The organism is Bifidobacterium sp. ESL0745 (assembly GCF_029433335.1).
Lineage (GTDB): Bacteria > Actinomycetota > Actinomycetes > Actinomycetales > Bifidobacteriaceae > Bifidobacterium.
Window position 1 is genome coordinate 634384 of record NZ_JAQTHX010000001.1, and the last position, 115343, is coordinate 749726.

Genomic DNA, 115343 nt, shown 5'->3' on the forward strand with positions numbered 1-115343 from the left:
CGAGAGTACACGTTCACGGCGAATCAGCAGGGTCACGTCCACACCCGCGGCGTTCCACATCGACGCGAATTCCACCGCAACCGCACCCGCGCCGATGACGATGGCTGATTTCGGAAATTGCGGGAGGTCGAGGGCCTGGGTGGAATCGATCAGGGAGCCTTCGAAAGGATAGCCGGGTAACGGTCGGGGGCGCGAACCTGTGGCCACTACGATGTTTTGGGCAGTGATTTCGGTGGTTGATTCGCCGACTCTTTCGTTGCCGGTCTGGCAATGGGATTGCGCGGTTGCAGGTTTTGGGCCAACGTCGTCTTTCCCAATCCTTGATTTGTGATTATCCGTTTTGGCGAGTTCTATGCGGATATGGTGCGGTGCGACAATCGAGGCTTCCCCGTGGATGACCGTTACCTTTCTGGCGGAAAGCAGAGATGCAAGACCATCGGTCATCGAACGGACGGATTGGTCTTTGAAGGCCTTCAGTCTTGCGAAGTCGATGCGCTCGGTTCTTGCATCGATGCCCATGCGCGCGGCATCGCTGACATTGTGGATCGTACGGGTGGCGGTGATCAGTGCTTTTGACGGGATGCACCCGCGGTTGAGGCAGGTTCCCCCGATTACGTCCTCGCGATTGACCAAGGCGACCGAAAGTCCAAGTTGGGCGGCACGTAACGCTGTGGCATACCCGCCGGGGCCACCGCCGATGACGACGATGTCGAAATGTGTATTCTGCATGGTTACTCCAAGATTTGGTTAACCACAATAATAAACGATGCCATCAGCCAGAGGAGAGCGTCGAATGATTGCCCGGCCCAGGCTTAAGAATAAGGGCTTTAAGATGTGGAAAACCGTTTTCTTATTTCAGAACTCGCCTATGGCACGGATACTTGTGGTCGTTAGTGGGAATGCCACAACTATGAAAATGCCCTCGCACACGTTCCATGAATGTATGCGAAGGCATCATCTGCTCAAAGCTGTCAGCCGTGCTACTTCGGCCAGTTGCCGCGTTTCTTCGAAGTCGGCTTGGGAACACGCCAACGACGTAGCTGCAGGGCGCGGCTCCAGGCATAGGAGCACATACGCGAGCCTTTGGCCACCGATTTCTCGCCGAATTTTTCGATGAGCTTTTTCTTGAGCTTGTGCCACATGATGAAGATGTCGATGATCGCGACGATCAGGTAGATGTAGGTAAGGGCAAGTATTGGGGTATACAAATTCGGCCACTTGATGGCGATGAACATGGAAATGATCATGATGCCGAAGATGACCGGGATGAAATATTCGGCGAGGTTGAATCGTGCATCCACGTAATCACGCACATAGATATGCGCGGGGTCGCGTTCAAGACGCGGCATATGCGCCACGTCGCCGGTGCGCATGGCGTCATACTGCTCGTCTTCCTTTTTCTTGATGCGTTCCTTGGCGGCCTTGCGGTCGGCTTTGCGATTCTTGGGAACGATAGGATGAAGGTTGCGTTCCTCAGCGACTTTGCGCTTGGGTGTAGGATGGCCCTTGCTTTCTTGTTCCTGCGGTGCTTCCGCTTTGGAATCGGCGGTTTTCTGCGCCGTTTCCTTATCTTTGTCCTTGTTAAAGGGATTCCATGTCATTCTTTGAGAATAAGGGAAAGCCTCGACGCTGCCAACACCCTCTATCGGAATGGAACTGAAGCGTTTTCAGCGGATTTTCGGCGTTTTCTTGGGTCTGTGTGATTATCAGAGGTGAATGATCAGGTTTGACAAGGAGCATGACATGGCTGAATTGAGCAAAGAGGAAATACGTTCGCGGGTCGACGCCGATTTTGAGCGGATCGTCGATTTGCTGAGCAAGAAGGTCGCGCTGAAATCGGTTTCCGCCGAAGGCATCACAGCGGAGCACATGCGGCGTTCTGCGCAATTCGTGGCCGACGAGCTGAAGGAACGTGGTGTGGATGCGAAAGTGGTGCAATCCAAGAATCCTGATGGTACTGACGGCGCTTTCGAGGTCGTCGGTTCGAAGATTGTCGACCCGAATGCACCGACCGTGCTGTTGTACGCGCATCATGACGTCCAGCCGGTGCCGGATGCCTCGGCGTGGGACACCGATCCGTTCGTGGCCACCGAGGTCGACGGCCGTCTTTACGGCCGCGGTGCCACGGACGATGGCGGCGGCATTGCAATTCATTCCGGTGCGTTGCATGCGCTTGGCGACAATCTCAAAGTCAATATCAAGGTATTCATCGAAGGCGAGGAGGAGATGGGCTCGCCGAGCTTCATCCCCTTCATCGAGGCCCACCAGGACGAATTCGATTCCGATGTCATCATCGTGGCCGATTCCGGCAACTGGAGCGCCGAAATCCCGAGCCTCACCACCAGCCTTCGCGGCAATACCGATCTGGACGTCACGGTGAAGGCGCTGGAGCATCCGGTGCACTCCGGACAGTTCGGCGGTCCGATTCTCGACACCAACACGCTGTCGAGCATGCTGATTGCCTCGATGTATGCCGAAGACGGCTCGCTTGCCATACCTGGCCTTGAAGGGGGAGATCCGGTCGGCGGACTTCAGCGCGATCTGGACGAGGCCACGCTTCGCGCCGATTCCTCGGTCGTGGATTCCTATCGTTTCGCAGGCTCCGGCTCTTTGGCCTCACGCCTGTGGACCAAACCGAGCATCTCCGTCATCGGCTTCGACGCCCATCCGGTGGACGGTTCGTTCAACGTCATCGCCAACGAGACCCGCTTCCGCCTTTCCATCCGTACCGCGCCGAACCAGCGCCCCGAAGACGCGGCGAAGGCCGTCACCGATTTCCTGACTTCCCATGCCCCGTTCGGCGCTGAAGTCTCGGTTTCCATGGTTGACGCAGGAATGGGTTGGAGCATGGATCCGAACGCAGAAGCCACGAAGGACGCGATGGAATCGATGCGCGAGGCGTTCGGGGTCGATCCGATCAACAAGGGCGAAGGTGGGTCGATCCCGTTCATCCCCGAATTGCAGCGCATTTTCCCCAAGGCGCAGGTCCTGGTCACCGGTCCCGAAGACCCGAAGGGCAACGCCCACAGCCCCAACGAGTCGATCGACCTGACGAGTCTCAAGAACAACGTAATCACCGAGGCTCTGATCCTCAACAAACTCGCAAAGTAACCGGTAACTCTTTCGTCCCAAGACGTTAGTCGTGGCGGCGCGGGATATACAATGTTCGGGACGCTCCTTGGCCGCTCGGCCGTGTCTTACGCCCGACCATCGCATATCCCGTGCCGCCACTAATGCTAAAGGCAACTTACTGTTGCAATCTCTAAATGATAAAAGAATCAGGGTCGGTGTCATTAAAAAGCGAATATCTGCCATATGCCACAGATTTTGATGCATATGCGAAACAATTGCAAGGTAGTTTTATGAAACTTCTTATACAAGATAATTATTCGCTTGTGAGCCACCTCCCGCAAGTATCTGTCAGTCAAATTCCTCTGTGCATTAGTGCGGGGCTGGGGCATGTGATGCTGAGGCGTAAAGCTTGGCCTATGCAAAATCAAAGATTTTGCCTTCGCGCTCGATACATCGCGCTCACTTCGCCTACAGGAAGCCCACTGGGCTTCCTGCTTAACGGCTCAGCCGGTAAGGGTGCCGAAGCGTTACATGCCCCCAGCCCCGCACGACTCACGTCTGGTTGTTTGACAGGGGATTGCTCTAGGATGGCGAATTGACACGGGGGCTGTCTGCCGGCGCAAGCTGGCAGATGGCTGAGATGAGGATTTTCCTCGACCGAATGAACGTGAGTCCGGACAATGCCGGCGCACGGACGTCTCTCTTTCCCGTGCCTTGCAATGCACGCCGATAGGCGGTGTGCACAACGGAAAGGCACAAATCATGTCATCAACATCATCTCCGACACAACCAGTTGTTCAGGACCTCAAGTGGCGTGTCGTCGATATCGTCGTCGCGGCGGCGATTGGCGTCGCCAGCTCCCTGATTTACTGGCTTGCTGCCGTACTCACCGCAGCCCCATGGCCGCTGATCGACGCCATTCTTCCAGGCCTGGCCGGAATCCTCAACGGCTTCTGGCTGTTCGCCGGCCCGCTTGCCTCCATTATCGTGCGTAAGCCGGGTGCGGCCGTCTTCGCGGAAATCGTGGCCGCCATCCTTGAAGCGCTGTTCGGCAACCAGTGGGGTGGCGTCGAGACCGTACTTATTGCTCTGATTCAGGGTCTGCTCGCCGAACTGGTGTTCGCGGCATTCCGCTACCGCAAATGGAATGTCTGGGTGACCATGCTCGCCGGAGCCTTTTCCGGCGTGGGTTGCTGGGCCTATAGCTTCGTCAAAAAACTGGTGGCGATGAAGTCCACCGCGGCATACGGCCCTGTTTATTTCACGACTACCGTCATCTCCGGAATCGTCATCGCAGGTTGGCTGATGTGGCTGCTCTATCTGGCTATCGCCAAAACCGGTGCACTTGACAAATTCGCTTCCGGGCATACCAGCAAGGCGTAGGCTATAGAGAGTTTTGCAAAATACCGTTCATGACGATATAGGAAGTCGAATGCAGGCCATAACACCCACAGACACCGAGGAACTCACGGCGCAAGTCGGGCAGGCCGACGACAATCTGCCGCAATCCGTGCGTTTCGAATATTGGGGATACCGTCATGCCTCGCGCAGCGAGTTTACGGTCACCGATCTTAACCTTGATATCAAGGCCGGTGAACGTGTATTGCTTCTGGGTGCTTCTGGAATCGGCAAGTCGACGTTGCTTGAGGCTACGGCGGGGCTGATCGGTGGTGGGTTTGCCGGTTCCGACTCTCAAGCGGGCCAGGATAATACGGCCTATGAAGACGAGGACGGGGGTGTGAGCGTCGGTCGGATTCTGATTGGCGGCATCCCCGTCACCCAGGCGCGCGGCAAGGTCGGACTTGTATTGCAGGATCCGGACGCCCAGGCTGTTTTCGAACGGTTGGGTGACAATGTGGCGTTCGGCCCGGAAAACATGGCGATGTCGCCGGAGTTGATATGGCCGTGCGTTCGTAAGGCTTTGGACGAGGTCGGCCTCGGCGGTCTGCAGTTGCATCGCATGGTGACGCACTTGAGCGGTGGACAGTTGCAGCGGCTGGCGTTGGCCGGTGCGCTCGCAATGAATCCCGGCGTGTTGTTGCTTGACGAGCCCACGGCGAACCTTGACCCGGAAGGCGTTTCCCAGATTGTGGGCGCGGTCAAAAGGGTAGTTGACAGGAACCATTCGACGATGGTGTTGGTGGAGCACCGGGTCGACGAATGGATTGATTTGATCGACCGCGTCGTGCTGCTTGGCAAAAACGGTGATACTTCCGCCGCCAGGGTGGAGGCCGATGGGACGCCCGATAAGGTTTTCGGGGATAAGACCATTGACTTCGATGAGCTCGGCATTTGGATTCCCAGACGGTACCGGCACCGTGAATTGCCAAGTCGTGCGCCTGCTCAGGACAAAACAATGCAGGATTTGGGCGAGGTCAGGAAGGAGGCCGTTCTTTCCACCCGTCATCTGTCCATCGGCCGGGCAGGCAAGGCCATCGCCGAGGACATCAATCTTGATTTCAGCAGCGGTGAGGTGGTTGCGCTGGTCGGACGCAACGGGGCAGGGAAATCCACACTTTCTCTGACGTTGGCAGGATTGCTTGAACCGGTTTCCGGTGAGGTCGTCGCTCGCGGCCCTTTGGCAAAAGGCGTTAAAGGGACTGCTCCAATTACTTGGAAATCCTCTCAGTTGGCCAGCCGTATATCCTACGTTTTCCAAAATCCCGAACATCAGTTCGCCCGTGGTACGGTGCTCGAAGAAGTGATGCTCGGGCCGATCCGGTCCGGTACACCGGAAGAAGAGGCCAAGTCCGCCGCAATCTCGTTGCTCCGGCGTTTTAGCCTTGAACGATATGCCGAGGCCAATCCCTACACGCTTTCCGGCGGGGAGAAGCGCCGGTTGACCGTCGCCTCGGCCTTGGCATCGGCTCCGCATGTGCTCATCCTCGATGAACCCACATTCGGGCAGGACCGCACCACTTGGCGCGAAATGGTCGACCTTATCGCCAAATTGCGTGACGAGGGTATCTGCATCATCGTAGTGACCCACGATCGTGATCTGGTGCGGGCATTGGATGCCCGAGTCATCGAGTTTCGTGCCGATGCCGGTTCCGAGGACGCTGGCCGCGAAAATCGCGAGTTGATTGGAAACAATGGCTCCGGTGACTCGAAGCGCCACAGCAGTCGACCTGTCGGTGAAGTAGCGAAAACGCGACAAGCCGAACGGCAAAGCGAACGACAGATCGTTGAGGTCAGCGCCATCAATGATCGTCAGGAAGCGGAGCATTTGTCGAGCGCATCACCGTTTTTGGCGACACTCAATCCCTCGTTCCGTTTTATCGGTGGACTTCTGGTGGCCCTGCCGATGTTGCTGAGCCTCGATTGGGTGTCCGCCGGTGTCGCGTTGGCTGTGGAATTTCTGTTGCTGGCGTTGTTGGGCATATCGCCTTGGCGCGTGGTCAAGTCCACATGGCCGGTGTTCATCGGAGCTCCCGGGTCGGCCTTGGCCGTGGTGCTCTACGGCAAGGAGGGCGGCACCCTTTGGTGGCACTGGGGCTTGATGACCATTACCGATCGCTCTTTGATACTTGCACTGGCGACGGCCTTGCGCGTGCTGGCCATCGGTGTCCCTGCCATCATCGCGGTCATCGGCATCGATGCCACCGATCTGGCCGATTCCTTCAGCCAGATTCTTCATCTTCCCGACCGCTTTGTCTATGGTGGCCTTGCCGGAATGCGCCTCTTTTCGGTGTTGCGCGATGATTGGGCTGCACTCACCGCCTCGCGTCGTTCCCGCGGTCTTGGCGACGAAAACAAGTTTAAGGCCTTCTTCCCGCAGACTTTCGCGCTGCTGGTCCTGTCCATCCGTCGCTCCACGATGCTCGCCACGGCGATGGAAGCCCGCGGTTTTGGATCGGATCTACCGAGAACGCATGCAAGAGTCAGCCGCGTGCACACCCGTGATTGGGCGTTTTTGGCGGTATGCCTGCTGATTCCCGTCCTTTCCCTGGTGGTTTCCGCCCTATGCGGCACCTTTGCCTTCTTCGGTGGGTGAGCGGTGTTGCGGTAAAACCGTGCACTATTTTAGAATCGTCATGATAGTTTTCTGTATGACGCTTATAGTTTCCTTGGCAAATATCTGTCCGGAAAATGGTAACGATATCGCGTAAAGTATGAGCCATGCCTTTTAATCAGCACATCATCGACAATCCAAAATCCGAACGCGTGCGGCGTGTGGCCGAATTGGAGAAGACCAGAGGCCGCAAAAAGTCCGGCAAGTTCCTTATCGAGGGGCCGCAATCCGTTCGTGAAATGGTTCGCTGGATGCCGGAAGTTGTCGAGGACTGCTATGTCCAGATGGACGAACGACAGTCTGGGCTGCTTTCGTCAGTGGTCGATGACATTGCGCGTGAAGCCGACGGGCAAGGGCTCTATATTCATCAGGTTACCGATGATGTGATGCACCGCATGAGTGCGGTCGCACAAGGCATTGTTGCGGTTGGCAATCTTGAAACCATGCAAAAGCGGATGGTTCAGGACTTTGAACGCGGGCTGGTTGATGAGGCACAAAAAAAGAAAGTCGTCCACAATGTCGCCACTCGAGGTACTGAAGTAAAAGGTGATGTTGGAACGGACGATAACGTACGTGAAGCTTCTCAATCAGAGGGCAATGAATTATATTCCATTACGTCCGGTGATACCGTGGCCGCATTCTGGCAGATACGTGACCCTGGGAATGCTGGAACAGTGATTCGTTCGGCCGATGCCGCCGGGTGCCGGGCCGTGATTTTTGTGGATGATTGCGTTGACCGGTTCAACCCGAAAGTCATCCGCTCCACGGCTGGATCGCTGTTCCATTTGCCGGTGGTCACGATGAGCACCGAGGAGTTCTTTGCATGGGCGCAAGCACAGGATCGCGAAGTGATGGCGGCGGATGTCTATGGAACCGAAAAAATAAAACCGGAATCGTTGATTGACGTGGTGACCGAGTTCGGTGAGTCGCAAAGCGGCGATGCCGATTATCGGAATGATCAAAGTCATGAATTATCGTCTGATGTTAAAAATGCTCGAAATATTCAGATCGGAGGCAATGCTGTCAATCAAGCTGGTCAACATTTTTATGCGATCCTATTTGGCAACGAGGCGCGCGGGTTGTCTGATGATGTGTTGGAACGTGTGCAGCGCATCGTCTCCATACCGCTGTATGGCAAGGCCGAATCGCTGAATCTTGCCACCAGCACCGCAGTGATGCTGTTCGCGCTGGCGATGGCATGTGACGCTGCGCAACGCAAGTAAACGGGTTTGTATATGGCGCGATAATCCACGCAAACGGACCTAGAGCTATGTCGAGTCATATTGAAACAATGAAAAGGCTGTAAATGCTTGGGAATCATGACTTTTGCACATGTTTTCTACGACATTTCAAGGTTTGGAAAATCGAAGGAAAGGGTACTCGTGGCACAGAGTGCGTCATTCGATGCCGGAGCAGTGACCGATGAGGTCGCCGAGGGCATCTCGAAAATCAAGAGTGCCTCCACCATGGAGGAGCTTAAAGCCATAAAGACGGAGTACGCCGGCGCTGAGTCAGCGATGACCCAGGCCAGCCGTGCCATCGGTGGGCTGCCAAAGGACGAGAAGAAGGGTGCCGGCCAGCTTATGGGCAAGCTGCGTGCCGATTTCGGACGTGCCTACGGGCTCAAGGAGGCACAGGTCAAGGCCCAGGAAGAGACCCGTCAGCTTGCCTCCGAAACGGTCGATATGACGCTGCCGATCGATCGTAAGCCGCTGGGCGCCCGCCACCCACTGCCCAAGCTGATGGAAGATGTCGAAGACCTCTTCATCTCCATGGGCTGGCAGATTTCCGCAGGCCCCGAAGTGGAAACCGAGTGGTACGACTTCGACGCGCTGAACTTCGGCCCCGACCACCCTGCCCGCCAGATGCAGGACACCTTCTATGTCAAGGGTAACCAGGCCAAGGATGCCGCCGGATTCGTGGGCTCCAACATGGTGCTGCGTACGCAGACCTCCTCCGATCAGGTCCGCGCGCTGTTGACCCGTGGTGTGCCGCTGTATATTGCGTCTCCTGGTCGCGTGTTCCGTACCGACGAACTCGATGCGACCCATACCCCTGTCTTCCACCAGTGCGAAGCGTTGGCCGTTGATAAAGGCCTGACGATGGGTGATCTCAAGGGCGTGCTCGACAAGCTGGCCGTCTCGATGTTCGGGCCGGAGGCCAAGAGCAGACTCCGTCCGAGCTACTTCCCGTTCACCGAGCCCAGCGCCGAGCTGGATCTCTGGTTCCCCGACAAGAAGGGCGGCCCTGGCTGGATCGAATGGGGCGGCTGCGGCATGGTCAATCCGAACGTGCTACGTTCGGCCGGCCTCGACCCGGACGTCTATACCGGCTTCGCGTTTGGCGTGGGCATGGAGCGCACACTGCTGCTGCGCCACGATATCAACGACATGCACGACCTCGTCGAAGGCGACGTGCGTTTCAGCAAACAGTTTGTGATGGGGGAGTGAACCAACAATGCCAATGGTAGATATTGACTGGCTCAAGGAACACGTCGAGGTTCCGGCCGGTCTGACATACGAACAGCTTGCCAAGGATCTGGTTCACGTCGGCCTTGAGGAAGAGGAGATTCATTCCTCGCAGGTCACCGGGCCGATCGTGGTTGGCTATGTGGTCGACTGCACGCCGGAACCACAGAAGAACGGCAAGACCATCAACTGGTGCCACGTCGACGTCGGCGACAAATACAATGACACCGACGAGACCGGCAACAAGGTGCCACGCGGCATCGTCTGTGGCGCGCCGAACATGGCGGCCGGCGAAAAAGTCGTCGTCACCCTTCCGGGCGCGGTATTGCCCGGCGATTTCAAGATCGAACCGCGCAAGACCTACGGCCATATTTCCAACGGCATGTGCGCCTCCGAGCGCGAGCTAGGGCTGGGCAGCGACCACAGCGGCATCATTCTGCTGAACCATTATGGATTCAGCAAGGAAGAGGCCGATGCGCTGAAGCCCGGCGACGATGCGATGCATCTGCTGCATCTCGATCAGCCGGTGCTGGAGATCAACATCACCCCTGACCGCGGTTATACGCTTTCCTATCGCGGCGTGGCACGTGAGTATCATCATTCCACTGGTGCTCCGTACACCGATCCGGTCGATGCACTGAACGCCGAGACCCCGAAGGTCGCCGAAAACGGCAAGGGCGATATTCAAGTCGAGATCGAGGACAACAACCCGATCCATGGCGTGCCCGGATGCGACCGCTACTATGCCCGTATCGTGCGCAACTTCGACCCGTCGGCCGAGACGCCGAGTTGGATGCGCCGTCGCCTGATCCGCGCCGGCATGCGTTCGATCTCGCTGGCTGTGGACGTCACCAACTATGTGATGATGGACTTGGGCCAGCCGATGCACGCCTACGACCTTGATAAGATCTGCGGGCCGATCGTCGTGCGTCGTGCCAACAAAGGTGAGACCCTGACGACCCTCGACGGCAAGAAGCACGATCTGAGCGTCGAGGACCTGCTCATCACCGATTCGCCTGACGGCACGCGTGGTTCCCGTATCCTCGGCTTGGCCGGCGTCATGGGTGGTCTTTACGGCGAAGTCACGGTCGATACCAAAAATATTCTCTTGGAATCCGCTCACTTCGACCAGGTGACCATCGCCCGTTCCGCACGTCGTCACAAGACCCCGTCCGAGGCTTCCAAGCGCTATGAGCGTGGCGTGGATTACGATTTGCAGCCCGCCGCCGCGCAGATGGCCGCCGACCTGATGGCCGAGTACGGCCATGGTGAGCCTTCCGACACTCCGGTTGACGTCAATAACACCCATCCGCGCGAGGCTATCGATTTCAAGCTCACCGAGACCAAGCGCCTCACCGGTCTTGATACGACCGACAAGCGTATCCGTGAGATTCTGGAAGACATCGGCTGCAAGGTCAGCGACGGTAAGGCTGAGGGTCACATTTCCGTGGTTCCTCCGACCTGGCGTCCTGACCTCACCATGCCCTGCGATCTCGTTGAAGAGATCGCGCGTCTCGTCGGGTACGACGAGATTCCGGTCACCATGCCTCTGGCCCCCGTTGAAGGTGAAGTCGGGCTGACCCCCGACCAGCAGCGTCAGCGTGACGTGGCCAACGAACTGGCCGAATACGGTTTGGTGGAGACGCTGAGCTACCCGTTCGTCGGCGATGCCGATTTCAAGGCGTTCGGTTACGACTCCGACGAGATCAAGCCGGTAAGTGTCGAAGTCGCCAACCCGTTGGCCGGCGACCGTCCGTACCTGCGTCGTGAAGTCCTGCCTACGCTCGCACAGACCGTACAGCGCAATCTTCGTCGTGGTCTCGAGAACATCTCGTTGTATGAGATTGGTCACGTCTATCTTTGGGATCCGAACGCTCCGGCCATCCCGGCTCTGCCTGGTGGTCAGCGTCCGAGTGATGAAGCCCTCAAGGCGCTTGATGCGGGACTACCTGAGCAACCGCTGCATGTCGCCGCGATCCTGACCGGGAAGGCCGTCGAAACCGGTTGGCTCGGCGAAAGCCGCAATGTCGACTACAGCGATGCCATCGAAGCGATGAACCGTGTAGTCGATCGCCTTGGCGCCAATGTCACCATCGTACAGCCAGAACCGCAGGATGTTCCGATGCAATGGCATCCGGGACGTGCCGCCAAGGTTATGGCCGGCGGCACGTTTGTCGGTATGGTTGGTGAGCTGCATCCGCACGTCAACACGGCGCTTGGCTTCCCAGAGCATTCAGCGGCGTTCGAGCTGAACCTAACCGCCCTCTTCGCCACGCTGAGCGGCAAGCCAGTGCAGGCTAAGCCGATCTCGACCTTCCCGCCGGTCAAGCAGGATCTCGCTTTCACGATCCCCGATACAGTCACTGCGGCACAATTGCAGCAGCTCATTGAGGACGCTGCCAGCGATAACCTGGAGTCCATCGAGCTCTTCGACGTGTTCTCCGGCGACCAGCTGGGCGAGCATCAGAAGTCCCTTGCTTACTCTGTCACGTTCCGCTCTCCGGATAAGACACTCACCAGCGACGACACGGAGGCCATCAGAAAGGCTATTGTCGATAAAGCGGAAACGATTGGTGCACAATTGCGCGCCTGACGAGTATGTCTTAGGGCATCTTGGAAATTGAACGATGCGGAGTCTGCATACCGAAAGGTTCGCAGACTCCGCAAATTATCTACATGATTTTGGAGTGGCATGATGAATGAATCTGAAAACCCGTTCGACCAGAACGGTACGGAAGGCCAGAATCCGTCGCCCAATGCTGCTCCATCCGCAGGGCAAGACTCTCGGCAAACGCCGACAGAACCCTCGCAGGCCCCTCAAGAATCATCCGCTCCAGACAACACTTCGTCGTCCAATGGCGCCTCGCCTTCGCAGCTTCAGTATGGTCAGGTCAAGGTTCCGGAATACGGGGCCATGGCCAGTCAGTTCTCTCCTCAGTACAACCCGTATGTCTATGGCAAGCCTGATGACAGGCCTGCAAACCAGAACGCTCAGAATCAGACGAACCAACCGGTGAACTCGCCCAATGGCATGCCCAACCAACAGATGGGTGGTCCATTTGGCAACAATATGGGTGACGGTTATCAGAGAAATCCGAACAATCAAGGCAACATGCCTTATGGTGGATACAATCAAACGCCGGGAGGCTATGGCGGCAATCCGAATAATTCTTATGGTCAGCCTTACAACAACGGTCAGATGATGCCCGGAGAGCCGGGCTATCAGCCCGATATGCGCGACGGCATCGACATGAATGATCCCAACCAGAACCCACTTAAAGGTCATTGGGATCCGTTTGCCATCGTCTCCGTCATTCTCCTGTTCCTGCCGATTACGTTCCTACCTGTTATCACCGGAGCGGTTTCGATGTGGCGCACCAAAAAGTACCACATGAAAGGCTTTTGGGTGGCTGCTATCTGCACAGTGCTTGGTGTCGTTGCCACGGTGTTCGAACTTTGGCTGGTTTCCAAGGGCATCAATGTCAGCGATTTTACGCAGCAGCTGCAGAACCAATATGCGCCCGGTTCTGGTGGGGGAAACGGTTCGGTGAACGCATAACGGTGTATTTGCAAACTTGAATATTGAAGTTTGCAACTGCAAAATGTAAATAGGTATTCAATCAGCAGCCTTCCACTCACAACGATGAATGGAAGGCTGTTTTGCTTGTAAAAGACGATCAGCGTGATTTCGCCGACATCTATTGGTTAGTGTCTTTGCACAACGACCTTGCGAGCGCAGAAAATATGTCCACTATTTGGATGCATAAGTATGCATATTAATGAATATATGTAATGTTAGCATCATCTTCAAGAAAGGTGATGCCCATGAGCACATACACGGTGGCGGTGGCGGGTGCCAGCGGATACGCCGGAGGCGAGATGCTGCGGATACTGGCAGCGCATCCCGCATTCGAAGTCACGACGGTCACAGGGGATTCGTCGGCGGGTGACAGGCTCGGCAAGCACATGCCCCATATTCCGGCGCTGAAAGACATGGTCATCGAACCGACAAGCCCTGAAGTTCTCAACGGCCACGACGTCATCGTTCTCGCGTTGCCGCATGGGGTGTCGGGGGCGTTGGCGCAAAAGCTCAATGCCAAACACGCCATCGTCGACTTGGGTGCTGACCATCGTCTGGAATCAGGCGAGGCGTGGTCGCAATACTATGGCGGGAACTTCTTTGAACCTTGGGTCTACGGCATGCCGGAATTGATCGTCGGCAAGGACGATGAAGGTCATTACCGCCATCAGCGTCAACAATTGCCGGATGCGCCGTTCATCGCCGGACCGGGCTGCAATGTCACGGCGGTGACATTGGCTTTCCAGCCCGCATTGGCCGAGGGATTGGTGCAGACCGATGACATCGTCGCCGATCTTGCGGTGGGCTATTCCGGGGCCGGCAAAAACCTCAAACGCACCAATCTGCTGGCCGCAGAGGCACTTGGTTCCGCGACGCCGTATTCGGTGGGGGGTACACATCGGCATATTCCCGAGATCGTGCAGAATCTCACTCATGCGGCTTCCACGAATCTCAATGATGCCAATACGGCGAGCGATGATTCGGCTTCTGCCGATGGCGGTACCTCCGGTATCAACGTCGCGTTCACCCCGATACTCGTGCCGATGGCACGTGGAATTCTCGCTGTCGTCTCGGCCAGGCTCAGCGACAAAGGCGAGGCGATGAGCGACGAGCAAATTCGCCAGATTTGGAACAACGCCTATCAGGGCGAGGAATTCATCGAATTGCTCGATCCGGGCGAAATGCCGGCGACGGCGAATGTGTTGGGAAGCAACGAGGCGCAGGTGCAGATTGCCGTCGACCGAAACGCAAAGCGGCTCTACGGCTTTGCCGCCATTGACAACCTCAATCGCGGAACGGCCGGGCAGGCGGTGCAATCGCTGAACATCGCGCTCGGTCTTCCCGAAGACCAAGGACTGACAACGATAGGAGTGGCGCCATGAGCGTGACATTTGCAAAGGGCTTTTCGGCTGCCGGCGTCAATGCCGATATTTCGTCGAACAAGGCAAAAAGTGATTTGGCGTTGGTCGTCAACAATGGACCGCTTGATGCCGCTGCCGGCGTGTTCACCTCGAACCGTTTCTGCGCCGCTCCGGTGCAATGGTCACGCAAGGCCGTTTCCGATGGACATATCAAGGCCGTCGTCCTCAATTCGGGCGGTGCCAACGCCTGCACCGGGGAAGCAGGGCTGAAACAGAGCGAGGCCACCGCACTCAAGGTTGCTGAAGTCATTGGCGGTGAACAAAATGTCGCAGTAGGTGACATCGCCGTATGCTCGACCGGATTGATCGGAGAATTGCTGCCTTTGGATAAGGTGTTGGCCGGGGTCAGCAAGGCATACGAAATCTTAAGCGATGGTATTGAGGCCGGTGTCGACGCGGCGACGGCCATCATGACCACCGATACGAAGCCGAAAACCGTCAAATTGGAAGGCAGCGGCTACCGGGTGGGTGGTATGGTCAAAGGCTCGGGAATGATCGCACCCCAGCTGGCGACGATGCTGTGTGTCATCACCACTGATGCCGCCGTCGACGCAGCGCAATTGCAGACGGTGTTGGCCGGTGCCGCCGACAAATCGTTCAACCGCATCGACGTGGATGGCTGCATGTCCACCAACGATACGGTGTTGCTGCTCGCTTCGGGCGCTTCCGGGGTCGCTCCCGATCCCGACGAATTCGCGGATCTGATCCATCAGGCCTGCGCCAGCCTTGCCAGGCAGATCGTCGGCGACGGCGAAGGTTCCAGCCACGATATCAAGGTGACGGTAAGCGGGGCGCAAAGTGAGGATGCCGCGCTGGCCTGTGCCCGTGCGGTCGCCGGTTCGAACCTCCTGAAATGCGCCATTTATGGCAACGACCCCAACTGGGGGCGTATCGTCAGTTCCCTCGGGACGGTGCCTGTTGGTGTTGCCGCTTACGATTCGCAGGCGGTCACCGTCGACATCAACGGCGTACGCGTCTGCGAGCATGGCGGTGCCGGCGTGGACAGGTCTCAGGTCAAAATGGACGCACGTCAAGTCGATATCGATATCGACCTCAACAACGGGGCCGAAAACGCAACGGTTTGGACCGACGATCTGACCCACGAATACGTGCACATCAACGCTGATTATGAATCCTGAAACACTTGTTTCACGGACTTGGTCACCGCCTTTCTCATATATTAATAATGAGTTATTTAGACTTGATGACAATTCAAACAATTCGAATAATTCGAACAAGGAACGCAAATGGCGACAAACGCAGCAGAACAATCTGAGCAGCCGGTTCATTCGGTCGGCAACGGTACGAAAGCGGACGAGGATACGTTCGATGTGCACAATGACCTGAAAGATGGACAGAAGGCAGAGGTGCTGATCGAGGCTCTGCCGTGGCTCGAGGAATTCGCCGGCCAACGTATCGTCGTCAAATACGGTGGCAACGCGATGATCGACGAGCATCTGAAGCGCTGCTTCGCCCAGGACGTGGTCTTTCTGCATCAGGTCGGTATGCATCCCATTGTCGTGCACGGGGGCGGGCCGCAGATCTCAAGCATGCTGGGCGACCTCGGCATCCATTCCGAATTCAAGGCAGGCCTGCGCGTTACGACGCCGGAGATCATGAAGGTGGTGCGCATGATCCTCACCGGTTCCGTCTCGCGTGAGCTGATCGGGCTCATTAACGCGCACGGCCCGCACGCCGTGGGTCTCTCCGGCGAAGACGGGTCGCTGTTCGGGGCCAAACGGTATCGTCCGGTGATCGACGGGGTTGAAACCGATATCGGGTTGGTGGGCGAAGTCACCGAAGTCAATCCCTCGGCGGTGGAAAGCCTCATTGCGCAGGACAGGATTCCCGTGGTTTCCTCGATTGCCCCCAATGCCGACGATCCGACGGAGGTCTTCAACGTCAATGCCGATTCCGCTGCGGCGGCGCTCGCCGTTGCGTTGCACGCGCGCAAGCTGGTGATTCTGACCGACGTGGACGGACTTTATGCCGATTGGCCCGATCGTAACTCGTTGATCAGTTCCATTGGCGTCGATCGGTTGCGCAAGGTGCTGCCGAGCCTGCAAAGCGGCATGGTCCCCAAGATGCGTGCCTGTGTGCGGGCGCTGGACGGCGGCGTGCCGCAGGCGCATATCATCGACGGACGCCAGCCTCATTCCATCCTGAACGAGGTGTTCACCAGCACGGGCATCGGCACCATGGTCGTACCAGGCGACGGCATGAGGCTTAGACGGAGCTGATAAAAATCGTTACGAAATGATAGTTGAAGAAACCAACAAGAACACAAGAAAGCGGAAGTCTTATGAACGAGCAAGAACAGACAACGGCGATCGGTCCCAAAAGCCAGGAATGGATAGCCCGATATGAACAGGTGCACACCCATGCTTTCGGCACCCCGCTGCGGGTGATGGATCACGGCAAGGGCATGCATGTCTGGGATGTGGACGGCAACGAATACCTGGACTTCCTTGCGGGAATCGCCGTCAATTCGTTGGGCTATGCACATCCCAAATGGGTCAAGGCGGTAAGCGAACAGGCGGGGAAAGTCGCGCATATCAGCAATTATTTCGCCTCTGTTCCGCAAATTAGACTGGCCGAAAAGCTGCTGGAGATTTCCGGGGCGCCTGAGGGCTCGCGCGTCTATTTCGGCAATTCCGGAGCCGAAGGCAATGAGGCCGCGATGAAAATGGCCAGACTTTATGGCAAGACGCTTCCAGGTGGAGACCCTGAGCAAGGCGGCGCCCCCGCACGAATCATCGCGCTGACCCAAGGATTCCATGGCCGCACCATGGGTGCCTTGAGCGCCACTTGGAAGCTTTCCATCCGTGAGCCCTACAATCCGTTGCTTCCGGCGGTTCAATTCGTCGAAGCCGGTGATCTTGATGCCATGCAGGCGGCATTCGACCAAACCCGCAAGGGCGGTGTCGGTCCTGTGGCGGGCGTGATGCTCGAACTCATCCAGGGCGAGGCCGGTGTGCGTCCGCTCGATGCCGAATATGTCAAGGGCGTTCGCCGGATTTGCGACAACAACGATGCGTTGATGATCATCGACGAGGTGCAGACCGGCATCGGGCGCACCGGCAAATGGTTCGCCTTCCAGCGCGAGGATCTTTCCGGCGGCATCACCCCTGATATCATCACGTTCGCTAAAGGCGTTGCCGGCGGGTTCCCAATGGGTGGCATGATCGCGTTCGGCAAGCCGTTGGCATCCCTCTTTTCGCCAGGACTTCACGGATCCACGTTCGCTGGTGGCCCATTGGCTACAACGGCCGGATTGACGACGTTGCAGACCATCGAAGAGGAAGGGCTGGTGGCCAATGCCGAATCGCGTGGCCGACAGCTGCGTGAGGCCATCACGGCCTGCGGCAATCCGCTGTTCGTTTCCGTGCGAGGACGCGGATTGCTCAATGCCATCCAACTTGCCCATCCCTGCTCGCATGCCGCGATGAACTGGGCATTGGATCACGGGCTCATCGTCAATGCGGTCGCGCCTGATGCGCTTCGGCTTGCCCCGCCGCTGATTGTCGGCGCTGCAGACGTCGATCAGGCGGTTTCGATTCTCGCCGGAATCCCCGCCGATTTGTCTGACGACTGAAATTGGTTCCGACAAAGAGTATTCTATCTTGATAATTGTATAGCATATATACCAACATGTGGATAGAATTCGAATAATTTTTTGTTTATGCGGTATATTTTATAAGGTCAAATCAGTAAAAGGAGACGGTTATGGCAGGTGCGCTACGGCATATGCTGCGCGACGACGACGTAAGCCACGAGGAACAGAAGGAAATTCTCGAACTGGGTATGAAATTCTGGAAAAATCGCTACTACCATCGTCCTTTTGAAGGACCGCAGGGTGTTGCGGTCATTTTCGACAAACCCAGCACCCGTACCCGCTCCAGCTTCTCAGTGGGTGTCGCTGAACTTGGTGGTTACCCATTGGTCATCGACAAGTCCGGTTCTCAACTAGGCCGTGGCGAACCTGTCGAGGACACCGCCCGTGTCCTGACCCGCATGACCAGCGCCATCGTCTGGCGCACCTTCGGTCAGGATCGTGTGGAAACGATGGCAAAATTTGCCACGGTACCCGTAGTCAACGCCTTGACCGACCAGTTCCATCCCTGCCAGATCCTCGCCGATTTCCTCACCATCGCGCAGCACCGCGGGGGAGTCGACGCTCTTGCCGGCCAGAAAATCGCCTATCTGGGCGATGCGGCCAACAACATGTCCAACTCTTATCTGTTGGGCGGTGCGACGGCGGGCATGGACGTGTGTGTCAGTGGCCCCGAAGGGTTCCTTCCCGACAAGCAGATCGTCGCCGATGCCGAACGGATCGCTGCGCACAACGGTGGCTCGATTTTGGTGACCACCGACCCGCGTGAGGCCGTGGCCGATGCCGACTGCATCTTCACCGACACTTGGGTATCGATGGGTGAGGAAAGCGAATACGGTGTGCGGTCCAAGCCGTTTTGGGACTATCAGGTCAACGACGAGTTGATGAGACTCGCCAAACCCGACGCGCTCTTCCAGCATTGCCTGCCGGCCTATCGCGGCAAAGAGGTCACCGCGTCGGTGATCGACGGGCCGCAATCGGTGGTGTGGGATGAGGCCGAAAATCGGCTGCACGCCCAGAAGGCCTTACTGACTTGGCTGATCGGTATGCAACGAGACGACAAGGATCTGCTTCGATGAACGATTCACAGGATAGCGATATTACAGGCACTGCCGATATGACAAACACAGTTGGTAATCGACATGATTCCGCCGATTCGGCCGGGATAATGAAAGAAGGGCAGGAGACGGAAACCAAACTCCAACATCCGACCAACAGAACCGCCCGTCTGAGCGTCATTGAGGAGCTGCTGACGAATTCGGTCGTTTCCTCACAAGGCCAGCTTCTCGACCTGCTTGCCGAACGCGGCATCGAGGTCACCCAGGCGACGTTGAGCCGCGATCTCGACGAGATGAAAGCCGTGAAGACCAGACTCAAAAGCGGGGAAATGGCCTATACGCTGGGAGTGGAGCCGGAATTCGACGATGTCACTGCCGAGAAAATAGACCAGCAGCTTTCGCGTGGCCTTTCCGGTCTGATCACTTCTGCAGCGGCGGCGCGCAATCTGGTCATCGTGCACACCCCCTCTGGTGCGGCGCAATACATGGCCAGCGTCATTGACAAGCAACCCATTGACGGGATCCTGGGAACCGTCGCCGGCGACGACACGGTGCTGTTGGTGTGCAGCGACGATGACGCGGCCATCGGGCGTATGCAATGGCTGCTCGACATCGTCTCGCGCGGACAGGGTACCTCCAGAAAATAACGGTAGAAAGTAGTGTTTTCAAGTTGCCGGTCTCGAAATTCGGACACTTTGGTGATCTGATTGAATATGTATACAGAAGAGTGTATATATTAGTGTATAAATTCTTGAAGAAAGGGTTGTCATGAGCGATAAGAACCGCATCGTACTGGCGTATTCCGGGGGTCTCGATACCTCTGTGGCCATTCCGTATCTGAAGGAGCGCACCGGCAAGGATGTCGTCGCTGTTTCCCTTGATGTCGGCCAGGGGGGCGAAAGCCTTGAGACCATCCGCCAGCGCGCGTTGGCTTGCGGCGCCGTCGAGGCGTATGTCGTCGACGCCCGCGAGGAGTTCGCCAAGGAATACTGCATGCTGGCACTGAAGGCCAATGCCAAGTACGAAGGCGTCTATCCGCTGGTTTCCGCCATTTCACGTCCGTTGATTTCCAAGCACCTCGTCCGGGCCGCCCATCAGTTCGGCGCGGACACCATCTCGCATGGCTGCACCGGCAAGGGCAATGATCAGGTCCGTTTCGAGGTCTCCATCGCCTCCATCGACCCGAACTTGAAGGCCATCAGCCCGATTCGTGACCTTTCGCTGACCCGTGACGTCGAGATCCAGTTCGCCAAGGACCATAAGCTGCCGATCACGCAGACCGAGAAGAGCCCGTATTCCATCGACCAGAACGTTTGGGGTCGTGCCATCGAGACCGGCTTCCTCGAGGATCCGTGGAACGGGCCGACCAAGGACTGCTATACCTACACCGACGATCCGGCCTTCCCGCCGGTCGAGGATGAGGTTGTCATCGAATTCAAGCAGGGCGTTCCCGTCAAGATTGACGGCAAGGAAGTCACCCCGCTGCAGGCCATCGAAGAGATGAACCGTCGCGCCGGAGCCCAGGGCATCGGCCGCATCGACCTGATCGAAGACCGTCTCGTCGGTATCAAGTCCCGCGAACTCTACGAAGCACCGGGTGCCGTGGCGCTGATCGCCGCGCACGAGGAACTCGAGAACTGCTGCCTCGAACGCGAGCAGCACCGCATCAAGCGCGACATCGACAAGCGCTGGGCCGAGCTGGTCTACGACGCGCAATGGTTCTCGCCCGCGGTCCGCTCGCTGAACGCCTTCATCGAAGACACGCAGCGCTACGTTTCCGGCGAGATCCGCATGGTCATGCACGGAGGCCGTGCCGTGGTCACCGGCCGTCGCAGCGATTCCTCGCTCTACGACTACAAGCTCGCCACCTACGATTCGGGCGACACCTACGACCAGAATGCCTCCAACGGCTTCATCTCGATCTACGGCCTGCCCGACAAGGTCGCCGCTGCCCGCGACGTCAAGTTCGGCAACGGCATCGAGGTCCCGGACAACTCCGTCGAATAGTTAGTTTTACTATATCGAAAACACTGTTTAACAATCCTCATTTTTCAGGTTATTAACTGTGGGGGAGGGATTGGGATATACAATGTCCGACACGCTCCAGGCCGCTCTGGCCAAGTCTTTACGGTCGGACATCGCATATCCCAATCCCTCCTTTGACTCATGTTGAGTAAATCTGAATTATGGGCATTGGTTTTTACAGTCGTGATTGAGGTCCGGGGATATGCGTTGTTACGGCGTAAGACACGGCCGGCGAAATCAGAGATTTTGCCTTCGCGCTCAAGTATCGCGTTCACTGCGCCTACAGTAAGTCCACAGGACTTACTGCTTAACGGCACAGCCAGGAGCGTCCGGAACAACGTATATCCCCGGACCTCCGCACAGTTAGCTTTACTCAAAGACTAGTTTGTTGCAGAATGAAGGGAATGAGGATGACGGAGCAGGATAATAAAGGGAATGAGCATTTGGCGCTGTGGGGCGGGCGGTTCAAGTCCGGGCCTTCGCCGGAGTTGGCGAGGCTTTCCAAGTCCACGCAGTTCGATTGGCGGCTTGCAGACGATGATATCGCCGGGTCCCGGGCTCATGCACGGGCGCTCGGCAAGGCGGGTTTGCTGACCGACGATGAACTTAAGCGTATGGAAGAGGCGCTGAACAAACTGCAGCAGATGGTGGATTCGGGCCAGTTCACGCCTGTCGAAGACGACGAGGACGAGGCCACGGCGCTGGAACGCGGATTGTTGGAAATCGCGGGAGACGAGCTCGGTGGCAAGCTGCGTGCCGGACGTTCCCGCAACGACCAGATCGCCTGCCTCATCCGCATGTGGCTGCGTCGCCATGCGCGCACGGTCGCCGGTTTGGTGCTCGGCGTGGTCGATGCGCTGATCGGGCAGGCGCAGAAGGCCGGGGAAGCGGTGATGCCGGGGCGTACGCACATGCAACATGCCCAGCCGGTGCTGCTCGCCCACCAGCTGATGGCCCATGTCTGGCCGCTGCTGCGCGATGTCGACAGATTATCGGATTGGGACAAGCGCATGGATGAAAGCCCATACGGTTCTGGCGCGCTGGCCGGCAATACGCTTGGTCTTGACCCTGAGGCCGTGGCGCATGAGCTCGGTTTCTCGCGCGTGACCGCCAATTCGATCGATGGCACAGCTAGCCGTGATTTGGTGGCCGAATTCTCGTTCATTGCCGCGATGATCGGCGTTGATCTGAGCAGGCTCTCCGAGGAAATCATCATCTGGAACACCCAGGAGTTCGCCTTCGTCCGTCTCGACGACGCCTATTCCACCGGCTCCTCGATTATGCCGCAGAAGAAGAACCCGGATATTGCCGAGTTGACGCGTGGCAAGTCCGGCCGTCTTATCGGCGACCTGACCGGCTTGATGGCCACCCTTAAGGGGCTGCCGACCGCCTATGCACGCGATTTGCAGGAAGACAAGGAAGCCGTCTTCGATCAGATCGACACGCTGGAAACCCTGCTGCCCGCGTTCGCCGGCATGGTCCGCACCATGGTCTTCGACCTCGACCGGCTCAAGGCCCAGGCTCCGACCGGTTTCGCGCTGGCCACCGACATCGCCGAATGGCTGGTCAAGCAAGGCGTCCCGTTCCGCCATGCCCACGAGCTTTCGGGAGCCTGTGTGAAAATGGCGGAAGGCCGTGGCGTCGAATTGTGGGATTTGAGCGATGACGATTTCGTCACAGTATTCAAAGATTTCCTTCCGGCGGATGTGGCCCCGCAAGTGCGTAAGGTGCTTTCCGTGGAAGGCTCTGTCGATCAGCGTGACGGCAAAGGCGGCACTGCGCCTGTACGTGTGCGTGAACAGATCGCTGAAGCCAGGCGTGCTGCCGATAAAGCGCGCCAATTCGCCGATTCCAGCAGTGATGGGCCAGCTTTTGTGGCTGAAAATAAGTAAAATCCGTACCATTTGTCGCACGTCATATCGTTTTTCGAGTGTTATAGTTTGATGGCGATAATCGACACGGCGTAGGGATGCCATGCCGGATGCAATCGCGGACAGCAGGTCAAACCAGGGCTGTTGTCTGCGATTTTGTATCTCCGTTGCAAGGCAATATGGAATTCCGGCCGGGTCGCAAGACCTGGTTCGCGAAGATTCAGGCTGCCCTGCATTATCGGAAATTATTAACATATATCAAAAATCGTCATTCAAATACAAGCGGGAAAGCTTGTCCCTCTCGCCTGTTTATTGGTTTTCACGAAAGACAAATCTATTCATGGTTGCTGCATTTGGTGTGCTTCTTCTGGCTACGTTGTTCCAGGGAAGCTTTGGAATCTGCTTTAAGAAATACAAGCCGTTTTCCTGGGAAGCGTTCTGGGCGCTGTTCTCGGTCATCGGCGTACTGCTCATGCCCAATATCTGGGCCTTCATCTGGATTGGCAAGGACTATTTCCATTATCTGAGCCAGACCCCATGGCAGATGCTCATCGGTGGTGTCGCCGCCGGGTTCTTCTGGGGTGTGAGCGCCATCTGGTACAGCCTCGCCATCGATGATATCGGCGTATCGCTGGTCACCGGTATCAATATGGCCCTTTCGAATCTTCTCGGTTCCCTTGTTCCGATGGTTGTCTTGCACGCGTATCCGAAAACGGCGACCTTCATTGCGATCCTTGCAGGCCAGGCGGTTCTGATTGCCGGCGTGGTGGTGCTTTCCAAGGCGGGATTCATGAAAAGCTCCCGAATGAAGCAGGCCGAGTTGCAAAAGGCCGAAGGAGCCCGATCTGGCAAGAACTCGAAGTTCATGGTCGGTTTCATCATGGCATTGGCCTCCGGCGCCGGTTCCGCCGCCGTCAATATCGGCGCGACCCTATCGAAGACCCCGATCGATCTGGCCGTGTCCGGGGGAGTCAAGCCGATGTATGCCACGCTTTTGGGATGGGTTGTTGTGTTCTTTGGCGGGTTCCTTTCGAACTTCGGTTACGCGCTGTACAAACTCATTCGCAACAAGACCTACAAGGACTATGTCAAGCCGGGTTGCGGCATCGCCTACGGCAAGGTTCTGCTCACCTCTTTCGTCTGGTTCGCGGCCATGGGCCTCTACGGTTTCGCGGTCTCCATGCTGGGTCGTCTCGGTCCGGTCATCGGCTGGGTCATGTTCAACGGACTGGCGCTGATCGTCGCCAACATCTGGGGATTTGTGGACGGCGAGTGGAAGGGGCACCGCAAGCCGCGAAATGTTGCGCTCGTGGGCAATCTGATCATCGTCATCGCACTGGTCCTGCTTGGGGCGACGAACGCGATGTGATTCGTGGAGACACCGTCGAAGCCGGTTTCGATTTACGGTTTTTCATGGGGCGTCGGTGTCGATGAGATCTTCCCGCCGCTTTCGTTCAGGCGTCTTATGTGTCAATACCCTTGGGGTATGTTGAGTTTGCATAAGGAGACACGAAGCATGACATTGGGCATCAAGACCCCGGTCGCGACCATTGAGGCGATCTGGGCCAAACACACGATTCATCTGGCCGAGCCCCCTGCAGGAGAACCTTCGGGAATCAAGAAGTTCGAAGGATCGGGAGCCGAAGCGGCTTCGGCGTTGACACTATGTGCTGTCGGCGATTCCATGGTTGCCGGATGCGGCACACAGGACCAGCAGGAAGGCTTGATTCCCGACATCGCCGAGGGATTTGCCAAGGAATTTCGTCGCGATGTCGCTTGGCAAGCACTTGGCAAGCTCGGTGCCACCATGCGCCGCGTGCGTTATCGCCTGCTTCCCGAAGTGCTCAAATTAGACAAGAAATTTGATATCCTGATAATTTGCGCCGGGTCCAACGATATCATGGCCAACCGCACACTCGAAGAATGGCGTGACGACCTTGCCGCCGTACTTGAAGAGGCCAAGCCCCTGAGCAATCATATCGTCGTGCTGAGCCCAGGCCAGATGCAGCATGAACCTTCGTTGGGGCGTGCCTTGCGTCGTGCGCTCGAACGCGAGATGGACGGGCAGGCGGCGGTGAGCAAAGAGGTCTGCTCCGAACATCACGCGACCTACGTGGACATGATCCACGAAAACGTGCATGCCGACGCGCCCGACTTCTTCTCGCCCGATCATTTCCATCCCAGTGCGCAGGGCTATCAGTACATGGTCGATGGCGTGATTGCCAAGCTTGGAGTCTCATTCACCCAACAGTTTGTTGCTTAGGTGACCGTTCGGTTTTCTTGATGTTGGCATCACTTTGGGATTTCTCCATTTCGGCTGGTGACTTTACTTTTACAAACGTCAGCGGGGTTTGCAATTCGGTCGGGTCCGCATCAGACAAATTCCACAATCGAAGCGACATTGCGGTGTCGCTATCTTCTGTGAAAATAGATTGGTTATGGAGTCGTTCGGCTCCGGTTGTTCAGCTACAAAAGAATAGGGGAATACGGTTATGGCTCACGTCACCAATTTCAAGGAAGCGGGATTCGACTCCCTCTTCGATGAATTGAACTGGCGCGGGTTGATTTCCCAGTCCACGGACCGGGATCAGCTCGCCAAGGCATTGAACGGCGGGCCGATCACCTATTATTGCGGTTTCGACCCCACCGCGGCTTCGCTGCACATCGGCAATCTCGTGCAGCTGATCAACATGCGGCACTTGCAGGAAGCGGGTCACCATCCCATTGCGTTGGTGGGCGGTGCCACCGGACTGATCGGTGATCCGCGCCAGAGCGGCGAGCGTACCTTGAATCCCAAGGATGTTGTCGAAGGCTGGGCACGCAGGCTTAAAAAGCAGATCGGCACGATTCTTGTCACCAATGGCGATAACCCGGTGCGTTTTGTTTCCAACTACGACTGGACCGCGCAGATGTCCGTCATCGACTTCCTGCGCGACGTCGGCAAGAATTTCCGTATGGGCACCATGCTCGCCAAAGACACGGTGGCCAGAAGGCTTAAATCCGACGAAGGCATCTCTTTCACCGAATTCAGCTATCAGGTGCTACAGGGCAATGATTTCTTGCATCTGTATGATGAATACAACTGCACCTTGGAGCTCGGTGGCTCCGACCAGTGGGGCAACCTCACCAGTGGCCTCGACCTTATCCGCAAGGTACGCGGCGAGAGCGTGAACGTGTTCACCAGCCCGATCATCACCGACAGCCAGGGCAAGAAATTCGGCAAGTCCGAAGGCAACGCCGTCTGGCTCGATCCGACGATGCTCAGCCCCTACAAGTTCTATCAATTCTGGTTCAACCAGCCCGACGGCGAGATGCTGAAGCTTCTAAAGGCCTTTACCTTCCTGCCCAAGGACGAGATCGAGCGGCTCGCCCATGAGGCCGAGGTCAACCCCGGTGCTCGCGAGGCGCAGAAGGCGTTGGCATGGGAAGTCACCAGTTTTGTGCACGGCGAAAAGGTCACGCAGGAGGCGCTTGATGCGGCTTCCGCACTGTTCGGCCGCGGCGGCGATTTGAAAACCATCAGTTCCGACATGCTTGAATCCTCCATCGAAGGGCTCAAGATCGAAAACGAGGAGGGCGAGAAGGTCTTCGCCAAGGCAGTCATCGGCGAACGCATCGCCCAGGCGGCCGTTACCGCAGGGCTTTTCAAATCGATTTCCGAGGCGCGCAAGACCATCAAATCCGGTGGCGTCTATGTCAACAACGTGCGCGTCGAGGATCAGAATCAGGAACTGACCGGCGATGATTTCCTTACCGATCATTTTGCATTGATTCGTCGCGGCAAAAAAGCGATTGGCGCCGTGGAACTTGGCTGACAGCAAGCTTTCGTCCATCTGATTAGAATTTATTTCAAAAAGTTAATATTTGGGATCGTTGCGTTCGCTACAGAAACGTGAGGTCCAGAATCAAGCAAAAGGTATAGGCATATGGCAGAAGAACAGCGCGGTAACCGCGACGGCAATTCATACGGTCACGGTTCGTCCCGTTCAGGTGGCGGCTATCGGGGTCACGGCGGCTTCCACGGCAACAATCGAGGCGGAGGGTTCCACAAGGGCGGCCACGGCGGTTACCGTGGCCATGATGACGACCGGCGCGGAGGTTACCGCGGTAATGGTGGACAACGCGACTTTCACCGTGACGATCGTCGTGATGGCGAACGCAGCGGCGGCTATCGCGGGCACAACGACGGCGAGCGTCGCGACTTCCGCCGTGATGACGATCGTCGCGGAGGCTATCGCGGGGGGAATGACCGTAGGGACTTCCATCGCAATGATGACCATCGTGGCGGCTACCGAGGCAATGGCGGTTACCGTGGGCATGACGACGACCGGCGCGGCGGCTATCGCGGCAACGACGGACACCGTGACGGCGAACGCGGCGGATACCGCGGCGGCAATGACCGTAGGGACAACTACCGCGACGGTGAACGCAGGGACTTCCATCGTGACGACCGTCGTGACTTCCACAAGGATGGGGATCGTCGCGATTTCCACAAGGGTGGATTCCGACATGACGACGATCGACGTGGAGGCTATCGAGGGGGAGACGATCGTAGGGACTTCCATCGCAATGATGACCATCGTGGCGGCTACCGAGGCAATGGCGGCTATCGCGGACACGATGACGATCGGCGCGGCGGCTATCGCGGTCATGATGACGACCGGCGTGGTGGATACCGCGGCAATGACTATCGTGACGGCGACAGGCGTGACTTCCGTCGCAGCGATGACCGTCGTGGCGGATACAACTCCCGTGGTAACGACCGTCGTGACTTCCGCCGTGACGAGCATCGTGACGGCGAACGAGGAGGCTACAGGAAGAACTACAACGATCGTGGAAACGATCGTCGTGATGACCGCCGTGGCGGTTTCCACAATGACGGCCGTGACCAATACATGCACGATGGTCCGCGTCGCAATTCCGACGGCACGGTCTCGTTCCCCTCGCAGAACCCGTATACCGATCGCCGCCCTGGCGAGCCACGCATGCCCAAGGGCATGGAGTGGTCGATGCTTTCCAAGGATGAGAAGGAACGTCTGAGGGGGCTTTCCAAGGAGCACGCCGAAAACATCGGCCTGCATATCCTTGCTGCCTATTCGCTTGAGGAAAGCGATCCCGAGGCTGCGCGCGACCACGCCGAATGGGTGGCGCGCCAGGCTTCCCGTATCGATTTCTCGCGTGAAACGCTGGCGTTCATCGCCTACCGTCAGGGCGATTATAAGACCGCGCTGAAGGAATTCCGCACCGCTCACCGCATGAACGGCTACAATGACTATCTGCCGTTCATCGCCGACTGCGAACGCGGGCTCGGCAATCCCAAACGTGCCATCGAAATGGCCATGTCCGACGATGCCAAGGCGCTCACGGGCGAATCGAAGGCCGAGATGTTCCTCGTCTACGCCGGTGCGCTTGGTGATCTGGGATTGTGGGACAAGGCCGTTGACGTGGTCAGTAAGCTTGCGGATACCAAGGGTCTTCCCGGCGCCTACCGTATGCGCGCGCTGCAGGCCGAACAGTATTTCCTTGAAGAAGGGGGACGCGGGGACGAGGCCGCCGATCTTGATACGCCCATCGAGGCGCTTGAAAACAAGTACGCCGACGAGGACGAGGATGATGAAGATGGTGATGAAGTCGTCATTGACTACGACCTCGAGCGTCTGCCGGATGACATGATGGAAGAGCTTGGAATCACCGAAGACGATGCGCAGTATGCGCCCGATCCGTACGAAGATGACGAGGACTACGATCACACTGAGGATTCCTCCGATTCTGAGGAATCTGACCGGTCCGAAGGCTCGGATAATGCCGATGGCGGTAATTCGGATGACGCGGACGAGGCCGAGGAAGCCGATTCCGATGAAGCGGCAGGAGCCGAATTGGATACGGACGCCGATCTCGACGACCAGTCCGAGTCAGCGCTTGACCCGCAGACCCCGGAAGCCAAGGAAAGTGCCGAAGCCACTGCCAAGGAAAACGCCGATAGCATGGAAGTCGTCGACGAGTCCGGCAAACCGGACGAATCCGCTGATTCCGTTGCTGAGCAAGACGGCCAAGGCGAAGTCGGAGAAGACGATGAGGCACAAACCGAAGGGGATTCGGACGACGATGAGAACGAGTTGCCGGCCGAGGAAACCACGGAAGGCGCGGAGCATTCCGACGACCCTGCTGTAGAGCAGGAGATCGCCGACGAAAAAGACGAGTCCGACGAGGAGGAATAGGAGAAACAGTGCTTAAGGCAACCGAACAACCGATTGAACAGGCCTATGGTTTGGCTTTGCTTGATCTTGATGGTGTGGTCTATCGTGGCAAGAATCCGGTGAATCATGCCAGCGAATCCATAACGAAAGCCCAGAACGCCGGAATGACGGTGGAATACACCACCAACAATTCCTCGCGCTACCAGCAGACCGTGGCTGATCAGCTCAATGGCTTTGGCCTTGAGGTCGAGCCTTGGCAGATCATCACCTCATCGGTGGTTGCCGCCCGTATGGTGGCCAGGGCTGTGCCGAAAGGTGCCAAAGTATTCATGGTCGGCGCAGGGCATCTGCGCGAGGAATTGGAAAAGCAGGGGCTCGTCATCGTCGATCATGTCGAGGACGATCCTGTCGCCGTGGTGCAGGGTTGGTATCCCGAAGTCACTTGGCAGGAGCTCGCCAATGCCGCCTACGCCATCGAACGTGGCGCGCAGTATTTTGTGACCAACCGTGACCTTACGATTCCACGGGAGCTCGGTATTGCTCCCGGTTGTGGATCGCTTATTCGTGCCGTCATCACCGCTACGGGTGTTGAACCTGTGGCCTCCGCCGGTAAGCCCGAATCAGCGATGTATGACGAGGCGCGGCTCCTGGCCTCACACGACGGCACCACTTTGGTGCCTAAAGACCGTTGCCTTGCCATCGGTGACAGGCTTGACACCGACATAGAGGCGGGCAACCGTGGCGGCTATGACTCGCTGGTGGTGCTCACCGGCGTGGCCGATCCCAGGCAGCTGATGTTGGCTGAGCCGCACCTGCGTCCCACTTATATTTCCCGTGACCTTCGTGATCTGCACTCGGCCATGCCGGCAACGCTTCAGGTCTCGAAAACGCAGTGGACATGCCAGAACGCGACGGCACAATTGCAGGGTAACGAGGTTCGTGTCAGCGATTCGAGCGACATCAACGCGTTGCGTGCGGCGTGCGCTTTGCTCTGGAATCTCACTGACGAGGGAAAGGCCAATGTTTCAGAACTGAAGCTTCCTGATTTCAGGCTTTTCGAGGACTGATCATGGCATCTGAATATGACGGTATTCAGCACGATGACGATTCCGGCAATGCTGAACGCCGTCATGAGTCCTCTTTCGAGAGTCTGAGGCAACGCTATCCACAGCTTGACAGGCTTTCTGGCATGGATGATGAGCAGAAGATAGAAGCATTCCGCAGTGTCTTGGGAACGCTTCGCAAAGATTTGGATAGTCGGTAGTAGGCCTGTGGTCATAGAAGGATGTGAAAAAAGTATGCGTCTGGACGCCTATATGGCTTCTACCGGTCTGTCCCATAGCCGTACCCAGGCGCAACGCCTCATCCGTTCCGGCAAAGTACGCGTCGACGGTCAACCGGCGACCAAACCTTCCATGCCGGTAGATACTGACGTGAACGTTTCAGTCGACATCGGCGACGACTACGTTTCCAGGGGAGCCTACAAACTGCTCGGAGCCTTTGAACGATTCGCCGACGTCGGCCTGCCATCCCCGAAAGGCCGACACTGCCTGGATATCGGTGCCTCTACTGGCGGCTTCTGCGACGTACTGCTCAGGGGCAATGCGGCAAAGGTCATCGCCCTTGATGTCGGCCATGGCCAGCTCGACCCTCGTATCGCCAGCGATTCACGTATCATCGAGATGAGCGGCATCAACATCCGTGATGTCGAAGCCGCCGATTTGCCGTACCGCCCTTCTCTGGTCGTTTCCGATGTGTCATTCATCTCACTGGCCTACGTGATCCCGATCATTGCAAAAGTAGCCGCGAATCCGGCCGATATCGTGCTTCTGGTCAAACCCCAATTCGAAGTCGGCAAAGGTCATCTTGGCAAAAACGGTGTGGTCGACGATCCCGTGTTGCGCCAACGTGCGCTGGAAACGGTCTGCGAATGTGCACGAGCCAATGGGCTCAACGTCATGTCGACCTGCCCCTCTCCGATTGAGGGGACTCATGGCAACGAGGAATATCTGCTTTACGCCACCTTGCGTTGAATGCCATCATCCGTATCCTCCGATCTGCGATGTTCGATAACAGTGACGTTTGAGGTTCTGTCGAATTTGAGTTCTTTGCTGTATATCGCTTTACGGACCTGTGTATGGTGAGAAAGCGAGATCGCATCGGCGTCTATGGTGCGGCAGATGGTATTGGACAGTGTTACATTATCGGCGACGATTTGTTCGATGCTGTTTGCTTTAAGATACTTGTTCATTCCGAATCGTTCGAACATCGCCGTGTGCATTGGCATCACTTCGAGATTGTGGATTTGCGCAGACTGTCCGATGTCGATATGACCGACGATTGTCGCATGCTTTGTCGTAAGGGATTTGGCGCTGAGTACACCATTGACTTGGACGCAATGGTTCGCTTTAAGCGTGTAGGCTGTCGACAGCTCACCGATGAAAGTGATTGCGGTCGCCTCGATCGATTTGCCAGCGGTAACACAGCCATGACCTGAAAGCAGGGCGGTGGCTATGCCACCCGAAGCGTTCAGCATTCCTCCGTCGATGATGATTCGCCGTCCTCTGCAGCAAGTGGTCTGAAGAATGCCTTTTATCACAAGCGTGTCGAAGGTGACATCAGGAGAAAGCGCGGCATTCCCATGCGAGATGAGGACGTCATAATTGCCGCGCGAAATGTAATTGCTGAAGGTATTAAGGTTCATCCCGCCTTCTTTCCGGCCGTTCGATCCACCTCGGTTGGATGGTTCACTTTCGGTATTACCGGAAAAACCGGTTATTGGGAAATCGAATCAAGAAAATAAGGGAAAGTTCAAGATTCCTTGATAATACAAAATGTTAGAAATAGTTATTGGTTGTCAGTCGTTTGCTTTGCGATGGTCTGCGGCTGGCAATCCCGGCTTGCCAGCTTGATGTTTTGAAAGCAGCCATGGCCAATGTCACACCTTCGTCGGTGCATCTTGCGCTAAGCTCATGTTGTAGATACTGTCCGGTTAGGATATGGGTAGCAACGAATTCGTTTTTGAATCATTTGATGCAGGAAAGAGGCAGTCGATGGGTGCTAGGCGACGTGCGGTTGTGGTCACTCATATCCGGCTCCGCGAGACCAGTCTGGTGGTGCGCGAGGCGGTCGAACAGCTTAGGCGTGCCGGCTTCGTCGTAAAAGTGGTTGATAGCCTTGATCCGCCAAGATTCGGGGAACCTTCGCCGATTGTCGACAGCGACACGGAAATCGTGGTGGTGTTGGGTGGCGACGGCACGATTCTCGGTGCGGCCGAACTTGTCCACAATACTGGTGTCCCCATCCTCGGCGTCAATCTTGGCCATGTCGGTTTCCTTGCGGAATTCGAAAGTTTCCAGTTAAGCGAGGCCATCGCGCGTGTCGCCGACCACGACTATTCGATAGACGAACGCAATCTTGCCTCGGTTTGTGTGACTTCTCCGGATGGCAAAGCGACGGTAAACGACTGGGCACTGAACGATATCATCATCCAGCAAGCCGATCGCGACCACATGATCGAGCTGTCTGTCGGGGTCGATGAGGTGGAGGCCAGCTCGTTCAGTTGCGATGGCGTAATCATTTCGACGCCGACTGGTTCGACCGCTTACGCTTTTTCCGCCGGAGGCCCCATCATCTGGCCGGATGTCAAGGCGTTGCAGCTTATTCCATTGGCCGCCCACGCCTTGTTCACGCGTCCGATGGTGATCAGCGAACATTCTCGGTTCAGCGTCGATCTGATTGACGACTCGCTGACCGACGGTTGGATCTGCTGTGACGGCAGAAGGAAGATGAAACTCGGGTACGGTACGCGTACCACGGTTCGTCTTTCGCAGAGTACCGTCCGCCTTGCCAGTCTTTCCGGTGTCCCGTTCACCAATCGTCTGGTTACGAAATTCAATCTCCCCAGCGTGAGCCTTCGCCAACGTTCGCGGCTTGAAGAGCGCAGGCGGGAGCACATCATCGCCAACGAAAACAAGGGTCGCAATGGCGAGGCGGAGAATGATCGGGAAGAATAAAGGGTCGGGTCTCAACGGACGAGACCCGGCCTCAGAACAAGGCTCATCTGAAAGGTGAAGACCGATGCTTGAAGAACTGGAAGTGCGTAATCTTGGGCCAATCCATTCGGCAGTGCTTGCGCCCAACAAGGCAATGACGGCCATCACCGGTGAGACCGGGGCCGGAAAATCCATGCTGCTCAGCGCTGTTCGGCTTATTTCTGGCGCCACCGCCAGTGTAGCCCGTGTCACTGCCGGAGCGGATTCGGCATGGGCACAGGGTATTTTCGACGTCGATGAGGATAGCACCGCCGCCAGACTGGCACAGGATGCCGGTGTGCTGGATGTCGACAACGGCGAAACGGATCCGGACCCCGATGAAATCGGTCGTCGGGAGCTTTTCCTTTCGCGTACTGTTCCGGCTTCGGGTCGTTCGCGGGCGGTGTTGTGCGGACACAGCGTCCCCAGAAGCGTGCTTGGCAACGTTGCGACGGAATTGGTGACGATTCACGGACAGGCCGACCAGCTGCGTCTCGCCTCGCCTGCACGCCAACGCGAATTCCTTGACATGGCCGCAGATGACAAGGCGGAATGTGACACCTATCGTGTCGCCTGGCAAAAGCTTCAGACGTTGGACGAAAGGCTCAATAATCTTGCCAATCAGGAGGCTTCCGCACGTCAACGAGCTGATTACCTGCGCGAATCCATCGAACAGATCAACAAGGTCGATCCCAAACCCGGTGAGGATGAGGAACTCAAGGAAAAGCGTGCGCGGGTGGAGAACGCGGCCGAAATCGCGCAGGGCGTGGGGTCAGCGCTTTCCGCATTGGATGCCTCCCAAGTCGATGCCGACACCGACGCGCAGGGTGCCGCCGATGCCATCAACCATGCGATCCAGGCGCTGCGCACCATACATGTCGGCGGTTCTTTCGGACAGGCGGCCGACCGTCTTGAATCGTTGAACGCTGACCTTTCCGATATCGTTTTCTCGCTTTCCAACGAGGTGGATACCGACGAGGACGCCGAAGGCTTGGACGCCATTAATTCACGCATCCACGAACTTGACGAACTGACACGCCGTTGGGGACCAACGCTTGAGGATGTCATCGCCTGGCGGGACAAGGCGGCGTTCGAGGTCGAGGATCTCGATGCTTCGCCAGAAAAGGTGGATGAAATCAAGGAACAACGGAAACAGGCGTTTGACGATGCCGTAAAAGCTGCTGAGGTGCTGAGCAAGAAAAGGAAGCTTGCGGCCACCACTCTGGCGAATACGGTCACCAAGGAGCTTTCCGCTCTTGCCATGGCCGGGGCGGGACTTGAGATTCGTGTCATTCGGCGCAATTCGGCTTCCAAGAACAAGACGGCTTCAAAAGACGGCGAAACGCAGGTGCCATCGGCTACATGGCCTCTGGATGCCAACGGCATCGATGACATCGAATTTCTGTTCACGCCATTCCCTGGTTCTCCGCAATTGCCGATGGGCAAAAGCGCTTCCGGCGGCGAGCTGAGCCGGCTCATGCTGGCGTTGGAACTGGCAGTTGCCGAAAAGCGAACGTCCGGATCGAGTGACATGACCTTCATCTTCGATGAGGTCGATGCCGGAGTAGGAGGCAAGGCCGCGGTCGAACTGGGTAAGCGGTTGGCCACGCTCTCGCAGACATCTCAGGTCATCGTGGTCACCCATTTGGCGCAGGTCGCCTCGTGGGCCGACTCCCAGTTCGTGGTGAGCAAAGGCAACACAACAGCCCAGAGTGCCAGCTCGAAGGCGCCAATCGAAACGACGGTCAACGAGGTCACTGGAGACGCCCGCATCCACGAAATCGCGAGAATGCTTTCTGGCAGCGAATCTGCTACATCCCTCAACCACGCCAAAGAGCTATTGGAATCCAGTAAGCTATGAATAAGACGAACGAAGGCAAAGCAGCCATCTTTGATTTGGACGGGACCTTGCTCGATTCGATGGACGTGTGGCATCAGGTTGATGTCGACTTCTTCCACAGCCGTGACATTCCCTTGACCGACGACTACATGGGTGTCGTCAATGCGATGCGGCCTGAGGAAGTGGCACGCTACACCATAGAGCGTTACGGCTTGAATGACACACCTGCCGAGCTGGCCAAGCTGTGGGACTCGATGGTGCTTGAGGCGTATGGCACCACTGTCGAGGCCAAACCTCATGCGGTCGAATACCTGAATTACTTGAAATTGAGCGGTGCACGTTTGGCAGTGGCAACCTCGCTTTCGCCACAGGTACGTGAGGTTGGCATGGAGCACGTAGGTATCCGGGAGTTCTTTGACGTCGTAGTGAGTGTGGAGGATACCGACGCAAAAAGCAAGCACAGTCCCAAGGTGTATCTTGCTGCAGCATCACGCTTGGGTGTCGCTGCCAAAGATTGCACCGTGTTTGAGGATCTGTTGGTGGCGGTGAAGGCCGCGAAATCCGCAGGGATGCACGTCTGGGCCATGGAAGATAACTATTCCCTTGAGGACAGGCCGGCCATTGCTACGATTGCCGATGGGGTCATCAATGACTTTGCCGATGCACCCCAAGTTCTTTGACGCGATTATTCGTTGTCAAATAATGTCAAATCCTATCTGAATAAATATACCTTTGTCGCATGCTGCAAAAAAACTGTTATGTTTTGGCCTTGCACAGTTGATTTAACTGTTATATAGTTCTACTTAACAGTAGAACTGTTAGAGAAATCCAAGAGTTTTGCTGGACACTGATCAGCAATAGGAAGGGGCATAGATGAAACTGATCATCTCATCCGTGTCCGGAGAACCGATCTACGAGCAAATCAAACGTCAGATACGCGAGGCGGTACTGAACGGCGAGCTTAAAGGCGGGGAGGCGCTGCCGAGCCTGCGCAAGCTGGCCCGCGAGCTGCGCATCTCCGTGCTCACCGTCACCCGTGCCTACAACGAGCTGGCGGATGAGGGCATCATCGTCAATGTGCAGGGCAAGGGTTCATTTGTCGCCGAAAAAGGCGATGAACGGATGAAGAAGAAGCTTACCGGCCAGGTGCGCAACGCCTTGCGTCAGGTGGGAATCGCGGCCAAAGCCGCTGATATCCCGCTTATTGACCTGATGGATATGCTCGAGCAAGAGTACAAGAAAGCTAAGTGAGATTCGCTGGCAGAATGAAAAATCTATGGGGGCTGCCGTCATTGTAGGGCATCTGCCAATCATCTTTCATTCAATTGCCAATGAAGGTTTTTGAAACTTATCGGTTCATCGGTGAACAGGAAAGGAAACGATGATGACACAGTCATCACCTACAACAATCAGAAAGAGCGACGAGAACGCCAACGTTAGCAGCGATGTGCAGCCGATGGCGCTGAGCGTCACCGACGTGGCGAAACGCTACGGCTCCGGTTTCGGCTTGGGCCCGGTGACCTTCGATCTGCCGATGGGCTACATCATGGGTCTCATCGGCCCCAACGGTGCCGGCAAATCGACGCTCATCAAGCTTATTCTCAATATGATCCATCGCGATGCCGGCTCGATCAACGTGCTTGGCCTCGACAACATCGCCGATGAGGTGAAGGTCAAGGAACAGCTCGGTGTCGTCTTCGATTCCAGCTATTTTTCGACGTATTGGACGGTCAAAATGGCCGGCCAGGTCATGGCGATAATGTATAACACTTGGAATCAGAAGCAGTTTGAGCATTACGTTGTTCGATTCGGACTTGGAATGAAGAAGGTCGTCAAAGACCTCTCGCGTGGCATGCAGATGAAGCTGATGATTGCGGCCGCCCTGAGCCATGACGCGAAACTGCTGATTCTTGACGAACCGACCAGCGGTCTTGACGTGTTGGCGCGCGATGAGCTGATGGATATCCTGCAGCGTTACGTGGAAGACGGGAAGCACAGCGTGCTGTTCAGCACCCACATCACTTCTGACCTTGAACGTGCGGCGGATTTCATCACCTATATCACTCAGGGACAGCTTTATTACACCGGTCCGAAGGACGAGTTCGAGGATTCATTCCGCGTGGTCAAAGGCGGTCTCGACCAAGCAGCGCGCATCGAACCGTACGTTGCCGGACTTCGCCGTTTCAGCACCGGTTTTGAAGCGTTGGTCCATCGCGAGGTCGTCGACAAGATTGTGGGTGAATCTCCTGAATTGATCAGTGAACCGGTGTCCATTGATGACATCATCCGCCTGACCAATACTACAGCCAAGTCGTCCAGAGATATGTACGAGGAGTGATGAACATCATGGATACTAAGCAAATCAGTAGAGCATTTCGCATCGATATATACAAAATTTTGGCATACGGTAGCGGTAAAGGCATCGGTAGTGGCAGTATATGGTTTCTGATGGCATTGCCCATGCTTTTCGCGATTGTAGCGAGGTTGGGAAGGAACAATGGGCTGATAAGCCCCATGAGTGGCGGTGTCACAGGATTGCTGGTCGCCATATCTGGCATGATGGGGATATTGGTATTCAGCTACGAAGATCAGACCGGAAGCGGGAAGCTCAACGGGCCGTTGCCAGTTTCTCGGATGAATCAGGTCATCGGCAGGTATGCTTTTACTTTGTTTGCGGTTGCCATTGCCGCCCTGTTGCAGGTGATTTGCGGATTGGTAATATATATGCCATACAAAATGAATGCCGTATCTGGATTGACCGCAACGGTGCTGGTGGCAGGTATTGTGTACGCCAGCTTGACATTGCCGCTCGGCTATAGGTTCCCTGCGGCGAAAGCGACAGGTTTCGCATTCATTGTTTTGTTTGTCATAGCCGCGATCATCACAGTCACCGGATTCGCTCTGCCGGATTCTGTGATTGATAATGTGAAGCGCTTTGTCATGGACGCCAAACTAGGTCCTATTCCGTGGATAGCCATTATCGGCATCATCGTGGCGGCAGTGATGTTCTTTTTCTCCTGCAGGCTTTCGATGCATATCTACGAACGCAAGGATCTTTAATGAACGAGGATAATTGTTCTCGTGACGAAGATAAAAAAGATGCTCAAGACCGTGAGAACAAGCAAAACATGACCAGAAAGCGGACCATTTTCTTGCCTTTGCTTCTTGTTCTGGTTGGTTTGCTTGTTATGTTGACAAGTGGTTATTTGACTTCTGTCGCCATTCGTATATTCTTCGTCGTGTTGATGCTCGCGGATGTCGGCGTTATGGCGGCATTAGCCGCGAGCGATCACAAGTAAGGCTGATTCGGCACAAACTCATCGTGCCAAATCAGCCTTAAAAATGAATCCTTAACCTCCGATAAAAACTACAAACGTTCGGATACATTGCTGACATAGTCAGGCATCTCGTCGATGGAGATGACGTCGGTGAAGCGTTCGGTGGCGTGCTCCAGGCCACGCAGGTTCTTGGGAGCGGTGGTGCCGGTGGCTTCACAGAGCCGGTCCATGCAATCGAAGTCGGTACCGGTGGTGTCGAGGCCAAGGGCCTTGCCGACCACTCGCGGGAACTTGTACGGACTGGCGGTGCTGAGCAGCACGCGGGGCATCGCAGTTTCTTGAGGCATCTGCGTCAGCACATGGTAGCCACAGGCGGTATGCGGGTCGATGACGTAACGGTTGGCGTTCCAGCAGTCGGTGATGGCCTGGCTCACCTGGTCCTCATCAGCCCACCCGCAGGAGAACAGTCCGCGGATACGTTCGAGCAACGAATCGGGAATCGTAAATGAGCCTTTGCTCTGCAGATCGCTCATGAGACTGCCGATAAGCTTGGTATCGCCGTCCGACATATAGTAGAGCATGCGTTCGAGGTTTGATGAGACCAGGATGTCCATTGAGGGCGACGTGGTTTGGTAGAACGGGCGCTCGCGGTTGTAGGCGCCGGTCGTTAGGAAGTCGAACAACACATTGTTGCGGTCGCTGGCTACGGTGAGTCTGCCAACAGGTAGACCAAGTTTCTTGGCGTAGTAACCGGCGAGGATATCGCCGAAATTGCCGGTGGGTACGACGAACTCGACCTCGTCGCCGACCTTGATGGCACCGCGTTCAATGAGTTGTGTGTAAGCGGAGAAGTAATAGACGACCTGCGGTACAAGCCGGCCGACGTTGATGGAATTGGCGGAGGAAAGCGAGACGCTGTTGTTTTCCTCAAGTTTTGCCGCCAGATCTTTATCGCCGAAAATGCGTTTGACGGCGGTTTGCGCATCGTCGAAATTGCCTTTGACCGCGCAGACGTTGACGTTCGAGCCGGTCTGGGTGGTCATCTGCAGGCGTTGGATCTCGCTGACCTTGCCTTCGGGGTAGAAGACGGTGATGCCGGTGCCGCCGGTGTCTGCAAACCCTGCGAGCGCCGCCTTGCCGGTATCGCCGGAGGTGGCGGTCAAGACCATCACTTTTTCGTTTGTCGCAGTCCCGGCAGTAGCGGTACGTGCCATGAACTGTGGCAGGATCTGCAATGCCACGTCCTTGAACGCGCTGGTCGGGCCGTTGAAGAGTTCAAGGATGTAATCATCGCCCAGCGGCTTCAACGGAGTGATGGCGCTGTCGAGCCATTGGGAGTCATAGGCCGCGCGCACGCATTCGTCAAGTTCGGAAGCCCGGAAGTCGGGCAGCAATACGCCCAGCACGGTGAGGGCCATATCCTGATAGGATTTGCCAACCAAAGCGGAGACGTCGACCTGCTGCTTGCCGAGGTCATCGGTGACGAACAGCCCGCCATCGCCGGCAAGTCCTTGACGGATGGCCTGGCGGCTCGTCAGATTCGCAGAAGAACCTCTGGTGCTATGGAAAGTGGTATTCATCACAAATGCCTCGTTTGCTATGGGCGGTCGTGTCATTTTGCTGATAGTCCAGTCTAATGGAAAGTAAGGCCGAATACCGGCGGTGTCCAAATCAACGGTTTCGGATTCGCTTTGGACGAGGCAGGGCTTACAATCGTTGGCAAAGAAGATAACGGTTTATCCGCTTTTTATGGATTCGAGACTACGGCGGATTTATGCAGGTGGATTCAAGGATTTTCGGAGAGTTTCATGGTCGCAAGTGATGGTAAGGGAACTGCGGTTCTCGACCCAGAAGTGTTTCGGCAGGTCTGTTCCATGGCGGATGCCGCGGCCCGGTCGCAAGGTGTGCTGGCGCTCGCCAACACCGAGCAGAAGAATACGCTGCTCAATGCCATTGCGGACGAGCTTGAAGCAGGCAGTGCAACCGTTGCTGAAGCCAACCGTTTCGATATGAATAAGGCCAAGCAGGAAGGTATGAGCGCGGGCAAGCTCGATCGCCTGCTTTTCGACGAGGCACGGATCAAGGCCGCAGCGGATGGTGTTCGCCATGTCGCCACGCTTCCCGATCCGATTGGCCAGATCGTACGCGGCTCGACGCTTCCCAATGGTCTGCGTTTGAACGAAGTACGGGTGCCGATGGGTGTGTTCGGCATGATCTATGAAGCGCGGCCCAATGTCACCGTCGATGTCGCCTCGCTATGTCTCAAATCCGGTAATGCGATTGTACTGCGTGGCGGGCACGAAGCGCAGCGCACCAACGAAGCAACGCTTTCCATCATTCGCAAGACGTTACAGGAGCAGGGTTTTGATGCTTCTTTGGTCGCTTCCGTCGACGAGTTCGGGCGTATGGGTGCCACGGCGATGATGGAGGCGCGCGGGCACATCGATGTACTGGTGCCGCGTGGGGGAGCAGCGCTTATCCAGGCCGTTGTACGCAATTCCAAGGTTCCTGTCATCGAGACCGGCGCCGGCAACGTTCACATCTACGTCGACAAGGCAGCGGATTTCGCCAAGGCCATTCCGATTATTCTGAATGCCAAAACGCAACGGGTCGGCGTGTGCAACGCCGCGGAAAAGCTCATTGTGCACCGCGACGTGGCCAAGGATTTCCTGCCGCTTGCCGCTAAGGCGCTCACAACAGCCGGAGTGGAACTCCGTGCTGACGATGAAGCCTACGATATTATCGATGGCAGCGACGTCAACGGGGTGAATCTGGTTCATGCCACCCCTGAGGATTGGGACACGGAATATCTGGCGTTGAAAATGGGTGTCAAGGTCGTCGGCTCCCTCGACAAGGCAATTGAGCATATCAATGCCCATTCCACCGGCCACACCGAATGCATCATTTCCGAGGACTACAGCGCCATCGAACGGTTCACCAAACGTATCGATTCAGCGGTGGTCATGGCCAACGCCTCTTCAAGGTTCACGGATGGCGGTATGTTCGGTTTTGGAGCTGAATTGGGCATTTCCACCCAAAAGTTGCATGCGCGCGGACCAATGGGATTGACCGAGATGACCACAACCAAATGGATCGGCTATGGCACCGGTCAGGTGCGAGCTTGATGACAAGCGAAGGACATGACATGAACGACGCTGAACGAAACGATAACGACACTGCCGACAACGATGGCGGCAAGGAATTCGAAGGCAACATCTCCGCCAATCAGAATCCGGCCAATCAGCCGGTGACCGCCACGACGGACGGCCGACAGTCCGAGGAAAGCGACGAGAACGTGCAGGACGAGGAACAGGTCGGTGTCAAGGCCGACTACGGGCTTGCCAAGGACCGTGGCATCGATGTGAACGATCCTCGCATCGGGTTGAAGATCGCCTCCGAACGCCTCGCCATTGTTCGTTACGTGTTTTTGGTGCAAGTCGAGGACGGAATCGCCACCGCCGACCAGCGTGCTTCCCTCGAATATGCGGATGCCGCGTTGATCGGTTGGCCGGAAATGGACTCGGATGACGTGGTCGATCTTGACGAGGACGGCAAGAAGACCGTGGCCGAACGGTTGTCGGCCATGGAACGTTACATCGCAGAGTTCAGCAAGAAGGAAGCGGAAGGTGACGTTGACGCCATGAACGACCTGCTGGTGCGCGCCACGGAGTGCGTCGCCTCAGTGCGTCGCCTGTACCAGCCCGATTTTCCGATTCCCACCTTCACTGAGATCCGTCGCGTTGTTCAGGACGAATATGACGAGGATATGGGCAAAATCGACCCCAGCGAGCATACTACCGTCGAAGCCATCGAGGAACAGACCGAACAGGCCGATGAACACCGCGAAAAAACCGAAGCCGACAAGCCGCATGATGACGACAAAGCCAAGAGCGAAGACGAGCGCAAGGCATGAGTGACGGCTCGTTGGTTGCCGGTACGCTGGCAAGCAAAGACGAAGGGCATGTGACGCATGTGCAAACTGCCGGCGAATCGCTTTCGGATCCAACCGGCGACGTGCTCCAACCTCCTCAAGAGACCCGCAAGATGTCGGGACTGTCCGGTGTTGCCGATCCGAACTCCATTGAGGCGATCGGAAGCAAACCGGCCAGCCGACACAGCAAAAGCGGTCGTCGCCGTATCGGCATCATGGGCGGTACTTTCGATCCTGTCCACAACGGGCATTTGGTCGCTGCCAGCGAGGTGGCTTGGGTTTACAACCTTGACGAGGTGATTTTCGTGCCGACGGGCCGTCCAGCCTTCAAGCTGGGCAAGCACGTCACCAACGCCGAAGACCGCTATCTGATGACCGTCATCGCCACGGCCTCGAACCCGAAATTCACCGTTTCCCGCGTCGATATCGACCGTCCTGGCGTCACCTACACCATCGACACCCTGCGCGATATCCGTGCGCTCAATCCGGACGCCGAGTTGTTCTTCATCACTGGTGCCGACGCCGTCGCCGAAATCCTCAAGTGGAAGGAAGCGCGGAGCATGTTCGACCTCGCGCACTTCGTCGCCGTCACGCGCCCCGGCTACACCAGCCCCGAGCATATGCGCACGCAGGTCGAGGTCGACACTCTGGAAATTCCAGCGCTGGCCATCTCTTCGACCGACGTCCGTCACCGTGTTTCGCTGGGTGAGCCTGTCTGGTACCTCGTTCCCGACGGTGTGGTGCAATACATTGCCAAGCACGGGCTTTACACCGGCGCTGAAACCGCGGACCGGACGCGATAACCAGCCGTGTCGTTTCCGTCGCGTTGAACGGTTACTATTATTTTTGGTTTATACAGACGATAACGTTTGGAGACATGGTGAGCGCAATCCTAGAAGGAAAGCCCAGTAAGAATCTCATACTCGTCACCGGCAGGGCCCATCCCCAGCTGGCGGCGGACGTCGCTAACCAGCTTGGCATCGACGTCCTGAAGACCACGGCATACGATTTCGCAAACGGCGAGATGTATGTGCGCTACACCGAATCGGTGCGAGGCTCGGATGTCTTTGTATTGCAAAGTCACGCCGGTGATGTCAATAAGGCCATTATGGAACAACTTATCATGATTGACGCGTTGAAGCGTGCATCGGCCCGTTCCATCACGGCTGTCTGCCCGTTACTGGGTTATTCCCGCCAGGATAAGAAACACCTCGGCCGTGAGCCTATTTCCTGCCGTCTTGTTTTCGACCTGCTGCGCACGGCCGGTGCCGACCGTGTGATGAGCGTAGACCTGCATGCCGCACAATCGCAGGGCTTCTTCGATGGCCCGGTTGATCACCTGATCGCCATGCCTGTTCTTGTCGATTACATTCGCGACCGGTTTGAAGACAACCTCGACAATGTCGCCGTCGTCTCCCCGGACGCCGGTCGTATCCGAGTCGCCGAACAGTGGGCACAACGCCTGGGCGGCGGTCCGCTCGCCTTTGTCCACAAGACCCGCGACATCAACCGCCCGAACCATGCCACGTCAAACCGCGTGGTCGGCGATGTTCTCGGCAAGGATTGCGTCCTGGTCGATGATCTGATTGATACCGGCGGCACCATCGTCGGTGCCTGCGACGTACTCAAGAAGGCCGGTGCCAAGTCCGTCACCGTCGTTGCCACGCACGGTGTGCTCTCCGATCCTGCCGTCGATCGCCTCAAGAACTGTGGAGCCCGTGAGGTCGTTTTGACCGACACGGTGCCGATCGACGAATCCAAGCGTTGGGACGGGCTTACCGTGCTTTCCATCGCCCCGCTGCTGGCCAGCGCCATCAGGGCCGTCTTCGAGGACGGTTCAGTCGCCAAACTCTTCGACACCTACCCTGAGCACCATGGCCAAGGCTTCCTTTTCGCCTGATTCACGGTGTGGGTACGGTCTCAGATTGTCGCTGGCCACATGAGCGGCAAAGCCCATGACTTGCCTTCAGGCGTGTCGGGTTGTCAGCAGTGGCCAGCATAATAGAAAAACGGTTCGGTCCCGCGATCGAGCTATTCCTCCATGGTGTAAAGGCAGCACACGGGTCTTTGGAACCCTTAGTCTTGGTTCGAATCCAGGTGGAGGAACTTCTCGCAATCGGCTGTGTTTCCTGCTTCGGATACCAGCCGATTCGCGTATGTAAAGAGAAGATATGTTTCGCCCACAAGGCAACGGAATTGGAGCAGATATGTCATTGAGTGCAGCAATCATCCTCGCGGCCGGCGAAGGAACGCGCATGCGTTCGACCAAGCCGAAGGTCCTTCATGAACTTGCCGGCAAGACGTTCCTTGAACGCGTGATGGCGTCTGTGGCTGCGCTTGATCCGAAAACGCTCGCAGTCGTGGTGCATTATCAAGCCGAACGCGTTGCCGAGGCCGCCCGACGTTACGACGGCAAGGTCGAAATCGTTCATCAGGATGACATTCCCGGCACCGGGCGTGCGGTGCAGTGTGCCATGAAGCAACTCGACGGGGACGGGCAGCTCTCCGGTCCCGTTCTGATTGCCGCCAGCGATATGCCTTTGCTCGACACCTCTACACTGGATGCGCTGCTTGCCTTCCATAAAGCCAGTGGCAACGATGCCACGGTGCTCACCGCCAACCTTAAAGACCCCACCGGCTATGGTCGAATCATCCGTGACAGCGACGGCAGCGTGCTACGCATCGTCGAGCAGAAGGATGCCAACAGCAGCGAACTGGCCGTTCACGAGATTAATACTTCGGTATATGTTTTCGACGCAGCCGTGCTTGCCCGTGCGGTTCAAGGACTGGATTCGCAGAATGCACAAGGCGAATTCTACCTGACTGATGCCCTCGAAAGCGCCAGGAAGAACGGTAAAGTTGGCGCTCTTGCCGCATCCGATGCATTGAGCGTCGAAGGCGTCAATGACCGCTTGCAACTGGCCCATCTTTCCCGCAAGCACAACCTGCGCATCTGCGAGCAGTGGATGCGCGAAGGGGTCACAATTCTTGACCCCGAAACCACGTGGATCGAAGACGATGTCGAACTGGCGCAGGATGTCACCGTGCTGCCCGGCTCCTTCCTCCAGGGGCATAGCACCGTGGCGGAAAACGCCGTCATCGGACCGTATACGACGCTGATTGACGCACATATCGAGGCCGGTGCGACCGTTGAACGCAGCCGTGTGCAGGGATCGCGTATCGGTGCAAACGCGAACATCGGCCCATGGACCTATCTGCGTCCGGGTAATGTACTCGAAGCGGACACGAAGGCCGGTGCATTTGTCGAGATGAAGAAGGCGCATATCGGTGCCGGCACCAAGGTGCCTCACCTGAGCTATATGGGTGACGCGGAGCTAGGGGAGCATACCAACATCGGTGGTGGCACCATTTCGGCCAATTATGACGGCGTGCACAAGAACCGCACCCACATCGGCTCGAACGTCCATGTCGGCGCGGGCAATCTGTTCGTCGCGCCAGTCGAGGTCGGTGACAATGTCACCACCGGAGCCGGCTCCGTCATCCGCCATGCGGTTCCGGACGATTCGATGGTATATTCGGAGAATACACAACATGTAGTAGAGGGCTGGAAGCCCGAATGGGAGCGTTAATATATGGCAGCACTGCAAAGTACGATTGATGCCCTGCGTCTGGCTGCGGCTGCGGCCGACAGCGTCAAGGCCACGGATATCGTCGCCTTCGACGTGACCGGTCCGATCGCCATCACCGATGCCATGCTCATCGCCACTGCATCAAGCGAACGCCAGGTTCTGGCAGTGGCTGAGGAAGTCGAAAAGGAACTCTACACCAAAGGCGGCAAACTTGAGCCGCGTAGCCGTGAAGGCCTCGACGAGGCACGTTGGGTGCTGCTTGACTATGGTGATTTCGTCATCCATATCATGCACGAAGAAGAACGCAGCTATTATGATCTCGAACGGCTTTGGCAGGATTGCCCCGCCATTGACCTTCAACTTTCCGATACAGCCAAAGATGTATCCGCCGATGCAAAGTCCGCAGCGGCGCACAACTGAACACCCACTCGTTTTAGGAGGCGACTGATGGATTTCAGCACATTATTCGATCCCGATGTCCATGTCCATTCATTGACATTGGTGAGGCATGGACGCACCGCGTACAATGCAGCCGGGCGCATTCAGGGCACGATAGACATCCCGCTCGACGAAGTCGGCAGCTGGCAGGTTCATCAGACCGGTCGCGCCTTGAAAGAGCTGTATGTTGACGCCGAAGAGGACCAGCAGCGTCATTGTCTGGTTGTCGCTTCCGATCTGGGCCGAGCCATGGCCACAGCACACGCTTTTGCCGATTTGATCGGCGAGGAGGTCCATCCTGACGAACGTGTGCGTGAACGCCATTACGGCGAGTGGGAAGGCGAAGCCACCAAGGAAATCGTGAAGAAATATCCGGAGGATTTCTACTCTTGGCTCCACGGCGAAGGCGGGGAACTCAAGTACGGTGTCGAGCCGGACAGACATGTCGGTCAGCGAGCCGTGCAGGCCATTGCCGAATGGACGGGCAAGGCCGAGCCGGACACCGACCTTTTTGTGTTTTCACACGGTGCATGCATTGCCGATACCGTTCGCACACTGCTTAATGCCGGAGGCGAGTCGGATGCCAACAGTGCGGTCTTCTCGATGCGCAATGCGCACTGGGCAAGGCTTATCCCCGTTGTAGTCCCCGGCAAGCCGCTGCATTGGGCGCTCTCCGATTACAATCACGGGCCGGCCCTTGCCGATACGCCTGAATGGGAGAATCCGAAGCTCTGACTCAATTTTTGCTTCGAATGTCTTGTTTTCCAGGTTTTAAGCGTCTTTAGCCCAGTCATACAACCATATGATGTTTAGTCTTACATACTGTTTTATACGCTAAAATAGTAAGAGTGTGATGGTGATATGCCGTCGTGCCCCGACAGACAGATCAACCGCTATTCGGCTGATCTTCGGGTGGATTAGATCTCTTAAGGGGAAATGATTATGGGAATTTTCGATGACGCCAAGGATGCGGCCAAGCAGGCTGGCGATAAGCTCGGCAAAGCCGCTGCCGACGTCAAGGACAAGGCCGCGGACATGGTCGATGACACCAAGGACAAGTTTGCCGACAAGGCGGATGAGGCGAAGGCCAAGGGCGAAAGCGCGGTAGCCGATGGCAAGCAGAAGGCCACCGAGGTCAAAAACCAGGTGAAGCAGCAGATTCGCGACAATAAGTGAAGTCAGGGTTTCAAGACCTCCGAGGTTTGCTGATGTCTGCTAACCCGATGTGATATCGGGGTTGATTTTCTGCACCAGATAGGCCGCTGATACGTGTAAAGCGTTTCAGCGGTTTTCGCGTTTTACATTGTGCTATCTGTTTTTATCATTTCTGATAAAATATTATTCGGTGAATAAGCACACCGTGACGGCTTTGTTGCTGGCCGATTCCTGCAGACTGCCGATTGCGGTGAGCGATGAATCCAGTTATGGCTGGTATCCGTCTGACTTGGCACAGGTAAAGTTGGGTCGGAAACGACGCAGAGGAGTATGACACGAAATGGGGCATGATATGAACGACATGAGTCGCAGGATTTGGTGGCAGGTCTATCCTCTGGGCTTTTGCGGGGCGCCGGTTCGCCCGCAATCCGATGACGAGCGCCGCATGGTCCCCAGGCTTGACCGACTTATCAATTGGCTGGATTATATGAAAGGCATGGGCTGCGATGGCCTGTTGCTCGGCCCCATTTTCGATTCCGACACCCATGGATACGACACCACCGATTTCTACAAAATCGATTCGAGGCTCGGCGACGATGAGACTTTTGATCGTTTGGTGGCTGCGTGCCACGAACGCGACATCGCCCTGATGCTCGATGGCGTCTTCAACCATGTCGGGCGAGACTTTCCTGAATTCCAGTGTGAGCTGGGACAGGCGCAAAGCGAGCTGAACGATGGCAAACCGGTCGGCCATAACGATGAGGACATGTTCAGCTTCTTCAAGGCCGAAGACGGAACGCTTGATTACGCGAAATTCGAGGGGCATGCCATTCTCCCCGCGTTTAACCATGATGCTCCAGGTGTTGCGGATCTGGTGACTGATGTCATGGTTCATTGGATGCGTCGAGGTGTTGATGCCTGGCGTCTGGACGCGGCCACGACCGTGCCTACGACGTTCTGGGCGAAGGTTTTGCCACGCGTGCGTGGAGAAATCTCGGATGCCTGGTTCATGGGTGAGGCCATCCATGGCGATTATCCGCAGTTCGTTCACGATTCCACGATTGATACCGTCACCCAATACGAGCTGTGGAAGGCGATCTGGAGCAGTCTCAAAGACGGTAATTTCTTTGAGCTTGATTGGTGTCTCAAGCGCCATGATGCGTTTCTTGAAACCTTTACGCCGCAGACGTTCATCGGCAATCATGACGTCACAAGAATCGCAAGCCAGATCGAAGACGAGGAAAAGCTTGCGCTGGCAAATGTGATTCTTTTCACGGTAGGGGGCACACCATCGGTCTATTACGGCGACGAACGGGCATGGAAAGGCGATAAGACCGAAGGTGTCGGCGGTGATGATATCGTGCGCCCGCAATATCCGCAGCGTCCCGAGGATCTGGCCGAAGACGGTGCGTGGATGTATCGGCTCACCGGCGAATTGGCGGCGATAAGAAGTGCACGCCCGTGGATGACGGACGCCACCAGTGAACCGGTGCTGCTTGAAAACCGGCATTATATCTACGATGTCACGGCCCGTGATGGCAGTGCAGGCATTCGCGTTGATATGGATCTCGATAAAACGCCGCACGCCGATATCTACGACAAAGGCAATGCCAGCACTGGCACTGGCAAGCTTCTGCTGCATGTCGAACATCATGCCGCTTAGATATACCGCCCGGAATGGGCACAGACAGGCACCAGAAACAGCCTCGAATAAATGCCATCTAAATAATGCCGTTCAAGCAAAACAGAGTGAAAACGCGGCCTGTCAGTGTTTGGCCACTATTTTGTTATCGCAAGATTAAAAGTAATTCCCATCCATGATTATCGAGATCAGGATGGGAATTACTCGTTTGAACCTAAGCAATAGTTCCGTTTCTTGGAGCTTTATGCCAAGAAACTTGCCATGCTACTTGGCGAACGGCTCGGAGGCCTTGTTAAGGGCTTCCACATCAGCATCACTCAGCACAAGTACGCTGGAAGCGAGCAGGTCGGGCAGTTGCTCTGGGATACGGGCGGAAACGATGGGTGCGGCGACCTGTGGACGATGGCGCAGCCATGCCAGCGAAACGGTGGCGATGGCAACGTTGTGTGCTTTCGCGACCTTGTCGAGCACGTCGATCAACGCGAAACCGTCAGGCGTGAGATAATCGGCCACCATGCCTTGGCGGGCCTTGCCTTCGGCGTCGGCGGCGGAACGGTATTTGCCCGTCAAAAAGCCCGATGCCAAAGCGAAGTACGGGAATACGGAAAGTTGCTCGCGTTTGGCGACTGGGGCCAGCGTTTTCTCGTAGTTGCCGCGGGAAACCAGATTGTATTGCGGTTCAAAGGCGACGGGCAAGGTGTAACCGTTTTCGCGGGCGATCCTGAACCATTCCTCGATGCGATCGGCGGAATAGTTGGAGATGCCGATGGCACGGACCTTGCCGGATTTGACGAGCTTGTCGAAGGCTTCGACGGTCTCTTCGAGTGGGGTCTTCTCGTCGTCGAAATGCGCGTAATAAAGGTCGATATAATCGGTGCCCAGTCGCAGTAGGGACTCATCGGCGGCCGCGGCGATGTTCTTGGCCGACAGACCCGGATACTGTGGATGCTGGCTCACTTTGGTGGCAATGACCATATCGCTGCGGTTCTTGCGTGTGGCGAGCCAGCGGCCGAGCACGACTTCCGATTCTCCGCCGGAGTGACCGGGAACCCATGCCGAATAGACGTCAGCGGTATCCACGAAATTGCCGCTGGCCTCGACGTACTTGTCAAGCACGGCATCGCTGGTCTTGTCGTCGCTGGTCCAGCCGAAGGTGTTGCCTCCAAGCACCAGCGGGAAGACCTTGAGGTCGCTTCGTCCGACATTGATGCGATTTTCAGTCATAACTGTTTATTCCTTTCGTTATGAGAAAACTTGTTACGGGTCGATGACCCTTATTCCTATTGTCTCGCAGGGGAGGGAAGCGTTGCCGGTTTTCGGCTTGTCGAGAAGCCTATGCGCCCAGAGCTGATCAATGAGACTTGTGGAGCGTCATACGTCGAATTGGTGGGAGACGAAAACTTTCGAAAAATCTTTCTCGCCATCGGAATCTGTTTCAGATTGATTCAGGTTGATTCTTGTTGTCGAAAATCCAATGGCTGCACCAGGTATCGGGACCAATGGATAGTGCACAAAGGGGACAGCGGTGCTGGTTGAAGTCATCACGCTCCGTCCGCAATCCTCAGAAAAGACTTAAAGGAGCGTTGTTTTTGATCGGGTGAATGCACTGCGGTCCGTCCTCGTCCGCTTTTGGCTCCGCCACTTCATAGTATTCGAGGTTTTCAGATACAACTCTGCCTTTGTTGTGGATTTCAAGGATGATACCCGAACCATCTATATCGGGATCGAGCCATTGCTTCCTCAGATCCGTTGGCACAAGCAATGGCATACGATCGTGTATCTTTCTGGGGCCGTCTATTGCCGCACAGGTCATGACAGTAGCCGTCAGTACCCAAGAGGAAGTCGTGCTTGGCCTCCACCATGAGTACAGGCCGGCCATAGCCAACGGCAGATTGCCGGGAGCATGGAAATAGAACGGACGATTGTTTTTGAATTCAAAATATCCGGCAGCAGGAATGATAGCCCGGCAGTGCCGTGCCGAATCTCTGAAAGTGGGTTTCTGAGCAGCCGACTCCATACGGGCATTGTAGGTCGGGTAGTCGAGTTTTGCGCTGGAGTTCCACGACGGTACCAGTGACCAATAGCCGCCGCGTAGGTGTCGTTCACCTGCGTGGTCGGCTGCGATGACGCCGATCTGCTGATGGGGTTCAACACGAAAAGTGCGTGCCGGTAGTGACGGAGTATCGATCTGGTCGCTATCAACCTCGAATTCGCGGCCGACGGCGTTCCAATCGAGGTCGAGTGAGAATCTGCGGCACATATTCGTCCCTTTCACGTAGCGACAAGACACAGCATACAAAATGAGGGCCTCCGATTGTGGAGACCCTCATACATTCAACGGCTTGAAACCATAGACATCAAGCCATCGCTACCGGCCATTTCAGTCCTTGCTGATGGTGGTGCCGGCCTTGGGGCCAGCGGAAAGATCCTGAATCTCGGTGATCTCGAGCACTGGAACGGTGGCGGGCTTCTTGGTGCCGTTCTTCTCGGCGACCTTGACCTGCTCGTCATAGATGGCATCGTCGGAGTGCAGGGTCACGTTGCCGCGGAAGCGGTAGCCCTTCTTCTGTTCCAGATTGGCGAAGCAGATGACCAGCGGGCTGCCGTCTTCGAGGTTCTTGTAGTGCTGGCCGGCGGTGCGCTCGTGATAGGCGAGATGATTGTCGTCGAGCACGAACATCGACATCTTCGGGCCGAGGTCGAGCTGGCCTTCCTTGCTGACGGTCGCGATCCAGGCGAGATTGTTGTTGATGAATTCCTTCATCTCAGGGGTAAGAGTAGCCATGATGCTGTCCTTTCATTCGAACTGCTGTCTATACATTTACCATTTTACTTCCTTATCGTTCGTTTTGTCGTAGGAAACGTGTGACATTAGTCACCGGCCAACCGGGAATAAGCGAAATGGGCAGTGTCCCGGTGCGTTTAGTGACAGAAAAATCATTCACTTCGGTTTTGTTATGGCAGGCACGCTCGGAAAATAGCATGATTCGGAAATGTCGTGTCATATCGTGATTGTGTAACCAATAAGTGAAAGGTTGATAAAGCCTACGATTCACCATTGTTTTAGGCGTGTCTTCGGGTTGGAATGGCCTAATTTAGATATCAGCAGTTGCGTTTGATATGTCCAACGATGACGATTCGACCAAGCGTTGATCTGTGCGGGCGCGTTGCATGCGTGCCCGGTGTGTGTATGAGTGAAGAGGCTGGCCGTCAAAAGCCGCAAGGAGAAGGCCTGATATGGCTGCTGGAACTGGTGCGAAGGCATCGAACACACTTGGTGGAACATCCATGTCTGCTTCTGGCGGAAACATTCCGTCCAGTGGTATTCACCGCCATGGTTTCCAAGGCTTGCGCAGTCGCCTTTCCCGTAATTTCCCGCCGAACCTGGCCCGTCTTATGTTGCTTGGGTGCGCAGCGCTCTGGGGCGGAAGCTATCTGGTCGCGAAAATTGCCATGGCGGCAATATCCCCGCAATGGATGATGGCCTTGCGTACCGGCGGGGCATGCCTGATCATGCTGCTGTTGTTCCACAAAAGCATCATCCCTGCATTGAACAGGTCGATTCTTCTACCTGCGGTTATCGTCGGCGCCACCTATTGGGGCACGATGGTTCTGCAGACCAAAGGGCTCTTGACGATCGACCCTGGCCGAAGCGCGTTCCTGACCGCTTCCTATTGCGTTTTGACGCCGTTTGCCGCATGGTTCGCCACGAAAAACAGGCCGCACAACATCAATATCATCGCCGGTGTGATCTGCCTGATCGGTGTCGGTTTCGTCGCGCTCAAACCCGGTAGCTTCTCGCTTTCCCTGTCATTCGGCGATTTGCTCACGCTCGGTTGCGCCGTCGTGTTCTCGTTCAATCTGACCTATCTCGGCATCTATTCAAAGAAATTCAATGCCATCGCCGTCACCTTCGTACAATTCGCCGTCGCCTTTGTGCTTTTCCTGGTTGGTGCGCTGCTGACCGAGCCCTTGCCGAACGCCTCGTGGCTTGAACCGAAAATCGTGGTCAGTTTCCTGTATCTCTTCCTCGGTGCCACGACCTTGGCGCAGATCATGCAGAACATCGGCTTGGCCCACGTTTCCGCACCTTCGGCTTCCGTGGTGATGTGCACGGAAAGCCTGTTCTCCGAGTTCTTCTCCATACTGTTCTGGGGGACGAAGCTGAGGTTCACGACCTTGATCGGTTTCGCGCTGATTTTTATCGCTGTGCTGATGTCGATCGTTCGCCGCTCGACAATCGTCAATCTCTTCCGCAATGTGGAGGATTGGGTGCACGATCATCGCAAGAGGTAGAAGCGGCGGTATCGGCAGGCCGGTTTCAAAAAATGTCCCAGAACGGGACGAGTAAGCGATAATGTTTTTCGTTTGAGCTTATGGCATATTGCTAGCTGAATGGGTTTTGTCGACATTGGTATTTTTCTGTAGGTTTTTAATAATCAGCATTCTATATTTCGCATTGCTTATTCAGCGCACCATTCTCAGTGCCACGGTTTCAGCACGCCGGCCGGTATCTTCGAAGCGTCGAAACGATAGTGGGCGAGGATAGGCATGTGGTTCGTCTGGTTCAGATAGTCGTTTTCCCTGTCTTTCTGCCCCATATTGTGAATGAGATAGGGGATTGATTTGTCGTCCCGGCGGTCGGAGACCATGCCGATATGCCCGTTGTGCTTCTGGTTGGCGAAGAAGACGAGGTCGCCCTGCTGCCACTGGTCGGTCTGGTTGGCATCGGTCGTCAGCGTTTGGCCGTATTTCCTGAAGAACACATCGAGCATGGCCGTACGACGGAAATCGATATTGGGATCGAAATTGGATGTGCTCTTGCGATAATCGGCAGGATGCGCGGCGACATCAGCGTCCACCATGTCCTTGAGGCTGTATCCGGCGTTCCGGAAAGCACGCCAGATAGTATCGGTGCAGGCTCCACGATTATCGGCCGGATAGCCGCCTTGTACGTAACTGTCGTCGTAGGTGGGATGGGTTTTCGCGTCCTTGCGGGCTCCCTCGACCAGATCGCTGTAATCATCGATACCGTCGTGGTCGTAATCGACGGAACTTTTGAGTTTTGGTACGGGCTTACCCGGCAGCGTTGCTGAGGTTTGGGATGCGGAAGGTGTTTTTCGCTCCTGGCCGGTCAAGTCCGATTTCCTGAACTTGACAAACAGAAAGCCGCCAGCGGCGACAAGAGCGACGACGAGCAGCACGGCCACCAATACAACCGGCCAACGACGGTGCCTCGTATACTGATCGGACACCGAGTATTCCGTTGTGTGTGATCGCCGTTGTCCCATACCGTCCCTTTCGTTATCGGTTCAATCTATCAGAAAAGCTCACGTGTCTGCCAGTATCTGGGTTTTTCTTGACAGTGTCGACGAAAGTCTCTGAAGTTCCCCGCGTTGTTGACCTGTAAGCATTCGGCAAGGTTTTGCCACTTTTCAGCCTTTTTCAATCTTGTTTCGTTAATCTTGGATATCATGAAGAATTTTTTCAAGGGGATTTCGGTCTCGCAGATCATAGCCGGTGCGCTTGCTGCGGTCACTTCGTTCCTGTTGTCAGCCAAAATCGGCATCGCCGGTTCGGTAATCGGTGTTGCAGTCGGCTCCATCGTCTCTGCGGTGGCTTCGCAGATTTATCAGAACGTCCTTAATGAATCCGGTAAGAAGCTTCAGGAGAACACTCCTGACGATGACGCCACCGATCAGGACATTGAACCCGTTCCTGAACCTGAACGTGAAACGCGGGTGGTGGGTTCCGATGCGCGGCACCATGGTCAATTGGCTGCTCCGAGGGCCTTGTCTCGCGTTTCCGGAACACCTGCTCTCCGTGTGGATGGAACGTCCCCAAGTCTGGCGGCTTTGGCGCGCTCCGGTAAGGAGCTGCCTGACAGCGAGACGAAGATCTCAGACAGGTTGGGCAGCACAGCAGCGGATCAAGGCAAACATGATGTGCCAGGCCTCGGTGACAAGAACGATGCCACTTCAGTCACGCCGGCGGCCGTCTCTGGCAAGACCTCCGTGATGAAGCCCGTGTCAGGTAAACAGAATGGAAAAGCCATTTCCGAATCCGGTAAATTCAAGGGACCGGGGCAGCACGACGGAAAGATGCGCACATTTGAGTCCACGAAGCAGAAAAGGCTGGCCATCGTCGTGGCCGTAGTCAGTGCCTTGGTCGCCGTAGGCATCAGCGCCGGTATCATTTCGCTGGCTACACGAGGGAAGGGCACTGACGACGTGGTGCGCAACATCGTCACCAATTCGACGACCAAGAACCCAAGTCAGAAAACCGATAGCAAAGACACCGGCAATACATCGACCGACAACAGCAAGAAGACTGACGGAACCACTAAGCAGAACAGCGGAACCACCAATCAGAACAACTCCGGCTCCACCACTGATTCCGGTACGCAAAGCGGATCGAATTCCAACGGTTCAGGGACCACCAGCGGATCAGAAAGCAGCAATTCCGGCAGTAGCAGCACTGGGTCTGGCAGCACCGACAGCGCTAATTCGGGCAGCAGCAATTCCGGAACTACCGATTCGAACAACGGCACCACAGGCACTACGAACGGTGGAACAAGTTCGGACTCCACTGGTTCCACAAACGGATCCAATGGTTCGTCGAGCAACGGGAGTTCTACCGGTGGAAGTTCCACGAACGGTTCGACCAGTGGAGGCAGCAGTACTGGCACCAGCGGTTCGGACTCCACAACGAACTCCCAAACGGGTAACGGAACATCGGGGACGAATTCCAATACGACAAGTAAATAAGGTAATGGTTGGTTCAGGATTCATTCCCCGCTGTTCATAGGATTACTGGTTTGTTGCATCCTGAGTTTGCCTGTGCCTGGTTTCGTGCGACGCTTGCCGATGCTCGCCATTCCGGTGAGTATCGGCAAGCGTCGTTTTTCGCGCTGACTTCCTTTTAACGACACGCCGGTTTGGTCATTTTCAGAGTTTGTTGTAAAGTATCTAAGGCTTCGCAAGGAGCAATAATTCAATTAAGACCGGGGCTATGGCGCAGCTGGTAGCGCATCTCCATGGCATGGAGGGGGTCGGGAGTTCGAATCTCCCTAGCTCCACGGTTAGGGCTTTCGAGGGTTTCCTCGGAAGCCTTTTTCTCATTTTTGGTGGCTTTCGAGGATTCACCGATTTCTATAATTTGGGGTTAAAGGCCAGAAAACGTGTCTCAATTCTCAATATTTTTCGGCACCGCTCGTCAAAGAGACGGCTCTGCGTTAGGCTGGAAATAAGAAATAAGTACAAATAAGGAGCTGCAATATGAGTGAGGAAGCAATATCACAAGAAAACGCCGACAAACAAAGCGTGCCGACGCAGAAACAGACGGAATCGAAACTTCGTCCGACCGGCGAACATACGACAAGCCATACCATGGAGCTCAACGGTGAAACGTTGCATTATCAGGCGACCGTGGGCACCATCACCATCGACACCAAGGACGTGAAGCCGGCCGCCAGCGATTTCTACGCGGCCTTCGAGCTGACCGATGAAGCCGGCAAAACCGACACCACACGTCCGCTCACCTTTATTTTCAACGGTGGCCCTGGTTCCTCGTCGACGTTCCTGATGATGGGCTCGCTTGGTCCCAGGCGAATCGATATTCCTGACGCAGCTCCGGTTCCTGCGGCTCCGTATGGTCTTAAAGACAACCCCTACACGGTGTTGCCGTACTCTGACATCGTCTTCATCGATGCCCCCGGGGCCGGGTTCTCGCAGATCGCCGAAAAAGCAAAGAAAGAGCTGTATTCGGTGGATGGCGATGTCAAAGGCTTCAGCGCGTTCATCCGCGCCTATCTGACGCGCTTCCATCGCTGGAATTCGCCGAAATATGTGCTGGGCGAATCCTATGGGACCACGCGCGGTGCGGCGTTGTCATATTGTCTCCAGCAGGATGGGGTGGCGCTCAACGGTCTGGTTCTGATTTCCAACATTCTTGATTATGCATTTACTTTCGATACGTCCGACCAGTTCTACGTCGGCTATTTCCCGACCTTTGCCACTGTGGCGCACTACCATGGCAAGGCTGGTCAGGACGTCGACATTCAAACGCATCTGAACGCGGCACGAGACTTCGCCAATGGGCCTTTGCGTGCGGCCTTGGCACAAGGCGATGCCATTGATGAGGCCACTAAGCGCGATGTCGCCAAGCGATATGCCGAACTTACCGGGCTTAGCGAACAATACGTCTATGATTCCGATCTTCGTGTGCTCGACATGCGTTTCCGCAAGGAACTACTGCGTCACAACAGCGGCGAGGACACCGGAATGATCGTCGGTCGCTACGACGGGCGTTCCAAGGGCTACGACCTCGACCGTACCGCACAGGAGGAGACATTCGTCGTTGACGACAGCTTCCTTGATCCCGCCTATTCCAGCGTCGCCAACGCCTATCTGCGTGACGAGCTTGGCTGGGACGGCACCGAGGAACGGCGGGGCTTTGCCGATTTCGATTGGAATTCCATGGAGCCGGGCAAAGGCTGGACGTGGTGGCATACGCTGCCGGAAGGTGCCAAGACCTCGTGGGGTGCGCATATCCCGTTCCCGACGGTCACACCCGATCTCGCGGCGGCAATCGCCCACGAACCGACGCTGAAGGTCATGATCGGCAACGGCATCTACGACCTGTGCACGCCGTTCAATCAGACCGAATACGACATCGACCACATGGCGTTGCCCAAGCCGTTGCGCGGCAACGTGGCATTCACCTACTATCCGGCCGGTCATATGCTCTATACCGCACCGGAAAGCATCAAGAAGTTCTCCGGTGATCTGTCGCGCTTCTATGCTGCGGATGTGAACGGGCTTGCCGATATCAACGAACGCAAGATCTGAAGCATCCGGCTTTTGAGGCTGAATATCAAGACTCTGGCGTAATGCAGACACAGGTTCAGAACAAGAAAAGACACCGAATCTTGGCAAACACGGGGGAGACGCGCACATGACCGATTGGTGGCAGGTCGTCCTGCTGTACGGGCCTGCCGTATTGTTCGGCCTGTTGCTCGTCTTCTCCGTGGTCCAGGAGCCACGTCGCTTCCGTAACGCGATATGGCTCGCTCTGTTCGTGCTGAGCCTTTCCAGTGCGCTGATGCTTGATTTCTGGTGGGACTGGGCGTTCATCCCGATCGTGCTGGTGGCTGTTTTCACGCCGGTCATCGTTGTCGGATTCCTTGTGATCAACACCTTCATTGTCGTGCGCCATGAAGGTTTTTCACTTTCCACGATTCTGCCGGCATTGTTCGCCTTGGTGATGATGGCGTGCATCCTCATATACCCGTTGACGTTCTATTTCAATGCTTCGCAATGGGGGAAAAGCATTGGCCTGTTGATCGCACTGGAAGGCCTCTGGTTCTTCTTCACGTTCGCCGCATTGTTGCTGTATTCCACCATTTATCGGATACTTCCACGACGGCGGCAATACGATTACATCATCATTCTTGGAGCTGGCTTGCGTGGAACCAAGCCGACCCCGCTACTACGCGGAAGAATCGACAAGGCGGTTGATCTATGGCTGCGGCAGGAGCGGAAAGGGCTTTTTGTGGTTTCTGGCGGGCAGGGAGCCGACGAGGAAATCAGCGAGGCCGAGGCCATGAAACGGTACCTGGTCGAAGAGCGGGGAGTGCCGGCAGAAAAAATCATCAAAGAGGACCAATCCACCACCACCTTCGAGAACCTGCGCAATTCCAAGGTGATTATGGATAGCCGCAGTGGCATAGGTCCTTCGTCAGATTACCAATCGTTATCTGCAAATACCCGTCGGATTTCAAGATTGGATATTGGTAATGACGTCTCGGATATCGGTGACAGTGCCCAATCGTCTTCGGTGTCTGCAATCCCAGGATTTCAACCTGGTCGTGTCGCTATTCAATCATCGACGTCACTGCCACCCACAGAACACAAACCGGGTCGTGTCAAACGGATGAAAAATCGGATGTCCTGTCCCTACCGCGTCGCCGTGGTCACCAGTGACTACCACGTGTTTCGTGCCAGCGAATACGCTCGCGACCTTGGCCTCAAATCGGACGGTGTAGGCAGTCACACCAAAGGCTACTATTGGCCGACCGCATTCATTCGTGAGTTCATCGCCATCAGCAAGGCACATTTCTGGCCATATGTGGCCATCTTTGCTTTGTGGGTCATCGGGATGGCGGTAATCTCCTTCGGCAGATGAGTATTGTGCTGATAACGGCGTTCCTTTCATCTCAGGGGTGCGGCACAATGAAACCAGTGACACATTCCTTATGTAGGGTGTCGAGGTTACGGGGAACGACTCGGAAACGGAGTGAACGAATATGATTGACGAGATTATCTTTGTACGGCATGGGCGCACTTCCTACAATCTGGTGCATCGGCTGCAAGGCCAGATCGATGTCCCGCTCGATATCGTGGGCCAATGGCAGGTCGACCAGACCGGCTTGGAACTGGCCAAGCGTTATTACTGGGCTAAGGTCAGCAGCATCGTCCGAACCCCCGATTTGCTCGCCCAACCCGGTGCACAAGCCGCCGAGCAAAGCGATATTGAGGAATATCGTAAGGCGCCTGCCTCCAAGCGGGTTATGAAGGTCTATTCCAGCGACCTGTTCCGTGCCGCCCAGACCGCGCACGCATTCGCCGATATCCTGGGTTTGCCAGTGACGCTCGACAAGCGCCTGCGTGAACGCAGCTTCGGCCAATGGGAGGGCATGACACGCCCGGAAATCAAGGATATGGACGAGGTGGCCTACCGTTCATGGCGCGCACATACCGGTGGGGAAGCCAAGTATGGGGTCGAGTCGCGCACCGACGTCGGCAAGCGTGGTGCCGAAGCCGTTCTGGAACTGATGCAGGAGCATGCAGAAGACGAGACGCCGACCACTCTGATGCTGGTGAGCCACGGCTCCTATATCGCGGCCACTGTCGAGACGCTACTCGGCATGGATCCCGAAATCGACGAACTTGGCAATATCCCCAACGCTTTCTGGTCAACGTTGAAACCGCATGCGAAAGCCGACGGCGGCTATACTTGGAAACTCGCGGAATTCAACTGTGGCCCGACAATCGCCTACGAAACGGACTGGTTGAACGGGCCTGCACAGCTTCGCAACCCTGATATGCCTGAAATGATGCCGCTGCCGGTAACCGAACAGGTGTGATGAGAGATTCCTATTGGTTTCTTGAGAAGCTCTTCTTGCGTATTGGCAGCATGTAGTGACGGCGTCGATCGTGTTTTGCGATTCGGTAACGTCGTGACGATGATGAAAGTCCATTAATTGGACGAAAAGAGCTGATGATTCCATACGCGGGTTGCGAATTGGTCAGGAAAAGTTCCGACTGAGGGTTATTCTTGAACTTTGGTTTAACAGCAGGAATCCGGAATGTTGTTGCGTTTTTTTACACTCGGCAAACGTTCCGGTGGCCAGGATGTATGGTTTTGGAGCCGGCATCTCCTGCAAAAACCGTACAGCGAATGATGCGAAAGGCGGGTGGCAGACATGTTGAGGATGTTCAATACGATCAACGGACAGGTCGAACAGATAAACAAGCTGGAAAACGGCTCTTGGATCTGTCTGTCGAACCCCACCGACGTCGAGCTTGCGACCGTCTCCTCCCAGACCGGCGTCGATCTGGCCGATCTGCGTGCACCATTGGATGACGAGGAACGTTCACGAGTCGATTCCGAAGACGATTACACGATGATCATCGTCGATATCCCCACCGTCGAGCAGCGCGACGGGCGCGACCACTATGAGACCATCCCTTTGGCCATTATCGTCGCTTCGCATACGATCATCACCGTCTGTATGCAGGACACGCCGGTGCTCCACCCCTTCATGGAAGGTACCATTCGGGGTTTCAATACGTACATGAAGACACGTTTTGTATTGCAAATACTGTATCGGAATGCAACGATGTACCTGCGTTACCTGCGCATCATCGACCGCAGCTCCGATAACCTTGAACTGAAGCTCCAGCACTCGATGCAGAACCGCGAAATCCTGCAGCTGCTTGAACTTTCGAAGACCTTGGTCTATTTCACGACCAGCCTCAAATCCAACGAAATCGTCATGGAAAAGCTTCGCGTGACCGAAAAACTCAATTCGTTGACCCACATCAAGCAGTATCCAGAGGACGAGGATTTGCTCGACGATGTCATTACCGAGAACAAGCAGGCCATCGAGATGGCGAACATATACAGCGGCGTTCTTGCGAACATGACGGATGCCTCTGCCTCGATCGTCTCCAACAACTTGAACAACGTGATGAGGATCTTCACGATCATCTCCATCGTCCTGTCGATTCCGACGTTGATCTTCTCGATGTACGGCATGAACTTCCAGGACGGCATGTTCGGCATGCCGTTCACCAACTCGCGCTGGGGCTTCATCATCGTCATCGCCATTTCCATGGTCATCACTGGCCTTGTGGCATGGTGGCTGACCCGTTCCAAGCTTTTCAAGTAGGCGCTCGGATGCGATTTGTAAGATTGAAAGCGAATCCGGTTCCGGGCAAGCGCAACGTGTGTAGGCGTTTCAAGGCATTGCTTGCGCTGCTATGCGGTACCGGTGTGCTGTTCTCCGCGTCCGCGTGCGGGCCGGCCCAGACCCCGCCTTCGGCCAACGTCCCTGAGGGGCCTACCATCGCCATCGCCGTGTCGAGTGACGAGCCCGGTCTTGGTTTTGACCATGAAGGCAGATACTCCGGCTTCGACATCGAAGTCGCCCATTACGTGGCGCAGAAACTCGGCTACGCGCACAAGCAGATCGTCTACAAACCGGTGAATGCCGCTTCCGCTGTGGACACTTTGGAACAATCCAAAGCCGACATGTTCGTTTCGGTATTGCCAGCCGCTACGACCTCCAGCACAGGCCGGAAATTCGGTACTTCCAAACCCTATCTCACCGATCCGTTGGGGCTTCTGGTTCCGACACGCCTGCAAGGCAAGTTCACCGATATATCGTCGTTGACGGATCAAAGCATCTGCACGGTCAAGGGGATGACCGACGGCAGCGAACTCGCATCCGCGATTCCCGCCGTAAAGATTCAGGAACGTGATACCTATCCGCAATGCCTTACCGCACTGCTCTCAGGCGAAGCCAACGTAGTGGCGGCTGATGTGGCCATCCTTCACGGGCTGGCTTCCAGCGTTGTCGAGCACGATGTCACTGTCTTGGGGGACGGGGATTCGGCATCGTCGGCACCGCTGGTCAAAGCGGTCGCGCAGGTTTCCCAGGTTCGTCATGCCGTCATGATCCGCCCCTCCGATGGGGAACTGACCAAAAAGATCGACACCATTCTGGCCGATATAGTCAAGGACGGCACGTGGCAGAAGGCCGCCGAAACCATGCACAAGGACATCGGCTACAGCCCGGATGAATCCCTTAACGCCGAGATGAGGCGTCGCTGAGTTGTGCTTGTTGTGGCTTCGATCCGGCATGCGATGAAAATCAGCTTTTGAGAGCCATTATCCTGATTTTGCTCGCATCGTCATCATGTATGCAGACGAAATCACAGTCTGGTACCGGATTTGCCCCTTTTGCAAAGGGTCATGACCATTTTGCGGAAACATGGCACCCTGTGTCCAGTTGAGCCGCGATAATCCTGTTTATGAGTGACAACGAGCAGGGCGCGGATTCGAGCGCCAATATTTCTAGTGAACCGGCTTATCGTTACAACGCCAAAATGGCGCAGGGTATCGAGGAAAAATGGCAGAAAACGTGGGATGAGAAGGGCACCTTCTGGGCCGCGAACGTCAAAGGTGATTTGACCGATGGCAAGGGACGCCACGCCGACGGACGCACCCCGTATTTTGCGATGGACATGTTCCCGTATCCTTCCGGCAAGGGCCTGCATGTCGGCCATCCGCTGGGCTATCTGGCCACCGACGTCGTGAGCCGCTATCACCGCATGAAGGGCGAGAATGTGCTGCACGCCATGGGCTACGACGCCTTCGGCCTTCCCGCCGAGCAGTACGCCGTGCAGACCGGTCAGCACCCGCGCGTGACCACCGAGGCCAACATCGCCAACATGCGCCGCCAGCTGCACCGCATGGGCCTGAGCTTCGACAACCGCCGTACCTTCGCCACCATCGACCCTGGCTACATGCGCTGGACGCAGTGGATCTTCTCGCGCATCTACGACGCCTGGTACGACCCTGATTTCGTCCGTCCCGACAGCGGCAAAGGCTCCGCACGTCATATCGACACGTTGATCGACCAGTTCAAGTCCGGCAAGCGTGCCATTCCCGGTTTCGAGGACTCCGGCAAGAAATGGGACGAATTGACCGAAGCCGAGCAGGCCGACGTGCTGAACGATTTCCGTCTGGCCTACATCTCCAAGTCGCCGGTCAACTGGTGCCCGGGCCTCGGCACGGTGCTCGCCAACGAGGAGGTCACCGCCGAGGGCAAGTCCGAACGCGGCAACTTCCCGGTCTTCCAGCGTGAGCTGCGCCAGTGGTCCATGCGTATCACCGCTTACGGCCATCGCCTGATCGAAGATCTTGACATCATCGACTGGCCTCAGAAGGTCAAGCTGATGCAACGCAATTGGATCGGCGAATCCCACGGCGCTTCCGTGCACTTCAAGGTCGCCACCCCCAACGGCGAGCGGGATATGGAGGTCTATACGACCCGTCCCGACACGCTGTTCGGCACCACCTTCGCCGTGGTCTCGCCCGAGCACGACCTTTTGGCTGACGCCCCGGCTCAATGGCCTGAAGACACGCCGGAAAGCTGGAAGGGCGGCTATGCCACACCGGCCGAAGGCATCAAGGCCTATCGTCTCGCGGCCGAATCCAAGACCGCACAGGACCGCGTCGACGAGGGTGGCGAGAAGACCGGCCTCTTTACCGGTCTCTATGCCACCAACCCCATCACCGGAGACAAGCTGCCGCTTTTCACCGCAGACTACGTGTTGATGGACTATGGCACCGGTGCCATCATGGCGGTGCCTGGCGGCGACCAGCGCGATTACGATTTCGCCAAGAAGTTCGACCTGCCGGTCATCTACACCGTCAAGCCTTTGCCCGATTCCGGCGAGGACCTGAGCGATTACGAGGGCAAGGCTCCATTCGTCTCGCACGACGGCATCGTCATCAATTCCTCCACCGAGCACACGCAAGCCAAGGGCGACATGCTGGATCTGAATGGCCTGCGCGTCAACGACGCCATCGAGAAGGTCACCACGTGGCTCGAATCCGCGGGCGCAGGCGAAGGCACCGTCAGCTACCGCCTGCGCGACTGGCTCTTCTCCCGCCAGCGCTACTGGGGCGAGCCCTTCCCGATCGTCTACGGCGAAGACGGCGTGCCGCACCTCTTACCGGACTCCATGCTGCCGATCAACCTGCCCGACGTGCCGGACTACAGTCCGAAGACCTTCGACCCCGAGGACGCCGAGAGCAACCCCGAGGCACCGCTGAGTCGCAACCCCGATTGGGTCAAGGTCACGCTCGATTTGGGCGACGGCCCCAAGACCTATTACCGCGACACCAACACCATGCCCAACTGGGCCGGTTCCTGCTGGTATTACATGCGCTACCTTGACCCGAACGACACCGAGCACATGGTCGATTCGGACGAATACGAATACTGGATGGGCCCGAACCACAACAAGGAATCGGGCAAGACCGGTGGCGTCGACCTTTACGTCGGCGGTGTCGAGCACGCGGTGCTGCACCTGCTCTACTCGCGTTTCTGGCACAAGATCCTCTTCGATCTGGGCTACGTCGACACGCCGGAACCCTTCTACAAGCTCTTCAACCAAGGCATGATTCAGGCGTACGCCTACACCGACGACCGCGGCCAATACGTGCCGGCGGCCGAAGTGGAGGAAGGGCCAGCCGACAAATCCGGCGAACCGACCTTCACCTGGCATGGCCAGCACGCCAACCGCGAGTTCGGCAAGATGGGCAAGAGCCTCAAGAACATCATCACGCCCGACGACATGTACGCGCGCTACGGCGCCGACACGTTCCGCCTCTACGAGATGAGCATGGGCCCGCTCGACGAGTCCCGTCCGTGGAACGACCGCAACGTCGTGGGTGGCATGCGCTTCCTGCAGCGCCTCTGGCGCAACGTCGTCGACGAGAACACCGGCGATGTCACCGTTTCCGATGACGCTCCTGAGGCCAAGACGTTGAAGCTCCTGAATAACACCATTGCCGCGGTCACCGAGGAGATGGAGCACATGCGTCCCAACACCTCCATCGCCAAGCTGATTGTGCTGAACAACCACCTAACAGGACTCAAGGCAGTGCCACGTGCCGCCGTGGAGCCGCTGATCCTCATGCTTTCGCCGATCGCCCCGCATATCTGCGAGGAACTCTGGTCGAAGCTCGGCCACGCCGATTCCTTGGCGCATGAGCCGTGGCCGAAGGCCGATGAGCGATATGTAGGCGAGGAATCCGTCACTGCCGTGGTGCAGATCAAGGGCAAGGTCCGCGCCAAGCTCGAGGTCAGCCCCTCGATCGACCCCGACGAGCTCAAAGACATGGCGCTGAAGGCCGTTGCCGACCGCCTGGGCGGCAAGGAGCCACGCAAGGTCATCGTCAAGGCTCCGAAGATCGTCTCGATCGTGCCGGCGGAGTAGAGAAAAGCCAAATATTCGTCAGCGATAATTTGGAATAAATCGAATGACCGCTTGATCGACTGAACGAACAAAGGGCATCGGGTCGGATCCCGGTGTCCTTTTCGTTTATTTTGTTTTCTTTTTAGGAATAGACTTCATTCTTATGCGAAGCAGGAAGTCGGAATATTAAGCAATCTCGGATTGATTATCGGCTGGTTTTTTTGACCGAATGCTTGCCTTTGTACGTATTGGCTTTGATCTACGCGATGTGGATGAATGTGGACGACCCGGCGCTTGAGGCTGCGACACGCCTCAAATGTGGATAACTCCTATCGTTCGACCACAGTGGTCGTTTTGGCTGGATTTTCACATTCGGTTCGGCCATGCTTGAAGGTATGGGTATTCATTTCGGGAACAGGGAGCATGACGAGGGCCGGCATATGGCGGCGCGTCTGCATTCGTCTGCCATGTTTACGGATGAATCATATGAAGAAAAGCAAAACCTCGATGAGGATTTGCTGCACGTCGGGCTTCCTCCTTTGCCGCCTATTGAAAATTGGCTTATCGATTCGGCAGATGGGCAGGAAAAACGTGAGGATGGCGATGCCGGTTCCGTAGATGTTGAGGATTTCGGTTCGATCATCGATCATCACGATTTAGTCTTGGAGAACGTTTCGAACAAGGGACAAACCCGTCAATCGGCTTCCGGGCAACGAACCATGCCCAGACTGGTGTTCAAGCCCACTCAGGCTGTTGTCGTGATTCTGGTGCTGGTGGTGGCGTTGTGCGCGAGCCTGACGATGCTGGTGACGCAGGCAATCAACTACAACAGGCAGCAGGCTGAAGCCTCGTCGTCGGCGAGTACTTCAGTGGGGACAGGGAGCAAAACCGAAGATGCAAGAAGTGAACACAATAATGCTCCAAAAGCCGGTGACGCTTCCGCCTCGTCCCCAAACCCGACTGGGAGCGAAGGACAGAATCTGGCGGTAAACGGTAATGCGGCCCTGGCGGATCCTCCTGCTCAAACCGGAAGCTCGACAGGCATTACCGGGACTTCAACCGACCAAAGCAATCTTGTCAACCTCAACACCGCCGACAGCACACAGCTCCAGCAGATCAAGGGCGTAGGGCCGGTGATGGCACAGAAGATCATCGACTATCGGTCGTCGATCGGCCGTTTCACCAGCGTTGACCAGCTGCTCAAGGTTTCAGGCATCGGTCAGAAGACCTTGGAGAAGATGCGAGGGCAGGTGACGATCTGATGAAAGGAACTGGTATCTATCAGGACCGAGGCTTTGACGGCAGACGTGGCTACGAGCAGGGCAGCCGTGACTGGCGGATGCTGCCGGTGGCCTTGTGCACATGGGTCGCGGCACTGGCTTCGCATGCACTTTTTGTTTTGTTGACGAGCCAACAGGACAATTCGGCTTCGACGGGACATAATGCCGGTGAAACGAGTGGCTCTTCATCGTCGGTTCCTGTATTGGGCATGGCTATTGGCAGGTTGATGGGTTCGTTGAATGCTGAAACCGCCTTTTCGATAGTTGTATTGCTTTTGCTGTCAGCCGGTCTTATCGCCCTGCTTGCCGTATCCCGCCGATGGCTTGGCCGTAACGGGAATTTTGCCGATGGTTCAGCCTATCGGCATCCTGTTATCAAGTTCGATGCCCGTCAATCGTCGGAAATCCATCGACAGAGGCAATCCGGCAATGAAACAGGCATTCAAACCCCGATAACCCCGGTAATCAAACTCCCAATGAGCGAAAAGAAAAAGTCAAAACAGGAAACACTTTCAGTTAAATCTAAAATTTCGTTGGTGCTGCACGAATCGCGCGGGAACCGAACGGTATGGGCGGCGGTTCTCGCATGTTCGACACTCGCCGCGTTCATCGCTTCGATGGGCGCCGATGTCATGGCGTATCGGGATCCGGCCGCAACACTTGTCAGGGAGGGCGAGAGTACGGTTGAAGCGACAGTAAAGCTTGACTCGCCGGTAACCGCGGCCAGCTCGTGGCAGGCGGATTGTCAGGCGAATGCCCGGCTGAGAGGTTTCATAAACAATGGCATCCGGCAAGCCAGCGGGTCGCGTATCGTCTTGTATGCCAACAAGCCGTTGTGCGGGAAGCTTTCCGACGGGCAGACCGTGGCGATTTCCGGTACGATGCAAACCGCCCGATACGGCATGAGACCAATTTGGCTGAAGATGGACGACGATGCCGAAACGCGTGTGGTCGAACGAGCTCCGCCCGCAAAGAGGCTGGTCGATTCCATGCAACATTCGTTTTTCTCGGTGACCGAAAGTCTTTCCGAGCAGGGACGGGTGTTGGTTCCGGGCTTGACGATTGGTCTTCTGGGGCAGGATTTCATGGGCGAGAGCACAACCAGGCGTGAACCGGTCAATGCGACGTTCGCCACGCTGCTTGAGATGCATTTCAAGGATTCCGGCATCATGCACCTGATGGCCGTTTCCGGCGGGCATTTCGCGCTCATTGGCAGTCTGATACGCTCTGGCTGCGCACGGTTCCTGCTGCCACGTCAGGCGGTGACGATACTGACGGTGATGGCGTACGTTGCGCTCGCGAGCGCCATGTATCCCTCCGACTCGGTGATGCGAGCTTTGCTCATGGGCGTCTTTACCTCTTCGGCCATGTTCGTCGGCAGGAGGCCACAGGCGATCAGTGCGTTGAGCTGGACGGTCATCTTCACCCTGCTGGCTAATCCCGTGATGTCGAGAAGTTACGGATTCGCGCTCTCCTGTGCTTCGGTGCTTGGCATCGTGCTGTGTGCCGGTCCGATAGCGGAACGTCTTTCGAGCCTATTGCCGGGATTTCTTGCCGACGGCATGTCGGTGACCATCGCCGCCCAGCTCTTCACCCTGCCCATACAGGTACAGATGACCCCGACGTTGCCGTTGCTTTCGGTACCGGCGAATCTTGTGGTGGCCCCGTTCGTGGATTTCTCAACGTTGACCGGACTGGCGGGATTGGTGTTTTCGTCATTCGCCCCGCATCTGGCATTCGGATGTGTGTGGCTGTCCAGCTGCGGAACATCGGTGATGCAGTGGTGCGCGGACACCATCGGCGGCTCCCAGTCGGCGACCATGCCGTGGGCTGGCGGGGTCGGTGGGGCGCTGATGGCAGTGATATGCGAGGCAGGCATGATACTGCTTTTCAAGGTATTGTCTTCAATAACGAAACGGCAGGATGCGGAAGGTCTGACAGACCGCAATGACGGCTATCTCGTGCGTCTGCGAAGCAAAGGAACGATATGGCTCAAGGAAACCGAACAAATGTTCGAACAGCTCTGGAAGTTGGATTAATCCAAATGACACGGCGTATGTCCACCTGTGACAGCACATTGAATATTATGGATACGGGTGGTGTCAGACTCGCGCCCATTATGGATGTTGTCGATGAAACCACGAATCGAGGAATGTGATGGCTGCGAAACAAAGCAAACAGCGAACGCGATTCATACTGGTCCTCGATGGTGATGAATACCTGAATGAACGACAGGTCCGTGACTGCCGTGACCAAGCCATGAAGAACGACCCACAAGCGGAGGTCATTGAACTCGATGCAGGCGAAGCAAGCCAGTATGACTTCGATGAGGCCGTGAGCCCGTCCCTGCTGAGTCCCAGCTCCATCGTCATCATCCGGCACATCCAAAACGCCGACAATGCCTTGGCCGACACCATGGTCAGCTATTGCGCTTCCATGGCCAAAGATTCTGCAACACCAACAGGCACGGTCATTGCCCAGCACGACGGCGGGCAGAAAGGCAAAAAGGTTATCGACCGGCTTAGCAAAGCCGGAGCCGAAAAGAAGGACATTCCCGATCTCAAGCGCGCCGACGCCAAGCTGAACTTCGTCATCCAGTGCTTCGAACGCAGGAATCGGCGTGTCGATCCGGCAGCCGCCCAACAGCTGGCCGCCGTATTGGGGGAGAAGACCGGGGAACTCGCAGCCATGTGCGAGCAGCTCTGTTTCGACTTCGACGACGACCCAATCGGTCTTAATCTGGTGAACCAATATCTGACCGGCAACGCCGAGGTCACCGGATTCGCAGTGGCGGATGCGGCGCTCGCCGGCAATGCTGCCAAGGCCATTATCGACATGCGTGCCGCCGTCGCTCAAGGCACTGATCCGATCGCACTGGTAGGCGCTTTGGCTATGAAGCTGCGCACGTTGGCAAAGGCCTCGGCTGTGCGTTCCGGCAGCATATCGCAGGCCGAGGCGAAAATCAATCCGTGGGTGCTGCGCAATGCCACGCGTCAATTGAGCGGTTGGACGTCCGACGGACTGTCGAAATGCATTCAGATGCTTGCCTGGGCCGATGAGCAGAACAAGACCAATGGGGGAGACCCGATGTATGCGCTGGAACGTTCCATCGAACTGATCAGCCACAAAGGACGCATGACAGTATGAGCAATAAATCATCGTTTAGGATTGAAGTGCCGACCGGCCCTGATATGCAGGCGCTTGGCGCCAAGGTCGCCGCTTGTGTGCATGGTGGCGATGTGCTTTTGCTTTCCGGACCGTTGGGTGCCGGCAAGACCACGTTTGCGCAAGGTTTCGGGGCGGGTCTCAAGATCGGAGAACCCATTGTTTCTCCGACGTTCACCATTGCAAGAGAACTTGACGGCAAATTCGCCGATGGGGCGCCCGCCCATCTGATTCATGTTGACGCTTATCGGCTCGGTGGCAACGATTTTGCCCCTGGGCAAGATACAGTAGATAGGTTGCTTGATGAGCTGGAATCGCTGGGGCTGGACGAGGAGCTTGAAGACCCGGGCGAACACACCGTTATCCTCATGGAGTGGGGCGAGCAGATGGCCTCGGCTTTCGCTCAAGAGCGTCTTGAAGTGCACATCGACCGTCCGATGGATGAGGAAATGATTGCCGCCGAAGTCGATAATCCTGCTGCCGAACTTACCGGTGACGGCATGCGCACGGTCGCTTTCGTACCGGTCGGTGCGCGTTGGGAGAGTTTCGGTAAGGATTTCGAGGCATTGTGTAGGCATGAAAACCGCTGATCGCTGATTGCACATCGATGGTTATATCCGCGTTGTACAGTAACAATGGCATGAACGCCAGGTGATTGAAAGTCATACACTGGGCGGTGCAAGACAGCAGGAGTAGCAGATATGACGAACACGTTGGTCATCGACACCTCATTCGGTTCGACGGTCGGAGTCTTGGGGCAAGAGGCGATTGTAGAAACCGACTCGCATACCCATGTCGAAAAGCTGCAGGTCAACATCGCCAGAGCCGTTGATGCGGCGGGGCTCAACCCCATGGATCTTGACCGCATTGTCGTCGGTGTTGGTCCTGCCCCGTTCACCGGGCTTCGTGTAGGCATCGTGGCCGCAAAAGCCATCGCATACGCCACCGGCGCGCAACTGCTTGGCCAAGATATTCTTGAGCCTCAGACGTGGATGATGAAACTCAAGCGTCAGGGTGATTCCAGACTTAAGAATTGTGATTTTCTCAATGGTGATGGGCAATCAACCAATACTGAAGTAGCTCATCATCTGACGCTGGCTGTCAATGATGCACGCCGTCGTGAGCTTTACTTTGCTTTGTATGCTGACACACAAAGATGCCTAAATGGTAGAAATATCGGTCATGAGCCCGAAGAAGAAACCCTTGAGCCTTTTGTTTCCACGGTGGTTGGTATGGATATCGACTATCCGCAACATATTGTCGAACGTATCAATCAGGCCGTAAACAAGCTGGATGGAAACAGCGCTTCGACAAATGGCACATTCCGAATCGACGTCGTAGGACATGGAGCCTTAAAATATGTCGATGCATGGCTCGGCTTCGGCCATATGCTGGGCAATGTCATAGACCATTCCGTGTTGGATACCGGTGCTGCAGGCCTTGAGATTTTCTCCGAATGTGCCATGTTGAGCAACGGTATCAATTCCAATGATCCGCGGAAAGCTGGTATTGGTTCCAAAATCAATAACGAGGGTGTCATAAAGCCAGTCGAACCACTGTACCTGCGCCGTCCGGACGTTTCTGTGCCCAATCCCTTGAAGCATGTTCTCAATCATGCCGGAGCCACGAAGGCCTGAATGCCATCATGATCGTAGAATTCAGCGAGCTCGACCTCCCATGGGCTTTGAATGCAGCTTCCGCGTTGGAGCAAGAGCTTTTCGGCTCACAGGCCTGGGACAGGGAAACTGTGCGCCAGGAAGTGACGCAAGCATCCAGGATCTATCTTGCCGATGTCGTGGATTCAGGAAATCAGACGCAACTTGATTCCAAATCAAAACAGGAACCAGTACGTCTGGAATCGGCGAACATGGTGATGCGCGGATATGCGGGCATGTGGCACGCGGACAGTGAGGCCGAAATCATGGCCGTCGGTGTGGCCAAGCGCTTCCAAGGAAACGGCATTGCGAAAAATCTGCTCAACAGACTGATTCGATACGCTTGCCTGTATCATGTCCGTCGCGTCATGCTGGAAGTGCGCGTTGACAACAAAGCGGCACAACGGCTCTATCGCGGTATGGGATTCAGAAATATCGGCTTATTAAGGCATTACTATCAACCGGAAAACGTCGATGCCATTGAGATGGCGTTGGATCTTCAAGCGCATATCATAGGTTTTGAAAGCAGCGAGCGGAATATGGAGCGAGTGCAATGAGCGAACCGACAGTACTGGGCATCGAATCGACCTGCGATGAGACGGCCGCCGCCGTCGTACGCGGGCGAACGCTCGTCTCCAACGTCGTGGCCTCTTCCATGGAGGAACACGCACGTTATGGCGGCGTTATCCCCGAAATCGCCTCCCGCGCCCATGCCGAGGCTTTTGTGCCTGTAGTCAGTAAGGCGCTGGCCGACGCGAATATGGAACTCTCCGATGTGGATGCCATAGCGGTTTCGGCGGGCCCTGGACTGGCTGGCTGCCTGGCCGTAGGCGTTTCCGGGGCAAAGGCGTTGGCTTGGGCCGCAAACAAGCCGATTTACGGCATCAACCATGTTATCGGGCATATCGCCGTCACCCAGCTGCAGTTTGGTCCATTCCCTAAAGACACACTGGCACTCATCGTTTCCGGTGGCCACACCTCGCTGTTGCATGTCGAGGATGTCGCCCGTCACGTTGACGTGGTAGGCACCACACTTGACGACGCTGCGGGGGAGTGCTTTGACAAGGTCGCCCGTTTGCTGGGATTCCCTTATCCGGGCGGTCCGCATATCGACAAGCATGGCCAGCTTGGCAATCCTCATGCCATCAAGGTTCCCCAGGGCCTTACCAAGGGCAAGGCCGGCAAGGATCATCCCTACGATTTCAGTTTCTCCGGCGTCAAGACCGCCGTCGCGCGTTGGGTTGAGGCCCAGCAGGCGGCAGGTAGGCCGATTCCCGTCGACGACGTCTGCGCCTCGCTTGCCGATTCCGTGGCCACGGTGCTTGCGAACAAGGCCATGCACGGCTGCGAGGAATATGATTCCAAGACCCTAATTGTCGGTGGCGGTTTTTCCGCCAATTCACAGTTGCGCGCCAAGCTGCTTGAAGTCGGCAAAGAACATGGCATCGAGGTTCGTATTCCACAGATCAAGTTGTGCACAGACAACGGTGCGATGGTGGCGATGCTGGGTGTCAATCTGGTCAAGGCCGGAGTTCGTCCGTCCGTACCGGATTTCCCCATTGACTCAGCCATGCCGATGAACGTCATCAGCGTATGAGCCTGACGCAGGAATCGTGACACTCCGCAAAATCCAAGCGACACGCCATTGGGGTTGCGCGATGACGATTCTTGTATAAGATATATTTCTTGTGCGGTGCTTCGAGTTCCGTACGGGACATTCCCGCATAGCTCAGTTGGCAGAGCGTCTGACTGTTAATCAGAATGTCGCTGGTTCAAGCCCAGCTGCGGGAGCGGAATGAAATTCTCGGAATCGTAAGATTTCGAGAATTTTTCGTTTCCGGCCACGACTAGTTTGATTCAACGTGAATTACGTTGCAGATTTTGGCCTATTGCTTCTGTAACGGAAATTTTACAGGAGCGATAGACCGTGCAATATCACCCGGAACTCAAGCCTCTTCAGGGCATCTGAAACAGCCGATGGCATGGTCATTGACGATGCCCATCGACTGCATGTAGGCGTACATGGTAGTGGGGCCGACGAACCTGAACCCGGTCTTTTTCATGGCCTTGCTCATGGCGATTGACTCGTCGGTCACTGCAGGCACCTCGGCATGGCTTTTCGGCCTGTTTATCCGAGGTCCGTCAGGTGCGAAACTCCAAATATAATCCGCGAACGGCATGTTCAGATCAAGCACAACTTGGGCGTTGTAGATGATGGCTTCGATTTTTCGTCGGTTACGGATAATGGCTTTGTTCTGCATCAGTTGAGGAATCTCGGAATCCATTTGCGCGACGCGTTCGATATCGAAATCATGGAACGCCTCGTCGATGGCCTTTCGTTTGTTGATGATGGTGCTCCAGGAAAGCCCTGCCTGCAAGGCTTCAAGGGCAAGCCTTTCGAACAGGGCCTGTGAGTCATAGCAGGGCGTGCCCCACTCCGTATCGTGGTAAACGAGGATATCGTGGTTCAGGCCCAGATAGGAGTCCGGCCAGCAGCGTTGCAAACCGTCAAGGTAAAGCGTGGCTCCGCTGTTTCTATCATTGAGGGTGTTTTCCTTTGATGTTGCGTCAAGACTCATCGCTCAAGCAATCCTTTCCTTTATGGATACGTTATTTATACTCGTAGCCACGAACCCGTGAACAACGGTGGATAAGTTTTCCGACACACCCGGACGTTGTGGATAACCGGGGTCATCCGACCACATCACCTTGTTTTCCCATGCTTTTTTGCCAATACACGGCATAGTGGAAAACAAGCAGGAAAAACAGTTCGGCTATCTGCAGAAGGAGAGGAGGGGCTATGGACCCGAAGGAAAAGCAACGCTATAAAAGAGAAAAACTATGGTTTGAACGACAGATACGTAGACGAAGCCTGACGAGTCTGGTTTGGGGTTTGGTGACGATTATGGCGGTGTTCGCGGTTTTGCTCATTGGTTTCGTGACAAGCAGTCATCGGGCGTTTGCCGCGGTTGATGGCGATGTCGGTGAACCGTTCGACATATACACGACGCCAGGTGCTCCCAATCAATCATCGATGCTGTTCGAACAACGAACATTGGGATTCATCGAGCGTGTCGGTTCGTTGGATCCTCTCATCTCGGATAGCAAAGGTTGCAAAGCCGACATGCGCTGGCCGGTGCTGCCGCATGTACTCGTCCGCCGCTTCAAGGCGCCTGTTCAGGTCTGGGCGCCGGGTCATCGCGGGGTTGACATTGCAGCCGTCGAAGGCACGCCATTGCTGGCCCCGGCGGATGGTGTCATCAGTTTTGTCGGAATCGTCGCAGGAAAGTCCGTTGTCAGCATCCGCCACAAGAGCCTTACGCTGACCTTGGAACCGGCGCAGACGTTGCTGCCGACCGGGACGCCAGTGGTAAAAGGATTGCCGATCGGTACGGTCACCGGCGTTTCTGATCATTGCACCGGCATCTGTGTGCATTGGGGTGTGCGAAAAAGCAGAAAGGAGTATCGCGATCCAGAAAAATTGGTGTCGAAAAGGAAAATCGTCCTCAAACCGGTCGGCACTGGAACCGGATAATCAAAATGGCGTGAAAGCGGTTACCTACTGGCGAAAGAAAACACGTAAAAAAGACCAAGATAGACCAAAAAAGACAGAGTCGAGGAGAAGGGAATTGTGTGTAGCTGCGATTTACAGTCCCGCGTCGGCCAGCGAAATGTATCCAGGCTCAATCAACAGGTGTTTGAGGTTACCTGCGCTGATGGCCATCGGCTTTCGATGAATGGTAGCAACCTTGGTGTCATTGATCGAAAGAGTCTTCACGTAGGAAAGATCGGTCAGGGTTTTCCCGGAAACCATTGCGGCCGTCGCCACGGCTATATCGCCCGAAAGATGCTGAATGTCTTCCATTCCCGTCATCCATTGTTTGCCGTTGACAATCTCAGGCATCATGTCGGCATAGGCCCCGTAACCTGTGACAATCGGCCAAGCCAGACTTTCTGTGCTGTTCGTTTGTGTTTCCGTCTCGGTCCCACTTACATTCTGTTTGCTATCTCTCGGCTTTGGAGGCGCCTGTCGATTGAGATTGTGTTTGCCGGTAAGCGTGCCGACGATGCCGGACACTTCAATCTCAGGGTTGATGTCGGCTGCGCTACCGGTGTATTTAAGATCACCAAGCTCGTCGATAACCGCCGAGGAAACGAAGCCGTTCATGGCGATGATGCCGTCGACGTGCACCGGCTTGCCGTCTTTGGAGGAACCGGTGAGTCGGGTGTTCAATTCGCTTTTTATCTCAGCAGTTTTGGATGCCTTGAACGATACGGATCTCCAATCGTTCTCGGAGCTGGCGGAGGTGAGGATCTTTGAAGGGCTCACGGCCTGCCCGTCTTTGAAATAGGGCCCTAACACACTCCAAATACCTGCGAATGCCTCTGAAGAGAATCGCTCTGTCGTCTTGCAAGTGGAGTCATCCTCGCTTACCGGCATCATGATTTCGATGGATTTGGGATGGACCTTGGTGGTTTTGGCCAATGCAAGTTTTGAAACCAGCTGACGGGCTTGAAGCGCACCGATTTGGCGTGGGGTCGACATGCTGACGAAGAGGTCCGGGTTGAAGTCCTGAATGGGATTGGAGAGGATGATGGTGTGAGCTCCGGCTTTTTGCGCCAATTTCATGGCTTTCGCCAGTTTTTCCATGGCGGTGGCCTCATCACTGTCCGTCTTGTTTTGCTGCTGATCCGAGTTCTGCGAAGAAGTGGTTGATGATGAGCCGGCATCCGCGGTGGAACTTGCCTTGTCTTGGCCGTCGTTGTTTTCCGTGTCGTAGTTTTGTGCATCCACCGGGTTGGTGACATAATCGCCGTATTGTTCGTTCCCTTTGTTTCCCGAAATGGCCGGAGCGATGATCAGCGTTGTGTGGTGGTAGGTTTGCGAGGATTGCGAAGAAAGCTGGTTGACAACGTAGTCTTGAACGTCTTCGCTTTGCTTGACCAGGTTGCCATCGGTTTTCACCTTGATGTTTTTCGAATTGAAGCCAGCTTCGTCCAAGGATTTTGTGATTTCAGGAACGAGCTTCGCCCATTTGTTCAGTGGGGTATGCGACGAGATGGAAATGCCGTCCGAGGGCGTGAAGATCATGATTTTGCTTTTGGCTGCCGCCGAGCTTTCGGACACCTTATCCGTGTCTATCGAGGTGGTTTCGTTATCCTGTTTCGGGGCGCCACACGCGAGCGTTGACATCGTCAAAACAGCCGCGGTGGCAAAAGCCGCAAATCGTGCCAAGAAGCGCTTGCCACGCGTCGCCATAGTCCAGTCCTTATCTTCACAATTACCGTTGATCACTACCGATATTAGCCCGAGGCCGATATGAGGAAGCGTCGCCGCAGTGGGGTTACAGGAATCGTCCTACGGCGACGTATAGATCGCTGTTCACTGTCGCTGTGCGAGTTCCCTTTGAAGCCCCTCGTCCAGCGCGTCCATGAACCCTTCCGTGTCAAGCCAGGCCTGATTCGGTCCGATGAGCATGGCAAGGTCTTTGGTCATCCTTCCGCTTTCCACGGTCTTGATGATCACATGTTCAAGCGTTTCGGCGAAATTCGCGACTTCGGACGTCTCGTCAAGCTTGGCGCGTTGCTTCAATCCGCCGGTCCAGGCATAAATCGAGGCGATGGGATTGGTCGAGGTTTTCTCGCCTTTTAGCCAGCGGCGGTAGTGACGGGTCACGGTGCCGTGCGCGGCTTCCGCCTCGACGGTCTGTCCGTCAGGCGTCATCAACACTGAGGTCATCAGTCCCAGCGACCCGAAACCTTGCGCCACCGAATCGGACTGCACATCGCCGTCGTAGTTCTTGCACGCCCAGATGTAGCCGCCATGCCATTTCATTGTGCTGGCCACCATATCGTCGATGAGGCGGTGCTCGTATGTGAGCCCTTCCTTTTCAAAACGGTCCTTGTATTCGGTTTCGAAGACTTCGGCAAAGATATCCTTGAATTCACCGTCGTAGGCTTTGAGGATCGTGTTCTTGGTGGAAAGATACACCGGATAATGCCGCATGAGCCCATAGTTGAAGCAGGCACGTGCGAACCCGCGGATGGAATCGTCAAGGTTGTATTGCACCTGAGCCACGCCGTCGCCGGGATAGTCGTAAACCACGTGTTCGACGGGCTCGCTGCCGTCGGCAGGCGTGAAGGTGACAGTCAGGCGTCCGGGCTTGCCGACTTTGAAATCGGTCGCCTTGTACTGGTCGCCGAAGGCGTGCCTCGCCACGACGATCGGTTTTTCCCAACCTGGGACCAAACGCGGGATGTTGGAGATGACGATGGGTTCGCGGAAAATGGTGCCGCCAAGAATGTTGCGGATGGTGCCGTTCGGTGATTTCCACATTTTTTTGAGATTGAATTCCTTGACACGCGCCTCATCGGGGGTGATGGTGGCGCATTTGACGCCGACATGGTGCTTTTTGATGGCGTTTGCCGCGTCGATGGTCACCTGGTCGTCGGTGGCGTCGCGGTTTTCGATACCGAGGTCGTAATAGTCAAGATTGATATCCAGATATGGCAGGATAAGACGATTCTTGATATCCTTCCAAATCACTCTGGTCATTTCGTCGCCATCGAGTTCCGCAACCGTTCCCTTGACTTTGATTTTTTCCATGCTGTTGTTCCTCCAGTGTCCGATTGCGGCTATTATCTCGCTTCAATATGTCTGAGGTGTTGCTTTGGTTGTTTGGCGAGACAGATTTTCGCTGGTTTTTGCATCTGTTTTTGGTCATGTAGAGGAAGTAACCTTAAAAACATGACTCAGGAAATTGAAATCGGTTTGGGCAAAAAAGGCCGTTTGGCCTATTCGTTGGACGATATCGCCATCGTTCCCTCGCGCAGGACACGCGATCCGAAGGACGTATCGACGGCATGGCAGATTGACGCCTATCAGTTCGACGTCCCGGTGCTTTCGGCTCCTATGGATTCGGTGACCAGCCCCGCAACGGCGATTGCGATGGGCAAGCTGGGTGCTCTTGGCGTACTGGATCTTGAGGGATTGTGGACCCGTTATGACGATCCTCAGCCGCTTCTTGACGAAATCAGCCAGCTTGATGAGGCTGATGCCACTGCACGTCTTCAACAGATTTATGCCGAACCGATCAAGCCGGAGCTGATCACCCGCCGTCTTCATGAGATTCGTGATGCCGGTGTCACGGTTGCCGGCGCGCTTTCGCCCCAGCGCACCCAGGAATTCTATTCGACGGTCATCGACGCCGGGGTCGATCTGTTCGTCATTCGTGGTACGGCGGTTTCGGCGGAACATGTTTCGCAAAGCCATGAGCCGCTGAACCTGAAGAAATTCATCTACGATCTTGATGTGCCGGTCATTGTCGGGGGAGCGGCCAGCTACACCGCCGCGCTTCACTTGATGCGTACCGGTGCCGCCGGCGTGTTGGTCGGTTTCGGTGGAGGGGCCGTTTCCGCGACCCGTGCCACCATCGGCGTCCATGCCCCTCTGGCCACGGCAATTGCCGATGTGGCCGAGGCAAGGCGTGATTACATGGATGAGTCTGGCGGACGGTATGTGCAGATTATCGCCGACGGCGGGATGGGTACTTCCGGTTCGTTCGTGAAGGCCTTGGCGTTGGGCGCTGATGCCGTCATGCTCGGTGCCCCATTGGCCCGAGCCGAGGAGGCTCCAGGCAAGGGCACACATTGGGGCGCCGAAGCCCGCCATCCGTCTCTGCCTCGCGGCAAGCGTTCCAAGGTCGGTACGGTGGCCCCGCTGCAGCAGATTCTCTTCGGGCCCAGCCACAGTGCCGACGGCACGGTCAATTTCATCGGTGCATTGCGTCGCGCCATGGCTTCAACGGGTTATGTCGACCTCAAGAACTTCCAGCATTGCGACGTCGCTGTGACCCTCGCACATCTGGGTTAACTGGTCGATCAATCGCCGTCAATGGGCTATCCGCATCGCGCGGTAGTCCATTTTTTGTAGCCTCGATTTTATGGCTTCGACCTCATTATTTTGTAATATTTGTCAGCAAATGTGGTTCAAGATTTGCGTGTAAACCTTGAATAATCTTGATTTTTCTCGAAATGGTCGCATAGTTTTTGACATTCACACAAATATCTGATGCGCTGTATGTATTTAAAAAACACAAGGAGGCGCAACAATGACTACTCAAACGCAAGTGCAGCCCTTGCATATGAGCATGATGGACCATTCCGGACTGGCGGCCTGTGACGGATCCATTCGAATCGAATTATCGAACCGTCCGGTTCCCTACCATATTTCACGATGCTATCCGGGAACGATGAGCGAGGCGGACTGCCGGCAGTTCGCATTGTCCTCCTGCAGGCTTGCGTGCATGAGTCTCGACGTGGTGCGGGGTCGCACGCCGCCCCAGAGCCTTCAACAAGCGCTTAGCGGACCGTGCATTCAACGGCTGGAAACGATGTCGTATCTGCTGGAGAACCATCTTCGCACCCATCAGGACCTCAAGGCCAAGCTGTGTTACCTTCCGGCCGTCCCGACCTTGGTGCATGCGACGTTGGTCAGCCCCGATACCACCGAGACAGTGGTAAGCCTCGGCGTCGGCAAGACGACATATTGGGTCACCTTGGTGTTCAGACGTACTGGATCCCGATGGGTCTGCACTACTGCGGACCTTGGATGAGAGAACCGGAAAGAAGCTATTACAACTTAGCGGAAGTTACGCTAACGTAGCATTGGGGTTACGGTTGCGTATAGTTGTGTCTATGTTGCGAGAATTTTATTTGGACCCTGTCACCAAGACCACAGATAAAGACACCATCTATTCATTGTTGTCGAAGCGAGCTGGAAAAGACCCTGATGGAGCCATTGCGGAGTGGCTCGATGAGGATACACAGCAGTGGCACACCGTCACAGCCGGCGAAATGCTTGCGCGTGTGCGTAAGGTCGCCAAGGGACTTATGGGTTTGGGCGCGAAGGCCGGAAGCATGGTCGTCATCTACGCGGCCACCAGCTATGAGTGGGGCGTGGTGGATTTTGCCTGTGCGGCCATCGGAGCGGTGAGTGTGCCAATCTACGAGACGGATTCACCCAAGCAGGCCAAGGGCATCGTCGAGGATGTCGACCCGATTGTGGCCTTCGGCGGAGACGCCGAGCATACGCAGACACTTGAGGAATTCCGACGCGACCGTGACGGGCTCAAATACGTCTTCAATCTTCAGGAGGACGGTCTTGAGGCCGTGGCTGATTTCGGCACATCAGTCAGTGATGACGAGCTTGATGAGGCTATTTCCCGTGTGCGTGCCGACGACATGCTGACCATCGTCTATACCTCCGGATCCACCGGAGCGCCCAAGGGCGTTATGCTTTCCCACCGCAATTTTGTCTCCACCGTCTTCATTGGATGGGCTGTCCTTGACGACATGCTCTTCCAGCCGAGCCGGCTGTTGCTCTTCCTGCCGTTGGCCCACTGCTTTGCCCGTTACATCCAGTATGTCGCCATCGGAGCCAAAGGCGTCGTAGGCTATACGCCGAGCGCCAAGCACCTGCTGACGGATCTGCGTACCTTCAAGCCGACCTATCTGCTCGGCGTGCCGCGTGTGTTCGAAAAGGTCTACAATGCCGCATCCCAGAAAGCCGGAGCAGGTTTGCAGGGTCGCGTCTTCAATATGGCGTTCGATCATTTTGTCAAGTGGTCGAAGGACCAGCAGGCTGGTCGCGGACATAGCCTTGCCGAACAGCTCAAGCACAAGTTCTATATGAAGACAGTCGGTGCCTCTGTGCGCAGCGCCCTTGGCCCGAACCTCAAGTACGTCGCCTGCGGCGGTGCCCCGATGAACGCCGATCTGGCGCATTTCTTCAACGGCATGGACGGCATCACCTTCATTCAGGGTTATGGCATGACCGAAACCGCCGCGCCTTGCATTGTGAGCTTCCAGGACTTCAACAAGGTCGGAGCCGTCGGACGTCCCGGCACCGGTATCGCCGTCAAACTTGCCGATGACGACGAGCTTCTGATCAACGGTGAGGATGTCTTCCTCGGCTATTACAAGCAGCCCGAACTCACGGCCGAAGCCAAGGAGCCAGGCGGCTGGGTGCATTCCGGCGACATCGCACAGATCGACGACGACGGCTTCGTTTACATCACCGGCCGCAAGAAGGACATCATCATCACCGCCGGCGGCAAGAACGTTAGCCCCGCCCCGATGGAAGATACCATCGGCACTTGCCCGATCGTTTCCCACGCCGTCGTCATCGGTGATGGCCGCCCCTTCATCGCCGCGCTCATCGAGCTCGACCCTGAAATGGTTCGCTCTTGGCTCGCTAACAACAGGATGGACGAAAGCATGCCGATGACGCAGATCGTCAAGAACGATGCGGTACGTGCGTACGTTCAGCAATATATCGATCAGGCCAACAGCTCGGTCTCCCGCGCAGAATCCGTGCGAAAATTCGTTATCGTCGAAGACCAGTTCACTCAGGAGAACGGCATGCTCACCCCGAGCATGAAGGTTGTGCGTCCCGAGGTGCTCAAACACTATGCCGATCTCATCAACACGCAGGTCTATACTCCGAAGACGCGAGTCAAACCGGCGCCGTCGGCCGCGGCCGGTTTCATCGACAAGACCGCAGAATCCGTGCGCCAGGCCACCGACGCGATGACCCCCAAGGTTCGTGAGGCCTACGAACAGGCCAAGCAGAATGTCGGGGCTCGTCTTGCTGAACGTGAGGCGGAGCATGAAGACGGCGACCCGTGGAAGGAAACGCCGAAGTCCGAAGAGCAAGAAAACGATTCGCCGGCCAACAAATAAAGGTTGTTAGTGAAGTCAAGAGGAGCAGTGCATTGTCGCTACGAGAAATAAGGGTTGTGCCCGATCCTGTGTTGAGGACCCCGTGTGAACCAATCCGAGAGATCACTCCCGCCGTTCGCAACATGGTTCAGGATCTATTGGATACCGTCGACGACCCAGGGCGTGCAGGCCTGTCGGCCAACCAAATCGGCATCAGCCTCCGTGCGTTCTCCTATAACATCGACGGCAAGTTGGGCTACGTATTGAATCCGGTCCTCGAAGAGACCAGGGGAGAGCAGTACGGCGATGAGGGGTGCCTTTCGGTGCCGAAGCTTTGGTACAAAACGCGTCGCGCCGATTATGCCAGGGTTCGCGGAATGAATCTGGAAGGCAAGACGATCGTCGTGGAAGGCACTGGCATCATGGGGCGAATGCTGCAGCATGAGACCGATCACCTCGATGGTCATATCTATCTGGATCGCCTCGAAAAGGAAGAGCGCAGAGAGGCCATGCGCCGCATGAGGGAGTTGCGCTGATCAGACGCTGGTTTCAATCTTTTTCATCGTTTTAATCGCCTGGAAATCCGTACGGTATAAGTCGGATATCCGGGCGATTTATTTTGTTGCGGTTGGCCTTGGTTTGCAACACGCCGATAGCGTAGTTGAAAGTCGGTTCATCGAGTTTACATTTAATGAAACAGGCGATTGAACTAAGCCTGTAGGTCATGATCGCGTCCGGGTGTCGGCTCTGAAGGTGGCAGTTTCTTCCCTCCATCGGATTGATGCTGACGTTGGCGCAGCATAAGAGAACAAGTACTTGTCTGGGTGATACGAGGGCTCATCAATGTATGTCGATCCACAACGCAACAAAAACGCCGGGAATCTCAGATGGATCATACAGTATTGCAAACCTGACCTGCCAAGGGTGGCGGTTTCGCTGGTTCTGCTGTTTGTCAATGACGCCATGGCGATCATCATGCCGCTTCTGGCGGGCATGATCGTCGACCAGGTGATCGGAGCCAAGCATTTTGGCATCTTGACCCGCATCTGCGGAGCCATGATCGTGGTGACACTGGTACGCGTGATTTCACGCTATATCTATCAGATTCTGATGGAACGCTTCGCACAGAATTCCATCTACCGGCTGGTAAGCGACGAATACGAGAAGCTGCACGAGCTCGATTTCACCTACTTCAACCACACCCGCAACGGCGACATCATGAGCCGCATGACATCCGACACTGATGCGATTCGTCACTTCCTGTGCTGGGTGAGCTACCAGGCCACCGATTGCGTGGTTATGCTACTTGGGGCCCTTTGCATGATGTACACCATCGATTGGCGGCTGGCGCTGGCGCTGACCTGCGTCACCCCGTTCCTCTTCCTGCTGACGCGGGCGCTCTCCAAACGTGCCGCACCTCTGTTCTACGCCATACGTAACTCGCTGGCCGACCTCAACTCCATGGTCGAGGAGAACATCGAAGGCAACCGCGTGGTCAAGGCCTTCGTCCGCGAGGATTACGAAACCGAGAAGTTCGACAAACGCAACGACGACTACATGCAAAAGAACATGGATTCCGCCTATAACAACCGCAGGTTCATGCCTTGGCTGGACGGCCTTGGTTTCTTGTTGCAGCTGATCACGCTCGGCATCGGTGGCTTCCTGGTCATCAAAGGCTATATGACACTCGGCAATCTGGTCAGTTTCAACAGCCTTTTGTGGATGATCGACATCCCGGTGCGCCAGTCCGGCTGGCTGATCAACGACTGGCAGCGTTTTGGGGCAAGCTGTATCAAGATAAGGCGTCTGCTGACCGCAGAATCCCGTATTACCGAGAAACCGCACGCACAGGAATCCATCAGGCAGGCCATCGACATTAAGGAACATGTTGGCGCACGCAGTACCGAGAACGTCGCCCCTGACCGTATGAGTGGCGAAATTCGCTTCGACCACGTCAGTTTCGCCTTCCCCGACGACCCTGAAACACCGGTGCTGAAGGATCTCAATTTCTATGTGCCTGCCGGTACGAAACTTGGCATTCTGGGGGAAACGGGCGCAGGCAAGTCCACACTGGTCAACCTTATCGCCCGCTTCTACGACCCGACCGTCGGCACCGTCTTCCTCGACGGCATCGACGCAAGGGACTGGCCGCTGAAAACCCTGCGCAGCCAGGTGAGCATCGTTGCCCAGGACACGTTCCTCTTCTCCGATACCATCGGTGACAACATCGGCTTCGGCGCCGGTCCCGCGCATTCCTCCGACCCGAATTACATCCGCCGCATGGCCGGTATCGCAGGGGCAGATGATTTCATCCGTTCCATGCCCGACGGTTATGACACCATCGTCGGCGAGCGCGGAGTCGGTCTTTCCGGAGGGCAGAAACAACGTCTGAGCCTCGCCCGATCGTTGGCCGACAACCCGTCCATCCTCATCATGGACGACACCACCTCCGCGGTCGATATGGAAACCGAAGCGCAGATCCAGGATCACCTGCGTGACATGGAAACGAAGAAAACGGTGGTGACCATCGCCCATCGCATCTCCTCGGTCAAGGATGCCGACCTGATTCTCGTATTGGAACACGGCCGCATCGTCGAGCGAGGCGACCACGAGCATCTGGTGGCGGCGCACGGCCGTTACTGGGAGATCTACAAAAAACAGCTGGGCATTGAGTCCGGTGGTTCACAAGGCTTCGAAGAGTAGGGAAGGAGGATATCATGGCAAAACGTAATACATACGATGAGGACGAAGAGCTTGATGAGAAGATTAATATCCATGACATCTTCCGCATCGCGACCTATCTCAAGCCGTATCTGGGACAGGTCGCTCGAATTGTTACTGTCGTGCTTTTCATGAGCTGCATTTCCGTTTCCACGCCATATCTGACAAAGATCATGATTGATTCCGCCATTCCGCATAAGGATTTCGGGCAGCTGGGCATGCTCACCGGCATCTTCGCAGTGCTCATCTTCCTTTACGAACTCGGTGTGCGTTACCGTACGGTGGCCATCACCCGTGTCGGCCAGCTGATGCTCAAGGACATGCGCCGCGACATCTTCACTCATATTCAGACTTTGCCGTTCAGCTACTTCGATTCACGCCCGCACGGCAAGATCCTCGTGCGCGTGGTCAACTACGTCAACACGCTTTCCGACACGCTTTCAAGCGGTCTGATCAACGTGATCGCCGACATCTTCACTTTTGTGGTCACGCTCGTGGTCATGTTCGCGATTGACTGGCGGTTGGCGCTGTGGAGCCTCATTCTTTTCCCGCTGCTCATCATCTGGGTGTTCGTACTGCAGCGTCTGCAGAAACGCGCCTACCAACTGCTCTCGAATAAACAGAGCAATCTAAACGCCTACCTACACGAATCCATTGCCGGGGTAAAGACCACGCAGACCTTCGCGCGTGAACGCAAACAGTTCGACACCTTCCAGAAGCAGCAGGGAACCGTGCGCAGCTACTACATGAAGGCGATCTATGTGCAGGATCTTATGTGGCCGGGCGTGCAGACCATCAGCTCGATGACCGTGGCCTTCATCTACTATGTCGGCATTATGGGCCTAGGTGGGGTCAACGTCACCACCGGCGTGCTGATCGCCTTCGTCGGCTATGCCAACAACTTCTGGAATCCGGTCATCGATCTCGGCAACTTCTACAACCAGCTGATCACCTGCTCGGCCTATCTCGAACGCATCTTCGAAACACTTGACATCAAGCCCGAAATCGCCAACAAGCCCGGCGCGGCCGACCTTCCGCAGATCCGTGGCAAGGTCGATTTCAACGATGTTGTCTTCCGCTACGAGCCCGACGGCCGCAACATCCTGAACCTTGTCGACTTCCACGTCGAGCCTGGCAAGACCATCGCCTTGGTCGGCCCCACTGGTGCCGGCAAGACCACCATTGTGAGCCTTCTGTCGCGCTTCTATGATGTCAGCGAGGGATCGATCACCATTGATGGCTACGATATACGCGACGTCACGTTGCAATCGCTGCGCCGTCAGATGGGCGTGATGCTGCAGGATACGTTCGTTTTCTCCGGCAACGTGCGAGAGAACATCCGTTACGGTAGGCTTGACGCCACCGACGAACAGATCGTCGAGGCCGCCAAGGCCGTGCACGCCGACGAGTTCATCCGTGAGATGCCAGACGGCTATGACACGGTGGTAGAGGAACGCGGTTCGACCATGTCGGCCGGCCAGCGCCAGCTGATCTCCTTCGCCCGCGTGCTGCTCGCCGACCCGCGTATCCTCATCCTGGATGAGGCGACCAGCAACATCGACACCCGCACCGAGGAGGCGCTCCAGGCGGGACTGCAGCATCTGCTCAAAGGTCGTACGAGCTTCGTGATAGCACACCGCCTTTCCACCATCGAGAATTCGGACGAAATCTACTACATCGATCACGGGCAGATCGTTGAGCATGGCACGCACAAAGAGCTGCTGGAAAAGAAGGGTGCCTATTACCGCCTTTACGAGTCCCAGTATGCCATGCTCAAAGTACGTGAGAATGCCATGAAGTCCGAATAGTCGCAACGATTTGGGACATCCAGGCGTTTCAAAGAGGTTTCGGTTGGTTTCGCGGCCGCCGAAACCTCTTGGTTTATACCGGGTTTGTGATAGCTTAGACAACTGTGTGTTGAAGGGTTTCAAAGCAGTCACGTTGCCGAGAAATCCAAAAGTTCTATTGTCAATCAAACACACAAATTCGCGTCATGCACGTGACGGACTGTGTCGGTCGATCGACCTGCCTATTAGGCGGTGAGATCGCACTCAGACCCGCATGGCCAGGCAATAACCGACTGAAAGGTAGCATTATCATGGCTCAGATCACTATGAGCGAAATGCTGAAGGCAGGACTGCACTTCGGCCATCAGACCCGTCGCTGGAACCCCAAGATGAAGCAGTACATCCTGATGGAGCGCAACGGCATCCATATCATCAATCTCTTCAAGTCGCTCGACCTGATCGACAAGGCCTACGATTTCATCAAGCAGACCGTGGCGCACAACGGCACCGTCCTCTTCGTCGGCACGAAGAAGCAGGCCCAGGAAGCCATCGCCACCCAGGCTACCCGCGTCAATATGCCGTATGTTTCCGAGCGCTGGCTCGGCGGCATGCTCACCAACTTCCAGACCGTTTCCAAGCGCGTCGCACGCCTGAAGGAACTGGAAGAGATGGACTTCACCGACGTCCACGGCTCCGGGCTGACCAAGAAGGAGCTCCTGCTCCTGCAGCGCGAGAAGAACAAGCTCGAGAAGCAGCTCGGCGGTATCCGCAACATGACCCGCACGCCTTCGGCCATGTTCGTCGTCGACATCAACAAGGAGGCGCTGGCCGTCGAGGAAGCCCACAAGCTGAGCATCCCGGTCGTCGCCATCGTTGATACCAACACCGATCCCGACCTCGTGGACTATCCGATCCCGGCCAACGATGACGCCATCCGCGGCATCGAGCTGCTGACCAGCCTTATGGCAGATGCCGTCGCCGACGGTCTGCTCGAACGCAGCGGCAAGGCCGAGAAGACCGAAGACAAGTCCGAGCAGCCGATGGCCGCTTGGGAGAAGGACCTGTTGAAGGACAACGAGAAGCCCGCGGAGGACGCGACAGCCACCGCCGAAACCAGCCCTGCCGAGGCCAAGGTCGAGGAAACCAAGGTCGAAGAGGCCAAGGCCTGACCAACAAACGTGCGAAGGGCGGTGTCGGAAACTTCCTGGCTTCCGCACCGCCTTTGGTGCATTGAGTACGATTTACAACATTTCAAGGAGATATACATGGCAGCAATTACAGCAGCTTTGATCAAGCAGGTGCGCGAAGACACCGGCGCCGGCATGATGGACGTCAAGAAGGCGCTCACCGAGGCCGAAGGCGACGTCGCACGCGCCAAGGAAATCATCCGTGCCAAAGGCATCCAGGCCGCAGGCAAGCGCGAGGGCCGCACCGCCCAGGAAGGCACCATCGCCTCCCGCGTGGTCGACACCGCCAATGGCCAGGCCGGCTATGCCGTTGAGCTCAATTCCGAAACCGACTTCGTCGCGAAGACCCCGAAGTTCGTCGCTTTCACCGACGGCGTGCTCGATGACGCCATCAAGGCAGGTGCATCGACCGCCGATGAGGTCCTTGCGGCTCCGTCCGCCGACGGCACCGTCAAGGAGACCGTGGAGGAAGCCGCGGCACTCTTCGGCGAGCATGTCAAGGTCGGTCAGGTAGCCAAGGTCGAAGGCCCGAAGGTCGAGATCTACGCACACAAGAAGTCGGCCGAGATGCCGCCGAGCATCGTCGCCATCGTCGCCACCGACGAAAAGGGTGCCGCTGTTGCCCACGAGGCTGCTCTGCAGATTTCCGCCATGGGCGCCAAGTGGCTCAAACGTGAGGATGTTCCGGCAGATGTCGTCGAATCCGAACGTCGCGTCGCCACCGAGAAGTCCCAGGCCGAAGGCAAGCCCGAGAAGATTATCCCCAAGATCGTGGAAGGCCGCATGAACGCCTTCTACAAGGAGAATGTGCTGCTTGAGCAGGAATACGTCAAGGACACTTCCAAGTCCGTCGGCGATCTGTTCAAGGAAGTCGGCGGCGAGCTGCTCGCCTTCGCCCGCATCGAGGTCGGCAAGGGCGACGAGAAGTGATTTCTCGTTGTTGATGTCCTTGTGATCATCACATCAATGTTGGCTGGTACCGATATGGGTATTGGCCAACATTTTTGTTAGAGGACTAAATCCTCACTGATATGGTTTACTTCGAATTCAATGGTTTATATGCGTATGAACACGAAAATTCTTCGGTACTTCCGGTCTGTGTAATAAGCCGACCAACGCTGTGCGGCAGAACCAGTGGTATTGCACAATAAGAGGACATTCCGGCAAAGATGCTGTCGTTGTGAACGGATAACCTATAAGACAGCAATATGCCGCCAAACAATGATAGAGAGGCCGCTGATGACTCAAGACAACAATGAAGACACCGCCCGACGAGTGCTGCTGAAGCTTTCAGGCGAGGCCTTCGGTGGTGGCAAGATTGGTATCGACACCACCGTGATTCGTCGCATCGCGCAGGAAATCCACAAAGCTGTCAAGCAAGGCGTCGAAGTTGCCATCGTCGTCGGCGGCGGCAACTTCTTCCGTGGGGCCGAACTCCAGCAGGCGGGTATCGAACGCAGCCGTGGCGATTATATGGGCATGCTCGGCACCGTTATGAACTGTCTCGCCTTGCAGGATTTCCTTGAGCAGGAAGGTCAGGCCACTCGTGTGCAGACCGCCATCACCATGGGCCAGGTCGCTGAACCGTATATTCCGCTCAAGGCCATTCGTCATTTGGAAAAGGGTCGTGTGGTCATATTCGGCGCCGGCGCCGGTATGCCGTATTTCTCGACAGACACTGTCTCCATTCAGCGTTCGTTGGAAATCCACTGTGATGCTGTGCTGATGGGCAAGAACGGCGTTGACGGCATTTATACCGCCGATCCGCGTAAGGATCCGGGCGCCAAACGTTTCAAGACCTTGAGTTACCAGCGTGCGTTGGTCGACAATCTTGCTGTCATGGACGCCGCGGCGCTTTCCATGGCGCGTGAGAACGACCAGCACATCCGTGTATTCGGCTTGGAAGAAGCCGGAAACGTCACCAAGGCCCTGATTGGAGAACCCATCGGCACGCTTGTCTCCAATCTGGAATCGGAAATCATCCAATAATCCAAGTATGGCGGGTGTGCGAGTACGGCAACAACCAATAATCAATTGGCGACGCCATCAATAACGTAAGCAACAAGAGATTTAAACAGAAATCTTAAAAGGAGAAAAAATGGCAAACCCTGTAGATCAAGCCAAGGAACAGATGAACAAGTCTGTGGAAGCCACCAAGGAGAACTTTTCCGGCATCCGTACCGGCCGTGCCAACCCGGCACTGCTGAACGGACTGCTCGTCGACTATTATGGTGCCCCGACACCGATCAAGAACGTCGCTTCCATCGGTGTACCAGAACCTCGCACCCTTTCGATCACCCCGTTTGACGGATCGCAGGCCAACGCCGTCGAGAAGGCTATCCGCGACTCGGACCTTGGCGGCAGCACCCGCCGCGACGGCAACGTCATCCATCTGACCATGCCTGAACTGACCGAGGACCGCCGCAAGGAATACGTCAAGCTTGCCAAAGGCAAGGCCGAGGACGGCAAGGTCGCGGTACGCAACATTCGCCGAAAGGCCAAGGAGACCATCGACAAGTCCGTCAAGGACGGCGACATGGGTGAGGACGAGGGCGACCGTCTGCAGAAGGATCTCGACAAAGCCACCAAAAACACCACTGAAACCATCGATCAGCTTCTCGAAGCCAAAGAGAAGGAGATCATGGAAGTCTGATTCCGGGATCGTTCGTTTTTTCAGGGCTTCAAAGCTTAGGCTTTCCATTGTTGAAAAGACTCACAGAGAGAAAACGTATCGGAACTGGCATGAAAGACAAGTCAATGACCAACAAACAACGGCATGAGGCAGGTGATGAAGTCAATGCTGCGCTCAATGATATCAACAAGAAGACCGGGCGTAACATGCCTCAGGCCGTTGCCACCGCAGTGTTTCTCATCGTTCTTATCGTCGCATGCCTGCTTTTGAAAATCGACCTGTATATCTGGCTGATTGCCGTTTTCCTTGTGCTTGCGTTGCGTGAGCTGCATGTCTCGTTTGCTACCGTCCACCTATACATCCCCTTGGTGGTCTTGTGGATCTGCTGCGCGGCAACATTGCTTGCGGTCTATTATGTGCCCAATCACGTTCTGGCGGCAGGAGTCGGCATCGCCATTGCGGCCATTGCGGTCGCCATTGCGGCCAACGTACGCCATAACGTCGGCAAACGTCTTGCAGGAGCCATCGAAGGCAAATTGGCCGCGGCACAGAATATTGAAAAATCTTCCGCTTCTTCGGCAACCAACAGCAAAACCGGAGAAAACAGCATCGACAATGTCTCGGTATCAGTGTTCCTCGTCCTTTATATCCTCGTTTTGGCTTCGTGCATCATCCTGCCGGAGACGTTCAACGGCCATCCAGTGGCCCATGCCATCATGCTGATTTTCCTCCCTGCCCTCTCGGACACGGGCGGTCTGTTCTTCGGTGCGTTCTTTGGTAAGCACAAGCTCTCGCCGCGTATTTCCCCCAAGAAATCGGTCGAAGGTCTGTGCGGCTCCATATTGTTCGCGATGGTCGGGGCTTTCGCAGTGTTTGCTTTCACCTATCCGAGCCTGTGGTCGACTCGCTGGTGGGTTCCGATTCTTACCGGCGTAATGGTCGGAGTCATCGGCACGTTCGGCGACTTGTGCGCTTCGATGCTCAAGCGTGATATGGGATTGAAGGATATGGGCCATCTTTTGAAAGGTCATGGTGGGGTGATCGATCGTGTCGATTCGATTCTCCTTTGTGCACCGTGCTTCACGTTGTTGCTCTGGGCGACAGGCATGTGATTGCCTTGGCATCATCTTCTCCCTTTGAACTTTGACATTTCAGTCAGATACGAGAGGAATCCTAGATTACTGGTTGTTTTTTGAATGGATTGAATCGGTTATGTAATCCGTTACTTTCCGCATGGCCAGATAAAAACGATTTCAGCGTTTATATGACAATAAATGAGTCGAACATAGAGAATCGTAATAATGAATTTGAACCGTAATGAGAGCACAATGAACAATTCGGATGGAATGACGACGCCACCATCTCTGGGCACCGTAGAATCTGGGGTCACCGCGGGAGGGGAGACGGGCGGATTCCGGGATGTACTCGCGAAAAACCATGCCCGTCGTGGCAAGCCGCCGCTGCATTTCGCCGATATGAATGAGCCCCAGCGCATTGAGATGGCCAAATCGCTGGGGCTGCCGAAATTCAGGGTCAATCAGCTTGGTAACCACTATTTCGAACATTTCAACAACGACGTCTCCACTTTCACCGACTTCCCTGCGGCCAATCGCGAGGAAGCGCAGCGGATGTTCTTCCCTGAACTCATCACTGAGGTGACTCATCAGGTCGCCGACAACGGCACCACCATCAAGACGCTGTGGGAGCTTTTCGACGGATCGCACATCGAATCGGTTTTGATGCGCTACCCGAACCGCGCGACGCTTTGTATCTCCAGCCAGGTGGGTTGCGGCATGGGCTGTCCCTTCTGCGCCACCGGCCAGCTGGGGCTCACTCGCAACCTTTCTACCGCCGAAATCCTCGAGCAGGTACGTGTGGCCGCCAAGGCGATGGCTGACGGCAAAGTCGCCGGTGGCCCCGGCCGGCTGAGCAACGTCGTCTTCATGGGCGAGGGCGAGCCGATGGGCAACTATAAGTCCGTGCTTGCTGCGGTTCGTCAGATCAGTGCCATGCCGCCGGTCGGCTTCGGCATTTCGGCACGCAACATCACCGTTTCCACTGTCGGTGTGGTGCCTGGTATCAAAAAACTGACCCAGGAAGGCATTCCTGTTCGTCTTGCCGTCTCGTTGCACGCACCGAACGACGAGCTGCGTAATGAACTGGTGCCGATGAACCGACGTTTCAACTCCGAGCAGGTGCTCGATGCCGCCCACGATTACTATCTGGCCAGCCACCGTCGCGTCAGCATCGAATATGCGCTCATGCGCGGCATCAACGATCAGGCCGAGCACGCCCGTCAGCTGGCACATCGCCTGAATCATTACGGTGACAACTGGGTGCACGTCAATCCGATTCCGTTGAACCCCATTGAAGGCTCGAAATGGACCGCTTCCAAGCCTGAGGACGAAGCGCGTTTCCTTGATATCCTGCACAGTGCCGGTATCACGGCGACTTTGCGCGACACCCGTGGTTCGGATATCGACGGTGCCTGTGGCCAGCTTGCCGCCAAGAACATTCGGGCCTGATCCACGGACTTTGGGGATATCCAGCTTCCCCGTTTATAGAATGTTGTGTTGGAGCCGGAGAACCATGTTTTTGCCTCCAATACAACAAGAAACATCTCATCAAGAAGGGTCAGAGTCAGGAATCAGACAATCCTGCCTCCAACCCTGTGGGAATTGCGTCGGTTTTATGTGTTGGAGGCAGAATCGCCGTGTCCTGCCTCCAACACACTTCGCATTGGTGCTTCTATCGTTCGGGAAAGAACGGTAGAAGCTCCAATGGCAACACATGGTGTCTGCTCGTGAGATATAACGCATACGGACAGGGTTTTTAGTCTAGGCTTATAACATTGTTTGTTGGAGATAGGAGTTGCCTTATGTCACTGGCTGTACGAGTGATTCCGTGTCTGGATGTGGACGACGGACGTGTGGTCAAGGGCGTGCATTTCGAAAACCTGCGCGATGCCGGCGATCCCGTTGAGCTTGCGGGACGCTACTACGATGAGGGCGCAGATGAGCTGACGTTTCTTGACGTGACCGCTTCGAGCAGCCATCGGCAAACCATGATGGATGTGGTGACTCGCACGGCCGGACAGATTTTCATTCCCCTGACCGTCGGGGGTGGGGTGCGCACGGTGTCTGATGTCGACGCGCTGCTCCGTAGTGGTGCCGACAAGGTCAGTGTCAACACAGCCGCCATCAACAACCCCGAACTCATCAGCCAGGTCGCACAGCGTTTCGGCAACCAGGTGCTGGTGCTTTCCGTCGACGCCCGACGCGAAAAAGGGGAGCAACATACCGAGTCCGGCTTCGAAGTCACCACAATGGGTGGTCGGCATTCCACCGGCATCGATGCCTTGTGGTGGGCGCAGAGGGCGCAAGAACTCGGTGTGGGCGAGATCCTGCTCAACTCCATGGATGCCGACGGCACCGGTGATGGTTTCGACATCGAAATGCTCAAGGCCATGCGCAAAGTGGTCAACATTCCTCTGATTGCCAGCGGCGGTGCCGGCAAACTCGAGGACTTCCCTCCGGCGGTCGAGGCCGGAGCCGATGCGGTACTTGCCGCTTCGGTGTTCCATTACGGCAAGATGACAATCGCACAGGTCAAAGAAACCATGAAAGAGCACGGCATCACGGTCCGTGAGCCCTCTCTGACATGATAGAAGGATGTGGCAAAACCAATATTAGAACGGCTTTTATTGTCATATTACAATAACGGATATTCGACAGTTAACATTCTCTACCCCGAAGAACATTTGATTGGAGAAGGCAAGGACATCAATCATGGCACAGAGCATCACATATGATAACAGCAAAACATTGGATCCACGTCTCTCGGCACGTCTGAAACGTGACGACAAAGGCCTGGTGGCGGCGGTCATCCAGCAATACGATTCAAAGCAGGTGCTGATGGTCGGTTACATGAACGATGAGGCCTTGCGTCGCACCCTGACTACTGGCCGCGTCACCTTTTGGTCGCGTTCCCGTCAGGAATATTGGCGTAAGGGCGATACTTCCGGACATGTGCAGTATGTCAAAAGCCTGTCATTCGACTGTGACGGCGACGCTCTGCTTGTTCAAGTCGATCAGATCGGCGCCGCCTGCCACACCGGCGCCCGTTCCTGCTTTGATGAAGGTGGCCAGGTGCCAGTCGTGGTCGGACGGCGCAAACCTGAGGATGCCGTCAACGACGTTTGCCGCTAAACCCAGCCGGAGTGAGGTTGAGACAGTATATTCGGTTTTAGGCGGATTCGGCGCAATTGCAAATATCGTTATCGACACTGATCCGCTCTCCCGATCTTACCGTTTTTGTAAAGCCGGTTGGACGCGCCTTTCTACTTTAAAAACCTTTCATCGGCGAAGCCACCTCATGATTGCCTTTTGCGGTTATGGCGTCGGGTATGATGGCCGACAGAACAATAAAAGTTGACAGACGATCGAGGGTCATGACGCAAGGATTTACATTGAACGTGTTTACAGGACAACATCTGGCGTATATTCCTTCTCCGGGCATTTCAAAGATCGTCATTCCCAAGGTTTCCATCGGCAACTGGTCGATAGGTCCCATCCCGATTCGTTTTTATGCGCTCTGCATTCTTCTTGGCATCGTTCTTGCCATTTGGATCACCGAAAAACGCTGGAAGAAGGTCGGTGGCAATTTCGACCAGATTCTGGACATCGCCCTTTGCGCAGTGCCTGCTGGCATCATCGGCGCGCGGCTTTACCATGTCGTCACTACCCCGGAACGGTTCTTCGGACCTAACGGCGACCCAATGGAGATTCTTCGCATCTGGAACGGCGGGCTCGGCATCTGGGGCGGGGTGCTGTTCGGCGCTTTGGCAGCTTGGGCCTGGTGTCGGCACAAACACTATCCGATGGCACTGCTGGCCGATGCCGTGGCCCCGGCACTGCTGGTTGCGCAAGCGGTCGGCAGGCTTGGAAACTGGTTTAATCAGGAACTCTATGGGGCTCCGACAACCTTGCCATGGGGGTTGAAACTCAACATGACCGGTTCGGCCATCGGACATGGCGAACAATGCTATGACGGCGAAACCTGCCCGACGGGCACACTGTTCCAACCCACGTTCCTCTATGAGATGATCTGGAACCTCATCGGAGCGGCTCTGATCATTTGGATTGGCCATAAGGCCATGAACCGCCTTAAATCCGGTAGTCTTTTTGCCATTTATGTGATGTGGTACACAGTAGGACGCACCTGGATCGAGGCCTTGCGCATCGACTTTGCCCACGAAATTTTTGGCGTGCGCGTCAATGTCTGGGTTTCCTTGGTTGTTTTCATTTTGGGTGTTGTGGCCTTCATTGTCATCCAACGCTTGGGAAGCTCCACCATTGTGCTCTCCGAACGGTTGCGTACACTGACGGAAGTCGAGGAACAAGCCGAGGCCGATGCACAAAAATCACAGAAGAAAACAGAAAAATAGACTATCAATCAACTGATACTTCCCCAAATGTGGAATATTATCACAACCAATTTTTAGATGTCTAAAATTATGGATATGATTCTCTAAGGCATTGTTTTTAGCCGTTTTTCAAGTCGTTCGTACAACATAGGATAGGTAATTATGACCATTCAAATCGCACCCAGCATTCTTTCAGCGGATTTCTGCAATCTTGAGCGTGACCTCAAAGCCATTGACCACGCCGATATGGTCCACGTCGATGTAATGGACCATCATTTCGTGCCGAATCTGACCATTGGCGAGCCGGTCGTCCAGCGTATCTGTGAAGTCACGGATCTGCCTGTCGACGTTCATCTGATGATCGAAGACCCGGACCGTTGGGCCCCTGAATATGCCAAGCTCGGCGCTTCTTCGGTGACTTTCCATATGGGTGCCGTCCATGCGCCGGTACGCCTTGCCCGTCAACTTCATGAGATGGGTTGCAAGGCATGCTTCGCCGTTCGCCCTGCAGAACCGGTGGAACCGATTTTCGATATCCTCGACGAGTTCGACATGATTCTTATCATGACTGTGGAACCCGGCTTCGGCGGTCAAAAGTTCCTCAACAACCAGATGGCCAAGGTCCGTCGTCTTCGCGATGAGATCACCCGCCGCGGATTGGACACGCATATTCAGGTCGATGGAGGCGTAAGCCCGAAGACCGCCGACATCGTAGCCAAGGCCGGCGCCGACGTGCTTGTCGCAGGTTCGGCAGTATACGGTGCCGATGACCGTGCGAAGGCCATCGATGACATTCGCGCCAAGGCGGAAGCCGCGTATCAGGCCTGATACCGCTCGATGGGCGGGCCAAGGCAGCAGAGAAACAGGAGAACAACATGAAGACATTTGAATCACTGTTCAAAGAGCTCAGCGAAAAGGCCGAGACCCGTCCAGAAGGTTCGAAAACGGTTGATGAACTCGACAAGGGTACACATTTCATCGGCAAGAAGATCAACGAAGAGGCGGGGGAGACCTGGATTGCCGCCGAGTATGAAGGTGCCGACCGTACGGCCGAGGAAATGAGCCAACTCATCTACCACATCCAGGTGATGATGATCAAGCACGGCATCAGCCTCGAAGATCTTTATAAGAACCTATGACGTTGCCGGATTCGTTATTGGATCGGCATGTCCAAAAGAACCCTTCGAGAAAGCCTGATGAGAGAAGTGAAGGAGGAAAAATGCTGAGAATTGCCGTGCCCAATAAGGGTATGCTTTCCGAGCCTGCGTGGAGTCTGCTGCAAGAAGCCGGGTACCAGCTGCGTACCCAGCCTCGTCAATTGGTGGTCGACGACCACGACAACAACGTCCAGCTTTTTTACCTTCGTCCTTTGGATATCGCCATTTATGTGGGTCGTGGAGCCATTGACGTCGGCATCACCGGACGCGACATGCTTTTGAACACGGACACCGAGGCGAGCGAAGATCTTCCGCTTGGCTTCGGAACTTCCACGTTCCGTTTTGCTGCGCCAAAGGATTCTTCGATCAACAAGCTCGAAGACGTCAACGGCAAACGCATCGCAAGCTCGTTCGACAAACTCGTGGGCGACTATTTGAAGGAGCATGGACTTCACGCCGACATCACCCATCTTGACGGTGCCGTTGAATCCTCTGTTCAGCTCGGTGTGGCCGACCTCATCGCTGATGTGGTCTCCACCGGTACCACGTTGCGCAACGCAGGATTGAGGATCTTTGCCGACCCCATTCTCCATTCGGAGGCAATCCTCATCCGTTCGCCCCACGTACCGGAAAACGACAAACAGCTGGTCACCTTCAAGCGTCGCCTTGAAGGTGTGCTGACAGCCCGACGATATGTCATGATGGACTACGACGTGCCTGTCAGCAAGGTAGGAGCAGCGGTTGCGCTTACCCCCGGTCTTGAAAGCCCGACGATTTCACCGCTTCATGATCAGCAATGGTGCGCTGTCCGTTCCATGGTGGAACGTGAGAAGGTGAATCAAACGATGGATCAACTCTACGACGTAGGCGCCCGAGCCATCATCGTCACTGCATTACAGGCTTCAAGAATCTGAATCTAACTATGAAACTTCCACTGAATTCCACCCGCTATAGTCCGGATGCCCGTGATATTTATCTCACGGTGCCGAACCTCATCAGCTGTCTGCGCATCGTCTCGATTCCTTTCATCGCCTGGCTGACTGCACAACACAAGATGGTAGCGGCCCTGATTGTGTTGGTGGTTTCGGCGGCAAGCGATGGGCTGGATGGCATCATCGCCCGGAAATGGAATCAGGTCAGCAAAATCGGCCAGATACTCGATCCAGTGGCCGACAGGCTATTGATTTTCTGTAGTATTCTTGCGCTTGGGCTTGCTGGGATCATTCCTTGGTGGATGCTTTTCGTTGTGGGTCTGCGTGATCTTATCCTGTTGGTGCTGATTGTCATTCTGGCGCAACATGATTATGGACCTTTGCCGGTGCATTTCGTTGGAAAAGCCGGAACCGCACTGTTGATGATCTCCATCACTGCGTTGATTTTCGCAGATCTGTGGAACAACACGTTCACCCAGATTCTTCATCTGGCCGCGTTGGCCGCAGGAATCTGGGGGATTATCCTGTACTGGCTAGCGGGGTATATTTATATCCGCCAAGGTGTTACGTTGCTTCGTCACGACTCGGACAATGTATGACGAACGTGGAGCGCACACCTTTATCCTTTCCTGTTGGCGTTGAGGAGCAGTCAAGTAAACGGCGTGCTGTCTTCTCGCAAGAGGTGCGCAACGTCGGCTCTTGGCATGTGCTGAGCGATGATGACAATGCAACACTTTCCGCCAACCGTCATCGTCGCAAGGTCGATGACGACAGTCTGCGGCTTATCGATGACCTTACCAATCGCCCGCTGGACCCGTTGTTTTCGGATGCCAGACTTACCCAGCAAAAACCACACTCTAGATTTTCGATTTGGTTCACCCGTATCATCGTCTTCATTATTTGCATCGCTGTGGGCTTCATAGGAAGTGTTTTCGTCCGTCAGCTCAATACCGATCCGCGCAAACAGGTAAGGGCAAGCTTGATTTCGGAACTTGAACAACAGAATGTCAGCCTCAAGAAAATAACGACCGAAGTGACCGACCTGCATGCCAAAGTGGTCAAGCAATCGGATTCGATGCCGAATTCCGGTCCGGATTCCACGCTGACCCAAGATGAAATGGCCAATGGAACTCTTCCTGTCAAAGGCCCCGGTATTGTTGTCACGCTTGCCGACCCGGTCGCTTCCGCTGGCCAGACGGGCTCAGCCCCTCGAGAAAACAGCGGCAGCCATATCCGTGTGGTCACCGATGCCGATCTGCAGAGCATCGTGCTGTTGCTTTGGAAGGCCGGGGCCGAAGCGATTTCGATCAACGGCCAACGTATCGGGGTCTCGACTTCTGTGCGGACCGCAGGTCAAACGATTCTTATCGGAGTGAACCAGGTTGCCAGTCCCTATAAGATAGAGGCGATAGGCAACCAAAAGGACCTGTCGCAGCAGATGAGCGGCAAATCTCAGCCTGACCTGTATAGCACGCTCAATTCGGCGGGTATACACCCACAGGTGTCGAAATCCTATTCATTGAAACTGGCAGCCGCGGAAACCACGAACGTGACCTACGCAAAAAGGAGCAAATGATGGCAGCAGTGCTCGGTTTGATTATCGGGGTCATCGTCGGTATCTTCGTGAAGCCGGACATTCCCATCGTCCTGCAACCGTACCTGCCGATTATGGTGGTGGCGGCGCTTGACGCCCTGCTCGGCGCTGCAAGGGCCTATTTCGAACGTTCCTTCTCCGACAAGGTATTCGTCATCTCCTTCATTTCCAACGTTCTTACCGCAACGCTGCTCGTGTTGCTCGGCAACCAGCTCGGTGTCGGCTCGCAGCTGCAGACCGCCGTTATCGTCGTGCTCGGCATACGAATCTTCTCCAACGTCTCCGCCATTCGTCGGTTTATCTTCAAGGGCTGATGGACATGGCAGGGAAAAAAGGTCGCAATATCCTCAGCCGCATGCATATCCAGCATGCCCACGACCGGGAAAATGATCGGACCGATACCGGTTCCTTCCCCGTCGTCCGTAAGAAGCCGCCACGTCGCATCGGCGGTGGACTGGTCAGCAGACTCATGACCAGTCTGTTAATCGTCCTGCTGTGTGCCTTGCTTGGCTTCAGCTATGCCATTCAGCTCAACAACAAGACGTCCAGCTACGAGACCATGAGCGAGGAAGAGCTGACACGGCTCATCAGCGAGACCAGCACTCAGGTGCAGAACCTACAGCAGCGCAAAACCGAGCTGACCGGTCAGCTCGATTCTCTGAAGGCTGCGGCGAACAAACAGCAGGAGGCCCAGCGCATTGCCAAGGAGAATGAGGACACTAGTGGCATTCTCTCCGGCCGGCTGCCGGCGCAAGGCAAAGGCGTCATCATCACTATCTCTCAAGGAAGCAAGGAACGCATCGATGCGGCGACCATGTTCCAGCTACTTGAGGAGCTGCGCAACGCCGGCGTCGAGGTCATGGCATTGGACAATGTCCGGGTGGTCACCTCGACCTATATCTCCGACACCAAAAAAGGTTTGGAATGCGATGGACAGGCCCTTAAGGCCCCGTACAAGGTCAAGGCCATAGGGGATCCGCAAAATCTGCAGAATGCGGTCAACATCGCCGGGGGAGTCGGTTCCCGGTTCAAAGTGAAATTCGGCGCTGAAGTCACCGTAACCCCAAGCGAAAGTGTAGATATCAGCGAGACACGCGATGTTGGACAATACCAATATGCAAAAACGGTAGAATGAAGTTATGACTAATCCGATTCCAAGTGCGGGCGAAACGACCATCATCGGCCTTCCCGCTGTCAATATCCCTGCTACCTCTTCGGGGGACCGTCCTCTGACGCAAGAGGATCTGGACACCATCACCAAGCTGTCACCGGGGTCAGCGCTGCTGATTTCGACCAGGGGAGCGGTTTCCGGTTCTCGTTATCTGCTTGATGAGGATGAGGTCAGTGTCGGTCGTGACACGCATGCCGATATCCTGTTGGATGATTCCACGGTTTCCCGCGCGCACGCTGTGTTTCGCCGCAAAGGTGAGACGTTTGAAGTCGTGGATGCCGGCAGCCTCAACGGAACATATGTGAACCGCCAACGAGTCGATCAGGCGACGCTCCACAACGGCGATGAGATCATGATAGGGAAGTTCCGTCTGGTGTTCTTCTCCCCATCCGCCATCGTCTCCAAATGACGAATCTGTTGTAGATCGAGATGGGAAATAAGGGAAAGGACATGATCATGGATGTCGCCAATCAATCTTCGTCGGTGTCCCGAACCTTTTCTGCTTCCTCTTCAGCCGATCGTTCAACGAATAAGTCGGGCTCCGCAGCACGATTAGTACAAGGGGAGCTGTTCTCTGAAGCCGACGATGACGACATCACCAGAGGCTACCGCGGTACGGTGGCTTCCAAAGTCGCCGGCATCACTTACCGCCAGCTTGATTACTGGGCGCGCAAGCAGATTGTGGTTCCTTCCATTACGCCTTCGCACGGTTCCGGGTCGCGGCGACTGTATTCCTTTAAGGATGTTCTCATCCTCGCCGTCTCGAAGAAGCTTCTAGACCTCGGGGTCAACCTACAGAATGTAACCGCTGCCATTGGCTTTCTTTCTCGCCATCGCACCGCAGAACTTGAGAACATGACGATTATCTGTGACGGCGAGGATGTCAAGGAATGTGAAAACGGCGAGGAAGTGCTGAAACTGATCAATCAGGGAACGGCGGTGTTTGCGGTTACGGTGGGGAAGCTGTGGCACCAGGTCACCGAACAGCTTGAACAGGAAAAATACGTCGATGTCGGTCCGGGCGAGTCCGCTGCCTCCTCATTGCCCATCTCGCCCGTCGATGAGATCGCCGCACAACGGATGCGCGAAAAATTGGAAAACCAGCATCGTGAGCGTACCTTGCAACGTTGATTTGCATGGATATTGGCAGTTGGAAACAACCACCTTATTTATCGTGTATATTAGAATTTATTAGCTGTCAATTTATTGACCGATTCGATGTAAGAAAAACCGATTATTGAATATAACGCAAAGGCCTTACCAACATTATGATTGCTATTCTTCCTGGATTCCTATGGATATTCGCCTTGCTTTGGTCACTGGGAATTTGTGCCAAATGCCTGGTCAACGGTGCCTTGCGTAAGAAGGACGATCATCGCAAGGTCGAAACCTTACCATGGTCAATCATCATCATGCAGATTGTCTCGATGTTCCTGTGCTGCGTTCCGTATGGTATCTACAAGCTGTTGAGGGCTCAAATTACCGGCACAATCCGCCATTGGTACGCCATGCTCGGTATCCCGTCCGCTGTCATCCTCGGCATTCTCTTTGTGGCTGAACTTGTCCTGATGTATCTACAGGCCAAACGCGCCCAACGAGACATCATCGACGAAGTGCTTTCAAAGCGTCATCATCCAAAAATGAACTAACGAAACGTGCAACTGAAAAACAATGCAATAAGAAACATCGTGTGTGGAATCGGTTATTCAGAAAAATAAACTTTGTTGTCCGATAACCGAGGGACGTTATGCTAATGCAAAGTTGGGGAGCGCAAAGAGCTCCGTTATGTAAGCCAAGCGAAGCTTGGGTATATAACGGAGCGACGTTATGTCAAGATTTCTTCAAAATCTGACATAACGTACATTATCGGATTTTCGTTAACAATTGGATACTTTATAAGCAGCAGGTTCCGTTAGCCTCGTCACCAGTCAGATACTTTCCGGTTTCCTTCTCAACACCTCAATTGATAATCCGTCCAGCCAATAAAAGCTTCCAGCCGTTGTTCCATCAGAATGCCTTGTGAAACGAATCCGAACAGCATGCAGCAATCACACAACGCTAAAACCGCCATAATCAGCAATAAGGAAAACGGTGATGACTTGAGAGTCTTCAATCTCTCAAGTCATCACCGTAAAACAAAGCATTTATAGCCTGTTACCGATCGAGCTCACTCGTAATCCGGGAACCAACCTTCACGATGCATCTTGAGCCGCTTTTCAAGCAGTTCCTTGAGTTCGTCTTCGGTGCGGCGCTCCATGAGCATATCCCAGTGGGTTCGTGTCGGCTTTTTGATCTCGTCGACCTCGTCAGGATCGGCATCCTCACGTTTTGCGATTTCACCGCAGCGGCATTCCCATTCGTCAGGAATTTCGGCACCTTCCGCGAACGGCAGAATCGTGCGATGACCTTTCGGGCATACATATGCCACATCAGTTCTTGCCGCAAAATCAACATTTTCATCGGATTCAAGAGATTTCGCCCCGATACTCATACCGCGCAGACTGCGTTCCGCCATACATGCTCCTTATCTAACCTATTTCTAAAGTACAGAACAGTTCGGACGAGTCGATTATTCCCTCGTCGCTATCGTTTTACCGCTCAGTCAACGCCTGAATACGCTACGATGCCGCGGTTGATAAGTTGGTTTGCTTTTCTGGCGTTCTGCGCCAGATGTGGATTGTCGTGCTCATAGTAATCACCGGCAGTGGAAATCTGTTGAAGCACGTCTGAAAGACGTTTGGCGTTGCGAACGAAATCACCGCCGGTCAATTCGGTGCCATGCAGGATTTGTGCAAGGTCGTCGCCCCTCGCCCAGTCATATATCACGTCGACAAGTCCGAAATCGAGTGGTTCCAATTCATCGAGATCAGCGTCTTCACGCATCATCTCGACATCGGAAAACACGTCGCGCAGCTGTCGGCAACTCAATGCCACAGGGCCGTCCGGGCCGCCGGGATAGCGACGCGGTTCGTTGTCACCTCCCCTACGCGCCTGATACACAAGGGCAGACAAGGTCGCGGCCAATTCCTCCGGTTCCAGTTTGTCAAGGAAACCGTCGATAATCGCCTCGGAAAGCACCAGGTCGTACTCGCTATACAGGTGACGAAGCAACTGTCCTCGCAACGTGAGCTGGTAGTCTCGTTGATCTTGCACAGGTTGCACATCGTTCGCATGGCCTTTTGAAGATGCAACGAACTCGCCGTTCGCCTTAGATTGAGACGCTAACACATTGTTCCCGACATTCTGAGAATTGCTGCCTGTTGCATTGCCGGTCTCTTTAAGATATCCGAGAGAAGAAAGCACACTGCAGATCTGATCGAATTGCCGCGCAACAGAACCTGTCCGGGACATATAACGGACCCTGGCACGTTGGAGTTCTCTGGATTCACGCAACCAGCGATGTCCCCATTTCAGATGGTTCTGAAAGTCCGGGCAAGATTTGCACGGATGCTCGCTTTCTTCGGTTTTAAGCTGTTCAATGCGTCTATCGAGACTGAGGAATGCTTGGCTGCGTTCCTTGTCACTCCGGAAGCTTTGACGTTTGAGATGTCTGCGTTCGTCTTTCTGCAGATAGGAAAGCTTCTGGCGGTTGGTCATGAATTCCTTGAAGTCCCCATGCGAGCAGGCGAATGCCTTTTCATAGCCGTCGACGGCCTTTTCGAGCGTCTGGATGCGTGACACGAGATCTTCTGCGGATTCGTTGGCTTCCCATTGTGCAAACGAATGATCCAACGTATCGCGGGCGGTCTCATAGCTGCTGGAATTCAAGAGATTCACCGCCATGTTGAATGTGGGTTTGAAGCTCGAATGCAGCGGATAGACACGTTTGCTGGAAAGCGAGGCGGCCGTGGCCGGAACGAAGCCCCGGTGATCGACGATGACGGCATGGCCGATGGTGTCGATGCCACGTCTGCCGGCGCGGCCGGTGAGCTGTGTGTATTCGCCTGGGGTCAGTGTGACGTGGTCGACGCCATTGAATTTCTCAAGCTTTTCGATGACCACGCAACGTGCGGGCATGTTGATGCCTAGGGCAAGCGTTTCCGTGGCGAAGACCATCTTGACCAAGCCTTCTTCGAAAAGCCGTTCAACGATCTGGCGGAAAAGCGCGACCATGCCGGCGTGATGCGGTGCGAAGCCTTCTTCCAGGGCATACCGGAAACGCGCGAATCCGAGCGCCTTAAGGTCGGCATGATCGAGTTCGCCTTCGACCATCTCATCAACGATGGCACGGATGCGCATCACTTCGTCCTTGGTGGTAAGCTCCAGTCCGGCGCGAAGACATTGCTCGACCGCTTCGTCGCAGCCGTTGCGCGAGAAAATAAAATAGATGCCCGGCAGCAGGCCCATGAAGTTCAGTTCATCCACCACAGCCCATCGGCGTGGCGTGTAACGACGCACCTGGCCAGGTCTTCTGCGTCGTTCCACTCCCCCTGCCCGATGGCGATTCTTGCTGCCGCGACGCTCCTCATGGGCCCGTGACACGGCTTTGCGGTCAAGCTGATCGATGCGATCGACGAGTTTGGCGTTGAGTTTGTCGGTCTGCACTCCCGTTTTGCTGTGTCGGTAAAGATCGATGAGCTCAGGTTCGTGCTCATCGTCGCTTTGGACCATGACATGCTGTTCAAGCGGTACGGGACGCTTTTCCGAAACGACCAGCTTGGTGGCACCACGTACGGATTCGATCCATGCACAGAAATCCTCGACATTGGAAACGGTGGCGGAAAGTCCGACGATTTTGACGGATTCAGGAAGATGAATGATAACTTCTTCCCACACAGGCCCGCGGAACTTATCGGCCAGATAATGCACCTCATCGAGAATGACGTACCGGAGCGCACGCAGCGTTTCAGAATTTTCGTAGAGCATGTTGCGCAGGACTTCCGTGGTCATCACCACGATATTGGCCTCGGAATTGATGGATGTGTCGCCGGTAAGAAGGCCTACGTTTTCGCTTCCGTAAATATCGACTAAATCATGGTATTTCTGGTTGCTCAGCGCCTTGATGGGAGTGGTATAGAACGCTTTCACGTTCTTTTCCTCGGCCAGATGCATGGCGAAATCGGCTACGATGGTCTTTCCCGCGCCTGTCGGCGCCGCAACCAGTACATTCTTGCCGGCTTCCAGCGCCTCGTTCGCCTCTATTTGGAACGGATCGAGCTCAAACGGCAGCGTTCGGGCGAATCTCGCGGCTTCCGATCGTTCGTAAGCATTGTGCTTTTTAAATCTGGCATAGCGTTGTGCCGGTGATTGAGGTCGCTCCTCCGCCAAGCTTGTGTCATTAACCGAATCGAAGGCCTCGGAATCTTCGGAAGAATGTTTTTTGTGACGATAATGATGTGAATGACTCATAACAATGAAACTGTCGATTCATGAAAGGCGGGTTGCTTTGATTCAATGCCTGTGGATACCCGCGAAATCCGCATTCAGTTGGCTTTAACACCGTTGCCGGCATTCACGGCATCTGTCGATAAAACGTGATTTGCAGAGGAGGAACCAATGGTTTGCAGCGCTGGTTGTGAACATGGATGGGTAGCCTCGCAATTTGGGTCGCTGGTAAAGGGCACGCGGTTGCGCTTCCACACGCTCCAACGTTGCGCATGACGGTTATGCCTAGTGATCTTTCTGCATTCCACCTGTGTCTGCGCAAGGCTGTAACGATGGGCTGCTGTGGAAAGTGGCTGGGTAAACAGCGGTGCCTGATTCGAATTGCTGCTGGGCACAGGCTCCTGCATAGCATCAAGGTATTTCCGGATTTCCGTGCCCGTATCGGCAACGCTGTGGACCGCACGAAACGCATGGATGCCGGCATAGACACAACCCACCACAAGCGCGGTAAGCATGACAACCGTCACAATAATCCAACCCCACCAAGGCATGTGACTCTCCTTCACAGTCAGGATTGCGACCAATCAATCAGTCGACAATCCCCAGGTCTTTCGTGCTGTATTTACTGTTCCTGCTGGTTGTTGTTCTCAAGGCTCAATTCACGATGAGCACGCGCGACAATCATGGTCAGCAACGGTTCTGGTGCCACAGCCGTGATGTGCCGCGCGTGGGCGATCGCAAATGCCACGAACCAAGAATCCGAGGAAACCGTCAGGTGCACTTTCTCACCATCGCCGCAGCGCTCGACCGTGGCGCCGGGAAGGGTCTTGATGAAAGGCAAATCCGGTTTGTCAGTGATGAATACGGTCGGAGTGCCGTTGTCGAAACTCCACTTGCGCAACTCAGCCACCGGAACGTCAGGGATATCAAGGCGCGCGGTGGGCTGCACGAGCTCCGCCTTTTCGATGCGGGAAAGACGAAGGACCTGCCAGATGCGTGGCTGCCCTGTGGCCTTATTGATAGTGGTGTCTTTGGAAACGAACTGTTTTTCGTCCTTCGGTGCGGCCTTGGCGACATCCGTCCAGACGGCGACATAGTAGACGCCCTCATCCACGAAGATCTTGGATGGAGCCACCAGCTTGCGCCGGGTGCGTCCCGTACCATCAGTGTATTCCATATCCAGCAGAGAATCAGTGGAAATGGCGCGCTTGACCACGCTGAAACTGCGGGGCTCGACCTCATAACCGGTCAGCGAAAGCCAAGGGGTCTCCCCCGGCTTGACATGCTGGCGTAGACGTACGTACAGCGATTCTGCCTGTTCACGCTGCTCGGTAGGCAATAGCGAGGAATGAGCCAGATAACTTACCGAAGCGGTCAACATGCTCAGGTATTGTTGTGAAATGCCCGCCAGACGCTCAAGTCCGAGCGAATTCGTGGCCGAAACGATGCCGTCGGCATCGAGAAGCGACCAGTCGATATCGAAGAATTGGCTGCCGGCCATCTCGCCATCGTCGGAAACGGTGGTCAACGTGTTGATGTCCTTGCGAATGACGGCGACGCCCTTTTTCTTTTCATCTTCGGTTTTGGGCTCGCCGATAAAACGTTCCGCGAGTTCCTCCAGGGAATATTCCTCACCGAGGTGGGCCGAAAGGAAAAGCATGAGCCGCAGTCTGCGATCGACTTCGCTGCCCGTCTGGAACGAGGAATTACGCTTGGAATGCGACTTGCCGTTCTCAGAATCGATCTCACCGTTTGCGGTGGTCTTGTTGATCGACGGGGTGACGATGGTTTCCCGGATTTCACTTTGGCTTTCGTCGGCCAGTTTGAAATTGACGGCCGCGTTGAGTCTACGGTTCCAGGCATCAACAGCCTCTTGGGGCGAAACCACCGAGGAGCCGGGATGTTCGAGCATGAACATCGCCAAATCGTCCGAATCCGTATAGGCGACGTTCATGTGTCCGCCGTCAACGTCGATGGTTGCAGCGAACCGTCGCTGGTCGACCACCTTCATCAGGTTGTCGGGAATCGGTTGGGTTCCCAGACCCGGCGCTATCGAATCAAGTCCGAGACCGGGTGTCGGAGTTTGTGGCACCCTTGGCGCCGTACGAGAAGTATGCTGTTCCTCATGTTTCGCCGAGGACGAAGAAATCGACATCGAACGTGCCAGATAGTTCGCGGCGGCAAGCACCGGTAGGTCTTCCTGCTTGAAACGCAGCCTTACCCTAGGCTCATCCCCTAGTTGCAGACGATAGGACGCGAAATCCTGTCCTTCCGACTTCGACGAATATTCGGGTTGACGAGACTCGATGGCGATTCCCATTGCCGCAAGCTTGGCGCGGTCACGCTGGAATTGTTTGGCGAATGCCGCTTTTGCCGCCTGGTCTGCAAGTTCTCCGTACGAGTCGGCGTAGGCTTTGACCCGCTGTGCTATCTGCCGTGAAGTCAACCATTGAGGGAACGCAGATGATAGGACAGCGAGCACATCCAGTTCGTGCTTGCCCCACTTGTCGGAAAAACGACGCCTCCCGTTACTTCCTTCTGCCATTAGTCCTCACGTATCGTTAATGTTCAAATAAAGTACGCGCCTTGTGACACGCATCCTTATCTATATTAGATGCTTTTTCTGGTGAATTGCGGATTTTTACAAATTTAATTGTATTTCTCACGTTTTTGCCGTGTGTTATGGGCATTTTTTCAGTCGATTCACCAGAAAACATGGGAGACGTATTTCGTTTTCCGCCACGTCCCGTAACAGCAAAGTAAACGAGCCGAGCCGAATCCTTTACGCAATGGATTCGCTTCGACTCGTGCATTCAGCCAGTCACCAGAGCCACTCATCGGGTTCGACCCCTTGCGGTCCTACGAATTCCCCGTTTGGCACGTAGCTCGGCTTGCCTTGGTCTTCCAAAACCACATCACCGTAGAAGACGACATTATGCCCGAAGGTCCAGTCCCCATTGATCGTCACCGAATTGGCTGCGGCCAGCGACGGTATCGAATACGGGAAGCGGTTGTTGAAGTCCTCGATATTGCGATAATAACGGGGATCAAGGTTCACATCCGGGAAGAGATAATTGCCGTCCTCCATCTCATAGGAATCGGTAAGATGGAAGCGGTCGGAACGCATGATGAAGAGGTCGTCGGTGGTCTTGACCGGCAGGAAGCGCATACGATCGACCTGCACGCAGATCGCACCGTCGAAAAGACCGATCGCCGCTCCCATGGCGGTCTCCAGTTGCAGCACCTTCGTGGAATCGGGATCGGTGGGATCGACGGTTTTGTAATTGCGGATAATCGGCAAAGGCAACACGCCGTCATATTGCTCAAGCTTGGCCTTCAAAGCATCGATACGGACCCAGATGCTGTTGGTGTTGAAGTACGGATGACGTTCGATATCCTCTGCGGCCTCCTTGTCTTCAGGGTTGACCTGCGTCATTTCGCGCAAAACCAGACGGCCGGACTTCTTGTCGCGAACGAAATGGCCACCCTTGCGGTCCGCATATGTGCGGTTGGAGACCTCGACCATGAACGGCGCGCCCGTGTTCTCGAAATACTGTGCCAGCGTACGTGAAGGACGGGCGCCAAGGTTGTCGGAATTCGAGATGAACAGATATTTGAAACCCTGCTGGTCAAGAACATCCAGAAGACCGGATTCCCAGATGGTCGAGAACAAGTCGCCATGGCCGGGAGGGCACCATTCCAGTTCCGGATTTTCGGGGAACTCGACGGGTTTGCCGGTGGCCAAATCGATTTTCGGCTCCTGATGCTGCACGATCTGCATGGGTACGTTTTCCTGATGGAAATCCCGGCTGTGCCTGAGCACATTCATTGTGTCCTTCGAGGTGTGGAAGGAATTCATCAAGGTCAGCGGCAGCGGAACGTTGAGGCGCTGGCGCGCGGTGACCACCTGGCCCAGGATGATATCGATGAAACGCATGCGGCGCGCTTTGTGCCGGCGCACAGGAAGCAGCGACTTCGCCCTGTCCAGGCCCATAGATGTTCCGAGCCCGCCATTGAGCTTCAGGAATGCGGTCTTCGCGAAGGCGTGCACGGCCTGGTCGTGGTCAATGGTCTTGTAGACATCATGGAAGCTCGGTACATCCTGCAATGGTTCGATGTCACTCTCACGAATCCAGCTGCTGGCGTCGTTGTGCTGCCATTCCTCATACAACCGTTTGAATTGCGCTATGGCGACATCGCTCATGTTATGCTCACGCATCTTATGCGCAGAAGCTTCGAAGGCGTCTTCCAAGCCGCACCTCTTTCATAGTTGAGTAGTGTTCGTTGCTTTTTGGTGATAACCGACGGAGCAACGAACCAATAAACATAGTCTTCAACTGTACTAGCTTTTCTGGAAGCTCGCTGGACGGCAGACCGACGAAACGTAAACGAACAGTAAAAATGTTCGGTTTAGCGTGTAGATGATTATTGCGATACTGATTGTGAGAACGTGGTTACGTCAACATTATCTTGTGCGTCCAGATTCAATTCGTCAGGATTTGCTTTCTTGCTTGATTCAATTGTTTTGCACGGTGGACCCAATATTTTGTCGCGAACTATTGCAGCACAACCTCGGCTCCTATGGGCCTGCGAACTAAAACATAACAAACCAAATTTAACTATATCAATGAGATATAAATAGCATTCTTGAACTATCTCGAAGATATGTACTATCTTTAGGATAGTAAGAATTAAGATAAATGACTGAACAGAAGCCACGCATGTATTCTCATAATGATTTTCAGGAGAAAACCTCCGAAAAGAAAAAGCACACGGGCGATGTGTACTCGCCTGACTGCCCATGCCGCGGTTTGCTTGACGTCGTGTCGGGCAAATGGTCGGCAATGGCCGTGGAATCGCTGGCTGACGGTCCGATGCGTTTTGGCCAGCTGCAGCGCAGATTGGTGGGAATCTCGCCGAAAGTGCTCACGGCCACGCTGCGTCGTCTCGAGGACGCAGGACTCATCGACCGTGTGGTGTTTGCCGAAGTGCCCTCTCACGTCGAGTATTCATTGACTGAAGACGGACGAAGTGCGGTAGTTCCCCCTCCACGATTTGCGTCACTGGACGGAACAACATTACGATCTTGCCGTCAGACTCAACGAGGCCAGTACACACTGAAGCATGAATGTTTCACTTTCCATTAAGTAGTCAGCTTTATTTTTAAGACAGTTGATTGCTTTTATTTTCAACGCGAGTTCGGCTTCGCGCAATGTTCTACTTTCTCTAAAGTAACCCCATGCCCTTGCGGGTAACCACAATGGCAGCGTTAGACTCCTTTCCGTCATAACGACACCATATGGAAAGGAAAACGATGACGAAAGTTGCAAACAAGGCTGAAAATCAAGTAAAGACAAACCTCGAGAACGAAAATAACAAGATGAAGGCTGTAGTCCGCAGACAGGACGATAGTTCTTCGAACCACGAAAGTTGCGTGGATACAATACTTCCCGTTCCTGAGTCTCCTACCGGCCACAATCTGTTGGTACAGGTCGAAGCGGTGTCGGCCACGGCTAATGTCAAAGCGCAACGCTCCTTTGGTGCGGATACCGGAGACGAGGTTTACGGTTTTGATGCCGTAGGTATAGTGGAGCAATCAGGCGCGGATGCCACGCTTTTCCACCCCGGAGATAAAGTCTGGTATGCGGGCGATATCACTCGACCAGGCTCGTACGCGCAATTCCAGCTTGTCGATGAACGCATCGTCGGCCATGCTCCCAAGACGCTTAAGCCGGAAGAGGCTGCGGCATTGCCACTGACCGGTCTGACCGCTTGGGAAACGCTCTTCGACAAGCTTCATCTTTCCGAGGATTCCAAGGGTACATTGCTCGTGATCGGTGCAGCGGGAGGTGTCGGATCAATCCTCATCCAGCTGGCCAAACAGCTGACGAAGCTCAACGTTATCGCGCTAGCTTCAAAACCGGAATCACAGATGTGGGTACGCAAAATGGGCGCCGATTATGTCCTCGATTACCATGCGTCAGACTTGGCCAAGCAAATTCTTGAAATCGCTCCCAACGGCGTAGATTATGCATTCAGTGCGTATAGCAAAACGGCGATACCACTGCTCGCACAGGTCATGAGACCATTTGGCGAAATCGTGGCGATCGACGATCAACATGGGCACGATATGGACTACTACGCATTGAAAGACAAAGCCTTGTCTTGGCACTGGGAGCTTATGTTCGCCCGATCCAAACATCATGCGTCTGATCTCATTCGACAGCACGACATTCTTGAGCGTCTCGCCGAATTAGCGGACAAAGGTATTATCCATACCACAGCAACCACGCAACTCGACCCTATTAATGCGGAGACTGTCAATCAGGCGCAAAATCTCATCGCCACGAGCCATGAAATCGGCAAGATAACCATCGCCGGTTGGCCTAGTGAAAGCAAATGATTCTGCAAAACGGTGTTGACTGGAAACAACGAAACCTGGAATACCGCTATGCATAATTGGGATTCCAGGTTTTTTCGTCGGGTCGGCGGGATTTGAACCCGCGACCCCTTGACCCCCAGTCAAGTGCGCTACCAAACTGCGCTACGACCCGAACAGTGCAAAGCACCGAGAGAAAAGTTTAGCACATGCTTACCTTCAATGCTCAATCGGCGTGGCGAATCTTTCTAAATATCCCTTTTGGCAAATACTCAGTGTCATACAATCGGCAATAATGAAAAATGATTTGCTATTTTTTCTCCCCTTACTTCTCAAAGAATTCTCAAGCTTCCGATTGCATATTTGCTTGGTCTTAATATAGATATAGTATTAGTATGTCTATTTTAATAGATATCAGTTTTAGGTTTACCTATGTTAATTGTAGGTCTTTCGAAGAAGAAGGAAACTATGCGTAATGCATTAGGCAAAGCGGCCATCTGGATCACGGCTGCAGCAACATTATTGTGTGGCGTCGCCGTAAACGCGTCAGCCGCTGAACCGACACCGCAACAAGCCGCACAGACTGCTCTCGATGCGGCCAACAAACGTGTCGCCGATCTGAAACCGGCGGCTGACGCGGCCAAGGCCGAGGAAGCCAAAGGAACTCTGGGGTTCTTTACCGAAAACGGCAGTACCGAAGCCGTGGCAGATGTTGATGGCACCACCTTCGGAAGAACGTCTTGGTGGAAGTACGTGAATCTTGGGCAAAAGGGCGATGCTACCAGTCTTGAAAACCTTAAAGCCTCCATTGCTTATATTCGTAAGCTCAATGAAATCCGAACAGAAAATCATCTGGCTACTTTCAAAGTTGACGATTTTGCCATGGCACGAACCGAAGTGAACGCTGACTACGATGCCGTTGAATTCGAGCATCACAATTTCCTCAATGCTGAGAACATCGCCTCGGGCTTCAATAATCCTGAAGAGGCCTTTGATATGTGGTATACACAGGAGAAAGCTGTGTACGATGCCGCAATTGCTGCAGGGCAAACACCCAATTATTCAACAACAGGGCATTATCAGAACATTGTCAATTCCAGGTGGGTTACCACAGGTTTCGGTTTGCAGACAAAGGGTGGGTACGGATACACTGGCGTAAATGATTTTGAAGATACCGCCACTGGAAAGACCTACACCGTTGATGAATACGAAGCCAAAGTGGACGCCTATATCGGCAAGATCAACAATGCAATTGCTCCTTACGATCAAGCATTAAAAGACCAGGAAGCGGCACAGAAAGCTCTCGACAAGGCAAATGCTGATGCAGCCAAGCCTCAACAAAACGACAAGCAACCCACGGACGATAACAGTGGAAAGCAAACGCAGAATCAGCAGCCGACTCAGCCTCAGAATAAGGATTCTGCAATACATCCTACCTCAGCAGATTCCCATTCAGACAATGCGACTTCAAACAATCCGGTTTCCGGCAATCAGGTAGGTAATTCGACCCAGCGAAACACACAAACGCTTGCTAAAACAGGAGTGGCAGTCAATTTGGTCATTGCCATTGCGTTCTCAGCGATGCTGGCAGGTGCTTGCCTGCTGTGCCTGAACAAAATCAAGAGGTGACAACAACATAAACAATCTGTATTTGTGAAATTTTCAGCACAAAGATACATGGCCTGTGTTCGGTGAACAATCATCATCGGACACAGGCATTTTTATTCCCCATCTTCCTTGTATCTGGTATTTATCTTACCTTTGCATGACTGCAACAGCGAGTTTTGCTACCAAGACATTTTCCGAGACATCAATGCTTTGAACTTTAATCGATGAGTTGATATCTCAGCGGTTCAATTTACTTCTTCTTCGACTTGCGCTCGCGGATGTGCACCGAAATCTGAATCGGGGTGCCCTCGAAGCCGAATTCCTCCCGCAGCTGGCGCTCGATGTAGCGACGGTAGCCGTGCTCGAGGAAGCCGGTGGCGAAGACGACGAAGCGCGGAGGCCGCGTCGAGGCCTGGGTTGCGAACAGGATGCGAGGCTGCTTGCCGCCGCGCAACGGGTGCGGATGGGCGGACTGGATGCGGCCGAGGAACGAGTTGAGCTTGCCCGTCGGTATGCGCTTGTCCCAAGAATCCAGCGCAGTGTTCATTGCCGCAAGCAGTCGGTTGGTGTGCCAGCCGGTCTTGGCGGAGAGATTGACACGCTGCGCCCAGGTGACCTGGTCGAATTCGGTCTGCCACAGGCGTTCGAGACGCTGACGGTCGAAGTCGTCCATCAGATCCCACTTGTTGAATACCAGCACGATGGCGCGCCCGGCATCGACAGCCTGGCTCATCACTTTGAGGTCCTGATCGGAAATCGGCTGTGAGGCGTCAAACAGCACGAGCGCAAGCTCGGAACGTTCGATGGCCGCCTGCGTGCGCA

99 protein-coding genes, 4 tRNA genes, 1 pseudogene and 1 riboswitch (2 of these 105 only partly in view) are annotated in these 115343 nt (G+C 55.4%); of the genes and pseudogenes, 86 read left to right on the forward strand and 18 right to left on the reverse strand.

Translation table 11 applies throughout. The features are described from left to right. Together PT275_RS02290 and PT275_RS02295 are read right to left on the reverse strand one after the other, a co-directional pair. A protein-coding gene (locus PT275_RS02290) for an FAD-dependent oxidoreductase (protein ID WP_277151968.1) crosses the window boundary here: on the reverse strand, positions 1-729 show its start. The gene continues 807 nt to the left of window position 1, outside the view; 729 of the gene's 1536 nt are visible here — the first part of the coding sequence; the start codon lies at positions 727-729; its stop codon lies off the left edge, out of view. Between the two features lie 251 nt (positions 730-980). Further along, positions 981-1601, reverse strand: coding sequence for a DUF3043 domain-containing protein (locus PT275_RS02295; RefSeq protein WP_277151970.1), 621 nt, complete (start codon positions 1599-1601; stop codon positions 981-983). A 142-nt stretch (positions 1602-1743) separates the two neighbouring features. On the opposite strand from PT275_RS02295, the gene PT275_RS02300 reads away from it, so the two are divergent. From PT275_RS02300 to PT275_RS02405, 22 genes and pseudogenes are all read left to right on the forward strand, one after another. Further along, entirely contained in the window at positions 1744-3111 is a 1368-nt protein-coding gene (locus PT275_RS02300; protein ID WP_277151972.1) for a dipeptidase, read from the forward strand. A gap of 551 nt (positions 3112-3662) precedes the next feature. Then, positions 3663-3785: riboswitch (TPP riboswitch) on the forward strand. Between the two features lie 49 nt (positions 3786-3834). Continuing rightward, a complete protein-coding gene (locus PT275_RS02305) occupies positions 3835-4455 on the forward strand; it encodes an ECF transporter S component (RefSeq protein WP_277151974.1) in 621 nt (206 codons plus the stop codon). A gap of 49 nt (positions 4456-4504) precedes the next feature. Continuing rightward, a complete protein-coding gene (locus tag PT275_RS02310) occupies positions 4505-7066 on the forward strand; it encodes an ATP-binding cassette domain-containing protein (protein WP_277151976.1) in 2562 nt (853 codons plus the stop codon). A gap of 269 nt (positions 7067-7335) precedes the next feature. Continuing rightward, positions 7336-8307: an RNA methyltransferase gene (locus PT275_RS02315; protein WP_277151979.1), complete on the forward strand. Its 972-nt coding sequence runs from the start codon at positions 7336-7338 to the stop codon at positions 8305-8307. Between the two features lie 159 nt (positions 8308-8466). Continuing rightward, positions 8467-9534, forward strand: a complete 1068-nt coding sequence (pheS, locus tag PT275_RS02320; RefSeq protein ID WP_277151981.1) for a phenylalanine--tRNA ligase subunit alpha — start codon at positions 8467-8469, stop codon at positions 9532-9534. A gap of 7 nt (positions 9535-9541) precedes the next feature. After that, positions 9542-12145, forward strand: a complete 2604-nt coding sequence (gene pheT / locus PT275_RS02325; protein WP_277151983.1) for a phenylalanine--tRNA ligase subunit beta — start codon at positions 9542-9544, stop codon at positions 12143-12145. A gap of 99 nt (positions 12146-12244) precedes the next feature. After that, on the forward strand, positions 12245-13111 hold the full coding sequence (locus PT275_RS02330) for a hypothetical protein (RefSeq protein ID WP_277151985.1): 867 nt from the start codon (positions 12245-12247) through the stop codon (positions 13109-13111). Positions 13112-13377: 266 nt separating this feature from the next. After that, positions 13378-14514: an N-acetyl-gamma-glutamyl-phosphate reductase gene (gene argC, locus PT275_RS02335; RefSeq protein ID WP_277151987.1), complete on the forward strand. Its 1137-nt coding sequence runs from the start codon at positions 13378-13380 to the stop codon at positions 14512-14514. Next, positions 14511-15692 carry a bifunctional glutamate N-acetyltransferase/amino-acid acetyltransferase ArgJ gene (gene argJ / locus PT275_RS02340; protein WP_277151989.1) on the forward strand — a complete coding sequence of 394 codons (1182 nt, stop codon included), beginning with the start codon at positions 14511-14513 and terminating at the stop codon, positions 15690-15692. The genes argC and argJ overlap by 4 nt, the downstream gene beginning before the upstream one ends. Before the next feature lie 108 nt (positions 15693-15800). Beyond that, complete coding sequence (argB, locus tag PT275_RS02345; RefSeq protein ID WP_280924662.1) at positions 15801-16793, forward strand: acetylglutamate kinase; 993 nt, start codon at positions 15801-15803, stop codon at positions 16791-16793. 62 nt (positions 16794-16855) lie between these two features. Beyond that, on the forward strand, positions 16856-18148 hold the full coding sequence (locus tag PT275_RS02350) for an acetylornithine transaminase (protein ID WP_277151991.1): 1293 nt from the start codon (positions 16856-16858) through the stop codon (positions 18146-18148). Positions 18149-18279: 131 nt separating this feature from the next. Further along, positions 18280-19245 (forward strand): ornithine carbamoyltransferase, encoded by a 966-nt coding sequence (gene argF, locus PT275_RS02355; RefSeq protein WP_277151993.1) that lies wholly within the window; start codon positions 18280-18282, stop codon positions 19243-19245. An 89-nt stretch (positions 19246-19334) separates the two neighbouring features. After that, positions 19335-19871, forward strand: coding sequence for an arginine repressor (gene argR / locus PT275_RS02360; protein WP_277153626.1), 537 nt, complete (start codon positions 19335-19337; stop codon positions 19869-19871). A gap of 121 nt (positions 19872-19992) precedes the next feature. Beyond that, complete coding sequence (locus PT275_RS02365) at positions 19993-21231, forward strand: argininosuccinate synthase (protein WP_277151996.1); 1239 nt, start codon at positions 19993-19995, stop codon at positions 21229-21231. Between the two features lie 428 nt (positions 21232-21659). Continuing rightward, positions 21660-23141, forward strand: coding sequence for an argininosuccinate lyase (gene argH, locus PT275_RS02370; protein ID WP_277151999.1), 1482 nt, complete (start codon positions 21660-21662; stop codon positions 23139-23141). 319 nt (positions 23142-23460) lie between these two features. After that, on the forward strand, positions 23461-24489 hold the full coding sequence (locus PT275_RS02375; RefSeq protein WP_277152001.1) for an L-rhamnose/proton symporter RhaT: 1029 nt from the start codon (positions 23461-23463) through the stop codon (positions 24487-24489). Positions 24490-24636: 147 nt separating this feature from the next. After that, positions 24637-25383, forward strand: a complete 747-nt coding sequence (locus PT275_RS02380; RefSeq protein WP_277152004.1) for an SGNH/GDSL hydrolase family protein — start codon at positions 24637-24639, stop codon at positions 25381-25383. Between the two features lie 229 nt (positions 25384-25612). Next, positions 25613-26935: a tyrosine--tRNA ligase gene (tyrS, locus tag PT275_RS02385; RefSeq protein WP_277152006.1), complete on the forward strand. Its 1323-nt coding sequence runs from the start codon at positions 25613-25615 to the stop codon at positions 26933-26935. Positions 26936-27046: 111 nt separating this feature from the next. Further along, positions 27047-28981, forward strand: a pseudogene (locus PT275_RS02390) (helicase); the annotation flags it as partial. A gap of 365 nt (positions 28982-29346) precedes the next feature. Then, the gene (locus PT275_RS02395) at positions 29347-30384 is read left to right on the forward strand and encodes an HAD-IIA family hydrolase (RefSeq protein WP_277152008.1); all 1038 of its coding nucleotides are present in this window, start codon (positions 29347-29349) and stop codon (positions 30382-30384) included. A 2-nt stretch (positions 30385-30386) separates the two neighbouring features. Then, positions 30387-30581: a hypothetical protein gene (locus PT275_RS02400; RefSeq protein WP_277152010.1), complete on the forward strand. Its 195-nt coding sequence runs from the start codon at positions 30387-30389 to the stop codon at positions 30579-30581. Between the two features lie 34 nt (positions 30582-30615). Next, complete coding sequence (locus PT275_RS02405; RefSeq protein ID WP_277152012.1) at positions 30616-31350, forward strand: TlyA family RNA methyltransferase; 735 nt, start codon at positions 30616-30618, stop codon at positions 31348-31350. Here PT275_RS02405 and PT275_RS02410 read toward each other — a convergent pair. Then, a complete protein-coding gene (locus tag PT275_RS02410) occupies positions 31332-32021 on the reverse strand; it encodes a hypothetical protein (RefSeq protein WP_277152014.1) in 690 nt (229 codons plus the stop codon). The two genes, PT275_RS02405 and PT275_RS02410, sit on opposite strands and share 19 nt — an antisense overlap. A 349-nt stretch (positions 32022-32370) precedes the next feature. Here PT275_RS02410 and PT275_RS02415 point away from each other — a divergent pair, with 349 nt between their 5' ends. The 7 genes from PT275_RS02415 to PT275_RS02445 all read left to right on the forward strand — a co-directional run bounded on the left by PT275_RS02415 (position 32371) and on the right by PT275_RS02445 (position 38490). Then, positions 32371-33333: an NAD kinase gene (locus PT275_RS02415; RefSeq protein ID WP_277152016.1), complete on the forward strand. Its 963-nt coding sequence runs from the start codon at positions 32371-32373 to the stop codon at positions 33331-33333. 64 nt (positions 33334-33397) lie between these two features. Beyond that, entirely contained in the window at positions 33398-35212 is a 1815-nt protein-coding gene (recN, locus tag PT275_RS02420) for a DNA repair protein RecN (protein ID WP_277152018.1), read from the forward strand. Next, on the forward strand, positions 35209-35871 hold the full coding sequence (locus PT275_RS02425; RefSeq protein ID WP_277152020.1) for an HAD family phosphatase: 663 nt from the start codon (positions 35209-35211) through the stop codon (positions 35869-35871). The genes recN and PT275_RS02425 overlap by 4 nt, the downstream gene beginning before the upstream one ends. 193 nt (positions 35872-36064) lie before the next feature. Then, positions 36065-36442: a GntR family transcriptional regulator gene (locus tag PT275_RS02430; RefSeq protein ID WP_277152022.1), complete on the forward strand. Its 378-nt coding sequence runs from the start codon at positions 36065-36067 to the stop codon at positions 36440-36442. Positions 36443-36647: 205 nt separating this feature from the next. Continuing rightward, positions 36648-37529: an ABC transporter ATP-binding protein gene (locus PT275_RS02435; RefSeq protein ID WP_277153627.1), complete on the forward strand. Its 882-nt coding sequence runs from the start codon at positions 36648-36650 to the stop codon at positions 37527-37529. After that, complete coding sequence (locus PT275_RS02440; protein ID WP_277152025.1) at positions 37529-38251, forward strand: ABC-2 transporter permease; 723 nt, start codon at positions 37529-37531, stop codon at positions 38249-38251. The genes PT275_RS02435 and PT275_RS02440 overlap by 1 nt, the downstream gene beginning before the upstream one ends. Then, positions 38251-38490: a hypothetical protein gene (locus PT275_RS02445; RefSeq protein WP_277152027.1), complete on the forward strand. Its 240-nt coding sequence runs from the start codon at positions 38251-38253 to the stop codon at positions 38488-38490. Before PT275_RS02440 ends, PT275_RS02445 begins: the two co-directional genes overlap by 1 nt. A gap of 68 nt (positions 38491-38558) precedes the next feature. Here the strand turns inward: PT275_RS02445 and thrC are convergent, their stop codons facing one another. Then, entirely contained in the window at positions 38559-40049 is a 1491-nt protein-coding gene (gene thrC, locus PT275_RS02450; protein ID WP_277153628.1) for a threonine synthase, read from the reverse strand. A gap of 228 nt (positions 40050-40277) precedes the next feature. On the opposite strand from thrC, the gene PT275_RS02455 reads away from it, so the two are divergent. From PT275_RS02455 to PT275_RS02505, 11 genes are all read left to right on the forward strand, one after another. Beyond that, a complete protein-coding gene (locus PT275_RS02455) occupies positions 40278-41594 on the forward strand; it encodes a glutamate-5-semialdehyde dehydrogenase (protein ID WP_277152029.1) in 1317 nt (438 codons plus the stop codon). Positions 41595-41824: 230 nt separating this feature from the next. Then, positions 41825-42382 (forward strand): phosphoribosylglycinamide synthetase, encoded by a 558-nt coding sequence (locus PT275_RS02460; RefSeq protein ID WP_277153629.1) that lies wholly within the window; start codon positions 41825-41827, stop codon positions 42380-42382. Positions 42383-42513: 131 nt separating this feature from the next. Beyond that, positions 42514-43203 carry a nicotinate-nucleotide adenylyltransferase gene (gene nadD, locus PT275_RS02465; protein WP_277153630.1) on the forward strand — a complete coding sequence of 230 codons (690 nt, stop codon included), beginning with the start codon at positions 42514-42516 and terminating at the stop codon, positions 43201-43203. A gap of 74 nt (positions 43204-43277) precedes the next feature. Beyond that, positions 43278-44300, forward strand: coding sequence for a ribose-phosphate diphosphokinase (locus PT275_RS02470; RefSeq protein ID WP_277152031.1), 1023 nt, complete (start codon positions 43278-43280; stop codon positions 44298-44300). Between the two features lie 135 nt (positions 44301-44435). Continuing rightward, positions 44436-44506: transfer RNA gene (locus PT275_RS02475), tRNA-Gln, on the forward strand. 101 nt (positions 44507-44607) lie between these two features. Further along, positions 44608-45990, forward strand: a complete 1383-nt coding sequence (glmU, locus tag PT275_RS02480) for a bifunctional UDP-N-acetylglucosamine diphosphorylase/glucosamine-1-phosphate N-acetyltransferase GlmU (protein WP_277152033.1) — start codon at positions 44608-44610, stop codon at positions 45988-45990. A gap of 3 nt (positions 45991-45993) precedes the next feature. Then, complete coding sequence (gene rsfS / locus PT275_RS02485) at positions 45994-46410, forward strand: ribosome silencing factor (protein ID WP_277152036.1); 417 nt, start codon at positions 45994-45996, stop codon at positions 46408-46410. 27 nt (positions 46411-46437) lie between these two features. Beyond that, positions 46438-47163, forward strand: coding sequence for a histidine phosphatase family protein (locus tag PT275_RS02490; protein WP_277152038.1), 726 nt, complete (start codon positions 46438-46440; stop codon positions 47161-47163). 207 nt (positions 47164-47370) lie between these two features. Next, positions 47371-47604 carry a hypothetical protein gene (locus PT275_RS02495; RefSeq protein WP_277152040.1) on the forward strand — a complete coding sequence of 78 codons (234 nt, stop codon included), beginning with the start codon at positions 47371-47373 and terminating at the stop codon, positions 47602-47604. Between the two features lie 169 nt (positions 47605-47773). After that, a complete protein-coding gene (locus PT275_RS02500) occupies positions 47774-47917 on the forward strand; it encodes a hypothetical protein (protein WP_277152043.1) in 144 nt (47 codons plus the stop codon). A gap of 18 nt (positions 47918-47935) precedes the next feature. Next, positions 47936-49246, forward strand: coding sequence for an alpha-amylase family protein (locus tag PT275_RS02505; protein WP_277152045.1), 1311 nt, complete (start codon positions 47936-47938; stop codon positions 49244-49246). 243 nt (positions 49247-49489) lie between these two features. Here PT275_RS02505 and PT275_RS02510 read toward each other — a convergent pair whose 3' ends face one another. From PT275_RS02510 to PT275_RS02520, 3 genes are all read right to left on the reverse strand, one after another. Further along, entirely contained in the window at positions 49490-50449 is a 960-nt protein-coding gene (locus PT275_RS02510) for an aldo/keto reductase (protein ID WP_277152048.1), read from the reverse strand. Between the two features lie 337 nt (positions 50450-50786). Then, positions 50787-51500: an SOS response-associated peptidase gene (locus tag PT275_RS02515; protein ID WP_277152050.1), complete on the reverse strand. Its 714-nt coding sequence runs from the start codon at positions 51498-51500 to the stop codon at positions 50787-50789. 105 nt (positions 51501-51605) lie between these two features. Next, positions 51606-52010, reverse strand: a complete 405-nt coding sequence (locus PT275_RS02520) for a pyridoxamine 5'-phosphate oxidase family protein (RefSeq protein WP_277152053.1) — start codon at positions 52008-52010, stop codon at positions 51606-51608. 503 nt (positions 52011-52513) lie between these two features. Here PT275_RS02520 and PT275_RS02525 point away from each other — a divergent pair. Next, positions 52514-53521 carry a DMT family transporter gene (locus PT275_RS02525; RefSeq protein WP_348519513.1) on the forward strand — a complete coding sequence of 336 codons (1008 nt, stop codon included), beginning with the start codon at positions 52514-52516 and terminating at the stop codon, positions 53519-53521. Positions 53522-53706: 185 nt separating this feature from the next. On the opposite strand, the gene PT275_RS02530 is transcribed toward PT275_RS02525, so the two are convergent. Then, the gene (locus tag PT275_RS02530; protein WP_277152057.1) at positions 53707-54516 is read right to left on the reverse strand and encodes a DUF1287 domain-containing protein; all 810 of its coding nucleotides are present in this window, start codon (positions 54514-54516) and stop codon (positions 53707-53709) included. 183 nt (positions 54517-54699) lie between these two features. Here PT275_RS02530 and PT275_RS02535 point away from each other — a divergent pair, with 183 nt between their 5' ends. From PT275_RS02535 to PT275_RS02610, 16 genes are all read left to right on the forward strand, one after another. Continuing rightward, positions 54700-55992 (forward strand): hypothetical protein, encoded by a 1293-nt coding sequence (locus PT275_RS02535; RefSeq protein ID WP_277152059.1) that lies wholly within the window; start codon positions 54700-54702, stop codon positions 55990-55992. A gap of 238 nt (positions 55993-56230) precedes the next feature. After that, positions 56231-56303, forward strand: a tRNA-Ala gene (locus PT275_RS02540). Positions 56304-56502: 199 nt separating this feature from the next. Beyond that, positions 56503-58074 carry a carboxypeptidase gene (locus PT275_RS02545; RefSeq protein ID WP_277152061.1) on the forward strand — a complete coding sequence of 524 codons (1572 nt, stop codon included), beginning with the start codon at positions 56503-56505 and terminating at the stop codon, positions 58072-58074. Between the two features lie 106 nt (positions 58075-58180). Further along, positions 58181-59410: an ElyC/SanA/YdcF family protein gene (locus PT275_RS02550; RefSeq protein WP_277152063.1), complete on the forward strand. Its 1230-nt coding sequence runs from the start codon at positions 58181-58183 to the stop codon at positions 59408-59410. 121 nt (positions 59411-59531) lie between these two features. Further along, a complete protein-coding gene (locus PT275_RS02555) occupies positions 59532-60371 on the forward strand; it encodes a histidine phosphatase family protein (RefSeq protein WP_277152065.1) in 840 nt (279 codons plus the stop codon). A gap of 339 nt (positions 60372-60710) precedes the next feature. Continuing rightward, positions 60711-61679 carry a magnesium transporter CorA family protein gene (locus PT275_RS02560; RefSeq protein ID WP_277152067.1) on the forward strand — a complete coding sequence of 323 codons (969 nt, stop codon included), beginning with the start codon at positions 60711-60713 and terminating at the stop codon, positions 61677-61679. An 8-nt stretch (positions 61680-61687) separates the two neighbouring features. Next, a complete protein-coding gene (locus PT275_RS02565; RefSeq protein WP_277152069.1) occupies positions 61688-62623 on the forward strand; it encodes a transporter substrate-binding domain-containing protein in 936 nt (311 codons plus the stop codon). A 200-nt stretch (positions 62624-62823) separates the two neighbouring features. Further along, a complete protein-coding gene (leuS, locus tag PT275_RS02570) occupies positions 62824-65802 on the forward strand; it encodes a leucine--tRNA ligase (protein ID WP_277152071.1) in 2979 nt (992 codons plus the stop codon). A gap of 374 nt (positions 65803-66176) precedes the next feature. After that, positions 66177-67043: a helix-hairpin-helix domain-containing protein gene (locus tag PT275_RS02575; protein ID WP_277152073.1), complete on the forward strand. Its 867-nt coding sequence runs from the start codon at positions 66177-66179 to the stop codon at positions 67041-67043. Continuing rightward, on the forward strand, positions 67043-69100 hold the full coding sequence (locus PT275_RS02580; protein WP_277152075.1) for a ComEC/Rec2 family competence protein: 2058 nt from the start codon (positions 67043-67045) through the stop codon (positions 69098-69100). The genes PT275_RS02575 and PT275_RS02580 overlap by 1 nt, the downstream gene beginning before the upstream one ends. A 118-nt stretch (positions 69101-69218) precedes the next feature. Further along, positions 69219-70208, forward strand: a complete 990-nt coding sequence (holA, locus tag PT275_RS02585; protein ID WP_277152077.1) for a DNA polymerase III subunit delta — start codon at positions 69219-69221, stop codon at positions 70206-70208. Further along, positions 70205-70816 (forward strand): tRNA (adenosine(37)-N6)-threonylcarbamoyltransferase complex ATPase subunit type 1 TsaE, encoded by a 612-nt coding sequence (gene tsaE / locus PT275_RS02590; RefSeq protein ID WP_277152079.1) that lies wholly within the window; start codon positions 70205-70207, stop codon positions 70814-70816. The genes holA and tsaE overlap by 4 nt, the downstream gene beginning before the upstream one ends. Positions 70817-70927: 111 nt before the next feature. After that, a complete protein-coding gene (gene tsaB, locus PT275_RS02595; protein WP_277152081.1) occupies positions 70928-71863 on the forward strand; it encodes a tRNA (adenosine(37)-N6)-threonylcarbamoyltransferase complex dimerization subunit type 1 TsaB in 936 nt (311 codons plus the stop codon). Between the two features lie 8 nt (positions 71864-71871). Next, positions 71872-72438: a ribosomal protein S18-alanine N-acetyltransferase gene (rimI, locus tag PT275_RS02600; RefSeq protein WP_277152083.1), complete on the forward strand. Its 567-nt coding sequence runs from the start codon at positions 71872-71874 to the stop codon at positions 72436-72438. Continuing rightward, positions 72435-73478 carry a tRNA (adenosine(37)-N6)-threonylcarbamoyltransferase complex transferase subunit TsaD gene (gene tsaD / locus PT275_RS02605; protein WP_277152085.1) on the forward strand — a complete coding sequence of 348 codons (1044 nt, stop codon included), beginning with the start codon at positions 72435-72437 and terminating at the stop codon, positions 73476-73478. The genes rimI and tsaD overlap by 4 nt, the downstream gene beginning before the upstream one ends. A 121-nt stretch (positions 73479-73599) precedes the next feature. After that, positions 73600-73672, forward strand: a tRNA-Asn gene (locus tag PT275_RS02610). Between the two features lie 155 nt (positions 73673-73827). On the opposite strand, the gene PT275_RS02615 is transcribed toward PT275_RS02610, so the two are convergent. Then, positions 73828-74460 (reverse strand): DNA-3-methyladenine glycosylase I, encoded by a 633-nt coding sequence (locus PT275_RS02615; protein WP_277152087.1) that lies wholly within the window; start codon positions 74458-74460, stop codon positions 73828-73830. A gap of 326 nt (positions 74461-74786) precedes the next feature. On the opposite strand from PT275_RS02615, the gene PT275_RS02620 reads away from it, so the two are divergent. Next, complete coding sequence (locus PT275_RS02620) at positions 74787-75416, forward strand: M23 family metallopeptidase (protein WP_277152089.1); 630 nt, start codon at positions 74787-74789, stop codon at positions 75414-75416. A 111-nt stretch (positions 75417-75527) separates the two neighbouring features. Here the strand turns inward: PT275_RS02620 and PT275_RS02625 are convergent, their stop codons facing one another. Next, positions 75528-77141, reverse strand: coding sequence for a hypothetical protein (locus PT275_RS02625; RefSeq protein WP_277152090.1), 1614 nt, complete (start codon positions 77139-77141; stop codon positions 75528-75530). Positions 77142-77264: 123 nt separating this feature from the next. Further along, on the reverse strand, positions 77265-78488 hold the full coding sequence (locus tag PT275_RS02630; protein ID WP_277152091.1) for an NADP-dependent isocitrate dehydrogenase: 1224 nt from the start codon (positions 78486-78488) through the stop codon (positions 77265-77267). 141 nt (positions 78489-78629) lie between these two features. Between PT275_RS02630 and PT275_RS02635 the strand changes: the two genes are divergently transcribed. The 25 genes from PT275_RS02635 to PT275_RS02755 all read left to right on the forward strand — a co-directional run bounded on the left by PT275_RS02635 (position 78630) and on the right by PT275_RS02755 (position 102858). Further along, positions 78630-79754: a GuaB3 family IMP dehydrogenase-related protein gene (locus tag PT275_RS02635; protein WP_277152092.1), complete on the forward strand. Its 1125-nt coding sequence runs from the start codon at positions 78630-78632 to the stop codon at positions 79752-79754. 238 nt (positions 79755-79992) lie between these two features. After that, on the forward strand, positions 79993-80496 hold the full coding sequence (locus PT275_RS02640; RefSeq protein WP_277152093.1) for an Rv3235 family protein: 504 nt from the start codon (positions 79993-79995) through the stop codon (positions 80494-80496). An 82-nt stretch (positions 80497-80578) separates the two neighbouring features. Further along, on the forward strand, positions 80579-82624 hold the full coding sequence (locus PT275_RS02645) for an AMP-binding protein (protein WP_277152094.1): 2046 nt from the start codon (positions 80579-80581) through the stop codon (positions 82622-82624). 32 nt (positions 82625-82656) lie between these two features. Continuing rightward, on the forward strand, positions 82657-83139 hold the full coding sequence (gene def / locus PT275_RS02650; protein WP_277152095.1) for a peptide deformylase: 483 nt from the start codon (positions 82657-82659) through the stop codon (positions 83137-83139). A 307-nt stretch (positions 83140-83446) separates the two neighbouring features. Next, entirely contained in the window at positions 83447-85306 is a 1860-nt protein-coding gene (locus PT275_RS02655; protein ID WP_277152096.1) for an ABC transporter ATP-binding protein, read from the forward strand. A gap of 14 nt (positions 85307-85320) precedes the next feature. Further along, positions 85321-87132 carry an ABC transporter ATP-binding protein gene (locus tag PT275_RS02660; RefSeq protein ID WP_277152097.1) on the forward strand — a complete coding sequence of 604 codons (1812 nt, stop codon included), beginning with the start codon at positions 85321-85323 and terminating at the stop codon, positions 87130-87132. Between the two features lie 290 nt (positions 87133-87422). Beyond that, the gene (gene rpsB, locus PT275_RS02665; RefSeq protein ID WP_277152098.1) at positions 87423-88280 is read left to right on the forward strand and encodes a 30S ribosomal protein S2; all 858 of its coding nucleotides are present in this window, start codon (positions 87423-87425) and stop codon (positions 88278-88280) included. A 96-nt stretch (positions 88281-88376) separates the two neighbouring features. After that, entirely contained in the window at positions 88377-89228 is an 852-nt protein-coding gene (tsf, locus tag PT275_RS02670; protein WP_277152099.1) for a translation elongation factor Ts, read from the forward strand. A 309-nt stretch (positions 89229-89537) separates the two neighbouring features. Then, positions 89538-90287: a UMP kinase gene (gene pyrH, locus PT275_RS02675; RefSeq protein ID WP_277152100.1), complete on the forward strand. Its 750-nt coding sequence runs from the start codon at positions 89538-89540 to the stop codon at positions 90285-90287. Positions 90288-90396: 109 nt separating this feature from the next. Next, on the forward strand, positions 90397-90951 hold the full coding sequence (gene frr / locus PT275_RS02680; protein ID WP_277152101.1) for a ribosome recycling factor: 555 nt from the start codon (positions 90397-90399) through the stop codon (positions 90949-90951). 104 nt (positions 90952-91055) lie between these two features. Next, positions 91056-92042, forward strand: a complete 987-nt coding sequence (locus PT275_RS02685) for a phosphatidate cytidylyltransferase (RefSeq protein WP_277152102.1) — start codon at positions 91056-91058, stop codon at positions 92040-92042. 234 nt (positions 92043-92276) lie between these two features. Then, positions 92277-93455: a 23S rRNA (adenine(2503)-C(2))-methyltransferase RlmN gene (rlmN, locus tag PT275_RS02690; RefSeq protein ID WP_277153631.1), complete on the forward strand. Its 1179-nt coding sequence runs from the start codon at positions 92277-92279 to the stop codon at positions 93453-93455. A 353-nt stretch (positions 93456-93808) separates the two neighbouring features. After that, positions 93809-94594, forward strand: coding sequence for an imidazole glycerol phosphate synthase subunit HisF (gene hisF, locus PT275_RS02695; RefSeq protein WP_277152103.1), 786 nt, complete (start codon positions 93809-93811; stop codon positions 94592-94594). Between the two features lie 124 nt (positions 94595-94718). Beyond that, entirely contained in the window at positions 94719-95138 is a 420-nt protein-coding gene (gene hisI, locus PT275_RS02700; RefSeq protein ID WP_277152104.1) for a phosphoribosyl-AMP cyclohydrolase, read from the forward strand. A gap of 308 nt (positions 95139-95446) precedes the next feature. Further along, the gene (lgt, locus tag PT275_RS02705) at positions 95447-96376 is read left to right on the forward strand and encodes a prolipoprotein diacylglyceryl transferase (RefSeq protein ID WP_277153632.1); all 930 of its coding nucleotides are present in this window, start codon (positions 95447-95449) and stop codon (positions 96374-96376) included. Positions 96377-96517: 141 nt separating this feature from the next. After that, positions 96518-97183, forward strand: a complete 666-nt coding sequence (gene rpe / locus PT275_RS02710; RefSeq protein WP_277152105.1) for a ribulose-phosphate 3-epimerase — start codon at positions 96518-96520, stop codon at positions 97181-97183. Then, entirely contained in the window at positions 97183-97494 is a 312-nt protein-coding gene (locus tag PT275_RS02715; protein ID WP_277153633.1) for a phosphoribosyl-ATP diphosphatase, read from the forward strand. The genes rpe and PT275_RS02715 overlap by 1 nt, the downstream gene beginning before the upstream one ends. A gap of 80 nt (positions 97495-97574) precedes the next feature. Then, positions 97575-98426 carry an ATP phosphoribosyltransferase gene (hisG, locus tag PT275_RS02720; RefSeq protein ID WP_277152106.1) on the forward strand — a complete coding sequence of 284 codons (852 nt, stop codon included), beginning with the start codon at positions 97575-97577 and terminating at the stop codon, positions 98424-98426. Positions 98427-98434: 8 nt separating this feature from the next. Further along, positions 98435-99043, forward strand: a complete 609-nt coding sequence (locus PT275_RS02725) for a CDP-alcohol phosphatidyltransferase family protein (protein WP_277152107.1) — start codon at positions 98435-98437, stop codon at positions 99041-99043. Next, entirely contained in the window at positions 99040-100020 is a 981-nt protein-coding gene (locus PT275_RS02730) for a DUF881 domain-containing protein (protein ID WP_277152108.1), read from the forward strand. The genes PT275_RS02725 and PT275_RS02730 overlap by 4 nt, the downstream gene beginning before the upstream one ends. Next, positions 100020-100352 carry a small basic family protein gene (locus PT275_RS02735; protein ID WP_277153634.1) on the forward strand — a complete coding sequence of 111 codons (333 nt, stop codon included), beginning with the start codon at positions 100020-100022 and terminating at the stop codon, positions 100350-100352. Before PT275_RS02730 ends, PT275_RS02735 begins: the two co-directional genes overlap by 1 nt. Before the next feature lie 5 nt (positions 100353-100357). Beyond that, positions 100358-101173, forward strand: a complete 816-nt coding sequence (locus tag PT275_RS02740) for a DUF881 domain-containing protein (RefSeq protein WP_277152109.1) — start codon at positions 100358-100360, stop codon at positions 101171-101173. A gap of 4 nt (positions 101174-101177) precedes the next feature. Next, entirely contained in the window at positions 101178-101618 is a 441-nt protein-coding gene (locus tag PT275_RS02745; protein ID WP_277152110.1) for an FHA domain-containing protein, read from the forward strand. A 41-nt stretch (positions 101619-101659) separates the two neighbouring features. Further along, positions 101660-102340 carry a MerR family transcriptional regulator gene (locus tag PT275_RS02750; protein WP_277152111.1) on the forward strand — a complete coding sequence of 227 codons (681 nt, stop codon included), beginning with the start codon at positions 101660-101662 and terminating at the stop codon, positions 102338-102340. A 137-nt stretch (positions 102341-102477) separates the two neighbouring features. Beyond that, positions 102478-102858, forward strand: coding sequence for a hypothetical protein (locus PT275_RS02755; RefSeq protein ID WP_277152112.1), 381 nt, complete (start codon positions 102478-102480; stop codon positions 102856-102858). Positions 102859-103376: 518 nt separating this feature from the next. Here PT275_RS02755 and PT275_RS02760 read toward each other — a convergent pair. From PT275_RS02760 to PT275_RS02780, 5 genes are all read right to left on the reverse strand, one after another. Beyond that, on the reverse strand, positions 103377-103724 hold the full coding sequence (locus PT275_RS02760) for an RNA polymerase-binding protein RbpA (protein WP_277152113.1): 348 nt from the start codon (positions 103722-103724) through the stop codon (positions 103377-103379). A gap of 83 nt (positions 103725-103807) precedes the next feature. Beyond that, positions 103808-106558 (reverse strand): DEAD/DEAH box helicase, encoded by a 2751-nt coding sequence (locus PT275_RS02765; protein ID WP_277152114.1) that lies wholly within the window; start codon positions 106556-106558, stop codon positions 103808-103810. 74 nt (positions 106559-106632) lie between these two features. Further along, a complete protein-coding gene (locus PT275_RS02770; protein WP_277152115.1) occupies positions 106633-107085 on the reverse strand; it encodes a hypothetical protein in 453 nt (150 codons plus the stop codon). Between the two features lie 71 nt (positions 107086-107156). After that, positions 107157-109079, reverse strand: coding sequence for a WYL domain-containing protein (locus PT275_RS02775; RefSeq protein WP_277152116.1), 1923 nt, complete (start codon positions 109077-109079; stop codon positions 107157-107159). Positions 109080-109355: 276 nt separating this feature from the next. Continuing rightward, positions 109356-110753 carry a UTP--glucose-1-phosphate uridylyltransferase gene (locus tag PT275_RS02780; RefSeq protein WP_277152117.1) on the reverse strand — a complete coding sequence of 466 codons (1398 nt, stop codon included), beginning with the start codon at positions 110751-110753 and terminating at the stop codon, positions 109356-109358. 481 nt (positions 110754-111234) lie between these two features. Between PT275_RS02780 and PT275_RS02785 the strand changes: the two genes are divergently transcribed. Together PT275_RS02785 and PT275_RS02790 are read left to right on the forward strand one after the other, a co-directional pair. After that, entirely contained in the window at positions 111235-111681 is a 447-nt protein-coding gene (locus PT275_RS02785) for a helix-turn-helix domain-containing protein (protein ID WP_277152118.1), read from the forward strand. Positions 111682-111848: 167 nt separating this feature from the next. Further along, positions 111849-112937, forward strand: coding sequence for a zinc-binding alcohol dehydrogenase family protein (locus PT275_RS02790; protein ID WP_277152120.1), 1089 nt, complete (start codon positions 111849-111851; stop codon positions 112935-112937). 77 nt (positions 112938-113014) lie between these two features. Here the strand turns inward: PT275_RS02790 and PT275_RS02795 are convergent. Then, a tRNA-Pro gene (locus PT275_RS02795) sits at positions 113015-113088 on the reverse strand. A 293-nt stretch (positions 113089-113381) separates the two neighbouring features. Between PT275_RS02795 and PT275_RS02800 the strand changes: the two genes are divergently transcribed. Then, the gene (locus PT275_RS02800; protein WP_277152122.1) at positions 113382-114542 is read left to right on the forward strand and encodes a CAP domain-containing protein; all 1161 of its coding nucleotides are present in this window, start codon (positions 113382-113384) and stop codon (positions 114540-114542) included. 229 nt (positions 114543-114771) lie between these two features. Here PT275_RS02800 and der read toward each other — a convergent pair whose 3' ends face one another. Next, positions 114772-115343 carry the 3' end of a bifunctional cytidylate kinase/GTPase Der gene (der, locus tag PT275_RS02805; RefSeq protein WP_277152124.1) on the reverse strand. Its footprint extends 1564 nt past the window's final position, so 572 of the gene's 2136 nt are visible here — the last part of the coding sequence; its start codon lies off the right edge, out of view; its stop codon occupies positions 114772-114774.

Coding starts and splice junctions, on each gene's coding strand:
- hisF (WP_277152103.1), top strand. CDS start 93,809: ATGTCACTGGCTGTACGAGTGATTCCGTGTCTGGATGTGGACGACGGA.
- PT275_RS02630 (WP_277152091.1), bottom strand. CDS start 78,488: ATGGAAAAAATCAAAGTCAAGGGAACGGTTGCGGAACTCGATGGCGAC.
- PT275_RS02410 (WP_277152014.1), bottom strand. CDS start 32,021: ATGAACCTTAATACCTTCAGCAATTACATTTCGCGCGGCAATTATGAC.
- PT275_RS02550 (WP_277152063.1), top strand. CDS start 58,181: ATGACCGATTGGTGGCAGGTCGTCCTGCTGTACGGGCCTGCCGTATTG.
- PT275_RS02470 (WP_277152031.1), top strand. CDS start 43,278: ATGGTGAGCGCAATCCTAGAAGGAAAGCCCAGTAAGAATCTCATACTC.
- PT275_RS02645 (WP_277152094.1), top strand. CDS start 80,579: ATGTTGCGAGAATTTTATTTGGACCCTGTCACCAAGACCACAGATAAA.
- PT275_RS02505 (WP_277152045.1), top strand. CDS start 47,936: ATGAACGACATGAGTCGCAGGATTTGGTGGCAGGTCTATCCTCTGGGC.
- frr (WP_277152101.1), top strand. CDS start 90,397: ATGGCAAACCCTGTAGATCAAGCCAAGGAACAGATGAACAAGTCTGTG.
- PT275_RS02425 (WP_277152020.1), top strand. CDS start 35,209: ATGAATAAGACGAACGAAGGCAAAGCAGCCATCTTTGATTTGGACGGG.
- glmU (WP_277152033.1), top strand. CDS start 44,608: ATGTCATTGAGTGCAGCAATCATCCTCGCGGCCGGCGAAGGAACGCGC.
- PT275_RS02375 (WP_277152001.1), top strand. CDS start 23,461: ATGGTTGCTGCATTTGGTGTGCTTCTTCTGGCTACGTTGTTCCAGGGA.
- pheT (WP_277151983.1), top strand. CDS start 9,542: ATGCCAATGGTAGATATTGACTGGCTCAAGGAACACGTCGAGGTTCCG.
- argF (WP_277151993.1), top strand. CDS start 18,280: ATGGCAGGTGCGCTACGGCATATGCTGCGCGACGACGACGTAAGCCAC.
- leuS (WP_277152071.1), top strand. CDS start 62,824: ATGAGTGACAACGAGCAGGGCGCGGATTCGAGCGCCAATATTTCTAGT.
- PT275_RS02350 (WP_277151991.1), top strand. CDS start 16,856: ATGAACGAGCAAGAACAGACAACGGCGATCGGTCCCAAAAGCCAGGAA.
- rpsB (WP_277152098.1), top strand. CDS start 87,423: ATGGCTCAGATCACTATGAGCGAAATGCTGAAGGCAGGACTGCACTTC.
- argB (WP_280924662.1), top strand. CDS start 15,801: ATGGCGACAAACGCAGCAGAACAATCTGAGCAGCCGGTTCATTCGGTC.
- recN (WP_277152018.1), top strand. CDS start 33,398: ATGCTTGAAGAACTGGAAGTGCGTAATCTTGGGCCAATCCATTCGGCA.
- PT275_RS02775 (WP_277152116.1), bottom strand. CDS start 109,079: ATGGCAGAAGGAAGTAACGGGAGGCGTCGTTTTTCCGACAAGTGGGGC.
- hisG (WP_277152106.1), top strand. CDS start 97,575: ATGCTGAGAATTGCCGTGCCCAATAAGGGTATGCTTTCCGAGCCTGCG.
- PT275_RS02330 (WP_277151985.1), top strand. CDS start 12,245: ATGATGAATGAATCTGAAAACCCGTTCGACCAGAACGGTACGGAAGGC.
- PT275_RS02430 (WP_277152022.1), top strand. CDS start 36,065: ATGAAACTGATCATCTCATCCGTGTCCGGAGAACCGATCTACGAGCAA.
- PT275_RS02440 (WP_277152025.1), top strand. CDS start 37,529: ATGAACATCATGGATACTAAGCAAATCAGTAGAGCATTTCGCATCGAT.
- holA (WP_277152077.1), top strand. CDS start 69,219: ATGGCTGCGAAACAAAGCAAACAGCGAACGCGATTCATACTGGTCCTC.
- argJ (WP_277151989.1), top strand. CDS start 14,511: ATGAGCGTGACATTTGCAAAGGGCTTTTCGGCTGCCGGCGTCAATGCC.
- PT275_RS02380 (WP_277152004.1), top strand. CDS start 24,637: ATGACATTGGGCATCAAGACCCCGGTCGCGACCATTGAGGCGATCTGG.
- PT275_RS02625 (WP_277152090.1), bottom strand. CDS start 77,141: ATGGCGACGCGTGGCAAGCGCTTCTTGGCACGATTTGCGGCTTTTGCC.
- tyrS (WP_277152006.1), top strand. CDS start 25,613: ATGGCTCACGTCACCAATTTCAAGGAAGCGGGATTCGACTCCCTCTTC.
- PT275_RS02765 (WP_277152114.1), bottom strand. CDS start 106,558: ATGAGTCATTCACATCATTATCGTCACAAAAAACATTCTTCCGAAGAT.
- PT275_RS02760 (WP_277152113.1), bottom strand. CDS start 103,724: ATGGCGGAACGCAGTCTGCGCGGTATGAGTATCGGGGCGAAATCTCTT.
- argR (WP_277153626.1), top strand. CDS start 19,335: ATGAAAGAAGGGCAGGAGACGGAAACCAAACTCCAACATCCGACCAAC.
- hisI (WP_277152104.1), top strand. CDS start 94,719: ATGGCACAGAGCATCACATATGATAACAGCAAAACATTGGATCCACGT.
- tsaB (WP_277152081.1), top strand. CDS start 70,928: ATGACGAACACGTTGGTCATCGACACCTCATTCGGTTCGACGGTCGGA.
- PT275_RS02635 (WP_277152092.1), top strand. CDS start 78,630: ATGACTCAGGAAATTGAAATCGGTTTGGGCAAAAAAGGCCGTTTGGCC.
- tsf (WP_277152099.1), top strand. CDS start 88,377: ATGGCAGCAATTACAGCAGCTTTGATCAAGCAGGTGCGCGAAGACACC.
- PT275_RS02525 (WP_348519513.1), top strand. CDS start 52,514: ATGTCTGCTTCTGGCGGAAACATTCCGTCCAGTGGTATTCACCGCCAT.
- PT275_RS02655 (WP_277152096.1), top strand. CDS start 83,447: ATGTATGTCGATCCACAACGCAACAAAAACGCCGGGAATCTCAGATGG.
- rimI (WP_277152083.1), top strand. CDS start 71,872: ATGATCGTAGAATTCAGCGAGCTCGACCTCCCATGGGCTTTGAATGCA.
- PT275_RS02545 (WP_277152061.1), top strand. CDS start 56,503: ATGAGTGAGGAAGCAATATCACAAGAAAACGCCGACAAACAAAGCGTG.
- tsaE (WP_277152079.1), top strand. CDS start 70,205: ATGAGCAATAAATCATCGTTTAGGATTGAAGTGCCGACCGGCCCTGAT.
- PT275_RS02510 (WP_277152048.1), bottom strand. CDS start 50,449: ATGACTGAAAATCGCATCAATGTCGGACGAAGCGACCTCAAGGTCTTC.
- rpe (WP_277152105.1), top strand. CDS start 96,518: ATGACCATTCAAATCGCACCCAGCATTCTTTCAGCGGATTTCTGCAAT.
- PT275_RS02750 (WP_277152111.1), top strand. CDS start 101,660: ATGATCATGGATGTCGCCAATCAATCTTCGTCGGTGTCCCGAACCTTT.
- PT275_RS02640 (WP_277152093.1), top strand. CDS start 79,993: ATGACTACTCAAACGCAAGTGCAGCCCTTGCATATGAGCATGATGGAC.
- PT275_RS02310 (WP_277151976.1), top strand. CDS start 4,505: ATGCAGGCCATAACACCCACAGACACCGAGGAACTCACGGCGCAAGTC.
- PT275_RS02435 (WP_277153627.1), top strand. CDS start 36,648: ATGGCGCTGAGCGTCACCGACGTGGCGAAACGCTACGGCTCCGGTTTC.
- PT275_RS02735 (WP_277153634.1), top strand. CDS start 100,020: ATGGCAGCAGTGCTCGGTTTGATTATCGGGGTCATCGTCGGTATCTTC.
- PT275_RS02575 (WP_277152073.1), top strand. CDS start 66,177: ATGGGTATTCATTTCGGGAACAGGGAGCATGACGAGGGCCGGCATATG.
- argC (WP_277151987.1), top strand. CDS start 13,378: ATGAGCACATACACGGTGGCGGTGGCGGGTGCCAGCGGATACGCCGGA.
- PT275_RS02730 (WP_277152108.1), top strand. CDS start 99,040: ATGACGAACGTGGAGCGCACACCTTTATCCTTTCCTGTTGGCGTTGAG.
- pyrH (WP_277152100.1), top strand. CDS start 89,538: ATGACTCAAGACAACAATGAAGACACCGCCCGACGAGTGCTGCTGAAG.
- PT275_RS02620 (WP_277152089.1), top strand. CDS start 74,787: ATGGCGGTGTTCGCGGTTTTGCTCATTGGTTTCGTGACAAGCAGTCAT.
- PT275_RS02770 (WP_277152115.1), bottom strand. CDS start 107,085: ATGCCTTGGTGGGGTTGGATTATTGTGACGGTTGTCATGCTTACCGCG.
- nadD (WP_277153630.1), top strand. CDS start 42,514: ATGTCGGGACTGTCCGGTGTTGCCGATCCGAACTCCATTGAGGCGATC.
- PT275_RS02365 (WP_277151996.1), top strand. CDS start 19,993: ATGAGCGATAAGAACCGCATCGTACTGGCGTATTCCGGGGGTCTCGAT.
- PT275_RS02580 (WP_277152075.1), top strand. CDS start 67,043: ATGAAAGGAACTGGTATCTATCAGGACCGAGGCTTTGACGGCAGACGT.
- PT275_RS02660 (WP_277152097.1), top strand. CDS start 85,321: ATGGCAAAACGTAATACATACGATGAGGACGAAGAGCTTGATGAGAAG.
- PT275_RS02560 (WP_277152067.1), top strand. CDS start 60,711: ATGTTGAGGATGTTCAATACGATCAACGGACAGGTCGAACAGATAAAC.
- PT275_RS02800 (WP_277152122.1), top strand. CDS start 113,382: ATGCGTAATGCATTAGGCAAAGCGGCCATCTGGATCACGGCTGCAGCA.
- PT275_RS02685 (WP_277152102.1), top strand. CDS start 91,056: ATGACCAACAAACAACGGCATGAGGCAGGTGATGAAGTCAATGCTGCG.
- PT275_RS02315 (WP_277151979.1), top strand. CDS start 7,336: ATGCCGGAAGTTGTCGAGGACTGCTATGTCCAGATGGACGAACGACAG.
- PT275_RS02755 (WP_277152112.1), top strand. CDS start 102,478: ATGATTGCTATTCTTCCTGGATTCCTATGGATATTCGCCTTGCTTTGG.
- PT275_RS02305 (WP_277151974.1), top strand. CDS start 3,835: ATGTCATCAACATCATCTCCGACACAACCAGTTGTTCAGGACCTCAAG.
- PT275_RS02780 (WP_277152117.1), bottom strand. CDS start 110,753: ATGCGTGAGCATAACATGAGCGATGTCGCCATAGCGCAATTCAAACGG.
- PT275_RS02415 (WP_277152016.1), top strand. CDS start 32,371: ATGGGTGCTAGGCGACGTGCGGTTGTGGTCACTCATATCCGGCTCCGC.
- PT275_RS02405 (WP_277152012.1), top strand. CDS start 30,616: ATGCGTCTGGACGCCTATATGGCTTCTACCGGTCTGTCCCATAGCCGT.
- PT275_RS02295 (WP_277151970.1), bottom strand. CDS start 1,601: ATGACATGGAATCCCTTTAACAAGGACAAAGATAAGGAAACGGCGCAG.
- thrC (WP_277153628.1), bottom strand. CDS start 40,049: ATGAATACCACTTTCCATAGCACCAGAGGTTCTTCTGCGAATCTGACG.
- PT275_RS02535 (WP_277152059.1), top strand. CDS start 54,700: ATGAAGAATTTTTTCAAGGGGATTTCGGTCTCGCAGATCATAGCCGGT.
- PT275_RS02565 (WP_277152069.1), top strand. CDS start 61,688: ATGCGATTTGTAAGATTGAAAGCGAATCCGGTTCCGGGCAAGCGCAAC.
- PT275_RS02300 (WP_277151972.1), top strand. CDS start 1,744: ATGGCTGAATTGAGCAAAGAGGAAATACGTTCGCGGGTCGACGCCGAT.
- PT275_RS02555 (WP_277152065.1), top strand. CDS start 59,532: ATGATTGACGAGATTATCTTTGTACGGCATGGGCGCACTTCCTACAAT.
- PT275_RS02745 (WP_277152110.1), top strand. CDS start 101,178: ATGACTAATCCGATTCCAAGTGCGGGCGAAACGACCATCATCGGCCTT.
- PT275_RS02785 (WP_277152118.1), top strand. CDS start 111,235: ATGACTGAACAGAAGCCACGCATGTATTCTCATAATGATTTTCAGGAG.
- rlmN (WP_277153631.1), top strand. CDS start 92,277: ATGACGACGCCACCATCTCTGGGCACCGTAGAATCTGGGGTCACCGCG.
- PT275_RS02490 (WP_277152038.1), top strand. CDS start 46,438: ATGGATTTCAGCACATTATTCGATCCCGATGTCCATGTCCATTCATTG.
- PT275_RS02790 (WP_277152120.1), top strand. CDS start 111,849: ATGACGAAAGTTGCAAACAAGGCTGAAAATCAAGTAAAGACAAACCTC.
- PT275_RS02615 (WP_277152087.1), bottom strand. CDS start 74,460: ATGAGTCTTGACGCAACATCAAAGGAAAACACCCTCAATGATAGAAAC.
- PT275_RS02445 (WP_277152027.1), top strand. CDS start 38,251: ATGAACGAGGATAATTGTTCTCGTGACGAAGATAAAAAAGATGCTCAA.
- PT275_RS02725 (WP_277152107.1), top strand. CDS start 98,435: ATGAAACTTCCACTGAATTCCACCCGCTATAGTCCGGATGCCCGTGAT.
- PT275_RS02530 (WP_277152057.1), bottom strand. CDS start 54,516: ATGGGACAACGGCGATCACACACAACGGAATACTCGGTGTCCGATCAG.
- PT275_RS02520 (WP_277152053.1), bottom strand. CDS start 52,010: ATGGCTACTCTTACCCCTGAGATGAAGGAATTCATCAACAACAATCTC.
- PT275_RS02455 (WP_277152029.1), top strand. CDS start 40,278: ATGGTCGCAAGTGATGGTAAGGGAACTGCGGTTCTCGACCCAGAAGTG.
- tsaD (WP_277152085.1), top strand. CDS start 72,435: ATGAGCGAACCGACAGTACTGGGCATCGAATCGACCTGCGATGAGACG.
- PT275_RS02400 (WP_277152010.1), top strand. CDS start 30,387: ATGGCATCTGAATATGACGGTATTCAGCACGATGACGATTCCGGCAAT.
- argH (WP_277151999.1), top strand. CDS start 21,660: ATGACGGAGCAGGATAATAAAGGGAATGAGCATTTGGCGCTGTGGGGC.
- PT275_RS02740 (WP_277152109.1), top strand. CDS start 100,358: ATGGCAGGGAAAAAAGGTCGCAATATCCTCAGCCGCATGCATATCCAG.
- PT275_RS02495 (WP_277152040.1), top strand. CDS start 47,371: ATGGGAATTTTCGATGACGCCAAGGATGCGGCCAAGCAGGCTGGCGAT.
- rsfS (WP_277152036.1), top strand. CDS start 45,994: ATGGCAGCACTGCAAAGTACGATTGATGCCCTGCGTCTGGCTGCGGCT.